The sequence below is a fragment of the Kiritimatiellia bacterium genome, from assembly GCA_026417735.1.
GTDB lineage: Bacteria > Verrucomicrobiota > Kiritimatiellia > PWTM01 > PWTM01 > CAACVY01.
Genome location: JAOACR010000023.1, coordinates 57,672 through 173,014, shown reverse-complemented (window position 1 = coordinate 173,014; position 115,343 = coordinate 57,672). Strand labels below are relative to the sequence as shown.

Sequence of the window (115,343 nt, the reverse complement as noted above, 5' to 3'; positions counted from 1 at the left end):
ATAGAACACATAGCTGGCGCCCAGAAGAATGGCGTTGCGCAGTCGGATCCGCTGAGGACCGACGATCCGGACGGCGGCCAGCACCGCGATCAGCAGCAGGAAGAACTCAAATGAATTGAACAGCACTGGCCACCGCCGGGCTACATCGGGGCCGGGCTAGAGGCGGTACCATTCCTGGACCTTGCCCACGTATTTCGGTCCTTCCGTGACCACCAGCGTCATGTGATCGCGGTTGCGGATTACCCCTTCCTTCTTCGCGACGAAGTTGTCCTGCGGATGCGTGTCGAAGGTCACCGCCACATAGAGCGCGACCTCGTCGCCGTCCACCACACCGGCGATGTCACCGTGGACGGTGGGGTCTGCCGGATCGTAATATCGGCCTTGTAGCGAGGGACCGTTTTGCCGCAGAGAGTAGGTTGCCTGCTGGCCTTTCAACCGCCACAAGCCGGTCAGATCATAGGTCTCTTCTTCTTCCTTGTGTTCGTCCGCCTTCGCAGGCGGCGTGTGATCATCGCTGTCGCACCCGGTCGTTCCCAAGCTGCCGGCCACCGCAATCGCGAAGGTGACCCACCATCTCAACGCCGATCGGATCCAGGTTGCCATCGAGTGCTGCCCGCACACTTGGGACCCCAGTCTACGCGACTTTGCGCGCGGCCTCAAACTGCGGGGGGACCACGGCAGCCCGGCCATGCTGAACAAATTTCCCTGTGGCGGCGTATACTCCGGTGAGGCGGCGAACTGCACCCGCCTCAAGGGGAGATGCGACCATGAACGTCCGCCACATCGGGCCGGGGCTGGTGAGCCTCCTAATCCTTCATCCCGCCGGCGCGCAGAGCCTGCGGTTTCTGGAACTCTTTGCACTCTCCACCAACCGCGAGGCCGCGCTCGCCGAGCTGGTGCCCGGCACTGACGACCACTTCTTTTTCCGCGCGCTTCATGCGCAGAACCAGGGCCGGCGCGACGAGGTGCGGCGGATCCTCGACGACTGGATTCGCGCGCGCAAAGGTGCCGAACCTCCCGCCGCGCGCGAGCTCCGCCACCGGCAGGCCCTGCTCGACTATGAGCACGACCCGAAATCCTCGCTGGACTATCTGCGGCGGGAGCTCAACCTGAGATTCGACCACAGTCGCCGTGCACCGGAACGGCGCGCCGATCTGCCCACCCGGCTGGATCCGGCGCTGGTCACCGGCTCCCGTTTCCTCGACGCCGCGCTCAAGGGCCGGGGAGATCTCTCCGCAGTCTCCGACGCCGGCCTCCATGCGGTCGCCCGCCTCCCCCTCAACCCGCAGCAGCGCCGCGACCTGCTTCGCCGGTTGCGTCGGCCGGACCTGCCCAACCTCGCCGCGCTGATCGCGGAGGACTTGGCCGCCCCCGACAGCCCGCCCTTTGGTCAGATGGCCATCCACCAGCAGCTCACCCTCGAACAGCTCGACGAGCTGCTGCGTCTCCGGCCACAGCTGCGCAACGAGGCGGCGTTCGTTTCTGTCTACCTCTCCCGCCTCGTGCCCACCAGCGAGACAGACATCGAAATCGACGCCGCCGAGCGTGAGGCCTACCTCGAGCGGGCCTGGCAATACGTGAAGGGGCTCGATCCCGTCCACAATTCGCTCAAAGCGAACGTGCTCTACCACCGACTCGTCCACGACCTCGCGGTCGGAAAGCCCTCTCGGGAACGTTTCCTCGAATACCTGAAACTGCCGCGCGACGTGCCCTATCTGCCCCAGCCGCTCCGCGACTCGCTGCCCCGCCCCCAGCATCTGGCCCGTCTTGACGCGTCGTTCTCCGAACTCCTGCTGCCGCCGATCGGAGTCGAGGAGCCCGTCGTGCGTCAGTACCTGCTGTGGTTGCTGCGTGATGCACCCAACTTCGACGAGTTTCGGCCGTGGATCCGCGACGAGTTCCTTCGCCGCATCTTTGCAGAGGCAAAAATCGTCAACGGAATCGGCGACCCGCAGCAGTGGGCTGCGATGATTTCCCCCGAGGAGTACCGCGCGATCAAGGAACGTGTGGACCTCGACTTCGCACCCGACAACCCGCCGGTGTTTCTCCCCGATCAAATCGTTCGGCTGAAGCTCTTCATCAAAAACGTGCCGACTCTGATCGTGAAGATTTACGAGATCAACACGCTCAACTACTACCGAGACACCGGCCGACCGCTGAATCTCGCGATCAACCTCGACGGACTGGCTCCCTCGTTCCCGGAGAAAAAGTTCGAGTTCCGCGAGGCAAAAGAGCTGCGCGTGGAACGCACGTTCGAGTTCCCGGAGTTGAAGGGCCGCGGCGTCTGGGTGATCGACTTCATCGGCGAGGGGCGCAGCAGCCGCGCGTTCGTGCAGAAGGGGCGGCTGGAGGTCGTACAGGACATCTCTGCAGCCGGCCACGTGTTCCGAGTGCTCGACGAGGCCGGCCGGCCGGTACCCGATGCCCGTGCCTGGATCGGTGGACGTGAGTTCGGACCTGATGCGGAGGGCCGCATCATTGTCCCGTTTGCACCCGAGGGCGAACGTGACGAGACGATGGTCGTGCACGCCGGTGGTTTCGCCTCGCTTTCGCGGTTTCGGCACTTGCCGGAGACCTATCAACTCGACGCACGACCGCTGATCGTCGCGGAGTCTCTCCGGGGCGACGCTCCCGCAGTGATCGCGCTCCGCCCGCTGCTGACGCTCCATGGCCAGCCGGTCAACCCGGCGTCCGTGCAGCTGGAAGAGTCGGCGGTCACCGTCACGGTCACCGACACCCGCGGCATCACCCGGCGGCACACCTTCCGCTCTCCCGAGCTCGCGTTGGACCGCGAGCTGAAACTGGAGGTGCCGCTGCCGAGGCACCCGGCGTCCATAGAAATCTCGTGTTTCTGCAAGATCCGCCGTCAAACGCCGGGGGAACCCCTCGAGCTGGTCTCCAGGAGGGAGTTTCGCATTGCGCCTCTCCTCAACACGCTCGCGACACGCCAGGTGCTGTTGACGCTGACGCCGGACGGCTACGTCGCCGAGGCGCGCGGTCTCGACGGCGAACCGCTCGCGGGCGTCACGCTACACTGTGAGCTGCACCATCCGTGGACGCGCGAGCCGGTCCGCGTTTCGCTCCGCACAGACGACCAAGGGCGCGCCGCACTGGGGCCTCTGTCTGACATCGAACGCGTATCGGTTTCGCTTGAGCTAGCGCCGCCGCCGGATCTCGATCCGCGCGCGGAGACCGCCTGGCGAGAGTTCCGCGACCAGCAGCCCCACACTTTCCACTGGAACCCGCCCCGAGACCGCTGCTGGTGGCCCTCCGCGCTGCACGGCACCGCCGGTCGCCCGCTTCGCCTGCCGCTCGAGCGGCTGGAGGCGGCCGATCCGCTCGCTGAGTTCTCGCTGCTCGAGGTTCGGCGAGATCGGTTCATTCGCGACCGTTCCGCCGCGCTCGCGATCGCGGACGGTTCGCTCGTGCTCCGCGATCTGGAACCGGGGGACTACTCGCTGTTCATCCGTTCCCGGCAGATTGAAATCCCCGTCCGCATCACTCGGGGCGAACCGTTTGGCCGCTTTCTCCTCTCTCCGCGGCGGGCGATCGAGACGCCCCCGCTGGAGCCCATCCAGCTAGTCCGCGAGCCGGACGAGGCCGATCATCTCGTGCTGCGGGTTCTACCGGCCGGTCGTCATGTGCGCGTCCATCTGGCCGCCGGACGCTATCTCGTTGCGGACCTGTTTGACTCCCCGGCTGGCGCTGAGTGGCCGGAGCTGCGCGCCTGGTCCCGCACGGAGACCCGAACGTTCTACGAATCCGGTCGCCAGCTCGGCGACGAGTTCCGCTATGTTCTGGACCGCCGCGGCGCGCTGAAGTTCCTGGGCAACATGGCCGAGCGGCCTAGCCTCCTGCTCAATCCATGGGCGCTGCGCGAGACGTCCGTGGAAGCGGAACGCCTCGAGCAGGGCGGGCAGTTCCTCGGCCGCCAGGCCGCGCTCGCCGGTGCGGGGCCCGGCATGGGCCGCCGTGCGGTCGCCGCTACCCGCGGTGCGGCAGACGCGGCCGCCCCCGAACCTCCGGACTTGTCGCCATGGTCGTTGGATTTCCTCGCGCGCCCCGCGACCGTGCTGTTGAACCTGAAACCCGACGCAGAGGGCCGCATTCGCATCCCACGACGCGACCTCGCCGGTTGCTGTTTCCTGCGCGCGCTGGTGGTGGATCCCTGCCATGCGGTCCAGCGAGTGTGGCCGCTCGGCGACCCGCCCGGCGAGCGCGCCTCCCGCGCGCTCCCGCGTTCGCTAGATCCTGCGGTCCCCCACGCCGAGTACGCCGCGATTGTGCCGCTCTCGCCCGGCGAACGGCACCAGATCACGGCAGGTGCAGTCGTCACCGCGGTGGACTCGCTCTCGAAGCTCTTCGCCTTCTACAGTGCGGTTGCTCCCGAGGCTCCGCTCGCCGAGTTCGAGTTCCTTACCCGCTGGTCCACGCTCTCGCCGCAACAGAAGGCCGAGCTCTACTCTCGGTACGCCTGTCACGAACTCCACCTGTTTCTCTACCACAAGGACCGCCCCTTCTTCGACACTGTTGTCGCGCCCTACCTCTCGAACAAGCGCGACCCGACGTTCCTCGACGAATGGCTGCTCGGCCGCGACCTCACCCGCTGGCTTGAGCCGGCCCGGTACGCCCGGCTGAATGCGGCAGAAAAGGCGCTCCTCGCCCGGCGCTTGCCGGACCAGCGCGCATCGATCGCTCGCGACCTCGCCGATCTCGCCGCTCAGACTCCCCGCGACCGCGAGGAGTTTCACCGCCGCTTTCTCTTCCTCGCCGGCGAACTGCCCCCGTCACCGCCAGCGGAGAAACTTGCGTTCGCCGGCGAGGCCCAACAAGCCGCACAACTGGAGGCCGCCAAAGCCGTCGCCGCGGCTGCCGCTCCACCGGCGCCGTCTGCGGCCGAGTTACGTGCCCGTGCGGTCCCAACCGCGGACCGAAAGGAACGCGAAATCGAATTGCTCCGCAGGGACGAGCTGCAGGACCGCGGCGAGCCGCGCCGGCTCGCTGCGAAGGGCGACAAGCCTCAAGCCGAGGCTGACCGCTTTCTCTTCGACAACGCCGCGGCGGAGGGGCGGGCGGTTGCGCCCTTCTACCGCCGCCCAGACATGCCCCGGGAACTCGCCGAGCAGGGCTACTACCGGCGCCCCCTCGCCGAGCAGGCTCCCACGCTCGTGCCCGCGGGTCGTTTCTGGGCGGAGCTTGCCGCTCACCCCGACGGCCGGCCGTTCCTTTCCACTGACTTTCTTTTCACCACCACGAATCTCACCGAGATGCTGTTGGCGCTGTCCACCCTTGACCTGCCGTTTGAATCCTCTCCTCTGATTCGTGAAGCTCAGGGCGAGCGCATTCTGTTGCGCAGCGAACAACCGATCTTTTTGCTTGTGCGGCACGTCCGCCCCGCCGCCCCTGCTGCCGGACCCTCGCCGGTCCTCGTCGCACAGAACTTCTTCCGGGCCGACAACCCCTGGCGCTACGAAGGCGAAGAGCGCATCGAGAACTACATTACCGGGCCGTTCCTTGTCGGCATCCCTTACGGCGCCAAGGTCGTGCTGACCAACCCCGGTGCACAGCGGCGGTTCGTTTCCGTGCTCCTGCAGGTGCCTGCCGGCGCGGTCCCGCTCACTCCGCTGCCCGTGGAGCCAGTTTCCCGCGTGCTCAACCCCTACGAAACCACCACGATCGAGTACTTCTTCTACTTCCCCGCGCCCGGTGAGTTCACCCACTATCCGGCCACGGTCAGCACTGAGACCGCCGTGCTGGCCCGTGCGGAACCCTTCCGTTTCCGCGTTGTCGCCGAGCCCCCGCCCGCCGACGTGGCCTCCTGGCCCGAGATCTCCCAGAACGGCTCCACCGAACAGCTTCTCGCCTTCCTAGAACGAGAAAATCTGTACCGCGTGCGCCTCGCGGATATCGCGTGGCGGCTCCGCGACGCGGACACCTATCGCCGCATCATTGAAGCGCTCGAGCGCCGCCGAATCTATGATGCGACCCTTTGGTCCTACTCCATCCTGCACAACGACCGTGCGCGCATCGCTCAATTTCTTGCGCGCCATCCCTTCGCGGACCAGTGCGGCCTGTGGTTCGAGAGCCCGCTCCTCACGGTTCACCCCGTCGAACGCGGCCGCTATCAACACCTCGAATATGCACCGCTGATCAATGCGCGCGCGCACCCTGTGGGTCGCGAGCCGCGCATCCAGAACCCCGCCTTCCGCGCCCAGTACACACTCTTCCTCCGCACGCTCTGCTACAAACCCCACCTCAACGACGAGGACCGGCTTGCCGCCACCTACTACCTCGCGTTGCAGGATCGCATTGCCGAAAGCCTCGGGCTCCTCGCTCAGACCGACCGCGCCAACGTCGCCGAGCGACTCCAGTACGACTATCTCACCGCCTGGCTGGCGCTGTGCCGCGGCCGCCCAGACGACGCCCAGCGCGCGCTCGCCCCCTACGCGGACTACCCTGTCCCCCGCTGGCGCAGCCGCGTTCAGACACTGCTGGCGCACATCCGGGAGGCTGAAGGTGGTCCCGCCGCAGCGGCGACCGATCCACAAAACCGCGACCTCGTGCAGCAACAGGTCGCCGCGGAGCAGCCATCTCTTGACCTACGCCTTCACGGCCGCGTCCTTGAGGTGGTTGGTCGCCATCTGCAAACCGTCACATTGAACTTCTACCCGATGGACCTCGAACTGCTCTTTTCCCGGAACCCGTTCATGACCCAGGACACCCGCCACTTCGCGCACGTCCGCCCGGCGCACTCCTTGACCATCAGCGTTCCCCAAGACGGCACTCCCGCCCGGGTTGAGGTCCCCGAGGCGATGCGCTCGTTAGATCTCATGATCGAGGCGGTCTCCGGCACTCTCCGGCAAACACAACCCTACTACGCGAACGCGCTGCGCCTACACCTCATCGAGCCATACGGCCAGCTGCTGCTGACGCGGGCCGACTCCACCGCACCGGTGCCCGGTGCGTATGTGAAGGTCTACGCGCGTCTTCCCGACGGCAGCGTAAAGTTTTACAAGGACGGCTACACCGATCTGCGCGGACGCTTCGACTATGCCTCCAGCCAGGACCCCTCTCTCGCCGCCGTCGTGCGGTTCTCTCTGCTGATCGTCAGTGAGTCCCACGGATCGCTGGTCCGGGAAGCTGCGCCCCCCAGTCCACCGGCATCCCCGCAGTGAAGAAGCTGTCAACTCGATTGTGGACGCTCTCGCAGCCGGCGACGCGCCCTCGGAGCATCAAAGTTCCCGCGCACTGTGTTCACAGCTCCGTCCACAGGCCGTCAACGCCGCTGTTCGGCTCAGAAATCGCCGGGTTCCGTCACATCTCCAGCTTGCCAGCCCTATGATTCACGGCCATACTGAAGACGGCTTCCATTTGTTTTGAGTCCATACCCGGAGAACGCTGCTAATGAAATTTACCGTTAGCAAAGCCGACCTGCTCGACGCTCTCCAGACAGTGCTTCCCGCGATTGCGACCCGCTCAACGATCCCCGTGCTCTCCAACGTGCTTCTGGAATGCCGGGGACAGGCCCTCACGCTGACGGGCAGCGACATGAGGCTAACAATCCGCGCGATCGTACCGGCGGTGGTGAGCGAGGAGGGGGCGACCACGCTCGACGCGAAACGGTTGCTGCCGATTGTTCGTGAGATGCCGGGCGCCGAGATTCAGATCACGACGGATGAGCGGCAGTCGACGACGCTGGTGTCGGAGAGTGTTCGGTTCCGACTGAATGGGATCACTGCGGATGATTTTCCCCTGACGCCGAAGCTCGACGGTGCGGTGTCATGCACGCTGGATCGGCGTGCGCTGCGCGGGATGTTGCAGCGGACCGTGTATGCAACGTCGAAGGATGAGTCGCGCGAGGTGCTGACCGGTGTGCTGATCGAGATCTCGGAGTCGCGGGTGACTGCGGTGGCGACGGACGGGCGGCGGATGGCGTTGGTGGAGCAGGAGGTGGACGACGGGCGAAAGTCGGCGTCGCTCATTGTGCCTACGCGTACCGCGGTGGAAATGGTGAACATCCTCGAGGGGGATGGTCCGGTGACGTTGATGTCGGTCGGTCGGCAAATGGCGCTGGATTGCGGGAACGTTCTGCTGTTCAGTGCACTCATTGAGGGAAAATTCCCGAACTACCGACAGGTGGTGCCCAAGCAAAGCGGGGTGCGCGTGACGCTTAGCCGGGAGGCGTTTCTCAACGCGCTACGGCGCGTGTCGCTGGTGACCAGCGAGGTCAGCAACTCGGTTCAGCTTCGGTTTTCGGACGGGCAGATGGAGGTCTACTGCGAGACGCCAGAGATCGGCGAGGCAAAGGAAACTGTGCCTGTCCAGTACAGTGGCGCGCCGCTCGCGATTCCGTTCAACCCTGATTTTCTGATGGATCCTCTGAAGACGCTGGTTTCCGACCAGGTCTACTTCGAGATTTCCGATGTGGACACGCCCGGCGTGCTGAAGGCGGATGAGGCGTTCCTTTATGTGATCATGCCGCTTCGACTGACCTGAGCGGATGTGGAAAACGGTGGTTGCCGGACTAGGATTCGAACCTAGACAAACAGATCCAGAGTCTGCTGTGCTACCATTACACCATCCGGCAGACGCAGTTCATGATTGAGCCTTGGTCGCCGGCCGTCAAGGGCGAGCCGGCCGGTACAAAACGCTGTGATTGGAGCGTGAAACGAGCGCGAAGCTCGGGTGGGCCAAGGGTGTGGGAGATCCATGATTGCGGCCCGGGCACCAAGAGAAACGAAGAAGGAGCCGGGCGGGTGAAAGTGTCGGACTCGTGGCGGGTGTGGCGGTTTGGCCTGGTTGCTGCGACGGTACTCGTTGTGGTCTGTCGCGTCGGCGCACAGGAACCTCAGGCGTATCTGAAGGTGACGCGGGCTTCGTCGACGAGGGGTGCGCAGGTGGTGATGCCGACGTGGGGAACCCATTCGCGGGACTACAGCCGCTCCGTCGCGGTGAACATTCAGGTGCGCGGGATGGGTTCGCGCGCTTCGGCGACGCTGGAGTGGTACTTCATCGCGCGGAGCAACCGGAACGGTGAGCTTTGGATCTTTGACGAAGGGCGGGAGGCGGTGGAGCTGGATCCGTCGAAGCTGGTCGAGCTGCAGAAGGCGTCGAAAGAACTGGCGGCGTCGGTCTCGGAGTACGGGGCGTGGATGCGGGAGGAACGCGGCAGCCGGGTGGAGGGGTATGTGGTGCGGGTGGTCGCGGGGACCAAGGTGCTGGCGGTGGATGCCTCTGCGAAAACGCTCGAGGTGATGGCCCGCGATCCGGTGAAATGGGCGGCGCTGGTGGAAAAAAGCGAAAAGATTCGCGCGGCAATGCAGAGAGAGCGGGCTGCGGACGGCGGAGGGGAGGCCGCCGCTCCGGCGCGGTAAACTGTCGGGGCCTGCCCGCAGATTGGCGGACCTGAGCATCGCGTTCGGCGCGCCCGGCTTGCGTTGAGGCAGATCACGGGGCACCGTATCCCCTCCACAGGACCGGCAGCGAGATGACATCGAACGAGATCCATTTGCAGGACGCCGTGGCGTCGGTGACCGCGCAGCAGATCCGCGAGCGGTTTCTGGGGCACATCAAGTACACCTGCTACAAGGATTGGCGGACCGCGACGCCGTTCGACAAGCTGATGGCGCTCTGTCACGTGACGCGCGACCTCGCGGCGACACGGATGATTGTGACGCAGCGGACATACCTGGACCGCGACGTGAAGCGCGTCTACTACCTTTCGATGGAGTATCTCATCGGCCGGCTGTTGCGCCACAACCTGCAGGCGCTGGGCGCGCTGGACGAGGCGCGGGAGGCGATGGCCTCGCTGGACCTGGATCTGGACCAGCTCTGTGAACTGGAGCCCGACGCCGGGCTTGGCAACGGGGGTCTTGGTCGGCTCGCGGCGTGTTTTCTGGAGTCGATGGCGGCGCTGCAGCTGCCGGGCTACGGCTACGGCCTGCGGTACGAGCATGGGATCTTCAAGCAGGAGTTCGACGATGGCTGGCAGGTGGAAAAGCCGGACGACTGGCTGAAGTACGGCACACCGTGGGAGGCGGTGCGGCCGGAGTACACCGTGCCGGTGCTGCTCTACGGGCGGGTCCGGAAGGTGCCGGGACCCGGCGGGCGCGAGCGGCACGTGTGGACGGACTGGCAGATGATCGAGGGTGTCCCGCATGACATCGCGGTGATCGGACACGGCTGCAAGACGGCGAACCTGCTGCGACTGTGGGCGTCACGTGCGTCGGAGGGATTCCGGCTGGACGTCTTCAACCGTGGGGAGTACGTGAAGGCGGTCGAGAGCGAAAACTGGGCGGAGACGATCACGAAGGTGCTGTATCCTTCGGACTTTGTGTACGCCGGCAAGGAGCTTCGACTGATCCAGGAGTATTTTCTGGTCACCTGCTCGATCCGTGACCTCATCCGCCGCTACCTGAAGAACCACTCCGACTGGTCGCTGTTCCCCAAAAAGAACGCGATCCACATGAACGACACACATCCGGCGCTCGCGGTGGTCGAGCTGATGCGGTACTTCCTCGACGAAACAGACCTGCCCTGGGACACCGCCTGGGATATCACCACGAAGACGTTCGCCTACACGAACCACACGTTGTTGCCGGAGGCGCTGGAGAAGTGGCCGGTAGATCTGCTCGAACGGGTGCTCCCACGCCATCTCCAGATCATCTACGATATCAACGCGCGTGTGCTGCAAAAGGTGGAGGCGCGGTTCCCCGGCGACATCACGAAAGTGCGAGAGATCTCGCTGATCGAAGAGACCCAGCCGAAGCAGGTGCGCATGACGAACCTGGCGGTGGTGGGCAGCCACTCGGTGAACGGGGTCTCGACGCTGCACAGCGAGCTCCTGAAGCGCCGGCTGTTGCCGCACTTCGTGGACATGTGGCCGGAGCGTTTCAATAACAAGACCAACGGTATCAACCACCGGCGCTGGCTGCTGTCCTGTAATCCGGAGCTGGCCGAGCTGATCCGCGGGGCAATTGGCGAGGCGTGGATCCAGCAGCCCGAGGCGCTGCGGGCCCTCGAGCCCTTCGCGGACGATGCGGGGTTCCGCGAGCAGTTTCGTGAGGTGAAGCGGCGAAACAAGCTGCGGCTCGCGCAACTGATCCGCCGTCTCTGCGGGGAGACGGTAGATCCGAACGCGATGTTCGATGTGCAGGTGAAGCGGCTGCATGAGTATAAGCGGCAGCTGCTGAACGTGATGCACATCATTGCGCTGTTTCACCGCCTGAAGGACCGCCCGGATCTCGACATCGTGCCGCGGGTGTTTGTGTTTGGCGCGAAAGCGGCGCCGAGCTACCACATTGCGAAACGCATCATCAAGCTCATCAACAGTGTCGCGCGAATGGTGAACCGTGACCCGGATGTCGCCGGACGGTTGAAGGTGGTGTTTCTGCCGGACTACCGGGTTTCGTTGGCGGAAACGATCATGCCCGCCGCGGATCTCTCGGAGCAGATTTCAACCGCGGGGATGGAGGCGTCGGGCACCGGGAACATGAAGCTGGCGCTCAATGGCGCGCTGACCATTGGAACGTGGGATGGCGCCAATATTGAGATTGCGGAATCGGTGGGCGTCGAGAACGTCTTCATTTTCGGGCTTCGCGCGGAAGAGATTGCCGAACTTCGGGACAGCGGTCGGTATCGGCCGGTGGAGTATCTGTCCAGGGATGCGGAACTGGCCCGGGTGATGGAAGCGATCCGGCGCAACGAGTTCATTCCGGAGCAGCCAGATCTGTTCATTGAGCTGTGGCAGCAATTGGTCGAGGCGGGGGACCGGTATTTTCATCTGGCGGATTTCCGGAGCTATGTGGACTGTCAGGGGCAGGTGTCGGCGCTGTGGCGGCAACCCGAAGAGTGGACGCGGCGTGCGGTGCTGAATGTTGCTCGGATGGGATGGTTTTCGAGCGACCGGACGGTGCGGGAGTACGCGGAGCAGATCTGGCAGGCGGTGCCGGTGCCAATCCAGATCGCGGACGCCAACGGCAATGGCCTCTGACCGGAGGGGCGTCGCCGTCGCAGCCGTGACGCGCGACATGCTCGGATTCGTGTGGCTCGCGTGCGCGGTTGCGTTGTTCAGCACGATCGAAGTGGTCGCGAAGGCGATCTCACCGGTCCGGCCCCCTCTGCAGCTGGCGTTCTGGAGGTTTTTGATCGGCGGGCTTGCGCTGTTGCCGGCGGCGGGGGCGATGGCGGGACGGGAGGCGCGCACGCTTGGCGGGCGCGACCTCGTTCAGTGGGCGGGGCTGGGGCTGATCGGTGTTACGCTGGGCATCGGCTTGTATCATGGCGCGGTGGCGCGGATGCCCGCACACCAGGCGGCGATCTTGTTCAGCGCACATCCGGTGATCGTCGCGGTGATGGCGCCCGCGGTGCTCGGGGAGCGCATTCGCCGCGAGCAGCTGCTCGCGTTGGGTCTGGCGCTGGCGGGCACGGCGTGTTTTCTGGCGGGGCACGGAGGGCTGGACCGGCGGGCGATGGGCGGTGTCGCACTGATGCTGGCCTCGATGACCGCGTTTGCGCTCTACACGCTGCTGTCGAAAAAAGCGATGGAACGGCGCGATCCGTTGTGGGTTGCGGCAGGGTCATTTCTGATGGGAGCGGCGGGTTTGCTGCCGGTGACGTGGCTGCTGGATGGTGCGCCCTGGCGGATCGCGACCACGCGACATTGGTGGGCGATCCTCTATCTTGCGCTGTTGGCGACCGCGGCCGGGTACGGGGCGTACTTCCACGGTATGCGACAACTGGCGGCGTCGCAGGCCGCGATGATGTTCTTTTTGAAACCGGTGCTGGCGACCTTGTTTTCACTGGTGCTGCTGGGTGAACGGCCCACGCTCTGGAGCTTGATTGGAGGGGCATTGATCGTTGTGGCGATGGCGGTGGTGAAGCCGGAGCGCCGCGTCGCGGGCTAGACGCTGCGAACGCGGCGGCCGCCGTGGTATCATCGAAGGGCCGGCGATGGTCCGGTCTGCACATGCCGCATCGAACGCTCGGGATACGGGAGGCGGCAGAGTATCTGCATGTCTCCGAGGATGAAGTCCGGCAACTGATCCGGGCGGGGGAGATTCCCTGCGAACAAACCGGCGGGCGCGTGGTGTTCCGCAGGGCGCACCTCGACGGATGGGCATCGAGACGGGTGCTCGGCCTTGCACCGCCGAGGCTGCGTGCGCTGGAGCAGGATGTGCGCCAACGACGTGCGGCGCGCGGCGATGCCGCGCTGCGGGTCACCGATCTGCTGGGGGCCGCACGCGTGGAACCGGCGCTGGACGCCCGAACGCAGCCCTCGGTGCTGCGGGAGCTGAGCTTGTTTGCGGCGCGCACCGGTCTGGTGACCGATGCGGTAGCGCTCCTCTCGTCGCTGGAGGCACGCGAGGCGGCCGGCTCCACTGCACTTGCCGGCGGCGTTGCGGTGCCGCATCCGGAGCACCATCGGGAATGGCTGTTCGCGGAATCATTTGTGCTGCTGGCGCGCACCCGCCAACCGGTGCCGTTCGGCGGGCCGGACGGCGGCCTCACCGACATTTTCTTTCTGCTGGCGCTCGACGACCCGTCCCTTCATCTGCCGGTCCTTGCGCGCGTCTGCGCGATCTGCCATCACACCGACCTGCTGACATGGTTGCGCGAAGCGGCGAGCGCCGGCGAGATGCTGGATGCGGTTCGCCGGGCGGAGGAGGAACTGCTGCGGGCCGGCTAAGGGCTCCCCGAGACCGCCGCGATCATTGCAGTCCAGCGCGCACGCGGTACATCTCCGCGCCCAGCGCACGCGACGCCGCGCGCAGCTCGGGGTATGGCGTGTCACAAATGTCCACCAGACCGATCTGATAGTTCTCGCCGTCGCCCCGCCCGGTGGTCGGTTGGTCGCGGTACTGGAACCAGTGGACACCGACAATGTTGGGATGGCGCAACGCGCTGCGGACATAGGCCTGGAACTTCGCGGCGCGGTCATGCTGGTCGGCAGCCGCCCGAAGACCGGGATGGAACGGACCCCGGTCGAGCGCACCGAAGTGAAACTCGCCGACAATCACCGGCCGGTCGACGCCGGCCGGCAGCCGAAAGTCGTCGAGTGTCCAAGTGTAGCGGTTGAAGCTGATCACATCGCAGTGGGCGGCCGCAGCACGGATCGCCAGCTCGTTCACCCACGCGAACCGGCATCCGAAGTACATTTGCCCAGGTGCTGCGCGCCGAACCTCGCCGGCGATCACGCGAAAGTACTGATCGGCGATCAGCGCAGTCAGTTCGGCCAGGTCATTGCTGGCGGCCGCAGTCATCGGCGGAGACGGCGGGACAACGCGGTCCCAATCGTCGAATGTGGTCCGCCAGGCAGCGTTCAGCCTTGCCAGGTCGTCCGCGTGTCGCGCGCGCAACCGGGCGACCGCAGCAGTTCGCGCGGGCTGCGTCGGCGGAGACCGCAGCGCCGCGGCGCCGAGGTCCTCCGGGCGGCCCCACCCGAGCTCGTTGTGGATGAAGAAACCGAGGCACCAGGGGTCTCCGACCGCTCCCTCGCGCGTCGCCGTCTCCATCGCCCGGCGTGCACCCTCGCGGAACCCAGCCGCGAATGGATCCGGAAACTTGCCCCAGTAACCGTGGGAGCCTTCAATCGGGGGTGAAGCGAACGAAGCGTTGTACGTGTAGGGCAGACGGCGCCGCCGGGTGACCTCGGGTGCGGACCAGTTCGCGATCGTGGTCCAACCCCAACTCGGGAGCCGGTCAAGCGTGTGATCCACCCATGCCTCATTCCACATCTGGCCGTGTTTTCGCAGGAGGTTGGCGGCCGCAAAATCGTAGGTTCGGTACGTGCGGTTGCTGTACCAGCCGTGTGGCGCCCAGGAACTGCGGCCGTAGAAACGGGCGAAGGGCGAGTTGGACGGCGGCAGATCCGCAAAATAGAACTCGCGGTCGGTGACCGGGGTAGGCGCCTCGGCGCGGACGCAGTTCACGCCGAGCGACCAAAACAGCCGTCCCGACGGCGCCACAAACCACCAGCGGCCGTCATGGCGCTCGATGCGGAAGAACCGGCCGGTCGAGAGCGCCGGCCCGCCGGTCCACGCCCCCCAATCGTCGCGGTCGGCCGGAGGGGGGTGAGCTGCGAGCTCGCGGCGCTCCTCAAGAAGGCTCTTCACGAGATCATCCTCGTGGAGCGTCTTTCCGGGCCAGTCAGCGTGAAGAAACTGGCCGAAACGATCAATGAAGGGAAAGAAGCGGTTGGTCGGAATCACCGTGGTTGAGCCCAGCGCGAGAACGTCCAGGACTTCGAACACCGCACTGGTTCGCGCCTCGCCGAACACCCAGCACCGCACGAGCGAAGAACGATCCACCGGCCAGTCGCCCGGCCAACCGCGCATGCCGATGAGGGACTGAGGATGGTCGGTGTCGTAGGGGCGCGAGGTGAAAACGACGGCAAGCTCGCCGGTCGCGCGGGGCGGAACGGTGGCGGCGCGCTGCAGTTTGGGCTCGGCGCCCAGCGTTGCGACGTCATCCAGCCGCACGGAAATGCGGATCGGCTCAGGCGTGGGATTGGCGACGCGCACCTGCAGCGCGGTGCGTGCCGCAAGGTTCCAGGGTGAGGTGGGCCGCCACTCGATGCCGGGATGGCGGGTCGTCTTCAGCGGGAGGACTCGCCAGCCGCCGTCGGGACGCGGCTCGATCCTGGCGCCAGTGGGGGAAGGCGAAGGGCTGTCGGGCCCACGAATCAGCGACACCGCGTCCGCGGCGGCCACACCCCCAACGGCGACAAGCATGAGCAACGTCGTGCTCCAGTGTGTGCAGGTCATTATTGGGTTCTCCCCGGTGCCGCATACGATAGGGTTTGCCGCAAGGCCGGTCGAGCGCGTATTCGTTGATGCGCGGTCGCATGAGAACGGTCGAAGAGGCCGGTGGATCGCTGACCACCGCCCCGGCCAGTGTCGGGCGGCCGCCGGCCGGACGTGTGCGGGGCCAGGTGCTTCAATTTTGCGGCGGCAGCTGCCGGTGCGCGGCTGGGTGACGTGCGATGAACAGAGCCGGTCGGAGTGAAATGCGGTGGCCGGGGCGCAGTGGCGGGCGCGAGGCTCGGAGATGTACCGCCTGGCTGGTTACGGTGGCGATGGCTGCGGCGTCCGCCGCGGAGGTTGCGTTTCCGACAGAGCGGCCCGAGGGCGCGTGCTTCCCCCGGCCAGCGGAGGACGAGCTGCTCGAGATCTCGCCGCCCGGCTTTTGCTGGTGGCCGGCGGGGCCCCGCGGCCGCGTGCGATACCGCCTGCGGATCACGGACTCGCGCGGCGCTGCGGTGTATGAGTCGCCGGCGCTAAGCGAGCCGGTGCACGTGCCGTCGGTTGTGCTGGCGCCGGGACCGTACCGCTGGGAGGTGCAGGCGTTGGATGCGAAGGGCTATGTGTTGGCCGTGCGCGCCCCGCAAACGTTTGTGATCGCGTCGAACGCGGTCGCACAGCCATGGGTTCCGGCGTCGGTGCTGCTCGCACGCGTCCCACGAGAACGTCCACGTCTGCTGTTCCCGCGTGCGCAGCTTGAGGCGGTACGCGCAACGCTCGCGACGACGCGACGTGAGGCTTTTGCGTCCCTGAGAGGTGCAGCGGATTCAGCGCTCAATTTGAAACCGCCGTCCGAGCCCGATTACGACAAGCTCTCCGATCCTGCGGCGAGACGGCTGGCCTATGTTGAGGCGTTTCGCCGGATGCGGCGGTACCACGATGAGGGAATGACCGCGCTGGCGCTGATGTATCTGCTCTCGGGCGAGCGGCGGTACGGAGAAGCCGCAAAGGCGCTGCTGTTGGGCGCCACGGAGTGGGATCCGGAGGGGATCTCGTCGGTCTCTTCACCGTACGGTGACGAGATTGGTCTGGGTCTGGCGAAGTCGGCCGCGCAGGCATTCGACTGGCTGTATGATCTGCTCGACGGGGCCGAGCGGGAGCGCGTGCGCCAGATGCTGGTGGCACGGGCCGATCAGATGCTGCGGCGGTTGGAGCGGTGGGACTTTCTTGCGCGACCGGAGGAGAGCCATAACGGGCGTTTGCCGGGCTATCTGATGGAGCACGCGATCGCGCTGGCGGAGGAGCCTCGCGCGGAGGCGTGGTTGGACTATGCGCTCAGGGCCGCGCTGACCGTGTTTCCCCACTGGGCGGGCGCTGACGGGGGCTGGGCGGAGGGCATCGCCTACGGACTGGCGTACAACACGATCTACCTGCTGCCCTTTGAATCGCTGCGCGCGGCGACCGGCTTCGATCTGTGGCAGCGCCCATTCTACCGGGATGTCCGGCGGTTTTTCATGTACAACGTGTCGCCCCTCGGGGAGGTTCAGCCATGGGGCGATGGTGAGGAGGGGCAGGTACCGCAGGGCGCTGCCGGCGTGCGTGCGCTGATCCAGTTTCACGCGCTGAAGTACCGAGATCCGGCCGCTCGCGGCTGGGTGACACTGCTGCGCGATCACCGCGGCCGGCCGCCCGGCGTGGGCTGGCAGGCCGGCCTGGTCTTGCCGGACGATCTCGAACCTCTGCCGCCAACGAACCTGCCGCCGGACGGCGTCTGGTGGGGAATTGGATGGGCGGTGTTCCACAGCGATCTGGCTCGGCCCGAGCGCGATCTCATGGTGATGTTCAAATCGTCGCCCTACGGCTCGGTGAGCCACAGCCACGCGGATCAAAACTCCTTTGTGATCATGAAGGGAGGCCGGGCACTCGCAATTCCCGCGGGGTACTACTTTCCGTTCTACGGCGCACCGCACCACGCGCACTATACACGGCAAACGGTGGCGCACAACTGCGTGCTGGTGAACGGGCGGGGACAGGTGGTTCGCGACGCTCGTGCAAACGGCCGGCTGGTGGAGTTTCGCAGCCGGCCAGGCTGGGGGTATGTGCTCGGCGACGCGAGCGCGGCGTATCGCGGGGCGCTGCGGCGATTTCGCCGGCACCTACTTTTGGTGCGGCCGGCGTGGGTGGTGGTGCTGGACGAGCTGGAGGCCGATCAGCCGGCAGAGTTTCAGTGGCTGCTGCATGCGAAGGAGCGGATGGAACTGGACGAAGGCTCGCAGACAGTCGTCGGCCGGAGGGGAGAGGCGCAGATGTGGGTGCGTCTCTTCACCGCGGGCGGTTTCCGCTTTGAGCAGACCGACGGGTGGCCGGTGCCACCGTCGGCGGACTACCCCGCGGTCGCTCCGCGAGAACCTCCGCGCCAGTGGCATTTCACCGCCACGACGCGGCAGAAAACCACTTCGCGCCGCATCGCGGCCGTGATCGCAGTGGATGCCAATGCGGCTGTGGACTGGGATCGCGCGGGGCCGGACGTTCGTATCGAGGCGACAGAGGGTGACGTGCAGCTGACTCTGACGCTGCACCTCTCGCCGGAGGCCGCAACCCTGATCGAAGGGGGGATCCGGGGGAAGAGCGGCGGACCGGTTGAATCGATCCGGGTACCCTGAGTCACTCGGAGAGCACGAGCGGCGGCCGGGAGCAGGCTGCGCTGGGTTTTTGGGCAGGTGGGGTCGGCCGGGGGAGCGGCATTTGACCGCGTGCAAGCGGGGGGGCTATGCTTCGGAGCTTGTCCGGGCTCGACCGCCCGGTGTGGGAACGAGACAGCCGGAGACAGGCAATGACCACGACACTCAGCCGTCGCGCGTTCGTTGGAGCTTCTGTGGTGGGAACGGCCGCGCTAGCTGTCCGCACGGTCGCGGCCGATCAGCGCACGGCCGCCGGTGCGGGCAGCAAAGAGGAGCCGTTCCGGCTGGGGATGGCCGGTTACACCTTCCGGAAGTTTTCGCTCGAAGACACGCTGAAGATGCTGCAGCGAGTGGACGTCCGCTATCTCTGCATCAAGGACTTTCATCTGCCGCTGACCGCGGGCGAAGCGGACATCCGCGCGTTCCACGAGCTGTGCCGCAAGTATGGCGTGACCGGGTATGGTGTGGGGCCCATCTACATGGGCGACGAGGCCGCCGTGGACCAGGCGTTTGAGTATGCGAAGCGGGTCGGCGTGAAGATCATCATTGGTGTGCCATTTGAGACGGTGGAGAAGCGGCGCGTCGAATCCGCCCGACTGCTGAAGTACGTGGAGCGCAAGGTCCGTGAATACGACGTGCGCTATGCGATCCACAACCACGGGCCGGACAACCTCCCGTACGCGACCGCTGATGCGACGATGAAATGGATTGCGGATCTCGATCCCCGCATCGGCATCTGTCTTGACATCGGCCACAACCTGCGCGGTGGCGTCTGCCCGATCGAGGACCTGCGTCGTCACCACACGCGCATCTACGATCTCCACCTGAAGAACGTTACCGCGGCGGACAAGAGCGGCAAGACGGTCGAACTCGGCCGCGGCATCATTGACATTCGCGAGCTGGTGCGCGCGCTGCGCGAGGTCAACTTCGCCGGCGTGTGCAGTCTCGAGTTCGAAAAGGACGAGAACGACCCGCTGCCGGGTGTCGCCGAGTCGGTGGGATACTTTCGGGGCGTGCTCGACGCGACGCGGGCCTGACGGCGCCGTTGCACGCCCGGATTGGGCGACATCGATGCCAGATCGTTCCCTCGTGCTGGTGACCGGCGGCGCCGGGTTCATAGGTTCGCATCTGGTCGAGGCGCTGGCCGCCGACGGCGTGGAGGTGCGGGCGTTCGACAACCTGTCCAGCGGCCGTGCGGAGAACCTCGCCGGCGTGCGGGGGCGGGTGGATCTGATCGTTGGCGATGTGCGGTCGGAGGCGCAGCTGGCCGCCGCGATGGACGGGGTGGGGGTTGTTGTTCACCTCGCGGCACTCGTGTCGGTGGCGGACTCGGTGGAACGGCCGGCGGAGAACTACGAGATCAACGTGATGGGAACAGTGCGGGTGCTGGAGGCGGCGCGGGCGGCGGGCGTGCGGCGGGTCGTGTGCGCGAGTTCCGCCGCGGTCTACGGGAACGAGCCGACGTTGCCCAAGCGCGAAGACATGCCACCGGTGCCGGCCTCGCCCTATGCGGCGGCGAAGCTGGCCGGCGAGCAGATCGCGCGGGTGCATGCGGAGCTGTATGGGCTCGGCACGGTTTCGCTGCGCTTCTTCAACGTGTACGGGCCGCGTCAGGATCCGTCGTCGCCCTATTCGGGCGTGATCTCGCGGTTTGTTGAGGCGCTGGCGCGCGGCGAGCCGCCGCGGGTGTTCGGCGATGGCCGGCAGACGAGGGACTTTGTGTTTGTGCGGGACGTCGTTGCGGCGATTCGACGCGCCGCGGACTCGCCGGCGGTCGGCCGCGGCGAGGTGTTCAACGTCGGCACCGGTCGCGCCAGCTCGCTGCTTGAGGTACTCGGCGTGCTGGGGCCGCTGGCCGGCCACAGTCCCGCCCCTCGGTTTGAGCCGCCCCGCCCGGGCGACGTCCGCCACTCGGTGGCGGACATTTCGCGGATCCGTGAGGTGCTGGGATTCGAGCCGGGCGTCACGCTTGCGGACGGCCTGGCGGAGCTGTGGCGCGGCCGGGTGGCGGCTGCGGCGGGAGGTGTTCGATGAGCTCGCTGTGGCAGCGTGTGCCCGTGGACCGGTTCTACGTGACCACGCCGATTTACTATGTCAACGACCGCCCGCACATCGGGCACGCCTACACGACCGTTGTGGCGGACGTGCTTGCGCGGTATCACCGGCTGTTCGGCGTGCCGACGTTCTTTCTCACCGGCACCGACGAACACGGGCAGAAAGTGCAGCAGGCCGCGCGCGCGGCTGGCATTCCACCCAAGGAACACGCCGACCGGATGGTGCTGCGCTTCCAGGAACTGTGGCGCACGCTGGGCATCACGAATGATGACTTCATCCGCACGACCGAGCCCCGGCATACGACCGCGGTGCAGGCGGTGCTGCGCGAGTTGTACGAGCGGGGTGAGATCTACCGCGCGGAGTACGACGGCTGGTACGACGTCGGTAGCGAGACGTTTGTGACCGAGCGTGACCTGAACCTGCCACCCGGGCGTTCGCCGGCAGACTTGCCCGGTATCGTGCGGATCCGCGAGACGAACTACTTCTTTCGGATGAGCGCCTACCGCGACTGGCTGCTGGACCACATCGAGTCACATCCGGACTTCATCCGGCCGGACTTCCGGCGGAATGAAACGCTCGGCTTCCTGCGCACGCGGGAGCTGGGGGATCTGTGCATTTCGCGGCCGAAGAGCCGGCTCGAATGGGGCATCGAGCTCCCCTTCGACCGCGACTACGTCTGCTACGTGTGGTTCGACGCGCTACTGAACTACATCACTGCGATCGGCTACGGGCGCGATGAGGCGACGTTCCGCCGGTGGTGGCCTGTCTCGTTGCAGCTCATCGGCAAGGACATCCTGACCACGCACAGCGTGTATTGGCCGACCATGCTGAAAGCACTTGGTTTGCCGATGCCCCGCACGATCCTCGCGCACGGCTGGTGGCTGATGGGCGACACCAAGATGAGCAAGTCGCTCGGCAACGTGGTGAACCCGCTCGACATGGTCGGCCGCTACGGGGTGGATGCGTTTCGGTATTTTCTCGTCGCAGAGATGACACTGGGCCAGGACGCGTCGTTTTCGGAGGCGGCGTTTCTCCGCCGATACAACAGCGACCTTGCGAACGATCTCGGCAATCTGCTGAGCCGGCTGGTGACGATGGCGGGCCGCTACTGTGGCGGGCGTCTGCCCCCGGCCGGCCGGCCAGACGACCCCGCCACCGGCGAGCTCGCTGCGGCACTCGACGCGGCGCGCGGCTCGGTCGTGGGAATGCTGACGAGCTACCGGCTGGATGAAGCCGTCGCGGCGACGCTTGCGGCGGTGCGGGCGATCAACCGCTATCTTGAGGTGCGTGCGCCGTGGAACCAGGCGAAAGCGGCAGACCGGGGTCCGCTGCACGCGACGCTGCGGACGGCGGCGGAGGCGCTGCGGATCTGCGCGACGCTGCTGCACCCGGTGATGCCCGGCAAGATGGGCGAACTGAGAGGCGCGCTCGGGTTGCCGGCGGAGCCGTCGGCTCCTGTGGATCTAGCCGATGCGCCCGCGATTCCGGCGGATGCGCCCCTGCGCGCCACCGGCCCGCTGTTCCCGCGGGTGGAGGCTCCGCCGGCGGCGGCTCCCGCCGGACAGCCGCCAACCGCGGCGCCGGAGGGCGTCGTGCTCTCGCTGGAGGAGTTCCGCCGCGCGGAGCTGCGGACCGCGCGTGTGCTGTCCGCGGCGCCGGTACCGAACACCTCGAAACTGCTGAAGCTGGAGATCGACCTGGGCGCGGAGCGGCGAACGATCGTCGCGGGCATCGCGCAGCACTACCGGGCGGAGGAGCTGGTGGGGCGGACCATTGTGGTCGTTGCGAATCTGGCACCCGCGAAGATCCGGGGGATCGAATCTCGCGGCATGTTGCTGGCGGCGTCGTCGGGTGACCGGCTGCGATTGGTGACGGTGGACGGCGAGCTGCCGCCGGGTTCGTCGATCGGCTGATCGCGCGGGGAGGGCGACCAGACTCGCGGGCCTCAGGTCTCGCGGCCCTCTCGTCGCTGGTCGAGCCGCTTCAGAAAGACTTCCATCACACGGTCGTACAGCGCATCCCGAAGCACACGATCCTCCACGTCGCTTTCGACGCTCGGGTTGTCGTTCACCTCGATTACGTAGCAGCGACCGTTCACCACCTTCAGGTCAACGCCGTAGAACCCCTGGCCGATCAGGTTTGCTGCCCGCAGTGCGGTTTGAACGACCCGGCGCGGCGCCAGCTCCACCGGGAGCGCCTTGTAGGGGCCGTAGGCGGCCTCGCCGTTGCCCTGGTGGTGGTACACCTGCCAGTGGTTGCGCGCCATGAAGTACTGGCAGGCAAAGAGCGGCCGCCGATCGAGGATGCCGATGCGCCAGTCGAAATCGGTCCGCACGTACTCCTGCGCGATGAGCAGATCGGAGGTCTCGAGCAGCCGGCTCGTCTGCTGCGCGTACTCCTCGTCGGTGTCCACGCGCACGACGCCCAGCGAGAACGCGGAGTCGGGCTGCTTGAGCACGATCGGCAGCCCGAGCGTGCGCCGGACCTCCTCGACGTTGTTGCGGTGTAGGATGAGCGTGGTCGGGATCGGAATGTCGTGCCGGCGGAGCAGCTCCGCGAGGAACACCTTGTTGGTGCACTTCACGATCGAGTCCGGATCGTCGATCACCACCATGCCCTCCGCCTCTGCGCGGCGCGCGAAGCGGTAGGTGGGATTGTTCACCGCGGTGGTCTCGCGGATGAAAAGCGCGTCGAACTCCGCGAGCTCGCCGTAGTCGTCCTCGCTGATCAGCTCGGCCGAGATGCGCAGCCGCTCGGCCGCCTCGCAGAACCGTTCGAGCGCCTTCTCGTCGGAGGGAGGAGTCGGGTCCTTGCGGTCGCGCAGGATCGCGAGCCGGTAGCGCGCGGGGGCGCGGCGGGAGCGGGTCGCACTGGGGTGGGAGAAGTAGCGGTTCGCGTGCTGGAGCACCACCTCGCGGTGCGCGGCCGGCACCTCGTCCATCGAGATCGCGACCGCGCTGTGCAGTTCCCATCCGTCTTCGCCGCGCACGAAGTGCGCCTTCAGCAGTGGCACCGGGAACAGGTTGAAGAGGCTGCGCGCGAGCCGGTCGTACCGGGCGTTGAGGCTCCGCCCGAAATACACCGGCAGCGAACTGCGGTTACTCTGCAGATGCGCGAGCGCACGGTCCATCACGTCGTCGAGATCGCCGGACATCGCGCGCGCGACGGAGGGAAAACGCAGGTCCTGCATCGTCGCGACGTTCGGCAGGGGCTTATGCCCGCGCGCCTCCGCGAGCAGCGAGACGTAGTAGCCCGCCGTCTGGTAGCGGTAGGACCGACACAGGTTGTACACGCGGCAGCGCGGCAGGCTCGAGTAGCGCGGGTCGGTCAGATACTCGCGCGCCGAGACCACCTGCAGGTTCGGCGCGTGCAGCGGCCACTCCGCGGGATCGTCAACGACGCACAAGCTCAGCGGCATCGTGGGCGCTCCGCGGCGCGATGCAGGCGCGGTGGCGGACGCGGGGTCACGGGCTCACCCGCCCGGCATGGGGTCGGATCGATCCATGGTGGATGCGCGACCATGGTCGGACCAAGCCGGTCCACTGTCAAGAGGGGGCGCCCGCGCGCCGGTTGACGCTCCACCCCCGTCAGCCCACGCTTTAGCAGTGACGGGAGCGCAATGGGGATGAGCAGGCGGCAGGTCCGTTGTGTCGGGCGGCGGGCTGCTGTGGCGCTGCTGGCGGCCGCGAGCGTGGCCGCGGACGACCGCGGGAGCTGGCGAGCGCTCGGGCGGCTCCAGCCGCGGACCGCGCGCGAGGTGGGCGAGTCGCCCTGGTCGATCGGCGCGGAAACGCTCGACCGCGACTACGCGCGGTATGAGGCCTATCGCGAGCAGCTGGGCGAGCTTGGCGCTACGCGCGTGCGGCTGCAGGCCGGCTGGCAGAAGTGTGAACGCGAACGGGGCAGGATCGACCTCGAGTGGCTGGAGGCGATCGTGGAGGATGCGCTCGCGCGGGGTGTGCGGCCGTGGCTGGAGCTCAGCTACGGGAACACCAACTATGCTGGCGGCGGCGGCACGGGATTGGGCGCGGCGCTGCCGAACTCCGACGAGGCCCTTTCTGCGTGGGAGCGATGGGTTGCGGCAACGGTTCGCCGGTTCCGCGGCCGCGTTCGCGAGTGGGAGGTCTGGAACGAGCCGGACCTGCCGCAAAGCGGCATCGGGCCTGAGGAGTTCGCGGAGTTTCATGCCCGTACTGCCGCGGTGATCCGCCGCGAACAGCCGGACGCACAGATCTGGGCGCTGGCGCTCGCGGGTGATACGCGCTTTGCAGAGCGGTTTCTCCGCCGCCTCGCGGAGACCGGCCGAACCCATTTGTTTGACGCGATCACGGTGCACGGCTACCCCGAAAATCCGGATGACCTGCGCCTCCTTCATCGCGTTCGCGCGCTCGCTGCCCGGTGGGCGCCACATGCGGCGGTGCTGCAGGGCGAAACCGGCGCGCCCTCCACCAGCAACACGTTCGGCGCACTCCGCGGTCGTCCGTGGAGCGAGCGCACGCAGGCGAAGTGGAACCTCCGGCGGCTACTTGCCCACCTTCACGAGGAGGTGCCGGTCATCCATCTGTTCACGATCGCGGACCTGCGCTACCCCGGGGGCTGGAATACGAAGGGACTGCTGCGAATGAGCGAGGATGGCCGTGTGGTGGGGAAAAAAGAGGCGTGGTTCGCCGCGCAGCATCTGTTCTCGGTGCTGGATGGCCGCTGGGCCCGGCTGCGGGAGTTTCCGTGGCAGGCGTCGGTCACCGGCGGGCTCGCGGTCTCCGCGTACCGCCGGAGCGATCCCGCCGCCGATCTGGTGGCGATCTGGAGGACGTCGGCCCCACCCGTGGAGCGGGACGATTGGAGGCGGGTGGATCTCCGATTGCCCGCCGCACAGTTTGCGGAGCCGGTGTGGGTGGATTTCCGTAGCGGCACAGTGTGCGAAATCCCAGTCGGCGCGTGGTCACGGGAAGCGACAGGGTGGTGTTTCCGCGGCGTTCCGATCTGCGATTCGCCGATCGCGCTGGTGGATCGTGCCGCGCTGGTACTTCGGCCGTGCGGCGAAGATGTCGCACCGGCCGCCTCCGCAAGCGGCGAAGCGAGACGATGATCAGCGGCGCGCGGTGAGCTCGTCGAGCACGCGCTCGCGGACGCGCCGCACCGCCGCCGGGTCAGGCAAAATCGAGAGGGAACGCAGCCCGCCCGCGTTCGGGATCGGGACCAGTTCGCGCGCGGCCGCGAGCGCCGGCGACGCCGCACCGCCGACGGCCTCGAGCAGTTTCAGCAGTTCGTAGTCCTCGGCGCCTTCGCGCACCTGGGCGAGACGGATTGAGGGGACCGGCCCCTCGACACCTACGCTCGCGCCCGGATAGGCGAGATAGCCGTCGCCATTCGGATAACGGGTGAAGTAGTAGTGCGCGCCGTCATCGCTCTGTCGAATGTATGAATGCCAACCGAAGCGCCACGGATCGAACGTCCACCACGAGACACCCCAAAACTCGTAGCCCCGGGCACCATACCGGTAGCAGTAGTAGGGGAGCAGCCGCTCGGTGGCCAGGTATGGCGTGTCGATCGCCATTTGTCCGTCGCAGGTGAACAGGATGCCCCGACCGGCCGCGCGCAACCGCTCCATTGTCTCGACCGGGAAACAGCCATACTGGCCCACACCCCACACGTCGAGCGCGTCGTCCCACGCGGCACAGTGACGCCATGTGCTCGAATAGATGGGCAGCCGGGCGCCCGACTCGTGGTACATTCGGCAGAGCTCCCGCATCTGTTCCACGACGAACTGGTGGTGAACGTGGGGCTCGTCAGCGATGTAGAGCAGGTACCGGTCATGCCACCCCCGTGCACGCATTCGGTCTGCAAACAGGCGGGCGGCCTGCTGCATGGCCGACTTCCATTCCGTCGACATCGCCTCCAAGCCGAAGCGGGACGACGGCCGGTAGGCCCACCCGAACAGGTAGAAGAAATGGGGGGCATAGGCGGCGGCCATGCCCAGTTCGTTGAAGCAGTACGCCGCCTCGGCCTCATAGGCGGCGGAGTCCATCTCCACCTGGCCATTGAGCCGGCGGAACTCCGGCTCGGGCAGGATACGGTCAATGCCCACGCGATGTTCGGCCAGCAGCTTCAGCCAAGCCCGTCGGCGCCCGCCGCCGACCTCTGCAATGCCGCTGCCAAAGTCACCGCCGGGTCCCGTCCGCAGGTCGAGCAGAATCTGCAGCGACGGTCGGCGCGGCAGGGTGAGGGGCAGCACCTCCACCGAGAGCGGCACTTCAGCGAACATGCGCCCGTCAATGCGCACTTGCACGCTCCCCTCATGGAGAGCGCTTGGAGCGCTGTCGGGAACGCGGATCGTGATCCAGAACGGCTGGTTGCAGCGGGCCTCCACCCTTGCGCGGTTGGTTGGCACCAGCGGGTCCGGCCATTCTGCGGCCCAGCCGTCCGTGCTTCCGCCGCGGCGTGGCCGGCGGCGATGGCCCGGCGGGCCGTCATCGCGAAAGTATCCACTCGGGTGGTCCACCGGCACGTAGCCGACCGCCGCCACTTCTGCGGTGAGGGTTGAGCCACCCGGACCTCGCAGCGGCGTCGGCTCGAGCACGACCTCGCGCGGCGCGTCACCGGCGTACACGGCCAGCTGGGCAACCTCGGCCTCGCCGCGGGCGGCCCTCAGCCGAATCGGTGCGGCCGCCGCGGCGGGCGGCGGGTCATCGCGGAAGATCTTCACCAGCGGATCTGCGTTCCAGAGGCGGGGCGACGGGCCGGCTGCCGCGCCGGGCGCCGCCAGCGCGGCGATGCGGCCGCGTTCCACGCGCGCCAGATACACTGCGCGATGCCGTAGCACGCCGGGTCGGTTCACCGTCAGATGCAGCGAGATGGTCGCGGCCTCGGGCGGTGCACGAAAGACTGTGCTGCTGAGCGTCCAGCCGTGGTGGGTTGCGCCGGGCGCAGTGCTGATCGCCCACTCTCCCGGCACCAGCGCACCGTCCGCCGTGCGCAAATGGGCGTGAACGGCTGCGCCGGCGGCGCCGCCCTCCGCCTTCAGGAGGCCGGCCAGCACGTAGCTGGCCCCAGGTTCCACCGGAATCGGCTCGGAGGTCCATCCCGTCCAAGCGTTGGAGGCGGCGGTCGAATCGAATTCCAATGTTGGGACGCCGTCCACCATATGGGCGCCAGCGCGAGCGAGGTCGGCGCGGCCCTGGAATCGCCAGCTGCGTCCCGGCGAGCGACCGTCCGCGGAACACAAGGGGGGCGCGAGGTTGTCTGTGGTCGGAAACGCTGAGAGCTCGAGGGGAGCGGCTGCGAGGTCGCAAAGGAACACGTCCCAAGCGGCGGGTGCGTCGGGCGCTCGCTCGAGCAGCGCGAGCTCGCCTAGCCGCACGGCGCCAACCGGTGTGCCGTCAGGCCGTGTTGCGCGCAGTCCGCCGGCGGGCCGGCCGCCATACCAGCGGCCGCCGAGAGGGCGAAGATCAACGAGCACCGCGCCGGGCGCCGCCGTGGTGACGGGGCTGGCGAGCTCCACGCGCGCGGCGACAACGTCGCCCGGCACGAAGCGCGGTTCGAACGGCGGCGGCGACGGGGTCGGGGGCAGCACCTCGACGCGCGCGGAGACCACCTTGAGTGCGGGGCCGCCGGAGATTGGTAGGAGCGTGACGTCGTCGTACGCCGCCTCGCCGTCGCCGTACAGCAGTGTGCCGACCGTGGCGCTGGTGGCGCCCGTCGGCACATCGAACGCCACGGCGACGCGGGTCCAGTCGCAGGTACGACTGTCGAGATCGGCATGGCGGATGATCGGAGGGCCCCCGTTGGTGTGCACGTGCACGAACCAGCCGGCGCGGCCGCGGAGTTCGTGTGAGCGGACCCAACCGGAGAGCTCGTACCGGCGGCCACCCGCCAGCGCCGGGATGTGCTGGCGCCACTGCACCCACGCGGGCGGTGCGCCGCTGGCCACGGAGACCGTTACCCCCGCCGTGCCGCCGCGGCCCGCCGTGGGGCTCCAGGCGGTTCGATGGGCGGGACTGGTGGTGGCGGGCTGCCAGTCGTGCGGGCGACCGCGCTCCGCGAATTCGAATGCGCCGTTCCGCAGGCCCGCCCTCCAGAACTCCGGCACCGGCGCCGCGCGCGGGTTGTCGGCGTAGACATAGAGGCGCACGACGCCGCCAGCCCCGAGATGAACCGGGACGCACAGCCGGTCGCCGACCAGCACGGTGCCCTCACGGCGGGACCGCCCCGTGGTGGTGACGATGTCGTACAGCAGTTCAGTGTCCGGCTCGATCGCGACGCGCAGCTCCGCGACGCGCGCGCCAGCCAACGGCGCAAGGTCCAGTTCGACGGTTTCCGCCACGGCGGCGGTCGGCGACGCGTTGGTGAGCTCCACGGCGAGTCGGCGGCGCCAGATGCCGTCGAGCCCGGCCGAGAGGTCCGTATGCCAAGGTGCCAAGATCGCGAGCAGAAGCAGTCCCGTATTCATGCCCGCATCGTGACGGTGATGTGGCGCGGTTGCAAACCTTCGGCAGTGTGTCGGCGTGTACGACGCTAGCACGAAGGGGACGGGTCAGACCGGAGGAGGGGGGGAGCGGAGTCGATCGCGCTGGACACGACCGACGCGATCCAGTCGGCGGCGGCCGAGGCGGGGTGCAGACCGTCGGGACGGCAAGCAGATTCACCACCGGGATGCGCGGCGACGAACGCCTCCCAGCCGGCGGCCAGGTCCGCCAGCGCCGCGTGGTGGTCGGCTGCGGTGCGGCGCCAGACGGCGGCGTAGTCGGAGAAGCGCGGTCGCGTTGGGGCGTACCGGCCGGACGGTGGGGGCGGGATCATCACGACGGCGCGGGAGGCCGGATTGGTGCCGGCGAGCGCGCGTAGCAGCGTCGTCAGATGATCGGAGGACTCCTCGAGCGTGCAGCGGCGTCGCTCGTCTGCGTCGTTGATCGCGAACTCGATCAGCACGCCATCCGGCTGCAGGGCCAGCACGCGGGGTCCGAACGCGCGTACCGCGTCGCGGGACGTCCATCCCCAGCCGGAGCGGTTCAGCACTTCGATGTCGGGCCGGGTGGAACGCAGTACCGCAACCCACGCACCGCCGCATGCGCGCCACGGCGCCCAGCGCACGCGCTCGGTGGAGATGCTCGAGCCGTACACGACCCAGCGCCGGCGACCGCTCATCGCCAGAGCCACCAGAGCACCGCGGCGCCGGCGCCCACCGCGGCGAGCGTGAAGGGCGCGCCGATGCGGAGAAACTCGCCAAACCGCACCAGGTGGCCCTCGCGGCGCAGCAGTCCGACCGCGACAACGTTTGCGGAGGCACCGATCGGCGTCAAATTGCCGCCCAGACATGAGCCGATCAACAGCGCGAACAACAGCAGTGCGGGTTCCCGCGCGCCGATCTGCGTCGAGAGCGTGCTGACCACCGGAATCATTGCCGCCAGGTAGGGCACGTTGTCCACGAATCCGGACACCGCCACGCTGAGCGCCAGCACCAGGGCGAAGGCGCCGCCGACGCTGCGGCCGGACCAGCCGGCGAGCATGCGGGCGAGCCGGTCCAACCAGCCCGACGAGGACAGCGAGCCCACCAGCACAAAGACGCCCATCAGGAAGAACGTCGTGTCCCAGTCCAGCGACCGGATCAGGTCTCGCAGCCGGCCCCAGCGCGCGGCGGTGCGATACCAGAGCAAGCCCACCGCGGCCAGCGCGCTCGCCCAGGCGCCGGCCAGCCACTGAAAGTCCGGATCGAACCGGTGCGTGGTGGTCAGGCCGACCACGAACACCGCCAGCAGCACGGTCGGCGTCCACGCGCGCGGCGGCTCGATCGTGATCGGCTCGACCGGTTCACGGTGACGGCGCAGCAGCCAGCCGCTGACCACCATCGAGGCGACCGCGCCGGACTGCACGATCCAGAACACGGAGGGTCGCCCGCGATAGAAGAAGAACTGGTTGAACGACAGATGCATGTGGCCGGCGAGGATCATGCTGGGCGGGTCACCGATGAGTGTGGCGGTGCCCTGTAGATTCGAGCAGAGCGCGATGAGCACCAACAGCCGAACCGGGGAGACGCCCAACCGCCGGCACAACGTCAGCGCGACCGGCGCGACGAGCAACACTACCGCGACGTTCTCCAGCACCACCGACATCGCCGAGGCCAGCCCACAGATCGCGAGCATCGCACCGGTGCCGGTGCGCGTTCGCCGCAGCACCGCCTCCGCGATTACAGCGGGCATGCGCGACTGCATGAACAGTTCCGCCAGGATCAGCGTGCCGAAGAACAACAGCACGACGTTCCACGACACGTGCTCGGTCAGCGCGATCCGCCAGGGCACCGCGCCGACCAGCATCAGCACCGCCGCCGCGCCCACGGCGCACAGTGCGCGCCGGCGCGGCAGCAGCACAAACAGCACATATGCGGCGGCGAACACCGCCGGTGGCCACCACGACAGGTCCATGCGGTTGTCCCGGCGCCGTATCGTCGCCGTCAGCTGCGGCCCGCGCAAGCGGCGCGCCGCGCGATCGCAGTTGACATATCAAATACTCATGATATATTGAGACTATGAACAACAGACGCGAATGGTCGTGCGGCGGACTCCCGGCGGCGACGCTCGAGCAAGTCGCGGACCTGCTGCGGGTGATCGCGCACCCGGTTCGGCTAAAGCTGCTGGAGCTGCTGCGGGACCGGCGGGGCGCGTCGGTCGGGGAACTGGCGCGGGCGGTGGGCGAGTCGCCGGCGGCGACGTCGCAGCACCTCAACCAGCTGCGGCGCGCGGGTGCGCTGAGCGCGGTGCGGGACGGACGGCGGGTGCGGTACCGAATCGGGGACGAGCGGATCCAGAAACTGGTGCGGTGCGTCTGTTGCGCGGGAGCGGCCGGGGCGAAAGGAGGTGCGGGATGACAGTGGCGGCGTGTTGGATCTCAGTCGCGATGGCGGCGGCGATGCCGGCTGGTGCGCTGACGCTGGAAGAGTGCATCCGGGCCGCGCTGGAGCACAATCCAGACGCGGCGGCGGCGGAGGAGCGGGTGATCGCCGCGCGGGCGGCGCTGCGACAGGCGCGGTCCGCCGGGTGGCCGATGGTGGGCGTGTCCGCTCAGCATGCTCGCACCGACAATCCGCCGCAGGCGTTCATGATGGCGCTCAACCAGCGTGCGCTCGATATGCGCGATCCCGCGTTCGATCCGAACGATCCGGACGACACCGGCAACACGCGGCTCTCGATCGGGCTGAAGTGGCGACTGCTGGACTTCGGACGGCGCGCGGCAGGCGTCGAGGCGGCCGCCGCAATGGCGCGTGCGCGAGAGGCGGCCGCAGAGGCGGTGCGGAACCAGCTCGCCTACGAGGTGACGCGCGCCTGGTACGGCGCGCTGCAGGCGCGCGAGTTCGAGCGGGTGCAGACCGCGCAGGTCGCGTCGCTGGAGGAGAGCCTGCGGATTGCGCGGGAACGCGAGGCCCGCGGCGCGGCGATCCGTGGTGACGTGCTGTCGATCGAGGTGCGGCTGAGCGAGGCGCGGGAGGACTTGGTGCGCGCGCGCAACGCCGTCAGCCTGGCGATCGCCGCACTGAATACCGCGATCGGGCGCGATCTGGCCTCGCCCGAGCGGCTTCCGGAGCGCGGCGAGGTGACGGTAGAGCCCGAGGGTGAACTGCGGGACGACCTGCCGCTGGAGGACCATCCCGCCGCGCGTGCGGTCGCCGCGGCAGCAGACGCGCGTCGCGCCGCTGCGCGACGCGCGCGCGCGGAGTTCCGTCCAACGCTCAGCGCATTCGCGTCGAGCGACTGGGACGCGGAGGACGTCGACGGCTTCGAACGCAGTTACCTGGCGGGGGTTGTTGCGGAGCTCGACCTGTTTGACGGTTTTCGTCGGCGCGGCGCGGTGGAGGAAGCCGCTGCGGAGGTGCGCGCGGCGGACGCGGAAGCGCGACGGACGATGGACCAGCTGCGCTTCGAGCTGCGGCAGGCGGTGATCCGTGCCCGCGAGGCGGCGGAGCGGCTGAAGGTGGTCACACGGGCGGCGTCCGCGGCGGACGAAGCGCTGCGCATTGCGCGCGCGCGGTACGAGCAGGGCGCCGCGGACCTCGCGGAGCTGTTGAACGCGGAAGTGGCGCAGGCGTCGATTCGCAGCCGTCACGTCGCCGCGCTGTACGACCACCGGATCGCGCTCGCGAACGTGGAGCGGGCGCAGGGACGGCTGGCGGCCGCGTTTGCGGCACGGGGCGGCGCGCGGTGAGGAATATCGACGGTGGCGGCATGCAAGGGAGGTTGGCGATGAACACACGGTGGATCTCGAAGTTGGCGGCGGCTCGGAAGCCGCTGCTGGGAGCGGCGGGACTCGTCGCGCTGGTGGTGTGGTCGGCCGGTGGCTGTGGGCAGAACGTGGCGCCGGGTGTGGCGCCGGCCCCGCTGGGCGATCCGTTGCCCCCGGGAGCGGTGACGCTGCGCGTCGCCCGCGTGCGTGCGCCCGGCTGGGTGGAGGTGCCGGCGACAGTGGAATCCGAGTCGAAGGCGACGCTGAGCGCGAAAGTCCCAGCGCACGTGCGGGAGGTGCTGGTAGGGGCGGGCGCGGTGGTGCGCGAAGGGCAGGAGCTGATCCGGCTTGATGACCGGGAGATCGCCGAGCAGGTCGCCGCCGCGGAGGCGCAGCTGCGCCAGGCCGAGGCGGAATATCGGCGCACGAAGGGCCTGTTCGACTCCAACGCGGCGACGGAGCAACAGCTGCTGGCTGCGGAAACCGCGCGCGAGGCAGCCCGTGCGCAGCTCGAACGGGCGAAGGTGATGCTGTCCTACACCCGCATCATCTCGCCGATGGACGGTGTGGTCACCGACCGGCGTGTGGAGCCCGGAGACCTCGCGTCGCCGGGCATGCCGCTGCTGGCGGTGTATGACCCCCGCCGGATGCGGGTGGAAGCGGCGGTGCCGATGCGGCTGGTGGAGCGGCTGAGTGTTGGCCAGGAGGTGGAGGTGGAGTTCGCCCAGCCCGCGGTCTGTCGGCGCGGGACGGTGTCGGAAATCGTGTCGGAGGTGGATCCGGCGACGCGCACGCAGCGCGTGAAGGTGCGGCTGGCGGAGTCGGAGGGGCTCAAGCCCGGCGCGTTTGCGCGGCTGATCGTGCCGACCGAGCCGTTGGAGCGCATCCGGGTGCCGGCGGGGGCGGTGGAACGGGTGGGCCAACTGGAATACGTCCGGGTGGTCCGGGGTGACCGGATGGTGCGCCGGCTGGTGCGAACGGGCGTGGGGCGGGACGGCCAGATCGAGGTGCTTTCGGGCCTCGACGATGGCGACGTGGTGGTGCTGCTGCGCGCGGAGGGCTGAGCGATGTCCGCGAATGGTGAGCGGGGAGACGGACTGGTCCGGAGTTTTCTGCAGGGGCACCTGTCGGCGCTGCTGATGGTGATCAGCCTTGCGGCGGGTTTCGTCGCGTTGATGGCGACGCCGCGCGAGGAGGAGCCACAGATCGTCGTACCGCTCGCCGATGTGCTGATCTCCTATCCGGGGGGCAGCGCGGAAGAGATCGAGCGACGGGTCGCGTCGCGGCTGGAGCGTCTGCTCTACCAGATTGACGGAGTCGAGTACGTGTACTCGATGTCCATGCCGGGCCAGGCGGTCGTGACGGTCCGCTTTCACGTCGGCGAGGACCGGGAAGAAAGCCTGATCAAGCTCTACAACAAGATCTTCCAGAACATTGACCGCACGACACCTGGTGTTGCGGGATGGGTCGTGAAGCCGGTTGAGATTGACGATGTGCCGATCGTCGCGGCGACGCTCTACTCGGATCGTTACGGCACGCACGAGCTGTACCGTCTCGCCGAGGAGGTCGCCGCGAAGCTTCAGCATGTGCACAACAGCGCGCGGATCACGCTGCACGGCGGCGAGCCGCGCGTGGTACAGGTGCGGCTCGACCCCGACCGGCTCGCGGCGCATCAGCTTTCGCCGCTGGAGGTCGCCGGCGCGCTGAAGGTCTCCAACCACCATCTTCAGGCCGGTTCGATGCAGCGGGCGAACCGTGAGATTCCCGTGGAGGTCGGCCCGTTCCTGCGTTCGCCGGACGAGGTCCGCAACCTGATGGTCGGCGTGCATGCGGGCCGGCCGGTGTACCTGCGCGACGTTGCGGAGGTGGTGGACGGACCCGACGAACCCCGCTCCTACTCGAGGATCGGCTTTGGCCCGGCCGACGGCGCACACCCGGTCGGCGCGGAGTACGCGGCCGTGACGATCGCGGTGGCGAAGCGGAAGGGTAGCAACGCGGTGTGGGTTTCGCGCGACGTTCAGCGCACGCTGGAATCGCTGCGGGGCTCGCTGATTCCGGAGGACGTCGGCATCCGGATTACGCGCGACTATGGCGCGACCGCGAACGACAAGGTCAACGACTTGGTTCGTTCGCTCGGCCAGGCGATCATTGCGGTGGTGGGGCTGATCGCGCTGGGAATGAACTGGCGGGTTGGCGCGATCGTTGCGCTCGCCGTGCCGATCACCTACTCGCTGACGCTGCTGGTGAACCTGCTGGCGGGCTACACGATCAACCGGGTCACGCTATTTGCGCTGATCCTCGCGCTCGGTTTGCTGGTGGACAATCCCATCGTGGTGGTCGACAACATCTACCGCCACCTTCAGCGCCGGCGCCTGCCGCCGGACGACGCGATCCAGACCGCGGTTGTGGAGGTGCTGCCGCCGGTCACGCTCGCGACGCTCTCGGTGATCGTCGCGTTCCTGCCGATGTTTTTCATCACTGGCATGATGGGCCCGTACATGCGGCCGATGGCGCTGAACGTGCCGCTGACGATGCTCGCCTCGCTGCTGGTTGCGGCGACCGTGACCCCGTGGATTTCGAAGATGCTTCTCGCCGGTCACACCACTGCGTCGCCGGGGTCGGAGGCGGTCAACCGGGCGGGGCTCACCTGGCGGTTCTACAGCCGGTTGCTTGCGCCGTTTGTGGACTCGCGTCGCCGCGCGTGGGCGCTGCTGAGCCTCGTCGCGCTGCTGTTTGCCGGATCGGTCTGGCTGGCGCTGGAGGTCGTCCCGCTGAAGATGCTGCCGTTCGACAACAAGAACGAGCTGCAGGTGGTGGTGGACCTGCCCGAGGGATCGACGCTGGAGGCGACCGATGCGGTCGTGCGCGAGGTGGAACAGCTGTTGCGCACCGTCCCCGAGGTGCGCGACTTCACGACCATCGTCGGGGACGCCTCGCCGATGGACTTCAACGGCCTCGTCCGCCACTACTACCTGCGCCGCGCTCCGCATTTGGCGGACGTCCGCATCAACCTGCTGCATCGCACGAAGCGCGCCGCGGACAGCCATTCCATTGCGCTGCGGTTGCGGCCCGCGCTGGCGGAGATCGCACGGCGGACCGGGGCGACGTTGCAACTGATCGAACTGCCGCCAGGTCCGCCGGTGCTCGCGACGCTCGTCGCCGAGGTGTACGGAGGCCCGGAGCATCGCTATGAGGACTTGATCGCGGCCGCGCGAATTGTCCGCCAGCGGATGGAACAGGAACCCGGCGTCGTGGACGTGGATGATACCACCGAGGCGGCCCGTCCGCAGCTGGTGTTCGAAGTGGATCGCGACAAGGCGGCGCTGAACGGTGTGTCGACCGAAGCGATCGCGCAGACGCTCGCGATGGCGCTGCACGGGGCGCCGGCGGGCGTGCTGCACGAGCCGGCCGAGCAGAACGAGTGGCCGATCGTGCTGCGGTTGCCGCGCGAACTGCGCAGCGATCCGGCGCGGCTGGCGTCGGTACCGGTGAAGGGCGGCATGGGGCAGATCGTGCAAATCGGCGAGCTGGGACGGTTTCGCGAAACGGTCGCGCCGCCGGCCATCTTCCACAAGAACCAGGAGCGGGTCGTGTACGTCACCGCCGAGGTCGCCGGCCGCGGTCCCGCCTACGCGGTGCTCGCGCTGCAGCGCCATTTCGAACGAAACCCGTTGCCCGGCGGCATCCAGGTGAACTGGCGCGGCGAGGGCGAATGGAAAATCACGCTCGACGTGTTCCGCGATCTCGGCCTCGCATTCGGGGCGGCGCTGCTGGCGATCTACGTGCTGCTGGTCTACGAGACGCGCTCCTACTCGATGCCGGTGGTCGTGATGCTCGCAATTCCAATGACGCTGATCGGGATCATGCCGGGCTTCACGCTGCTGAATGCGATCGTCGCCCGGCCGGTCGGCGGCTTCGACACCCCGGTGTTTTTCACTGCGACCGCGATGATCGGCATGATCGCGCTCGGCGGCATCGTGATCCGGAACGGCGTGCTGCTGATTGACTTCATTCGGGGTGCGGTCGCGCGCGGCGCGACGCTGCGCGACGCGATCCTGGATTCCGGTGTGGTACGCATGCGCCCGATCGCACTGACCGCCGGCACCACGCTGCTCGGTGCCTGGCCGATCACGTTTGATCCGATTTTTAGCGGTCTGGCGTGGGCACTGATGTTCGGGCTGTTGGTGTCCACGCTGTTCACGCTGGTGGTGATCCCGGTGGCGTACGCGCTGGTCCGCGGCGGAGACGTCGGCGGGAACCGCGGGGAGGTGCCCCAATGAAAATGCTGGTGCTGATTGGTCCGGAGGGCCGTGAGGACGACCTGCGGCGGCTCATCGCCAGCCACGAGGTCCACGCGTATTCCGAGTTCCGCGGTGTGATCGGCGAGGGCACCACCGGCCGGCGGCTCGGCACGCCGCTGTTCCCCGGTCGCTCGGTGATGATCTTTACGGTCGTCGAGGACCCGAAGCTGGTTGAGCTACGGGCAGCGGTCGAGGCGTTCCGGGCAACGCTCTATCCCGGCGAGGGGGTCCGCGCGTTCGTGCTGCCCGTGGAGGAGATGCTCGGATGAGCGGCGCGCTCCGAATCGTGATGGGCGCGGCGGCGGGAGCCGCGCTGGGATGGACGGTCTACCGCTTCATCGGGTGCCGCACCGGTGGCTGCCCGCTGACCTCAAACCCGTGGACCGCGATGATCGTCTGGGCGCTGCTGGGCGCGATGCTCGCCGCGCCGCCCCGCTGACCGGCCGGTTGGAGGATCGGAACGATGAGATGGTGGAGCGGATTTCTGACGGGGGCGTTGGCGGTTCTCGCCGTCGCGGGGACACTGACCCCTCGCCTCATGCTGCGGGAGACCGAAAGCCCGCTGGGTTTGGAGGAGACCGTTGCGGCGATCACCAATGCGGCCGTCCGGGCCGGGTGGGTCGTTTCCTCGGTGCTGCCAATGGATGAAACGATCCGTCGGCACGGGGGCGATCCGGGACGGCCGGTCCGGGTGATCAAGCTCTGCCGGGCCGACCACGCCGCCGCAGTGCTGCGCGACGAGCGGGCGCGCGTCGTCGCCACGCTGATGCCGTGTTCAATCGCGGTGTATGAGACCGCCAGCGGTGTGAAAATCGGTACGATGAACGCCGCGCTGATTGGACGCCTTTGGGGCGGAACCATCGCGCGGGTGATGGGCGGCCCGGTCGCGCGCGAGCAGGCGGCGTTTGTTCGGGCGGCATCCGAGACGGAGGTGCGGCGATGACGGTGGAGCGGGCCATTCGGGTGCTGGCGGGGACGCTCGTGCTGGCCGGTGTCGTGTTGAGCCGCCTTGTTCATGAGGCGTGGCTGTTGGTGGTGGTGTTCGTCGCCGTGAACCTCGTGCAATCGGCATTCACCGGATTTTGCCCCGCCGAAACGCTGCTGCGGCGCACGGGCAGGTTCCGAACGGAGCGTCAAGGTTGAACGGCTTGGCCGAGCCGGTTCTTTTGTGGAACATGGAGAGGAAAGGACATCGAACATGAGCGCAGGACTGTTGGAGCTGACAACGGAGAACTTTGACAACACCATCGCGACGGGCGTGACGCTGGTCGACTTCTGGGCGCCCTGGTGCGGCCCCTGCCGCATGCAGACGCCGATTCTCGAGCGGCTGGCTCCCGCCGTTGCGCCCGCGAAGATCGCCAAGGTAAACGTAGATGAGCAGCCAGATCTTGCGGTTCGCTTCAACGTGCGGAGCATTCCCACGCTGATTCTGTTCAAGGACGGCAGGGTCGTGCAGCAGCTGATTGGCGTGCAGAGTGAGGCGAAACTGCAGCAGGTGATCACGAGCGCCTGAGGCCGATGCCGCTCTACGAGTACAAGTGCCGCAAATGCGGTGCGGAGGCGGAGCTGCTGGTTCGGGAGTCCGACCCGCGGCCGCGATGTCCGAAGTGCGGCTCATCGGCGCTGATGCGCCAGTACTCCACATTCACCGCCGCTGTGCGGACCGGGTCGCCCTCCGGCTGCGCCGGCGGAGCCTGTCCGCTGCCCAGCTCGCCCTGTGCCAGCGGTGGATGTGCCGGCGGCACCTGTCCGCTGGGCTGAGACCGCTGGCGCAACGTGCCAACGCTCTGGGGCAGCGCGCCACCGCTGCAGCGTTCCTTTCGCGCCCCGATGGATGACGGCCGGCGGTGCCTGACCTCTACCATCGGCGACGGAAAGGATCGCTATGGTGAGGCCTTGCCAGTGAAAGAGTTCAGGCGTGTGATCAGAGTTGTCTCGCCGCCGATGGTTTGACCGTTGGGAGTGCGCCGAACCCGTTCAACGGTGTGCGTTGAGGGTAGTGTAACGCGCTCCGTGAGACGGCACCACACGGTACCGCTCGCGTCAGATGCGCGCAGCGGATGACAGATGCGGTAACACAGGTGGGTATTCCCGGCAACGATGGTTGAGAGCCTGCGGTGAGGTTGGCGCCAGCGGTAGGCACAACCTTCCGTTCTCTAAGTAACCGGCATTTGCGCGGCCCTGTGGGGAAGGTGATTCGCGGGTTCGACGCGGCGTACCGTCCCCGCGCCAGGCCTCGAGCGGAATCTTGCTTACGCACGGCCTCAGAGTTGATCGAGGCGGGGAAGGGTGAACCGGATGGCGGCAGAGATGTCGGAGATCACCGGCCGGGCCGCTGCGCGGTGGCAAAGCGACCGTGGCAGGACATATCGCGGAGCAGGCGGGTTGCGGTGAAGCCGGTCGCGGTCATGAGCTCGAGCACGGCGGCTCCTTGCGCGTCGCCGATTTCCAGATACAGCCGCCCGCCGGGGCGTAGTGCGGTGAATGCGGCCGGAATCAGCCGCCGGATCACCTCGAGGCCGTCCGGGCCGCCGTCCAACGCGATGCGGGGTTCGTGGTCCCGGACCTCGGGAGCGAGCCGCGAAAGGTCCGACCGCGCGACATAGGGCGGGTTTGAGACCACGAGGTCCGCCACCTCCGTACCGGCGTCACCGAAGAGATCTGCGGCGATCCAGCGGATGCGGTCGGCAACGTGATGTCGTGCGGCGTTTGCACGGGCGAGATCAAGTGCGGCAGGGTCAAGATCGGTCGCGGTGATGCGCGCGGTTGGCCGCTCGAGAGCGAAAGTGATCGCGAGCACGCCGCTGCCGGTGCCGATGTCCCAGACGTCGGCGACCGCTCCGGGGGGCAGTGCCTCCCGCAGCACGAGTGTGGCCAGCTCCTCGGTTTCAGGGCGTGGAATCATCGCGCGGCCGTCCATCGCGAAGGGCCGACCCAGGAATTCAGCCCAGCCGAGAGCGTAGGCAAGCGGTTCACCCGCCAGCAGGCGGGCGGCGATGCGGTCCAACTGCGCGACCGCGCCAGCCGACGGGGTCGGCGCGAGCCCCGCGCGCAACGTCGCGCGGCCGACGCCGAGCACCGCTGCGACCGCCCATTCCGCAAGCGCCGCTGGCTCGGCACGCCCCGCCGCCTCCAGCCTCCGAGTCAGCTCACGCGCCGCGTCGAGCGCGGTCCGCCCCCCGCGGGCCGTCATGTCCTGACCAGCTCCTCCAGCGCGCGTCGAATCCGCTCATCGTGGTCGCGGCGCCGCAGCTCACCGATCAGTTCGTCGAGGTCGCCGTCGAGAATCTCCGGCAGCCGATGGGTGGTGTAATTGATGCGGTGATCGGTGACGCGGCTTTGCGGAAAGTTGTAGGTGCGGATGCGCTCGCTGCGGTCGCCGCTGCCGATCTGCGCGCGGCGAGCGTCCGAGCGCCGTGCGGCCTCGTCGCGGAGTTTCAAATCCAGCAACCGGGCGCGGAGCACCCGCATCGCTTTCTCCTTGTTACGCGTTTGGGACCGCTCATCTTGACACTGCACCACGATGCCGGTCGGCAGGTGGGTGAGGCGCACGGCGGACTCGGTCTTGTTCACCTTTTGCCCGCCCGCACCAGACGCCCGGAACAGATCCATCCGGATCTCGTCGGGTGCAATGGCGATCTCGTCGATCTCCTCCGCTTCTGGCAGCACCGCGACGGTGGCGGTGGACGTGTGAATGCGTCCTTGCTGTTCGGTCACCGGTATGCGCTGCACGCGATGTGTGCCGCTCTCGAAACGGAGCCAGCCGTGTGCACCGGGACCCTCGACGGAAAAGATGATCTCCTTGTAGCCGCCGATGTCCGAGGCGCTGACGTCCAGCACGCTGACCCGCCATCCTTTCCGGTCCGCGTAACGGGAGTACATTCGAAACAGGTCGGCCGCGAACAGCGCCGCCTCCTCCCCGCCGGTGCCGGCGCGGATCTCCATGATCACGTTGCGCTCGTCCGACTCGGGCGGTGGCGCCATGGCTTCGACGATCTGGCGCTCGGTGTCCGCCAGTTGTCCACTGAGCCGCTCGACGTCGGCGGTCGCCAGCTCACGGAGTTCCGGCTCACCGGCGGGGTCCTCGGCCAGCCGGCGCGCCTCGTCGCGCTCCCGCGACAGCGCGTCCCGCCGTTCGGCCAGCTCGCAGATCCGCTGCAGGCGCGCGTGGTCGGCAATGAGCCGGCGGTAACGCGAGGCCGATGTGGCGGCGCCGGGCCGGCCGAGCTCGGCGGCGAGCTCGTCGCGCTGGCGGCGGAGCGATTGCAGAAGATGCTCGGGAATCATCGCCAAAAACGGGCCGGGGCCGCCGGGGCTGCCGACACGCCCCGCCCGGCCCCGGTCGGAACCGCAGCGCTAGCTGGTCTTCGCCGTACCGTAGCGCTTGCGGAAACGGTCCACGCGCCCCTCGGTGTCGATCAACTTCGCCTGGCCGGAGAAGAACGGATGGCAGCGGGAGCACGTGTTGATGTGCATTTCCCGCACGGTGGAGCGCGTTTCCACTCGGTTGCCGCAGGCACAGGTGATCGTCGCGGGCCCGTACTCTGGGTGAATATCCTTTTTCATGGTCAGGTCCAGCTGCTGCGACCGGCTGCACCGGCGCAAACGTTCACTTTACTGCCGCGGCCTTGAACCGGCAAGCGCGGTCAGCGGCGGGCCACCGAGCTGTGGCAAGGCGGTCCGGCTGGCGCGTGCGCGAAAAGCCGATAGGCTGTGGAGCTCATCGAGTGAGGTGCTCCAATGGGCCGAAGATCCAGGTCGTCCCGGACGCTGTCACCGCCGGCCGGTGGCGAAGTCACCGCGGCCGATCGCGCGGAGGCTGCGCGCCGTATCGTGCGCGTCGCCGCGGAGGTTCGCGATGACATCCTGCGCCGTCACCGTCGTCCGCAGCTGCGATTCCCGGTGCGGGCGCTCTCGAACGTGCGATACGATCCGAAGACCGGCCATCTGGAAATGCTGGGCCGGATGGCGACGCGTACCCTGTCGGTCGGCACTGTGAAGACCTTTGCGCAGTCCATGCGGCTGCTGGCGACCACGAAGCTGGACTTGCTCGACCGCGACGATATCGCGGGCAAGCGCGAGGTCTACTACAACAGCAAGAGCTGGGGCGAATGCCGCTTTGAAAACCAGAGCGAAAGCGACAGCCTTCTGGACGACATCGAGGCGATGCTGGGTGTCAACCGTGAGGTGCTCGGCTACATTCCGGAGGAGCGCGGCGGCGAGGTGTGCGGTCCGCTGGTGGTGGTGGACCGCGACCCACGCAGCGGCCGGCCGATCCGGATTGACTGCACGCAGCTGGGCACGGGCGCTTGGAGCATACCGTCGCGGGTGGAACATCTAGAGTTTGAGACCCGGGCGAAATGGGTGCTGGTGGTCGAAACCGCTTCGCTGTTTCAGCGCCTCGTGCATCATCGATGGTACGAAGCTGCCCGGTGCATCCTGATCTCGATGAGCGGGGTACCCACCCGCGCATGCCGCCGGTTTGTTCGCCGTCTGGCCGACGCCACGCGGCTACCCGTGTTGGCCTTCACCGACGGTGATCCGTATGGCTACTGCAACATCTACCGTACGCTGAAGTGTGGCAGCGGTCAGGCCGCGCACATCAACCGGCTGTTCTGCGTGCCACAGGCGCGCTATCTCGGCGTGACGCCGCAGGACATCCTGGACTACGATCTCGAGGACGCGACGCATCCGCTCGAAGAGGCCGACGTGAAGCGCGCGCGCGACGCGCTGAAGAACGACCCCTTCATCCGGCATCACCCTCCCTGGCAGGCCGCGCTGACCCAAATGCTGGAGATGGGTGTCCGCGTGGAACAGCAGGCGTTCGCGAAGCATGGTCTGAACCACGTGATGGAGGTCTATCTGCCCGACAAGCTGAAGCGCCAAAACTTTCTGCCCTAGCTCTGCGCCGCGGCGCTGCCGACCGTGCCGTCCGCCAGTCGGCTTGCGTTCGGCGAGGTCGGCGTCCGGGGCAGTCGAAACCAGAAGCAACTGCCCCGTCCCACTTCGCTCTCCACGCCGACCGTCCCGCCGTGTGCGAGCACAATGTGCTTCACGATCGCAAGGCCCAGGCCAGTCCCACCCTCGCGGCGGCTGCGGCTCTTGTCCACGCGGTAGAAGCGCTCAAACAGCCGTGGCAGGTGCACCGCCTCGATACCGGGCCCGTGGTCCGTCACGCTCCAGACGATGAATCCGTCCTCCGGACGGCATGCCAGCTCCACGGTTCCGCCCGGCGGACTGTACTTGATCGCATTGTCGAGAAGGTTGACGAGCGCCCGGGTGACGAGGTCAGCGTCGGCCTGAAAGGCGAGATCGGGCGGGCCGCGCACCTCGATGCGAATGTTTCTCTCGGCCGCGAGCGCGGCGCAGGCTTCGGCGGCATCGTTCGCAATCGCGCCGCTGGTGGTGGGCACCGGCCGCAAAACCGACTGCTCTGCCGCCTGATCCAAACGCGCCAGCTCCATCAGGTCTTCCACCAGTCGCTGGAGCCGCCGCGTTTGACGCAGTGCAATCTGCAGGAAGCGCTGCTGATCTTCCGGCGAGGGTCGCTGCGGGTCGGTTAGCGTCTCAAGGAAGCCGCGAATCGTCGTCAGCGGCGTCTGCAACTCATGGGTGACGTTCGCTACGAACTCGCGCCGCAGCGTCAGCAGCCGGTTCATTTCGGTGAGGTCGTTCAACACCATCACCGCGCCGCGGATCCCCCCGACGGGGTCAGTGAGCGGGGCGGCCCGGCCGTGGAGGAACCGCTGGGTCCGCCCATCGGTCAGCGAGACGCCCGCCTCGGCAGCCGTACCTTCGCGCAGCGCTCGGACGAGGATCTGCTGGAGCTCCACCAGCCGGACGGTTTCGCGGAGGTCGGCGCCGCGTCGCAGCCGCGTACCGAGGATGTCCGCCGCGCGACGATTGCCGAACAGCAACCGCTCGGCGGTGTCGATCGCGATCACGCCCTCGGTGAGACTCTCGAGCATCGTCTCCATTTCGCGCTGTTGAGACTCCGCCAGAAGGATCCGTTGCTGCAGTTCCGCGGCCATGTGGTTGAGCGCGTCGGCCAGCGTGTCCGTCTCAGCGCAGCCCGAACGAGGTGCCCGGCTCGAAAGATCGCCCGTCGCGAGGGCGCGGGCGACCGTCGTGAGCGTCGCCAGCGGCCGCTGCAGACGAACCGCGATCACGGCGGCGGTGGCCATCACCGCCAGTAACAGCGCGGCGCCTGCCGCAACAAGACGGCGAGAAACCGCGCGGAAATCTCCTTCCAATACGGTCAGCGGGATCGCAGTTCGCAGTACGCCAATCACACGCCCGCCCAGCTGCAGAGGTCGGGCCACATACATCATCTTCACGCCCGTGGTGTCACTCTGGCGCACTGCACGGCCAATCTGGCCAGCAAGAGCGGCGGCCACTTCGAGGCGACCGCCGTGGGGTGGCATTTGCGCAGGATTCGCCGCAGAGTCCGCCCAAACCGTGCCGTCGGGGCCGATCACCGTCACGTGCGTGTCCGTCGAAATGGAGCGCGCGAGACGGACCAAATCACGGGCCGCCGAAACGTCCGGGCGGTCAAAACGATCAGAAAAAAACAGCGACTCGAGATATCGGCTTTCCGCAATCAGCCGCTGGAATGCATTTTCCTCATGCAGTCGCTGGAGAGCGCGAGCCAGCCACCACCCCGTCAGCAAAGCGGCAAGCGAGGCAACCGCGCAGAGCGGCACGAGCAACCGGACCAGAATCCCTCGCGAGGGCATCAACTCTCACGGAAACGGTACCCCACCCCCCGGACTGTCTCAAGCCACTCCGCATACCGTCCCAGCTTGCGGCGGAGATTCACCATCTGGACGTCCACCGAACGGGCGGTGACGGGATAATCCGTCCCCTTCACGGCGTCGACGATCTGGTCTCGGGTGAACACCCATCCCGGTTTCGACGCGAGGAACCTCAGAATCCCGAATTCGGTCGCCGTCAGTTCCACCGGCTTGCCCTTGATCGTCACCTCGCGCCGACCCGGATGGATGCGGAAGTCACCCACCGCGATCGGTTCGTCGCTCATCGCCAAGCGCTGCCGCCGGCGGAACACGTTGCGAATGCGCGCCAGCAGCACCTTCGTGTTGAACGGCTTGGTGATGTAATCCTCCGCGCCAAGCCGAAGGCCGGAGACGATGTCGCTCTCGTCGCCCCGCGCGGTCAGCATGATGATCGGCAGCGTGCAGGTGCGCCCGTCCGCCTGCAGCATCCGCGCCACTTCCATTCCGTCCACGCCCGGCAGCATCAGGTCGAGCAACACCAGATCGAATCCGCCCTCTCGGGCGCGTTGCAGCGCGGTGTCGCCATCCGCGACGATCGTCACGCGGTAGCCCTCTCGCTCAAGGTTGTAGCGAAGGAGCTCCTGGATGTCCTCGTCGTCTTCTACCACCAGAATGTGTTCTCTCGCCATACGCCCTGCGAAGTGGCCGGCTCACGTTCGTTCCTGTCGGGGTCTGATCCGAACCGGGCCAAATCTAGCGTGCGCCCGGCCCGATCAACCTCTTGTTTGGTAATTGTGAGCATTCGATTTGACCGGGAACCTGTCAACCGGCTTCCGCACCATCGGTCTGTCTTCCGGGGGCGGGCGGAAGGCGGTGATGACGCCGCCGCGGAAATTTTCCGGCGCTGCGCCTTCCATCGTTCGGTGGCGCCGGCCATTACGGTCAGCGCCAAAGCGAAAGGATGCGATGATGACAACGATGAACCTCGTGGTGCTGGCCGGTCGACTCACCCGCGATCCCCGCTTGCGCACCGCTGGCAACGGCATGTCGGTCGCGGATCTCGGCGTTGCGATCAATGAGCGTCACCGCACCGCTGAGGGGCGGGAGACCACGCGCACCTGTTTTGTGGACGTGACCGTTTGGCAGCGTAGCGCCGACGCCTGCGGCCGTTATCTCCGCAAAGGAGCCTGCGTGTTGGTCGAAGGACGGCTGGCGACCGACCAGTGGACGGATGAGCAGGGTCGCTCTCACAGCCGACTGCGGGTGGTTGCGGAAAGGGTGCAGTTCCTGGATCGTCCCAAGCATAACGGTGGGGCGAATCCCGCCGGACAGATGGCGTCCGCGTTGACCGGCTCCGTTCCAGCGCCAGCCGCTGCAACCCGTGAGCGCTCTTCGGGCGCAACCCCAGCGACGTGTCCGCCGACACCTCGCAACTAAAGAAGGCGCTGCTCGTGCTCTTGTCCGGCGTCATTCCACGGCAATCTAGGGTGCTAGGTGTATCCCCACCCCTACAAAGGGGCGGTGCGCCGGGACAGCTATTGCGACCGCCGGCTGGCTGGAGGGCGCGCTCCAACGCGGGCCGCATCACGCCGAGCCGGAGTTGTGCCGTTTGAGCGTGGCCGAGAACGCGGATCGCCAAATAAAGCCCGCAGGAGGCGCGGCCTCGTGGTGGCCGGCGGACAAGCACGCGAGAGTGTGGCGCCAGCTTGCCGGGATTCCCGATTGCTTGTCCGTGAGGGTGTTATCAATTGGCGGCGCCGTCGTTGGACGTTGTTGGAGAGCCGGTTGCCGCCCTTCGAGATTGGCGGGCGGTGCCGCAGCCGATAAAGTGAACGAACCATGGACCTTTTCGAAGTGTTTGCGCAGCGCCGATCGGTCCGACGGTTCCGACCAGAGGCGGTGCCACCTGCTTTACTGACGCAGGTGCTTGAGGCGGCCCGACAGGCGCCATCCGCAGGCAACCGACAGGCCTTTGAGATCGTCATCATTCGCAGCCGTTCCCGGCGGGTGGCTCTGGCGCGTGCCGCGTTCGAACAGTGGTTCATCTCGGAGGCACCGGTGGTGTTGGTGTTTCTTGCTGCGCCTGCCCGCAACTGCGATAGGTACGGGCAGCGCGGCGCCGAGCTGTACGCCGTACAGGACGCTACCATCGCTTGCGCTCACGCACACCTGGCGGCGGCCGCGTTAGGGCTGGGAAGCTGCTGGATCGGCGCGTTCGACGAACGCACGGTGGCCGAACTTGTTGGCGCGCGCAACCGCGAACGGCCGGTCGCGGTACTGCCCATCGGATGGCCAGCGGAGGAGCCGGTCTCCCCCCCTCGTCGTCCGCTGGCCGACCTGCTGCACGAGGAACAGCTGCGCTGAGGTGGGAGATCGACGATGAACCGCGACCGGTACCCCTTTGTTGTGCATGCTGCGATGCTCTGGCTCGCGTGCACCACTAGGGCTGTCCCGGTCTTGGCGACGGCACCGATCGACCTCACGGGTGCGTCGCCGGTCGCCGGTTGGCTGGTGCGGGCGGAGGATCCGCTCGCAGACGAGGGACCGCACGGCCTACGGCTTTCCCTGCGAGGGGGGGAGATCGTCAACGACGAGCAGCTGGGCTGCTGTCTCGTGCCCCGCCGTGGTCCGCCGGATCGCTCCACTCCGGGAGGTGCATTGGCTCCGGCGGATCCCGTGCTCTCGCCGCCGGGCCCATTCGCTATCGCGGCGTGGATCTCTCCCGCCCCTGGCGTGACGAACGTCGGCGAAGTGTTTTTGCTGGATAAAAAGTACGCGACGCACACGGGTTACCAGTTGGTGATCTCCGCGCCGGAGCGAACCGGTGCTCGACGGCTGATCGCACGGCTGGGGTTCGGTAGGGAGACACAGTCTTGGACTTCCGAACCGGTGGAACTGGCGGCGGGCCGGTGGCGGCAGATCCTGTTTGCGTACGATGGGCGCGGTACCGGCTGGTTCTTTGTAGACGGTTCGCCGGCAGGTCGCCAAACATATCCGGAGCGCGGCGGAGTTGCCCCTAACGACCGCCCTCTGGCGATCGGTGACCGGCTCGGAAGTGACTACTACGCTTTTCCCGGACGAATTGCGCAGGTCCGGCTGGCTCACGGGCTGCCCGAGATCACCGGTCTTGGCCTGGGGACGCTGCCGGGCGAGCGCCGGGTCTTCGTGCGCGGGGAAAGCAACGCAATGGTGCGCCTGGCGCTGACGAACTGGGGGCTCGTCGTGGTGCGTTCGATTCGCGTGGAGGTGCGTGCGTTTGATTCAAACGTGTCGGTGGACGTGGCCGCGCTGGAACCCGGCGGCGTTCGGACGGTGCCGGTCCCGGTTCCCACCAACTGGCGGCCGGACGCATACCCGATAACGGCGCGCGCGCGGTTGGCCGATTCGGCACCGACACTCGCGGAGACGAATCTCGTCGTACGGATCGTTCCACGCCGGCCGCCGCGGATGCCGGTGGTGATGTGGGGGATCTACTCGCCGGAGAACGTGTTGAAGGAGCTGCCCCGCCTTCGGGACCTCGGCTTTACACACTGTCTTGGCATCCCGTTGGATGCAAAGGCGCTCTGGGCGGCCCCTGACGATGCTCCGCCCGTCGCGCCCGCGCGCGTTGCGCTGACGCGACACATGCTCGATGTCGCGCTCGCGGACGACTTCCGCCTGATCGCGTCGCTCTCGCCCGGCTCGGTATGGAAGGACGATCCGTCACGTGTGCGCGTGGATCCCGCCGGCCGACCGCTCACCAATCGGCCCAATGTCTGTGCCGCCGCCCCCGGCATGGCCGACTATTGCCGGCGCGTCGGCCGGGCCGTCGCGCGCGCGTGGGGCGACTGCCCCGCCTTCGAGGGGGCGCTGCTGCACAGCGAGGTGCGCGACGCCGCGACGATCTGTTATCACCCGCACGATCGGGAGGCCGCGCGCCAGGCCGGTTTTCTCACGGTTCCGACCAACCACACGAAAAGCGGCCGCCGATGGGATCAGGTGCCGGGCTTTCCGCCCCTGCGCCTGGTTCCGGACGAGGAGCCGACGCTCGCCTTTCTCCGCTGGTGGTGGAAGCACGGCGATGGCTGGAACGCGCTGAACACCGCGGTCGCGCGCGGCCTGCGCGAGGGCGGCGTGCGAGCGGGCTTCTGGACGTTCCACGATCCCGCCGTCCGAGTCGCGAGCGTGTGGGGGAGCGGCGGCGACGTGGACGTGCTCTCGCACTGGACCTACTCCAACCCCGATCCGATCCGCATCGGCCTGGCCGCCGACGAGCTCCTGGCGATGGCCGCCGGCGCACCGCGTCCGACGCGCGTGATGAAAATGACGCAGGCGTTCTGGTACCGCTCGCAGACGGCGCCCGCGAACACCGCTGACCTTGCGCGCGCGGCGGCGCTCTCGCCGTGGGAAGACACCGATCCCGACGCGAAGTTCCTCACCATCTCCCCTGACCATCTCCGCATTGCGTTCTGGTGCAAGATCGCGCGGCCGGTCGCCGGCATCATGTACCACGGCTGGCAGGCGATCGTGCCGACCGAGGAGCGGGGGGCCTACCGGCACACTCATCCGGGCACCCAGACCGCGCTGCGAGAGCTGCTCCGCGGGGTCGTTGAGCCGCTCGGTCCTGCGCTGCTCGAGATTGGCGACGCGCCGCGGGATGCCGCGCTGCTGGAAAGCTTTGCCGCGCAGATGTGGTACGCGGGCCGCGGCACGTACGGATGGGGACGCGGCTGGGCCGCCGATCTCTGGCACGCGATGACGTGGGCCCACATCGAGGCGGACATCCTCTACGATGAAACCGTGCTCCGCGATGGCCTGGACCGCTACCGGCTGCTGCTGCTGCCAGATTGCGACGTGCTGACCACGGGCGTCGCCGCCCGCATCGTCGCCTTTCAGCGCCGCGGTGGCATCGTGGTGGGCGATGAGCGCCTTGCGCCGGGCATCACGCCGGATATCCGGCTGCCTATCCTCGAACGTAGCGGCCGCGCCGACACGGACCAGGCCGCGCTGATCCGCCTTGGCGAACACCTGCTCCGCGAGCTCGGCGACCGCTACCGGCGCCGCCTCTTCACCACCTCCCCTACGGTGATCCCGCGTCTGCGCCGACACCGCACGACGGACTACATCTTCCTGGTCAACGACCGCCGCGCGTTCGGCGACTATGTCGGTCGTCATGGTCTTGTGATGGAAAATGGCCGGCCCGACTCCGCCGAGGTTCGCCTCCGCCGAAACGACGGCCGCGCGTACGACCTGCTCGCCCACGCGGAAGTGCCGCTGACACGCACCGACGGTGAGCTGCGTTTTTCGGTGAACCTGGAGGCCGCCGGGGGCAGAATCGTGATGGTCACCGATCGGCCGATCGCCGCGGTCACGCTCGAGGGTCCGGCGATCGTCCGCCGCGGCGAACGCGCCCCCTTCCGCGTGCGGGTGGTGGATGCAGATGGTCAGCCGCTGGCGGCAGTTGTGCCGCTGCGCGTAGACGTGCTCGATGCGGAGGGGCGCGAAGCGGAAGGAACCGGCTGGTACGGTGCGCGCGACGGGGTACTCGATCTGCAGCTGGAGACGGCGCCGAACGATACGCCGGGCCGCTGGACAGTCCGGGTCCGCGAGCTGGCCTCCAACCGCACCGCCGAACGGCACGTCGAGCTTTCTCCCTGATCACACCGTTCCTCTCCAAGCCTTGGACGACTTGGCCGACCGGGCTTCCAAGGCTTGAACCTCAACGTCTCGCGCGGGGGGCCGACCCGCGACCCGGTCCCTCTCCGACGATGTGCCGCTCGGGAAGAGCCGTTCGGCCGCCCCCGCTCACACGGGCCGCGGGGCGGCGGTGGTGCGGCGCCGGAGTTCCTCGAGGCAGTCGGCGATCCGTGCGGGGTCGACGTTCCCGGTTTCTCGGCGCGCGCCGAGGCCGTTGGGGAACGTCAAGCACAGATTGCCCCCCACATGCTCGCGGAACGTCTCCAGGCCGTCGAGCAGCGCAAGACGGCCGTCCGCGCGCCGTTGGGATAGTTCCGCGTGCCAAAGCGGAAAACCCGCGCGCTGCAGCGCGGCGACTACGCGGTCTGCATCGGCGGCAGCGATCCATCCCTGCCGTGCCGCGTACAGCGTGTCGAGCGCGATCCCAGTGGCCACCGCCTGACCGTGACTGACGCGGTATCCGCTCAGCGTCTCCAGCTGGTGCGCCGCCCAGTGGCCGAAATCGAGTGGACGCGCCGCGCCGGTCTCAAAGGGATCTTCGCCGGTGCGAATGTGCTCCAGATGAAGCTCTGCGCAGCGGACGATCAGTCGCTCCATCACCGTTTCGTCGCGGCGCGGAATCGCCGCCGCGTTCGCCTCCAGATACTCGAAGAACGCCCGGTCTTTCAGGATCGCGACCTTGAACGCTTCGGCGGTGCCGCCGATCCAGTGCTCGTCGGGCAGCGTACGCAAGAAATCGAGATCGTTGATGACCGCGTACGGTGGCGCGAACGTGCCGGCGGTGTTCTTGCCGCCATCGGTGTTGATGCCGGTTTTCACGCCGACGCCCGCGTCGTTCTGTGCCAGCACGGTGGTGGGTAGCCGGATCATGCGCAGACCCCGGTGCACCAGCGATGCGCAGAAGCCGACCGCGTCAAGCACTGCTCCACCGCCCACTGCGATCACGAACGAGTGGCGACACAGGCCGCTGCGCGCGATCAAATGCAGCAGGTCCTGGATCATGCCAAGGTCGCACTTGATCGTCTCGCCGCCGGGAACGACGCGGGGGGGTGCGACAAGCCGCACCGCCGCCGAGTGCCGCTCGGCCCAGGCGCTGATCTGTTGCGTCAGCGCGGGCCAGGCCGCGGCGACGCCGGAGTCCACAAACACCGCCACGCGGTGACGGCGATCGGGTTCCCTGTGCGTGATCGCCTCGAGGAGCCGGTGGTGGCCCGGGCGGAAAACGCCGCGGGTGAACCAGACGGGGTAGTCGAAGCGGACCACGATTCGCTGGTTCAGCCGTCGCTCCCTCTCGGCTCGGCGGCCCCGCGGGGCAGCCGTTGGGTTGCGATCACCACCGGTTCTCACGGCAGTTCATCTTCCGCTTGCGGTAAGAGATTGGACGCACTCATTCGGGGGGGCGGCTACCGAGCAGCGTCTCCACCGCCCGGGCGAGGTCGAGGAGGTCGCGCGGCGGACCGGGCACCTCGAAGCTCGCGGCCCATGCGACCATCCGCTCCCGGCCGGCACGGCCGTGGGTGCCGCGGATTTGCTCGGGCTCCATCGAGATGCGTCCCGGCCAACGGCCGGGCAGCAGCTCGCAGGGGTCGTAGCCGGGTTTCGCGTGGATGTCCACGTGGGCGGCGAAGTCCGGCGCCTCGCGCGGCTGGTCCCACCAGGGGTACGCGAACCAGCGCCCGGGCTCGGCGACCGCCACCAGATCCGGCCCGAGCGGCTCGTCCATGCACAGCTCGCGCTGCGCTGCGGGGTCGAGCACCAGCCCGACGCCGTCCAGTTCGTCCAGCAGGCGGCGGGCGGCCCGCGCGTCCTCATCGCTGCGCGCGTAGACCAGCGCGATTTCGTGGTCTGCCAGCGCGATCGCGCGGCTATCGAACATATCCGGGTAGAGCCGGCCCTTCACGCGGCGCGTTCGAAACAAGCCGTGGCGGCGGAATTCGCGCGAGAGGTAGATCGGCGCACCGGTGACGGGGGCGATCGCATAATCGCCAAACAGCAACACGTCCGCGTCCACCTCGCGCGCTCTGCTCCAGATTTGACCGACCAGCGCCAGCGCCTTCTCCAGCGCCATGCGCGCCTCGGGAGTATCCGGGCCAAAGCGCTGCAGGTCGTAGTCGAGGTGCGGCAGGTAGACCAGCAAAAGGTCCGGCGCCAGCTCCTCGTTTTCCATCAGCGCACAGCTGGCGTCCGCGATCCAGCGGCTGGACTCCAGCGACGCGCGCGGGCCCCAGTAGTGGTGCAGCGGAAACGGCCGGCCGAGCTCCGAGCGCAATCGCGCATATAGATCTTCCGGAACGGAGTGGCAGTCCGGGATCAGACCGCCGTGGTGTCGGTGCACCGGGCGCGGCGAGAGCACCACGTCCGCTTCTTCTCCGAGACTGTGCTGCCAGAACAGCAGGCCGACCCGCCGTCCTGCCGCGCGGTAGCGAGTCCAAATGCGCCGGCCGTACACGAGCGCGGCGGACTGTTCCCAAAAAAACGCCCGCGCGAGCCGCCGCGCGTAGAAGCCATTCGCGGTGATGCCGTGAAAACACGGATGCGCAGCGGTGCGAAACGACGCCTGCACCGGGCAGGTCAGCGCCGGGAACACCGTTTCGAGCGGCCGAAACGTCAGCCCGTAGCGTGCGGCGAGCTCAGGCGCGGATCGGACTAGGTCCCAGCCCAGCCCGGCCATGTCCACGATCACGAGACGATGTTGGATCATACGAGCGTTCTGCGCCGCGACCTGCCCGGTCGGAGCCTACACGATCCATCGGCGAGATTCACGCCCCCGGCGCGGCGGCTCACACGCGGTGGCGGATCACCCGCCCGAGCGTGTGGTCATATACCCGCACGATCCAGCGGAACGGCGAGTAGATCAGCCGCAGTCGCACCACCGCGATGAACATCTCCAGACCCGTTTTGCCCACCCGCACGTGCGAACCGCCCACATCTCGCCAGACCGTCGGCACCTCCACGATGCGATGGCCGTGCCGCCGCAGCTGGAAGAGCAGGTCCACGTCGAAGGCCCATTGCGTGATGCCCAGATGCGGCAGCACGTCTTCGACCGCCCGCCGAGTGAGCACCTTCGCGCCGCACTGGGTGTCGGTGGTGTGCAGACCGAACAGCAGGCGAACCATTGCGTTGAACACCCGCGAGGCGAGCCGCCGCGTCCAGGGCTGGCGGAGGATGTCCGAACGTGGATCCCAGCGGTTCGCGATCACCGCGCCCGCGCCGTCAAAGTGGTGCAGCAGGTCTTCGAACGCCTCGGGGGGGGTCGCGCCGTCCGCGTCGACGAACCCGATGCGCTCGCCGCGCGCGGCGCGGAACCCCACCATCACCGCGCCGCCCTTCCCGATCGGCCGCGGCTCCTCGATCACACGCACCAGCGGCCACTGGGCCGCATAGCGGCGGGCGAGCTCCGCGGTGCGATCGGTGGAGCCATTCACCACAATGATGAACTCCACCGCATCACCGTAGCGGTCCCGAAAAAACGGCAGGTACGCATCCAGCATCCGGCCGAGACGCCGCTCCTCGTTGCGGGCGGGCACGACAATGGACAGCCGAACATCCATGTTCTGCACCGGCGCGTGCCGCCGCGGCGGCCGGCCGTTTGCACGCGCCGTGCGCCGCGTGGTATCGTGGCGCGCGTGCGGACTGTAGCGAACGCTCTGGCGCGCCGCAACGCGGTCGCCGCCATCCGGATGGAGAGCGATCCTTGTACCTGAAACGGCTGGAACTGGCGGGCTTCAAAAGCTTCGCCGATCGCACCACGCTGGAATTTGAGCCCGGCATCACCGCGATCGTCGGACCGAACGGCTGTGGCAAGAGCAACATTTCCGACGCGATCCGGTGGGTGCTCGGCGAACAGAGCGCAAAGGCGCTGCGTGGCGCCGGCATGACCGACTTCATCTTTGCCGGCACCGAGGCGCGCAAGCCGATGGGCATGGCGGAGGTGAGCCTGACGCTGTGCGGGTGCGAGCCGGTGCTCGGCACCGAGTACCACGAGGTGACGATCACGCGCCGCGTGTACCGCTCCGGCGAGGGCGAGTACCTGCTGAACCGCACGCCCTGCCGGCTGAAGGACATCCAGCGCCTCTTCATGGACACCGGCATCGGCACCAACTCCTACTCGCTGATGGAGCAGGGCCGCATTGACCTGATTCTCAGCTCTCGTCCCGAGGACCGTCGGGAGGTGTTCGAGGAAGCCAGCGGCATCAGCCGGTTCAAGGCCGACCGGCGCGATGCGCTGCGCAAGCTCGAACAGACAGAGATGAATCTGCAGCGGCTCGGCGACATCCTCCGCGAGGTGCGCAGCCGCATCATTTCGTTGCAGCGTCAGGCCGGAAAGGCCCGCCGCTATCAGGCGCTGCGGCAGGAGCTGCGCGCATGGGACCTCTTCCTGGCGCGACGCCGACTTGAGACGCTCGAGCGCGATCTGCGCGACGCCGAGACCCGCCGCGCCGCGCTGCTCGAGCGGCAGGGCGCGATCGCCGCCGCGCTCGCCGACGCGGAGCGACGGCTGGAGGAGGGTCGCGCGCGACTCGAGGAAACCGACCGCGCGATCGACGCGGCGCGCGAGCTGGCCGCGCAGGCGCGCGCGGAACGCCACCGCACCGCGGATGCGCTCGCGCACCACGAGCAGCGCTGCGATGAATACCGCCGGCTGATGGACACCCACCAGCGCGAGCTCGACGAGGCGCGTGCCCGTGCGGTCGAGCTCGCGAACGCGCGCGCGGAGGCCGCCGCCTCGCACGCGGAACTCGAGCGCCGTCGCGACGCCGCGGAACGTGACCTCGCCGAACGCACCGCCCGTCTGCGCGAGGCCGAGGCGCAGCTCGAGGCGAGCTCGCAGCAGCTCCACGCGCTGCGCGCGGAGCTGCTCGATCTCGACCACCGCCTCGCCCAGGCATCCAACCAGCTCGCCGACCTCGACGCGCGAGAAAAGGGTATCGCGCTGCGCCGTGAGCGGTTGCGCGTCGAACACGCGCAGCTGCGGCAGGCGCTCACTGCCGCGGAGCGCCTGCGCGCGGATTGGACCGCCCGCGCGGACGCGCAGCGCGCCGAGGTCCGCGCGGCGGAAGCGCGCTTCGCGCAGCTCGCCGAGCGCCGGCGCGAGCTGGAGGACCGCGCCACCGCGCTGCACCGCGAGACGGACGCCGCCCGTCTGCGCGCCGCGGAGCTCGCGGCGCGGCTCGATGTGCTTCGCCGCCAGCAGGCGCACCGCGAGACGTTCGCGGAGGGCGCCCGCGCGATCCTCGACGGCCAGATCCCCGTCGCCGCCGGCGAGTTGATTGGACCGCTCGCGCAGATGTTCGATGCGGCACCGGAGGACCGACTCGCGCTCGAGGCCGCGCTGCGCGCATGGGCGGACGCCGTGATTGTCCGCTCGCCGGCCGCCGCCAGGGAACTGCTGCGCGGGCTCGAGCAGCGGAGCGCGGCGAGCGCGCGCCTGGTCGCGCTGTTTTCCGATGAGGTGCCTGTGGCGCTGCCGACCCCGAGCGGGGGCGTGCCGCTCGCCGCCCGAGTCCGCTGCGCGGAGGAGGCGCGGGCGCTCGCGGAACGGTTGTTGCGCGGGGTGTATCTGGTGGACGAGTTTCCGGAGGCCGCGGAGCCGCCTCCCGGTGTGATGTGGGTGACCCGTGGCGGGCGGATCGCCGCCGGCCTGGGCCGATACGAGTGGATCGGAGAAGGCGCACCGTCGAACCCGATTGCGCTGCGGCGCCGCATCGAGGAGATCGAGCGCGATCACGCCGCGGCGGAGGCCGCCGCCCGAGGGCTGGCGGCGGAGATCGAATCGGTGCAGGGGGCGCTCCGGGCGCTGGAGGTCGAGACCGCGGAGGCACGGCGCCAGCTCGACGTCGCTCGTGTCGCGCTCGCAATGACGGAGGGGGAGGGTGCGATTCTCGCGCGTCAAGAGCAGGAGAGCCGCCGCCGCGCGGACACCGTCGCGATGGAGCTGGAGGCGGCCTCCGGCGAGGACGGCGTGGCTGCCGCGGAACGCGAGCGGCTGCTCCGAACGCTCGAGGAGCTTCGTGAACGCCAGACGGAGGTCCGCCGGCGCGTGGCCGAGCTGGGGGAGGACCTCCGGTCGATGGAGCAACGCCGCGCGGAGCTCTCCCGCGCGGAGACCGACGCGAGGATTGCGGCGGCGGACCGCCGGCGAGAATGCGAAGCCGCCGCACAGCGCCGTGAGGCGATCGAACTGCGCGCCAGCGAGATCGGCGCGCTGATCCGCCAGCGGACCGAGGATCTGCATCTCTATCGCCAGCGCCTTGAGGAGTCGGTTCGCGCGGCAGCGGCCGCGCGCGATGCGCTGAACCCGCTGGAGGCGGAAGAGGCCGTTCACCTCGCGCGCGCCAGCGAGCTGCGGGCCGAGCGCGACCGGGAAGCAGCCGCGCTGCAGACTCTCGAGCAGGAGCTTCGGCTGCGTCGCGACGACCTGGACGCGGTGCGTCGCGAGTGCTCCACAGCGGAGGTGCAGATCGCAGAGCTGCGTCTGCGCCGCCAGGCAGTGCTCGAACGCGCGACGGCCGATCACCATGCCACGCCGGAGGAGGTCGCGGCGGCGTCGGCGCCGGCCCCCGCCGACGGTGCGCCCTCGCCCGACGATCTGGACGCGATCGAGGCGCACGTCGCCGAGCTCCGCGCCCGGCTCGACTCGATGGGGCCGGTGAACCTCGTGGCGATCGAGGAGTGCGAGGAGCTCGAACGCCGCTATCAGTTCCAGTCGGCGCAGCAGGAGGACCTGGTGCGCTCGCGTCAACAGCTGATGGATTTGATTCGTCGCATCAATCAGACCTCCACCGAAATGTTTCGTGAAACGTTCGCGCGGGTGAACGAAAAATTCGATGAGATGTTCGCGCGGCTGTTTGGCGGCGGCACCGCAAAACTGGTGCTGGTGGACGAAACGGACGTGCTCGAGTCCGGCATCGAAATCATCGCGCGGCCGCCGGGCAAGAAGCATCAGTCCGTCTCGCTGCTTTCCGGTGGCGAGCGGGCGCTGACCGCGGTGGCGCTGCTCTTTGCGCTCTACGCGATCAAACCGAGCCCCTTCTGCGTGCTGGACGAGCTCGACGCGCCGCTCGACGAGTCCAACATCGGGCGGTTTCTCGCGATCGTGCGGGAGTTCACGCCGCAGTCGCAGTTCATTGTGATCACGCACAACCGGCAGACGATCGCCGCCGCGGATGTGCTCTACGGCATCACGATGCAGGAACGGGGCGTCTCGAAAGTGGTGTCGGTTAAGTTTCGGGACGGGGACCGTCCGCTGACGGACGCGGATTCCGTGACGCGGCCGGCGGCGACGCCCGCGTGAGCGGCGTCGCGATGCGCGCGATCCGCCGGCGCTGACCGCTCATGCGCGACCGCGAACGAATGCCGTGGGAGGGTCGCCGCTGCGGAGCGACGGTAGACGATGGCGCCACCACCTTTGTGCTCCGCTGTGCGCGCGCTCGGCGCGCCTGGCTCATGTTGTTCGACTCACCCGACGCGGCGGAGCCCGCCGGCGAGTTTGCGCTGTTGCCCACCACGCACCGGCAGGGCGACCTGTGGCAACTGCGCCTGCCCGGCGTCGGCCACGGGGCGCTGTATGCTTGGCGCATCGAGGCATCGGACTGGGACGCGCGCCGATGGGTGCTCGACCCGTGTGCTTCCGCGGTCGCGACCTCGCGGCGCTGGGGCGAGACACGTGGCCTCACGCCGGGCCACTGGCCCGAGCGAGGTGCCGCGTTCCCCAAGTGTGTGGTCGTGGACGACTCGCGCTACGACTGGCGCGGTGACCGCCCGCCCCGCACCCCGCTGACCGACACGATCATCTACGAGGTTCATCTTCGCTCCTTCACCGCTCATCCCTCTGCGGGCGTCGCTGCGCCGGGCACCTACGCCGCGTTCGCGGAACGCATCCCGTACCTCGCTCGTCTCGGCATCACCGCGGTGGAACTGCTTCCGCTGCACGAGTTCGACGAGATGGAGTTGTGGATCGAACACGGTCCGCGTCGCCACCTCCGCAACCTGTGGGGCTACAACCCGATTGCCTGGTTCGCACCGAACTCCCGCTATGCGGCCAACCCCCGACCGGCAGCGTCGGTCGACGAGTTCCGCGACCTGGTCCGCGCGCTCCACGCCGCCGGCCTCGAGGTGTGGCTCGACGTCGTCTTCAACCACACCGGCGAGGACGGCGCCGGTGGCCCGATGTATTCGTTCAAGGCGCTGGACCGCGAGCTCTATTACCTGCGCAAACCCGGTACCGAGGAGTTCGCCGACTTCACCGGTTGCGGAAACACCGTCAACGCGAACGAGCCGGTGGTCGCCGACATCATTGTGGATTGCCTCCGCCGCTGGGTGCGCGAGTTCCACGTGGACGGATTTCGCTTCGATCTGGCCGCCGCGCTGACGCGGGGCCCCGATGGCCGCCCACTGGACGCCCCGCCGCTGCTGGCTCGCATCGCCGCTGAGCCGGACCTCCGCGACGTGAAGCTCGTCGCGGAGCCGTGGGACGTCGGCGGGCTCTACCAAGTCGGCGCGTTTCCGGGTCGCGACTGGCTGGAGTGGAATGGTCGCTTCCGCGATGACGTCCGCCGTTTCTGGCGGGGTGATCGCGGTCTTCTGGGCGTGTTGGCGACCCGACTGGCCGGCAGCTCCGACCTCTACAGCGGCCGACCGCGCGGACCGCTGACGAGCGTGAACTACGTCACCTGCCACGACGGGTTCACGCTCGCCGACGTGGTGCGCTACGCCCGCCCCCATAACGAGGCGAACGCCGAGGGCGGACGTGACGGAGAGCCGCACAACCACTCCTTCAACTGCGGTGTGGAAGGGCCGAGCGACGATCCGCGAATCGAGTCGCTCCGAACCCGCCAGCAAAAGAATCTTCTCGCCTCGCTGTTGCTTGCGCAGGGCGTGCCGCTGCTGCTGGGCGGTGACGAGTTCGGGCGCACGCAGCGCGGCAACAACAACGCGTACGCGCAGGACAATGAGATCTCCTGGTTCGACTGGACGCTGGCCGAGCGCAACGCCGCATTTCTGCAGTGGGTCCGCGATCTGATCGCGCTGCGCCGACGCCACCGCAGCCTCCGGCGTTCGCGGTTTCTCACGGGAACGGGCACGGACGGCTCGCCGCCGGACGTGGAGTGGTTCGGGCCGGATGGTGGCGCGCCGGACTGGGCGAGAGGCATCGCGCTGATGTATCGCCTCAGTGGCGACCCGCGCTGCACGGGCGCGCCGACGCCCGAGCCGGATCTGCTCGTGCTGATCAACGGTGGCGGCCAGCCGGTCGAGTTCCGCCTTCCGCCCGGCGCGTGGCGGCCGGCCCTCTGGACGACGGAGGCCGAGCCCCCACGGGTGCTTTCGGCAGATGGCACGCAGCGGCTCCGGCTCGAGGGGCCGGCGCTCGCGGTGATGGAAGCCTCGTGATCGCGGATCGCGGGACGGCGGCCACTTGCTCCATGCTGTGGCGGACGAGCTCGCCGACGAGTCGCTCCGGGGGCCGCGGCGATCGTCGGCGGGATGGGGTGCCCGAACCTCGGAATGACAGGGAGCATGTGCGATGCGGCGGCAGACGTTGGAGTGGCCCGTCGGGGGCCGGGGCGCGCGCAGATGGAAGAGCTGGGGGGGCCGCTGGCTCGCGCTGGTCCTGATTCCGGCCGTGCTGCCGGCCGCCGCGCGCGCCGTCCCCGCCGTGCAGGTGAACCCCCCTGCGCTCGACTTCGGTCGCGTCCGCGCGCAGGACCCCGAGCTGGTCCGACGGCTGCGGATTCGCAACGCCGGCGATGAACCGCTCCGGATCGAGGGAATCGACTCCGGCTGTGGGTGTGCGGAGGTTCGAGTGGAGCATGACCTCGTTCCCGTGGGCGCGGCGACCGAGATGATCGTGCGGCTGAACCTGTTGGGGCGTCGTGGCAAGTTCTACCGGGAAGTTGTGCTGCGGACGAACGATCCCCGCAACCCCTCCGTGAAAATACCCATCGTCGCGGAGATCCTCTCCCCCTGGGCGCTAACGCCGACGGGCGTGATGTTCGGGGACCTCTCGCCGGATCGCTCGGCCACACAGTCGTTGCGCCTTTCGTTTGATCCGCCTACCGGACGACTGATCTCCGCCGAGGTGAGCGCGCAGTGGCTGCGGGCGGCGGTACGGCCGGAGGGCCCCGGCGTGTGGCAGATCGAGGTCGCCGCCGTTCCGCCGTATCCCTCCGCCGGTTGGCTGACGGAGCGGCTGATCCTCAGCACCGACCGGCCGGACATCGGCCAGATCGTGGTTGGCTGCAGCGTGGTGGTTCGCCAGCCGCTGATGCTGCTGCCAACCGAGCTGCGCGTGGAGGCCGGCTCGCGAGGAAGTCAGTTCGTTCTTCTGTCGGGCGGTGGCGCGGCGGCGCTGGAGGTCGAGCGGGTCCAGCTCGCCGGCCGTCCGCTTCGATGGCAGGCGCGCCGGCTGGCCGACGGCGCGATTCAGCTGCGGCTGGACGATCTGCCCAGCACGCCCGAGTGGGATGGCCACGACGTTGAAATCCACACGCGGCCGCCCGCCGATGGGCCGCTGAAGCTCAAGTTGCGCGTCATCTCAGACCGCTGAGGCGAAAGAAAGATTGGTGAGCGGCGACGGGCGGGACAGAGAAGGTGGCGGCAAACGCCTGCTGAGGGGAATGGCGCACAGCCCAAGCTTTGGAGGCCCCTAGACCAGATGTTTGCAAGGCTTGGAAGACAGGAACGCGCCGGATTTCCCTGGCGATGGCGTTGGGAAGATCGGGGGCGACACCGGCCGGTACGCAACGGACGCCGTACGGACAGAAAGGGGTGCTAAAGGGACAGTGAAAGGGCCGCGCGCGACGCCACCGGCGCGAGCCGCCCCTCCTCGTAGCCGCGGCAGAAGTGTGGCTTTGGCCGCCCGTGGTCTTTCCATAACCGTCTGCCGGAGAAGTTGAACGGTTCGAGGTGTGGCGGAGGCCCACTCGGCCACGGGCGGTCGCAACGAGAAGCCTGCAGGCGTTCTAGATTCCGGAAGCGTGCGATGGCGCCTCCACCACACGCACGACGCCTCCCGCGCGATCGTCCAACCGGTGACGCCAACCCTTTGGCAACACCAGCCGTTCGATCCGCACACCCTCCCCCGCGCGGTGCCATCGCAGCTCAATCGGCCCGTCCGGCGTTGGCATTGTCCCTTCGCACCACTCCAGCGGCACGTCGGGTATCCGGAGGATCACTTCACGGTGCGTGTGGCTCACGTTCCAAAGACCGAGCACGTCGCGGTACAGCAGCCGCACCCCCCCATGCGAGGCGAACCCGTGGTTGCAGCTGGCCTGCGGGCCGTCGAATTCCCACAGCGTACCGGTCAGCTCTGCCATGCGGCGGTGATACGGCACGGCCTCTTCGAACAGGCGGCGAGTCAGGCCTTCGCGGGACAGCAGCTCGAATCTCATCACGTTCCCGATGAGCTGGTTTGACGGGTGAATTTCGGGCCACCGCCCTGTTCCCTTACGCTGCGGGCCAAAGTCGCGGACAAGACGGTCCCACAATTGCGGGTGCGTCGCCGGCGTCGCCACTCGGAAGTAGAACGCATAATACTGACAGGTTTCCGTCCGGTTCCGTGTGACCTCGAGCGTACCGTCGGGCCGGCGAACCGCGTTGTCCACAAAAAATTCTCCGTCCCACGACTGGCGCCGAATCGCCTCCCGCACGCCCGCGGCCTCACGGGCGAGCTGCGGCTGCCCGTAGAGCTCGGCGATCGCGTCGAGCATCTCCGCATAGAGCATGTTGGAGGGGTAGTTCACGTCCTGCACGAACTTGTTCGCCATCGACCACTCCACAAACACCCAGCTGGGCAGCTTTTCGAGCAGGCCGTCGGCATTGCGCAGTCGCTGAAAGTACTCCACCAGCCGCAGCACGCGTGGCCGCAATCGCTCGACCAGCTCACGATCTCCGGTGCGTTGAAGATATTCGCGAAGCTGCAGCACGAACCACATCGCCCAGTTGGGTATGAACTCTCCGTTGTAGTGGTCGGAGGGATAGCACATCGGCAGCATGCCCTCCGGCAGGCGCGGGAAGGCGTCCGGCAGCGCGAAATTTTCGAGAAACGCCCGTTCGATTCGCGCGTTCCCCTGCAGGTCCATCGCAGTGCGTGCGGTGAAAAAGCTATCGCACAGCCAGCCCGCCCGCTCACGAGAGGGACAGTCCATGAAAATGTCCACGGCGTTCTGGCGAAACGTCTGACGGCCCGCTTCGAACACCTGCTCGACCGCCGGATCGGAAGCGCGAACGCGCGCCAGTTCGGTGCCGGAGGTAGCGAACTCGCGCAGCCACGCGTCCAGCAGCTCCACTTCTGCGCCCTCGAGGGCTGCCAGCTGCAACGCGCGCAGCGTGTAGGGCTCGATCGTCTCGAAGGTGTATTCGCCCGGTTCCAGCCGCAGGTCCACCAGACTTGCGCAGGACAGTCGCCGCCAGTTCACCGGTCCGCGTTCCGGGAGTAGCTCATCAAACGAGAGCATCACCCGGGAGGACGCTTGGCATCGCAGGCGCACGCCGATGAACCCGGTGAGGTTTGTGCGAAAGTCGAGCACCCGGTACTCCATTGCGGAAAGCCGCGCCGATCCAGCAGCATGGGTCACCGTGGTCGAGCCGCCGTCCGCGTAGTGCTGGTATTCAACTGGCGGGCACGTCTCGAGCTCAGGTTCTGCAAACCCCTTGAAGTTCGGGCCAATGATGGTGAGCGAGCGATCCTTCCAGGGCCGGGAGACCGGTCGCCGCACAAGTGTACCGGCGATGACGATCGGGGCGGGGCGCACGACGCCGCACTCCGGCAGTGGCACCCCGCGTGGCAGAGAACGTCCGCCCGGCTGGCGCGCGAGGGGTGCGGGCGACCATGGCGCCGCGGGGTCCCTTCGCCACAGGTCCCACCCCGGCGTCAACCGCCAGACCTCCATGAACCCGCGCTGATAGCTGTACCGCGGCACCCGTTGCAGGCGCGCGTCGAGACGCATTGCGGTGAACGTTCTCGTTGCATCCTCTGCGCCCGTCGCCGCCAGCACGCGGTCGCCAGCGACGATTTCCGCCTGCAAAAACGACGGCTGGTCGAGGTAGGCAAAACTGTTGATGTTGTAGCCGGCCACCTCGATCGCGACGACGTTGGTGCCGGGCCGCAGGCAGGCATCGAGCGGCCATTCGTCCACGCGGAACCAGCCGTGGCCGGCGCGGGCGGGGCCGTGGCCGACGAACTCCCCGTTCACGGTCACCCGGTAGAAGGTGGAACCCGTGGCGCGCAACGTCGCGCCGTCCGCCGAAGGCGAAACGATCACCGCGCGGAAGCCGGCCAGCACGTTCATCTCTCGCTCGGTGCCGGCCAGCCAGACCGGCTCGGCCTGCCGGAACTCTGCGGGCCGTGCGGCCATGGCTGTGCGCAACCCGCCAAACACCAGCGCCACGATCCATCCGTTGCGATGCTTCATCGCTGCCATGCCTCCCCCAGCGTCTGTTGCGGTCTGCGGCACCGTCGCCACAGCGGCCGAGCATTCGGATGATAGGACGGTTTCTTCGGAGGACAAGAACCGTGGCCATGTCGGACGGCCGCCATGGGCGCCTGTGGTGCGGCGGTTTGCGCGGCGCCCGACGATCCTGGAGAGTGGAACGCACCGGAGTCCGTCCCCCCGGCCGAACTTCGCGGTGCCGTTGGCGGACAAGGGATGGCGGAACCGATGAAACGTCTCCTGCTTGTGCTGTTTGCGGCGGTCAGCGTGATGGTGCTGCTGGCGCTGGGGGCGTCTGCGGGCGGGTGGATGGACGGGGCGCGGGTTCGCACTGCGATTGAGGCAATTCGCAATTCGTCCGGAGGCCGCCTCGCAGCGGCGCTCGCGATCGCCGGGTTGCTCGCGGCGGATCTAGTGCTGCCCACGCCATCCAGTGTGCTGATGACGCTGGCCGGCGCGCTGCTGGGTCCGTTGCTCGGCGCGACAGTTTCGTTTGCCGGTGCCATGGCAGCTGCCATCGTCGGTTACACCGCATGCCGTCGTTTCGGCCGCGCCTGGTTCCGGCGCACCGCGGGAGCGGACGCAGAGTTCGCCGAGCGGGTGGTGAACGAGTACGGTGCGTGGGCGATCGTGCTCAGCCGCAGCGTGCCGATGCTCACAGAGCTGATCAGCTGCGCCGCGGGCCTGGCCGGCATGCCACCGGGCCGTTTCATCCGGCTGTCCACCGCCGGGACGCTTCCCCTGTGTCTGGTTTACGGCTGGGCGGGGGCGCAGAGCGCCGAACCGCTCGGCCTGCGTTGGGCGGTGCTGCTGGCGTTGGTGCTGCCCGCCGCCGGACTCGCGGTGCTGCGAATTGCGAGGCGCACATCGCATCGTGGAGCAGCGTGAAGGCGGTTGTGCGGTGTCAGCGACGGGACAAAGAGCCTTTTCTCAGCGGGGTCGGCAGGGGTAGACTGAAGCCTCCTTTGAGTTTGGCGGGCAGCAGCCGTCCGCACGACCGTGGGGAGTGGAGCATGCGCAGCGATACGATCAAGCAGGGGGCTGAGCGCGCACCGCACCGCAGCTTGCTGCGGGCGACCGGCCTCGATGACGAGGCGATCCGGCGGCCGTTCATCGCGGTGTGCAATGCGTACACAGACGTGATTCCGGGCCACGTGCACCTGAACAAGGTCGGCCAGCTGATCAAGCGCGCCATTGAACGTGCGGGCGGCACGCCGTTTGAGTTCAACACCATCGGCATCTGTGACGGTCTGGCGATGGGCCATGGCGGCATGAAGTACTCGCTACCCAGCCGGGAGCTCATCGCCGACAGTGTTGAGACGATGGTGGCCGCGCATTGTTTTGACGCGATGGTCTGCGTTCCCAACTGCGACAAGATCATCCCCGGCATGATCATGGGCGCGCTGCGGGCGAACATCCCAACCGTCTTCGTCAGTGGTGGACCGATGGCGGCGGGGCGAATGCCGGACGGGCGCATCACCGACCTGATCGGCGTGTTTGAGGGTGTTGGAGCGCTCGCGGCAGGTCGGATCACCGAGGAGGAGCTGCGCCAGTTGGAGTGTTCCGCATGCCCGGGCCCCGGCTCCTGTTCAGGGATGTTCACCGCGAACTCGATGAACTGCCTGTTGGAAGCGATCGGGCTGGCGCTGCCGGGCAACGGGACGGTGCTGGCGACCGATCCGGCGCGGCGACGGCTGTGGCGGGCGGCGGGCCGGCTCGCTGTGCGGCTGGCGCTGAACGGCGGGCCGCGGCCGCGCGACATCGTCACGCGCGACGCGATTGACAACGCGTTTGTGCTCGACATGGCGATGGGCGGCAGCACCAACACCGTGCTGCATACGCTGGCGATCGCGCACGAGGCGGGCGTCAGCTATGACCTCGACCGCATCAACGAGCTTTCGAAACGTACGCCCAACATCTGCAAGGTCTCTCCCTCCTCCACCTATCACATCGAGGATGTGGACCGCGCCGGCGGCGTGTCGGCGATCCTGCGGGAAGTCGCCCGAATCGAAGGTCTGCTTCATCTGGAGGCGAGGACCGTCACTGGTCGAACGCTGGGGCGGACCATCGCCGCAGCCGTGATCCGCGATCCCGAGGTGATCCGGCCGCTGGAGCGCGCTTACAGTCGCGAAGGCGGGCTGTTCATTCTGCGGGGGAATCTTGCGCCGGACGGTGCGGTGGTGAAAACCGCCGGCGTGGATCCGCGGGTGCTGGTCCACTGTGGACCGGCGGTGATCTTCGACTCCCAGGAGGCCGCCTGCGAGGGCATCCTCCGCGGGCGCGTGAAGCCGGGCGATGTGGTGGTCATCCGCTATGAGGGGCCGAAGGGTGGACCCGGTATGCAGGAAATGCTCGCCCCCACCAGCTACCTGATGGGGCGTGGCCTGGGCGATAAGGTCGCGCTGATCACCGATGGACGATTCAGCGGAGGCACCCGCGGCGCGTGCGTCGGCCACGTGTCGCCGGAGGCGGCGGAGGGCGGGCCGATCGCGCTGCTGCGCGACGGTGACCTGATCGAGCTGGACATCCCCGCGCGGCGGCTTTCTGTGAGGATTTCGGACTCAGAGCTGGCCGCGCGTCGTCGCGAGTGGTCGCCGCCTCCGCCCCGGTTCACCACTGGCTGGCTGGCGCGCTACGCCGCGCATGCGACGAACGCCAGCCGCGGCGCGATCCTCGAGTAGTCCCCGGCGCGGCTGCATCACTGTGGCCGCCCCGCGACTCATCTGCCGGCGGGCGCTAACGGGGCGGCTACGGCCGGCGCTGCGGCGCTCGCCTCCGTCTCCAGCAACCGCTGGATCAGCTCCGCGTCGGAGAATGCGACGCTCTCGCGCGATCCGTCCCCAAATCGCACCACGACCCATCCCCGATCCGGCAGCACGTAGAGACGCTGTTTGCCGAGTCCTGCCGCCATCCAGATGGAGACCGGCCGGCCGGCGTTGTCGGTCACTGGCCGGGCAACCGCGAGGTCCAGCATCCGTCGGCGCACGGTACGGAGGCCGGTATCCGCAGCGGCGTCCGGCCCCTCACCGCCCGGAAGCCACCACGTCAGCCCGTAATGGGGATTCGCCGGGCTCGGCTGGAAACATTCCGCCAGCAGTTCCGGCCGCAGCCATGGTTCCAGCGAACCATCGGGCCGGCGGAGTGCGCCGCGGTCCGCGACGAACTGGCCGAACCTTGCCCACTCGCGCGCGGTCAACATCATGCCGCCGGCCAGATTGGGATTGCCCGCCCGATCGCGGGCGATCCGTGCGTTCGGGATTCCAAGGGGCTCCAACAGACGGCGGTGAAGGTACTGCAGCACATTCCGCTCCGGCCGGTCCGACGCCTGCAGCCGGCGTTGCAACAGGAGTACGAACACGTGGAAGTGACTCGGCCCGTACTCGAACGCCGTCCCCGGCTCATGCGCCAACGGGAGGTTCAGCGCGGCGATGCCCACGTTTTCGGGCTCGACGGCGCCGTTCAGACCCAGACGCGCCACACGATTGCTGGCCGCCCAGCCGAACAGTCGCGAACCGCTCCGGGGGCCGCTGAGCTCGCGATCACCGGCCGGCAGGCCGGAGCAGAGCTGCAACAGCTGGCGGATCGTAATCTTCGACTTTCGCGCATCGTCTCGCCACTCGGGGAGCACCGTGGCCGCCGGCTCGTCCAGCTTCAACAGCCCGTCCTGAACAGCGAGCATCGCCAGCACGCCGGCGAACGACTTGGTGCCCGACGCGAGAGGGTGGGGAAGTTCCGCATTCCAGCCACCGTCGTAGCGCTCGTAGAGTATGCGGCCCTCCACCTGGACGAGAAACGCGCGTCCTCCGTGCTTCGCGGAGTACTCTGCAGCACGAGCCATCGCGTTAGAGGCCGGCAGCAGCGGGGGACTCCCAGGGTGGTTCGGCGCACTCGCGGCTCGAAGAGCGACCATCAGCGCCAACCCGGTTTTGCGCCACGCGGGCGGATTCATAGCCGCCATCTCCTGCTCGTGGGGTCCCATCAGAAAAAGACGGCCACACCTCAGCGGTTATTGCGACCGACGCCGAGCCCGAGGTCCAGCATCGTTCGGCGGGGAGGATGGCTGCGCGCGCCCGCGAGGGATCGGTCTCCGCTGGCCGGGCGGGTGGGCAGGAGGAACGGGCGTTGGGTGCGGTCCGGCCGCGGCACACACCGCAGGCGGGGCGCTGCTGTGCCGGAGCGCAGGTAGTGTGGTTGGGCGCTGGAACGGATGGCGCTGGCCGAAACAGCCGGCACCAGTTCATGTTGTCGGGGAGGCCCCGTGCCTCCTACACTCGCCAGCGCATGAACTGGAAGAACCTCGCGCGGGCAGTTCACGCATGCTTGCCGGAGGGGCCGTTCCGCGCGCGGCTATCGGCGCTAGCGTACCGGTGGATGTACCGCAGCCGACTTGTGGACTGCCGCTGGATCGACGGTCGTTTTGTGGTTCGCACGCGCGACGGAATCGAGGTCCACAGCGTGCGCGAGTTTGATCCCGCTCCGCTGGTGAACGATTTCGAACGGGAGGATGTGCCGCCCGGCGCGGTCGCGCTCGATGTGGGCGCGAACATCGGCGCGGTCGCCTGTTGGCTGGCCCGGCGCGTCGGCAGCGCCGGCCAGGTGGTGGTGTTTGAACCTGACGACACGAACCTCGCGGTGCTGCGCCGGAACGTTGAGCTGAATGCGGTCGAGAACGTGGTGGTGGTGCCGCGGGGCGCATGGGACCGGGAGGGTGAACTCGAGTTTCTCGCTGGCGGTGGGTACACGTCCTCCTTCTGCCGCACCAACTATGTGGCGAGGCGGCCGGACCACTATCGGCGCGTCCGGGTGGCAGTGACGACGATTGATGCGGAAGTTCGGCGGCTGGGGCTGCAGCGAGTGGATTTGATCAAGATGGACATCGAGGGCGGCGAGGGACCCGCGCTGCGGGGAGCAAGGGCAACGCTCGAGCGGTTCCGTCCGATGGTGATCGTCGAGTCGCACGTGGTGGACGGCCGGTCGACGTTGCCGGAGATCCGCGAGGCGCTCGCAGCGGCCGGTTATGCGGAGCTGGAGGTTCGGCCGGATCCCGAAACCTCCGTGGTGATCGCGCGAGGCGGGCGCGAGGCGGGCGGCGGATGACGGAGGTGCGGTGCCACCGCCGGGTCGTGCGGGTGGCGTTTCGGTGGCCCGAGCCCCCTCTGCGGGTGGTGCTGGTGCACCCGGAGATTCCGCCGAACACCGGTGCGATTGCGCGGCTGTGTGCCGCGACCGGCACGCCGTTGCATCTGGTCGAACCACTCGGGTTTCGGCTCACCGACCGCGCTCTGCGGCGCGCCGGCCTCGACTACTGGGACGCGGTGGAGTTGTACCGGCACCGCACGGCCGACGAGTGGCTGGCGGCGGCGCCGGCGCGGTTCCATCTGTTTAGCACCGCGGGCGCGCGTTCGTATTTCGAGGCGGAGTTTCTCCCGGGCGACGCGCTCGTGTTTGGCAGCGAGTCGGTCGGGCTGCCGGAGGAGTGGCTTCAGCGATGGCCCGACCGGGTGCTGGCAATTCCGCTGCGGCCGGATCGCGTTCGTTCGCTGAACTTGGCCACCGCGGTCGCGGCGGCACTCTACGAGGCGCTGCGTCAGTGTGCAGCGCGGTGAGCCAGGGAGCTCCGCCCCCGAGCCGCTGCCGTTGCGCGGCCGGGCACGCCGGCCTATGCTGTGGGCCATTCCATGAACACCTCGTCACCGACGCATTTCATTCGCGAGATCATCGCGGCCGACGTCGCCGCGGGCCGGTATGGCGGGCGGGTCGTGACGCGGTTTCCGCCAGAACCGAACGGCTACCTGCACATCGGCCATGCGAAGGCGATCTGTCTGGATTTCGGTATGGCCCGCGAGTTCGGCGGGCGATGCCATCTGCGGATGGACGACACCAACCCCACGAAGGAGTCGATGGAGTACGTCGAGGCGATTCAGCGCGACATTCGATGGCTCGGCTTCGACTGGGGCGAGCACTTCTACTACGCGGCCGACTATTTCGACCGGATGTACGAATGCGCGGTGCGTCTGATTCGGATGGGCAAAGCGTACGTGTGCGCGCTCTCGCAGGAGGAGTGGAAAGAGTACCGTGGCGTGCCGACCGCACCCGGTCGGGAAAGCCCCTACCGAAATCGTCCGATTGAGGAGAGCCTCGACCTGTTCGAGCGGATGCGCGCCGGCGAGTTTCCGGACGGCTCGCTCTGCCTGCGCGCGAAAATTGACATGGCTTCGCCGAACCTGCACATGCGCGACCCGGTGCTGTACCGCATTCTGCGGGTTCCGCACTACCGCACTGGCGACCGCTGGGTGATTTATCCCACCTATGATTTTGCGCATCCGCTCGAGGACGCGTTCGAGGGGGTCACGCACTCGTTGTGCACGCTCGAGTTCGAGGTGCACCGGCCGCTGTACGACTGGGTGGTGCAGACCCTCGGTTTCGACCCGCCGCCGAGGCAGTACGAGTTCGCGCGTCTGAACCTTTCGCACACGGTGATGAGCAAGCGCAAGCTGCTGGAGCTGGTCCGTGACGGTCTGGTCTCGGGCTGGGACGATCCCCGTATGCCGACGCTGTGCGGGATGCGGCGCCGCGGTTATCCGCCGGAGGCGATTCGCAATTTTTGCGATCTCATCGGCATCACCAAGTATGAAAGCCTCACCGACATCGCGCTGCTGGAGCACTGCGTGCGGGAGGTGCTGAACCGCACCGCGGTGCGCCGAATGGCGGTGCTGAATCCGCTGAAACTGGTGCTCGAAAACATCCCGGCTGGCGAACATCACCTGGCGAGAGCGCCGAACAATCCCGAGCAGCCGGCGACGGGAGAGCGCGAGATCCGTTTCGGGCGGGAACTCTGGATCGAACGCGATGACTTTCATGAGACGCCGCCGAGCGATTTTTTCCGACTCGCACCGGGCCGCGCCGTCCGGCTGCGCGGTGCGGGCTATGTGACCTGCACGGGCGTGGAGCGCGATGCGGAGGGTTGCGTGGTTGCGCTGCGCGGACGGTGGGCGCCAATGAGCGAGCGAATGAAGGTGAAGAGCACCATCCATTGGGTCTCCGCCGAGGATGCCGTACCGATCGAGGTCCGGCTGTACGGGCGCCTGTTCCGCATTGCGGACTTGAGCACCATTCCGGAGGACGAGGATTTCCGCGCATATCTCAATCCGGACTCGTTGCGGGTGGTTCAGGGCGTGGCGGAACCCGCTGTGCGCGATGCCCGGCCGGGTGACACGCTGCAGTTTGAGCGCATCGGGTACTTCTGCGCGGACGAACGCGACTTTCGACCCGAGGCGCCGGTGTTCAACCAAACGGTGACGCTGAAAGATTCACCCGTCGCAGCAACTGCGGGCTGAGGGGCCTGCTCGCGGCCGCTTCGCGCACGCTAAAAGGCCAGCGGTCGCCCCGCAGTGTTGGCCCCCGCGGCTGTGGTGGGCCGCCGTGGAAGGCACGCGGGAGTTCTCTTCTCCCTCATCCCATGAGTCGTTGGGTCCCCGCGGAGCCCACGCCGGTACGCTCGTCAACGAGCAACCCGGGGGAGTACTTTGCGCGGCGGGCAAGATGGGCCACATTTTGTCGCCGCCGCTACGACCCCACCAAGCGTATTGCACGGACTGTAGGCGCCGGCATCACCAGGCCAGGCCGGCGTGGATTGGGGGCGTCCCGGCCAGCGGCGGGAGGTGAGCCGGTGGCCGGGACGTCGAAACGGTATCGGCCCGCGACAGGCGGGCCGCGGCGAGGCTCAGAAGCGGGCGTCGAGCGTGAGCACGAAGTTCCGGCCCGGCTCATTGACGCCGGAACCGTGAATTCGATAGTCCTCGTCGGTAATGTTCTCAACGCCCACCGCGGCTCGAACGTCGCGCCAGAGGGTGGCACCCGCACGCACACTGCCGACAAGCCAGGCGGGGGTGCCGCCCGGCGGAATGCGTTGCGTGTCGCGACGGTCAGACGCGGCAAGCTGATCAGCTTTCGCGGATCCGCGGACCGCCGCCTCGACCCACCAGCGGCCGGGGCCATACCGTAACGCCAGTTCTCCGGTCGGCGGCAACAACCGGCTGACCGGTTCACGAACCTGCCGGGGTTCGGAGGTCGGGTACGACTCCACTTCGCCGTCCATCCACGCGCCCAGCGCGCGTACTGACCAGTCCTCCACAAACTCCCATTCGCCGATCGCTTCGACCCCATGGATCCAGCCATCGCCGGCGTTTTTCTTGGTGACCTCCAGAAGTCCGTCTCCGACCACCCGGCCGGTCGGCGCGCGGACAATCATCGCGTCCATCCATGTGCGATATGCGACCACCTGCCCGCGCAGCCGGTCGTCGTGCCAGCGGGCCCCGATTTCGGCCGACACATAGCGCTCGGGGTCGAGGTTCTCCACCGGTACCTCCTGTTCGCCGCTGCGTGCGATGTCAAAGCGGCTCATGTCCGACAGGTTTGGCGCGCGGAACCCCTGCGCGACGCCCGCAAAAAGCCATCCCCGGCGGTCGTCGTCGAACGAAAGCGAACCGTGGACCGATCCGATCAGCGAGTTCCAGTCGTGCTCCATTTCGAAGCGCTCGCCGGTGAGCGGGTGGGCGACCCGCTCGGCCTCCAGCCGCACGTGGGAGTAGCGCGCACCGGGCACGACCATCCAGCCGGCCTTCTCGCCGCCCAGCACTGGCTGCACGTAGACGCCGAAGAGATCGTAGGTCGCGTCATCCGCGATCGGTCCCTGAATCGATCGTGACTTCACCGAGCCGTCCGCGGCCAGCTTGTGGCTGTAGGTGTCCACCAAGTCGCGCGAGACGTCCACGCCATAGACCCACCGGAAGGCGTCCGTTTCCGTTTCGAGCTGCAGCCCGCCACCCCAGCCGACGACGTCGAAGCCTTGACGCGTGCGTGCGCCGTCCTCCTTCATGCGGTATTCGTCCTCGCCGTGCCACTGACGATAGACAGTGGCGGTCAAGCGGGTCAGCGCGGGTGCCACATCGCGCAAGGAGAGCCGTGCCCAGGTCAGGTCCCGCGCCTGATCGTAAAAAAGATACTGGTCGGTGCCACGCTGAAGGCCCTTCCACGTGATGCCGTAGATGGTTCGGTGGGTCCGCCAGACGTCGTCCTGACGGACGCTCTGATGTCCCACGGTGAGATCCGCCTGATCGCTGAGCCGCAGTACAAGTTTTCCATCCGCCGCCCACTCGTCATAGCCGGTGTGGGGTTGGCGACCCACCGAGCGCCCGCCCTCGATGTCGCCGATATCTTTCAATGAGAGCCCGACGTGAAACCCGACGGTCTCGTCCGGTCGGGCGGCGGCTTCGGCGCGCGCCATTTGCGAGCGCTCGGCCGACGCGGCGCGGTAGAGGAGCCGGCCATTCATGGTGCCGGCGGCGTCAGGCGGATCGGGGGTGAACGCCTGCACGGTGCCACCGATCGCGTCGCTGCCGTACAGCACAGAGCCCGGCCCCAGCACCGCTTCGATCGAGCGCAGCGAGAGCATGTCCACCGTCGCCCAGTACTGGTTCGGCCCCTCGCGCATCGCGGCGTGGTTCAACCGGATTCCGTCCACCAGCAACAGCGTGCGGAAACCGGTGAAGCCGCGCAGAAACGGTGATCCCTGACCGTTCGCGGTGCGCTGCGGCAGAACCGATGGGACCGCCGCCATTGCTTCGGGCAGGGACCGCGCGCCGCGCTCGAAGGTCAGCGCGTTTGCGTCCAACCGCACCACGCTGGCAGGTGTGGCCACCAGTTCTGCCGGCGTCCTCGTCGCGGTCACCTCGATGCCGGGGACCGCCCGTTCCGTTGCGGTCTGCGCCCAGCCGCCGATCACACTGGCCAGCACCACGGCTGACCACCCATGGTTCGTCCTCGTCTGCCGCGTCGCCATGTTTGACCTCCAAGGGATGCGCGGGACCGCGCAACCTGCCACTTCTTCCATACCTGGAGCCGGATTGGACAGCGGCGGTGCACCGTGCTTCATGGGATGTCCCGCTTGGTGTCGGCTGGCGGCCGGTGGTAGAGTGGGCGCCACGGGGAACCAAGGCGATGAACGCAAACCGTGGCTGGCGTCACGCATGGGCATTGAGCCTCGCGCTCGTAGGCTCGGTGGTCGCGCAGGAGTCACCGCCGACGAACGGCCTGGTGCTGTACATGCCGCTGGACAGCGCGGATGGGGGCGGTTGGACCTACGACACCACCACGAACAAGTTTCGCGCGCGCGCGGTCGAGGTGCGCTGGACCTCGATCGGCCGTGTGAACGGCGCCTGTGAGTTTCTGGACACCGGCTCGTTCCTTGCGGTCAGCAATCCGATCGTTTCCGGTCCCCAATGGAGCTTGACGATGTGGTTCCGCATCGTGCGGGTCGGCGACGCTCCGCGCACGCTGCTGGAACGCGACGCGACGACCGGACTGGTCGTCCAGGTGATTGCCGATCCAGCGGACTCCAACCGACATGGGCGGCTGCGCTGGCGCGTCGGCGGCGCGGAGGCGATCGGAGACGTTTCGGTGGACGACAAGCGCTGGCATCACTTCGCGCTGGTCGCCGATGGTCAGAGGGTTCGGGCGTGGATTGACGCGGTGGCGCAGACGAACTCGGTCGAGTGGGGTGCTCCGCTCCCAGCGACACCGCCTCCTTGGATTTTCGGGATGAACCGTTCTGCTCCCGGCGCGGCGGAGACCAACCGTTCCTGGAACGGCGTGATGGATGAGTTGAGGATCTATGATCGGGCGCTCTCCGCGGCCGAGATCGAGGCCAGCCGCGCCGCGGTGAAAAGCCGGTTCACACGTGCTCAGGTTCAGCAGAGAATCCGGGAAATTCAGGAACTTTACGATCGGGGCCTTTTGATGCGGGACTTTTACGAGCGGAAGATGGCCGAGTGCGAGGCGGACCTCTGAGGGGGACTCACTCTCCCATTGCCGCTTCCGCCGTTTCGTGTGGCGCCCCGCTGCGGGCGGGAGAGGGGGGCCTGCCGAGCTGATCAGATGCGGGAGGGTGTTTCGATGCCGAGCAGATTTAAGCCGGTCCGAAGCGCGCCGGCGACCGCGACGCCGATCTTCACGCGGCTCTCCCGCACGCCCTCTGGAGCGCGTAGGAACGGCAACGTCTGGTAGAAGCGGCTGTAGGTCTGTGCCAGCTCGTAGAGGTGGTCAGCCAGAAGGTTGGGGCGGCATGCCGACGCGGCGTCGATCACCACCTCGCCGAACCTCACAATCAGCGTGGCGAGACGCCGCTCGATTGGATCCGTGAACATCACCGGTGCGCGGTCGAGTGCCGCGCGATCATGCCGTTCGGCGTACTTGTCCAATACGCTGGAAATGCGGGCACAGGCATACTGCAGGTACGGGGCGGAGTTGCCGTCCATTGCGAGCGCCTTGTCCCAGGTGAAGGTGACGAGGCTCTGGGGGTTCTGGCTCAGGTCCGCATATTTCACCGCCCCGATGCCGACGGCGCGCGCGACCTCGCGCTGCCGATCCGGAGGCATGTCGGGGCTGTTCTCCCGAACGAGCGACAGCGCACGCTCCTCGGCCTCGTCGAGCAAGCGCTCCAGTTTGATCACGTTGCCCTGCCGCGTGGAGAACGTTCCCTCCGGCAGGCGCATCAGGCCGAACCACACGTGCTCGAGACGCGTGGTGACGCCGAGCTTTCGGGCGATCGCAAAGATCTGCCGGAAGTGGAGCTGCTGGCGCTCGTCGGTAACGTAGATCACCGCATCGGGGTGAAATTCCTCCTCACGCGCCAGCACGGTCGCCAGGTCGGTGGTCGCGTAGTTGTAGGCGCCGTCGCGCTTGCGGACGATGCACACCGGCAGTCCCTCGTCCGAGAGATCCACGATCAGCGCTCCGTCGCTTTCGCGCACCAGCCCGCGCGCTTCGAGGCGGCGGATCACGTCGGGGAGCCGGTCGTTGTACCAGCTTTCACCTCGGACCAGATCGAAACGGATGTCGAGCCGTCGGTAGATGCGATCGAACTCGCGCAGGCTGTGGTCGACGAAGGATCGCCACAGTTCCCGACAGGCGGGATCGCCCTGCTGCAGCTTCACCAGCTCGGCGCGGGCCGCATCCAGCCAGACGGGATCCTCGCGGGACCGCTCGTAACTGCGCACGTACACCCGCTCGAGCTCGTCGATCGGAGTGCTCTCGTAGGCGGTGGGGTCCGCGTACTCCCGGAAACCGAGCAACAGCAGTCCAAACTGGGTGCCCCAGTCGCCGAGGTGGTTGTCCGCGATGACGTGGTAGCCGAGGAACCGGTGCATGCGGTCAAGTGCATTCCCGATCACGGTCGAGCGGATGTGCCCGATGTGCATCGGCTTGGCGACGTTCGGGCTGGAATAGTCCATCACGATCGTCCGGCCGCGGCCTGGTTCCGGCGTTCCGAGGCGAGGGTCACTCGCGATTTCTGCGACACGGGCGGAGAGCGCGCCGTCGTCGAGCGTAATGTTGAGAAACCCGGGTCCGGCCACCTCGAGCGAGCGCACCAGCGGATGCGAGCCGGCCGCGTCGCGAATCGCCAGAGCGAGGTCGCGTGGGGGGCGCCGCAGTTCGCGTGCCAGCGACATCGCCGCGTTGCACTGGTAGTCGCCGAACTCTGGCCGTGCCGTCGCGACGACCGCCAGCGGTGGGCCGTCGGGCGCATCCGGCACCGCCTGTCGGAACGCTGCCGTGAGCCATTCGCTCAGCGCGTCACGAAACAACATCCCTTCGCTCATGTCGGGCGGGGTTCCTCCGGGAAACCGCGGGATGATAGGCAGCCGCGCGTCCGTGCGCAACAGCCGGACGTGCGCTACGCTCACCGCGTCGCCGTCACGCGGTTCCGACCGCCGCGCAACGGCGTCTGCTGCCCGCCCCAAACCAGCACGCCGGGGGTCGCGGGCGGCAGTTCGATCTCCGCCTCACAGGTGTCCCGCTCGAAGCGCAGCGCAACCGATACCCAGCCCGTCGGGTGCGGCAACTTCGCGCGGATCGAGCGCCACGGACCAGGCTGCGGCGCAACCCGGACCGATCGGAACCACGGCTCAGCGGGCCGGATGCCGGCGACGCTGGCGAAGAGGTGGAACAACGGATGACTGCCCCAGGCATGGCAATCGGAACGTGTGTCGCCCGGCATTTCCACCGGCGTGCGCAGTCCCTGCCGCAGCAGCTCCTTCCAGAAGTCGAGGCGAGGCACGATCAGATCGCCTCGTCCCATCTTCCACCAGGTCTCGAGCAGGTAGAAGCTGAAATAGATCGTCGTGCGACTGAGATTCGGATCGCGCAGCAGACCGTCGAACGCGCGCCGGGCCTCAGCAGGCGGCAGCACGTCCGCAAGGAGCGCAAGACACTGCGCGTGCTCGCTGAACTCTGTGTGCGCGAGGTTATCGGCGAGCAGTCCACGCGATTCGTTCCAGAACGCGCGGCGGATGGCGGCCGCGGTCGCGTCGGCCCGGGCCGTCCAGCGGGCGGCAAGTGCCGGCTCGCCGAGCGCGGTCTCCACCTCGGCCGCGGCGCGCAGCGCTAACACATAGAGCAGGTTGTTCAGCGAGGAGACGCCGAACCTCCCGTCCGGCGCGATGCCGACCTTCCATGTGGGCACCCAGTCCATGAAGGACCAACCGGGCAGATTGGCGAGCAGGCCGTCCGCATTGCGGTAGTGTTCGAACAGCTCGAGCATCGCCCGCATGCCCGTTGCGCGCGCGCGGACCCAGTCGGGGTCGTTGCGCCACCACGCGTGATCGCGGAGCATCAGCGTCCAGATCATCGAAAAGGTCGTGGACATCTGCGGTTCGTGGGCCGGGAAGCGCTCGTTCACGAAGCCGCCGTTCGCGCGGGAACGGTCGAACAGCTCAATGCCGCGGCGCACAAGGCGGTCGTCGCGCGTCATCGCGTAGGTCGTCAACATTTCGAGCCGTGAGTCGCCCACATACATCAGTTGCTCGTAGTAGGGGCAGTCCATGAACGTCTCGTGCGAGCACATCTGCATGCCGCGCACCGAGAGCCGAACGATGCCGGCGATCTCGGGATCGTCGCACTCGAACGAGCCGTCCATCTCCAGCGGATATCGGGTCTCGTCCAACGCCAGGGTTCGGAGGGTCAATGGTTCGTCGGCCGTCCGGACGGTCAGCCGACACCACCGTCCCGCTCGCCACCAGTGGGTGGAAAACCAGCGCGAAGTGCCGCCGTCCGGCCGGAAGGTGTCCGTCATTCCCCGAAACACTTTGCCGGAGAACTCGTCGCGGTGCCCCTTCGCGCGGCCGCCCGGCAGATAGAGCGACTCCGCCCAACTCCAGCGGATTTCCGCGTCTTTTCCGCCGGCCACCTCGAGCACCGGGTGGGCGCAGTAGTAGTCGTCGAGGTCCCACAGCACCTGCAGGTCGGTCCGCGGAGGCACCGTCAGTTCGCTTCGCCCCTCGATGAGTTTCTGCCATGCCCCCAGCTCGGCGTCGCGGCCGTCCTCGGCGGACCACACTCGCTGCACATCGCCGGTCCGGGCGATCGCGACGATCCGTCCCGTTTGCACGCGGCGGTCGAGCATGTCCGGCAGTGTGGACGGCCGAAGCCGCCAGCCGGCCGTCCAGATCCCATAGGGGGCGTTGCGCACCGGTTCGCGCACCACCACCGCCGGCACTGCGGCGCCCTGCTTCCACTGTGGCCCGCATCCCTCCGCCGTCAGCTCGCCCCCAACTCCGAAAATCTCCCGCATTGCCGGTGGCTCTACGCGGAGCCCTTCGAGCTGCTCGACCTGCCAGGCCGCCTTGCCGGTGGTCAGCTCGGCGTCATACGGGTCATCCGCCTTCAGAATGAACCCGCCGCGCCAGGTCAGTTGAGCGATCGGCGAGAGCGGGCCAAGGCTCCAGCAGAGCGCGTCCAGCCGATGCGGGCCCGGCCCGATGTGGATTTCGTAGGTTTTGAATGTCCACGCGTCTACGGTGGAACGATCCGGGCCGCGCGCGATGCGGATGCCGTCGAGGAAAAGTTCGAAACGTTCGTCCGCACTGACGTGGATCCGCAGTGGCGCCTCTCGACCGATGAATTCGCGGCGGAAGCGGAGAAACACCGGACCGCGCCAGCCCGAGTCGAAGTAAGCCAGCCGGCCTCCCCAAACCCGCGTCAGCGAATCGGGTACGTTGCTACGTCCCGGTTCCGGCACACCGGCATATGCGGGGTGCCAGATCCAGGCTGCGGAATCGATGGGCTCGACGGGGATCACGCCGGCGTTCCCGTCGTGGGCGCGTACGGGCAGAAAGATGCGCCGCACCGCCGCCGTGACGTTGGGCGGATCACTGGCGGACGTCCGCCACGGGGGTATGCCGGTGGCAAGAACGAGCGTGACGAGCAGGCCGACCGCGCGCGTGAGGACCTTCATCGCGAACCTCCATGCTGCGGAGAAGAATGTAGCCGTGCGACGTCGGAGGGGCAACGAGCGAGCCCAGCACCTTCCTCCGCATGACGGCGTCGTTCGCGGGTGCGAGGGACCGCCCGGAATCGGAGCTGGTCGCGAGGGACGGGATCGCGGGGGGCGTGCTATTCGGACTTGAACTCCGCGACGAGCGCGGAGACCGAGGCTTTCGCGTCTCCGAACAGCATGCGGGTGTTGGGCTTGAAAAACAGCGGGTTCTCCACGCCCGCAAACCCTGGCCGCATCGAGCGTTTCAACACGATGCAGGTCCGCGCCTGGTCCACGTTGATGATCGGCATCCCCCACAACGGGCTCTTTGGGTCCTCGCGCGCGGCGGGATTCACCACGTCGTTGGCACCGATCACGATTGCGACGTCCACGTTGTCGATCGTCGGGTTCACGTCGCCGGGCTCGACGAGCTGTTCGTACGGCACGTTCGCCTCCGCCAGCAGCACGTTCATGTGGCCGGGCATTCGGCCCGCGACCGGATGAATGCAGTACTTCACCTCCGCGCCGTTTTTCTCGAGGAGCTGCCCGAGCTCGCGCACAACATGCTGCGCCTGCGCAACCGCCATTCCGTATCCCGGTACAAAAACCACCGAGCGAGCCGCCTCGAGGATGTAGTACGCGTCCTCTACGCTGATGGGCTTCACTTCACCCTGCGCGGCCGAGGCATCGGCGGCCGTCTCCACCGCGCCGAATCCGCTGAACAGCACGTTGCCCAGCGAGCGATTCATCGCCTTGCACATGATGTTGGTGAGGATCAGGCCGCTGGCGCCCACCAGCGAACCGGCGACGATCAACCCGTTGTTCAGGATGATGAACCCGGCGGCCGCCGCCGCGACACCCGAGTAGCTGTTCAAGAGCGAGATTACCACCGGCATGTCCGCTCCGCCGATCGGAATCACCGAAGTGACGCCCAGCAACAGACCGACGACCATCACCGCCGCAAAGGCGCCGTACGCCCACGGTGCCTCGGGCCGTGCCACGACCAGCCCCGCGGCCGCGAGCACGACCAGTACGATCGCGCCATTCGCGAGCCGCTGGCCGCGGAAGAGAATCGGGCGGCCGGTGATCCACTCCGCCAGCTTCAGAAACGCGACGACACTGCCGGAAAACGTCACCGCGCCGACGAGGGCGGTGAACGCGATCGCCGCCGCGGTGAACACCGGGCTGTCTGGCGCCCCAGGGCCGAGCAACTGGTGGTAGGCCGTCCATCCCTCCTGCCGCCACTTGTGATACTCGGCCCACGCCACCAGCATGCTCGCGAGGCCGCCGAACCCGTTGAACAGTCCCACCATTTCGGGCATCGCGGTCATCTTCACCGCGTAGGCGGCCACCGCGCCGATCGCCGAGCCGACGACCGCTCCCAACAGGATCCACTCGAAACGCATGCCGGCCAGCAAGCAGGTCGCGACGATCGCCGTCAGCATGCCGACGCCGGAGATCAGGTTGCCGCGGCGCGCGGTCGCCGCGCGGTTCAGCATTTTCAGGCCGATGATGAACAGCCCGGAGGCGACGATGTACAACGCGGTGATCAGCGGGTGGTCCGGGGCGAACATGGTTACTTTCCGCCTCCCTCCTTGTGCTTGAACATCGCGAGCATCCGGTCCGTCACCAGATAACCGCCGACGACGTTGATCATCGCGGCTGCCACCGCGATCGTGCCCAGCACCGTCACCAGCGGCCCCCCCTGCGGCTGCCCCGCCGCGACCAGCGCGCCCACGATCGTGATTCCGGAAATCGCGTTCGAACCGCTCATCAACGGCGTGTGCAGCTGCGACGGCACCTTTGAGATCAGCTCAAGGCCGAGGAACACGGCCAGCACAAACACGAAAAACAGCAGGCCCAACATCGCACACCTCCGCTACAGCCCGAGCGACTCGCGAACCGCCGCATGCACCACGCGGCCGCCCCGCGTCACCGTCATGCCCTTCAGGATCTCGTCCTCGTCCGACCATCGGAATGTCTTCGCGTTTCGGTCCCAGAAATGCTCGAGGAAGTTTGCGAGGTTTGCCGCGTACATTTGACTGGCGGCGACCGGCACACGTCCCGGCAGATTCGACAGTCCGAGAATGCGAACGCCGTTGCGGTCGATTTCGCGGTCCGGTTCGACCCCTTCGACGTTGCCGCCGGTCTCCACCGCCAGATCCACCACCACGCTGCCTGGCCGCATGCCGTTGAGCATCTCCGCGGTGATGATCCGTGGCGCGCGGCGTCCAAACACCTGCGCGGTGGTGATCACCACGTCCGCCTCCGCGCAGTGCCGTGCGAGCGCCGCCCGCTGGCGCGCCAGCTGTTCTTCGGTGAGCTGCTTCGCGTAGCCGTCTTTTGTCTGCCCGGTCTCGCCGACATCAATGTCCACAAACTTCGCGCCGAGTGACTGCACCTGCTCTTTCACGACCGGTCGGGTGTCGTAGGCTTCGACGCGTGCCCCGAGCCGCCGCGCGGTCGCGATCGCCTGCAGTCCCGCGACGCCCGCGCCGATCACCAGCACGCGCGCCGGCGCGATCGTACCGGCCGGCGTCATCATCATCGGTAGAATCTTCGGCAGGCGCTCCGCGGCGAGAATCACCGCAACGTAGCCGGCGAGATTCGCCTGGGAGCTGAGCGCATCCATTTTCTGCGCGATCGTTGTGCGGGGAATCAGCTCCACCGAAAGCGCGGTCGCACCGGATCTCGCGAAGGCCTCGATCAGAGGCCGGTTCGTGAACGGTTCGAGAAAGCCGATGTGGAACGAGTCGGGTCTTGCGGCAGCGGCTTCTTCCGGTGGCGGCGGGCGGAGCCGGAAGACCCAGTCGGCGGTGGCCAGCCCCTCCTCCCGGGAGAGGATCTGCACGCCCCGCGCGGTGTAGTCGGCGTCGGCCGCACCGATCGTTGCACCCAGGCCCGCTTCCACGGCGACCTCCACACCGAGCCGAACCAGCCGTTCCGCCGAGGCCGGCGTGACGGGCACCCGCGTCTCGCCGGGACGCGTTTCCCGTGGACAGAACACCTTCATGCTGTCGCCCCCAGACCCGACGACCGCCGCACGACCTCCGCGCGGCGCAAAAAGGAACGCATCACTCTACGAACCGATCCCGCAAAGTCAACTGGGCCGCGCCCGCAACGGCACGGGCTGGCCACGCCGTCGCGAGCTCAGACGGCGGAGCCGCGCCAGTGCAGCTTCTGGCGCAGAAGGTCGAAGTAATCGTCGCCCGGCAGGTGCAGAAAGCGGAGTGTGTGGGGGGCCTTGCGGATCTCGACCCGGTCACCCTCCGCGATTCGGTGGTGATCCTGGCCGTCAACCGCAACGATCAGCTCCTTGCTGGATCGCCGTGAGACGACCTCAATGTGCTGCGTGTCCGGAACGACCATGGGCCGGTGGCTCAGGGTGTGCGGGCAGATGGGATTGACGACGAACACCGCCGCCTCGGGATGGAGAATCGGACCGCCGGCGGAAAGCGAGTGCCCGGTGCTGCCGGTGGGAGTGGACACGATCAGGCCGTCGCAGGTGAAGACGCCCACCGTGCGGCCGTTCATCCGGAGCTCCAGTGTGACAATGCGCGAGGTGTCACCCCAGCCGAGCACCACGTCGTTCAGTGCGCAGTAGGTGCCCGCTTCAACGCCCTCCCGAACCACTGTCGCGGACAGCTGACTGCGGCGGGAGACCACGCACGATCCTTCCGCGAGCCGACGCAGCGCCTCGTCGAGACGATCCAGCGGGACGCTGGCGAGAAACCCCAGGCTGCCCAGGTTCACCCCCAGCAGCGGCACGTCTCGGCCGCACAGCTGCCGCGCGGCGCGCAACATTGTGCCGTCCCCGCCCATCGCGATCATCGCGTCGAGGCCGTCGGCGAAGCGATCCGCACAGACGCGCCGGATCTCCGCACAGAGCTCTGCGGTTTCGTCGCACGCGATCAGCGTCCAGCCGGCTGCGCGGGCAAATCGTGTGACCGTCGCGATCGCACTGTCCACCGCCGGTTTGCCGGTGTTCGCGGTGATGCCGATGCGGTTCACGGTCGTTTCCAGGCGGCCAGAAACTCCACATTGCCGGCCGGCCCCCGCAACGGGGAGCGCACGACGCCGATCCATTCGAGGCCGAGCGAGTGTACACCGAACTCGCGCAGCTCGTCCACGACGCGCATGCGGATCTGTTCGTCGCGGACGACGCCGCCCCGGCCCACGTCACGGCGGCCGGCCTCGAACTGGGGCTTGATCAGCGTGACGATGTACGAGCCCGGCTCCAGCAGCGGTGGCAGAGACGGCAGCACCAGTCGCAGGGAAATGAACGAGACGTCCACCGCCGCGAAACCGGCACGCTCCGGCACATCCGCCGGCGTCAAATGGCGAGCGTTCACGCCCTCCATCGGCACCACGCGCGGGTCCCGCCGCAGCGACCAGTGCAACTGACCGCGGCCGACGTCCACCGCGTAAACGCGCCGCGCGCCGCGCCGCAGCAGGCAATCGGTAAAACCGCCGGTCGAGGCGCCGATGTCGAGCGCTACGCGGTCGCGGACGTCGAGCCCGAACGCGTCGAATGCGGCGTCCAGCTTCTCTCCGCCGCGGCTGACGAAACGTGGCGGTTCCACCAGTTCGATAGGGGTCTGCGGAAAAACCGCGCGCGCAGCCCGCCGCTCGATCTGGCCGTCTACGCGCACGCGCCCCGCCAGAATCAACCTCTGCGCGAGCGCGCGACTTTCGGCGAGGCCCCGGCGCACCAGTTCGAGGTCGAGGCGGGGCCGGCGAGCGGCGTCGCCCTCATTCGAGGTCGTCATCGGTGAGCTGGTCCGGCATCCGGGCGGTGGTCACCGCCACCCGCAGCGTGTGGCGGCCGCGCCGCACTTCCAGCTCCAGCGGTGTGCCGACCGGCTGGCTCAACAGCGCGCGCAGCAGGTCGTGGGAGGAGGCAACGGGCTGACCCGCGATGCGCAGGATCACGTCGCCCGGGCGCAGCCCGGCGCGCGCGGCGGGCGTGTTGCGAAAGACCGCTGCCACCCGAAGCCCCCGCGGCTGGCCGGGCTCCGGCGGCGTCTCGATCTCGTCCCATGCGATGCCGAGCCAGGGCCGCTCGAAGCGCCCGGTCCGGCGCAGCGACTCCGCGACCCGTCGCGCAAGGTTCACCGGCACCGCGAACCCGATTCCAATGTTGCCTTGCGAGGCGCCGCTGGTCTGGATCACCGCGTTCACGCCCACCATGCGGCCGTCGAGATCGACCAGGGGGCCCCCGCTGTTGCCGGGATTGATCGGCGCGTCGGTCTGAATGAAGTCCTCGAACGGCAACACTCCCACCGTTCGCCCTTTCTGACTGACGACGCCCATCGTCACGCTGCCGGCGAGGCTGAAGGGCGAACCGATCGCGATCACGATCTCCCCCACGCGCAGCGCGTCGGAATCGCCAAACTCGATCGGCGTCAGCCCGCGGCCCGGCGGCGGCTCCACCTTCAGCAGCGCGAGATCGGTGGTGGCGTCCATGCCGACAATCTTCGCGTTGAGCTCCGTCTGGTCATTGAGCACCACGGTGATGTCCTCTGCCCCCGCGACGACATGTCGGCTGGTCAGCACATGTCCTTCGCGGTCAATGATCATCCCGGACCCCTGCCCCGAGAGGATCTGCGGAATCATCAGCCGCCGGCCAAAGAACAGATCGTAGGCGCGCAGATAGCGGGTCGCCTCGGTGCGGACCACCACGACCGACGGCATCACCTTCGCGACGGTGTCGGCGATCTCGCGGCTGAGCTGTTTCGCCAGGCCGGGCCCTGCCGCCCACGTGCGCGCTGCCAGCGCGCCCACCATCACCACAAGCTGGAGCCACCGCCTCATTGTCTTCTCTCCCCCATTGTGTTCTTCGACCGCGGAGCGGGGGCGTGCGTTCAACCGGCCGCGGGCGGCTCGCCGGCGCCCTCCTCCGGCGCGAACGGCTCCGCAACATCCTGGCCGTTGCGCTGCAGCAGAATCTCGAGCCGGCGCTCGATTTCGTCGAGCCGGCGGTTGCAGTACCGGACCAGCTCCGCGCCCTCCTCGAAGTCGCGCATCATGTCGTCGAGGCGGGTCTGGCCGGACTCCATGCGCGTGACGATCGCTTCCAGCCGCGCCAGCGCGTCCTCGAAGGGAAGATCCTCGATCGGTTGGTTTGACGGCATCGTTGGCTCCCGGGCGCCGAGCGCCCTCCTCAGCGGTTCATCCTCACCTTCTGCACGTCGGAGTCAATCTCAGCGACGGCGGTCTGCGTGCGCAGCCGGTCACCGGGAGCAGGCAAGTCGTCGGCGGTGACGAGGCGGCCGTCCGCATGGCGGGTGATGGAGTAGCCGCGGCGCAGCACCGCCGCAGGGTCGAGCGAGCGACGGCGGGCGTCGAGATGGCGGCAGTGCTCGCGCCGCTGTTCGATCACGCGGCGCAGCGCCCGCTCGAGGCGGGTGACCGGTATCGCCGCGAGGGCAGCGCGCAGGCGTGCGGCGCGCCCGCCCAGCGACTGCCGAAGCCGGGCGTGTGTCTCGTCGAGCTGCTGGCGGAGTCGCGCGATGCGGCGCCGGGCTGCGATCGCATAGGTGCTCTGGAGTTCGCGCAGCTGGGTGCGGCCGCTGACGAGGGAGTGGGCGGCGGCGCGACGCAGGCGGTGACTGAGCTGGGCGATGCGGTCAGCGAGATCTTTGCGGGGCTCCACCGCGCGCTCCGCGGCGGCCGAGGGGGTGGGGGCGCGCAGGTCCGCGGCGAAGTCGGCCAGCGTGAAGTCGGTCTCATGGCCGATACCGGTGATGACCGGCACGGGGCAACGCGCGATCGCGCGCACAACCGGTTCCTCGTTGAATGCCCACAGGTCCTCCATGCTGCCGCCCCCTCGTGCGACGATCACGACCTCCACTCCCGGCCACTGGCCGATCCGGTCAATTGCCGAGGCGATCTCGGCCGCTGCGCCCTCGCCCTGCACACGGCAGGGACTGACCACGATCCGCATGTTTGGAAAGCGCCGACCGATCACATTCAGAATGTCGCGCAGCGCCGCTCCCGCGGGGGAGGTGACGACACCGATCGCGCGGGGCAGCCGCGGCAGCGGCCGCTTGCGCTCGGCGGCGAACAGCCCCTCCGCCGCGAGGCGCTCTTTCAGCCGTTCGAACGCCTCCCACAGGGCACCGCGGCCGGCAGGCGTCACTTCGTGAACGCGGATCTGATAGCGGCTGGACGGTTCGTAGGTGCCCACATCGCCGCGCACCCTCACCTGCTGGCCATCGGCGAGGCGGGCGGCGATTGGAGTCTGTCGGCGAGCGAACCAGACCGCGTCAATCTTCGCGAGGCCGGAAGGATCGTTCAGCGAAAAATACAGGTGACCGGAGGGCTGCCGCCGCAAATTGGAGATCTCGCCTTCGACGAGCACCGGCTCAGGGAAGCGCTCTCCGATCGCGCGCGTGATCAACGCGGCAAGCTCAGCGACGCGGTACACGCGGGGAAGGGCGGCCTCGGCGTCGGGCGGTCGCTCGAACTGCGGGGCGGCGGCCTCGTCATTCGGGTTCGGCGGGCACATCCAACCACTCCTGAACGCGACGGATCTGCTCGGCCCGGCCGGTGGGGGCGATCTCCACCACAACGCCGTCCAGCCGGGTTCGGCCGCGGGCGATCTTGAAGCGGCGAGGCATGCCGGTGAGGAACTTCTCGAGAACCGAGGCGATGTCCCGCCCGATGATCGAGTCGGCGGGGCCGGTCATGCCGAGATCGGATATGAACGCGGTGCCGCCGGGCAGCAAGCGTTCGTCGGCGGTCTGCACGTGAGTGTGGGTGCCGGCGACGAGCGCGACGCGGCCGTCGAGATGCCAGCCGAGCGCGGCCTTCTCCGAGGTGGCTTCCGCGTGGATATCGACCAGCACCGGCCCGGCGTTGGGCGGCAGGCTGCGGAGCAGCTGATCGGCGACGCGGAAGGGACAGTCCGCAATCGGCGTCATGAACACTCGGCCGAGCAGGCTGATGATGGTCAGCGGGCCGGCCGGGGTCGAGAGTGTCGTGAGTCCGCGGCCGGGGCAGGCGGGGGGGAGATTTGCGGGGCGGACGACGCGCGGCTCGCGATCGAGCCATGGCTCGAGAGCTTTCTGGTCCCAGACGTGGTCACCGAGGGTGATCGCGTCGAGACCGGCACGAAGGAGCTCTTCCGCGAGAGGGGGCGTCAGACCCTGCCCACCCGCGGCGTTTTCGGCATTCGCGATGACTGCATCGGGTCGCCACGCCTCGCGCAGACGCGGCAGCAGTTCTCGGACCGCGCGCCGGCCTGGCGCGCCGACGATGTCACCAATCATCAGGATGCGCATCGGCACGGTTCCGGCGGCAGGTCAGTGGACATATTCGACACAGCGGGTTTCGCGGATCACGGTGATTTTCAACTGGCCGACCACAGGCACCTCCGAGCGAATGCGGCGGGCGACGTCGCGAGCCAGAATCAGCGCGCCGTCGTCGCTGATCTGGTCGGGGTGGACGAACACCCGGATCTCGCGGCCGGCATAGACCGCGTAACACTGGCGCACACCGGCCAGACTGCCGGCGATTTCCTCGAGTCGGGCCATGCGTCGCAGAAACGCGTCGGTGGCCTCGGCCCGGGCGCCGGGGCGGGCGGCGGTGATCGCGTCGGCGGCGGCCGCGAGCGCCGCGTAGGTGCGGGTGGTCGGCGCGTCGTGGTGATGGGCGGCGACCGCCTCCCAAACTTCGGTTGGTTCGCCGTGGGCGCGCAGCAGCTCCGCGCCGATGGTGGCGTGGGGTCCCTCCACCTTGTGGCTCAGCGCCTTGCCGATGTCGTGGAACAAACCGACGCGCCGCGCGAGCGCCGCATCGAGGCCGAGCTCAGCCGCGAGCATTCCCATCAGGTGCGCCATTTCGACCGAGTGACGGAGCACGTTCTGGGAGTAGCTGGTCCGAAAGTGCAGCGTGCCGAGCAATGGGATGAGATCGGGGTGCACGCCGGTGATCTGCAGCTCCTCCAAGGCGGCCTCGCCGGCGCGACGGATCATCTCGGCGACCTCCGCACGGACCTTCGCGGCGACCTCCTCGATGCGGGCGGGATGGATGCGACCGTCCGCGACGAGTTCTTCGACGATGCGCCGGGCGGTCTCGCGGCGCACCGGATCGAACGTGGAGATCACGATCGTGCGCGGCGCCTCGTCGATGATGAACGTGCAGCCGGTCTCCATTTCGAGCGAGCGGATGTTGCGGCCCTCGCGGCCGATGATGCGGCCCTTCATCTCCTCGTCGGGAAGGGTGATGGTTGTGGTGGTGATCTGACTGACCTGGTCGGCCGCGTAGCGCTCGATCGCCTGGGTGAGCAGGTCACGGGCGCGCGCTTCGATGGTGCGACCGGTGAGTTCGAGATGCCGGCGGATCGTCTCGGCGCGCTCGGCCTCGAGCTCGCGCTCGAGCGAGAGCAGCAGGTTTTGACGTGCTTCCTCGCGCGACATTCGCGCGATGTCTGCGAGTCGGCGGTCGCCCTCTGCGCGCAGCTCTGCGAGCCGCAACCGCTCAGCCTCCAGCTGGCGGGCGCGTTCTTCGAGCGCAGCCTCGCGCCGGTCGAGCAGCTCCGCGCGCTGTTCGAGCATGCGGGCGCGGCGGTCCAGGTCGGTCTGTTGCGCGGCGAGTCGCTCTTCCGCGATGGTCAGATGCCGGCGGCGATCCGCGTGCTCGCGCTCAAAGGCCTCCAGCGCACGGACCACCTCCTCCCGCGCGCGCAGCTGGGCGTCGCGCAGCAGCAGGTCGGCCTCCCGGCGGGCCTTTTCGACCTCTTGCCGGGCATCGCGCACCTCCCGTGCGAGCTGTGCGCGCAGCAGCAGCGCGTGCAGCACATAGCCGGCGAGCATGCCAAGCAGCACGACGAACAGCGGCACAAGCCAGGAGGTGAACTGTGCCCAGCTCATCGGCAGCCAGTGCTCCGACGGCGCGAGCGGCGCTCCTGCGCGCCCGGGCATCGCAGCAGGCGCCGCTCGGTGACGAGCCATTCGACTGCGCGGTCGTGGGTGTGCACAGGAACGCGGGAAACGATCGCCGCATCGTACGCCACACCGATTGCCGGGCAGCGGCAGCGCGCCAGCAGACGGTCGTAGTGGCCGCCGCCGCGGCCGAGCCGGCGCCCGTCGGTATCAAACGCCAGACCCGGCACCAACACCACATCAAGCCGGTCGGCTGAGATCCAGCGGGGCGGATCGGGCTGTGGCACGCCGTCCGGACCGCGCGTCCAGCGGCCGTCCCGTTCCGGACAGCGCGCAAAGCGGTATCGGCGCCGGACCGGATCCCACGCGGGCACCGCCCATGTGCGGTCGGGCGAGCGGCGGCGCAGCGCGTCGAGCACCGGGGGTTCGTCATGAAGCGCCAGGAACGCCCCGATCGTGCGCGCTTCACGGAGCACGGGCAGGCGCTGCAGGCGTCGTGCGATCGCACCGGCCGCCCGCTGGCGCACATCCGGCGGCAGCGGCGCCCGCGTTCGCGCGAGCTCTCGCAGCACGCGCTTGCAGCTCAGGATGGCGGTGGCGTTCGTGGCCGGCTCCTCCGGGCCTCCCACGACTCAAGCCGGCGGCGGATCGTCGCCTCGTAGCCCTGGTCGGTGGGTCGGTAGTACACCTTGTCAGTCGGTATGTATTCCTGGTCAACGAAGTGATCGGGGCCGTCGTGGGCGTACTGATAGCCCGTGTGACCGAGCTGGGCGGCGCCGCGGTAGTGCGCATCGCGCAGATGGGGCGGCACGGGCAGGACGATTCCGTGTTTGACGTCGTCGAGTGCCTCTTCGACCGCGAGATAGGCCGCGTTGCTCTTCGGTGCGGTGGCCAGGTAGGTCGTTGCCTGCGCGAGCACGATCCGGGCTTCGGGCATTCCGACCAGCTCACACGCCTGCGCGGCCGCGGCGGCGAGCACCAGGCCATGAGGGTCCGCATTGCCGATATCTTCGGCGGCGAGGATCACCAACCGGCGTGCGATAAAGCGCGGATCCTCGCCCGCATAGAGCATCTTCGCCAGCCAGTACACCGCCGCGTGCGGATCGGAGCCGCGTACGCTTTTGATGAACGCGGAGATGGTGTCGTAGTGGCCGTCCTCGTCGGCGTCGTACACCACCGCTTTTTTCTGGATCGAGTCCTCCGCGATTGCGCGGGTCACCCGGATCCGGCCGTCGGGGCCGGGAGGAGTGGTGAGCACCGCGATCTCGAGCGCATTCAACGCACGGCGCGCGTCCCCCTCGCAGGTACGGGCGAGGTGCTCGATCGCGTCGTCGTCCACGATCGCACCGGTCGCGGCGAGGCCGTCGGGATGAGTCAACGCGCGCCGCAACAGCATGGTGATCGCTTCCGGCGTCAGCGCATGCAGCTCAAAAATCTGCGAGCGGGAGACCAGGGGTCCGTTGATGAAGAAGAACGGGTTGTGGGTGGTCGCACCGATCAGCGTGATGCTGCCGTCCTCCACATACGGCAGCAACACGTCCTGCTGCGCTTTGTTGAACCGGTGGATTTCGTCCAGGAAGAGGATTGTGCGTTCGCCATGGCGGGCGCGACGGCGCGCGGTGTCGAGCAGCTCGCGGAGCTGCGGCACCGTGGAGAGCACCCCGCTGCCCCGTTCGAAACGGCGCCGGGTGACATTCGCGATCACCTCGGCGAGCGATGTTTTGCCACAGCCGGGCGGGCCGTAGAGGATCACGCTGCCGAGACGGTCGGCCTCGATCGCGCGGCGCAACAGCCGGCCCGGGCCGAGGATGTGCTCCTGGCCGACCACGTCGTCGAGCGTGCGCGGCCTCAGCCGGGTGGCGAGGGGACGGGCGGCCGCTCCCCTCTCGGCGTTTGCGGTCTCGAATAAGTCCGTCATGCGCATGTCACACCAAAAGCAAAGTACCCCGCCGTGCCGTAGGGGTCGTGTCTCTGAACCTCGATCATCGAGGTGGGTGCGTCGTCGGCCGGGTTCCTCGTGCCCGACGAGGGGCGGAGGGCGCCGGCCGAACTCGGCTCCCTTACAGTTTAGTACTGGGTCAGAGCGCGAGACCCGTTCGCGAACAAGGCAGGGTACAGAGCTCTCGGGGAATTTCCCCGTTCAACGATGGCAAAGAACAACGGCCCCGTGAGGCCCAGCCGCCACCCATCTGCCGGGTGGTCGGCTCAGTTCAACTCCAAATGCCCGTTCCGCGTCGGGCCGGCCTTCGCCACCAGCCGCACGAGAATGAGACGGCAGCGTTCCCATCCCCAACGGCAGGCTTTGCGGAAGGCCCCGCTCCGGCTCGGCCCACCCGAGGGCCCACCGGAGCAGCTGTTCAATCCATGCCGCGGAAACCATGGACCTCGTACTCCGCCCTGTTCACAGCGTCCGACGGGGCGCCCTCAGCAGCTGGCGCGGATCCGCGCGCCCAGCTCGCGCACCACCGCCTCAGCGACCGCCATGTGCGCGCGCTGCACCTCGTCATCGGTGATCGTACGATCGGTCGCGCGCCAGGTCAAGGAATAGGCCATGCTCTTGGTGCCTGGCGGCAGCGCGGCGCCCTCAAACACATCAAAGAGTTCGATGCGTTCGAGCAGTGGCGGTGCCGCGCGACGCATCACGTCGAGCACCTGCTCGTGACGGACTTCGCGCGGCACAAGGAGTGCGAGATCCCGCACCGTGCACGGGAACTGCGGGGGCGGGACCGGCAAGGGAATCGAGGTCAGCCCCACCGTCAACGATTGCAGCTTCAGTTCTGCAACCGCGACAGGCTCGTAAATCTTCCAATCCGTGGTGAGCGATCGGCGCACAATGCCGGCACGTCCGACCGCCTCCGCAGCCGGCCCGAACCGGACTTCGAAGCCGAGACCCGCCTCAAATGCCTCGGCCGGAGCCGGCGAGAACGCCGGCGGGGGGGCTCGGAGCGCGGCAGCCGCCGCTTCCAGAATGCCTTTCAGCCATCGGAACGTTTCGAGTTCCCCTGGCGGCGGACGACGCGCCAGCGGCCCTCGCCCTGCGGAGCCCATCAGCCCCACCGCCAGCCGGTCCTCCTCCGCAACGGTACCGTCTGAGCGCCGCGCAAAGACTCGTCCAAATTCCACCAGCGCCGCGTCGGGCACTTGGCGGGTACGGTTGCGGCCGAGCGTTTCCACCATCTGCGGCAGCAGCGACGTTCGCAGTACCGCCTGATCGATGCTGATCGGATTTGGCAGACGCACCCGGATCGATGGATCGTCCAGACCGAACCGATCGAGCAGGCGCTCGGCGGTGAGGCTGTAGTTCATCACCTCGAACAGGCCGAGTGCGCGAAACACCTCGCGCACCTCCGAAGTGGCACGCGCGGGCCGGTCGTCCGCCTCGGGCACCACTCGCGCGGAGGGCATGGCGGCAGGGATGTGCTCCAGCCCGTGCAGCCGGGCAAATTCTTCAACCAGATCCGCCTCGATCCGCAGGTCGCTGCGGAAGCTCGGGATTTGCGCGACCAGGCGCTCGTCCCTTTCGACCTGCACTTCGAGTCCCAGCGCGCTCAGCGTTTCCGCGACCGTCTCCGGCGCCGCCGAGATGCCGAGCAGACCGCGCAGACGTTTCATCCGCAGTTCGATACGGCGAGGCTGAACCGGCTGGGGGTAGTGGTCCACCGCGCCGCGGGCAACGCGGCCGCCGGCCAGCCGCACCAGCAGCGCACAGGCGCGACGGCTGGCCACGTCGGCAAGCTCCGGGTCCACACCGCGGGCAAACCGGTAGGAGGATTCCGTCGTCAGACCCAGCCGCCGCGAGGTCGTCCGGATGGACGGCGGCGAAAAGGACGCGCTCTCCAGCAGTATCTCGCGGGTCTCTGCCGCGATCGCGCTGCGGTCACCGCCCATCACCCCCGCGAGCGCGACCGGACCGGCCGCGTCCGCGATCACGAGCATCGATTCGTCCAGCTCGCGCGTCTGGGCGTCCAGCGTGCGCAGTGTTTCCCCCCGCATGGCGCGGCGGACCTGGATCAGTCGCCCCTGAATCTGCGCCGCATCAAACGCGTGCAGTGGCTGTCCCAGCTCCAGCAGCACGTAGTTGGTGATGTCGACCACGTTGTTGATCGGCCGGATGCCGGCACGGGAGAGGCGGGTCTGCATCCATCGGGGCGAGGGGCCGATCGTCAGGCCGCGGATCCAGCGCGCGGTGTAGCGGGGACAGAGGTCCGGCGCGCGCACCTCCACTCTGAATGCTTCGCCGATTTGCGCCTCGTCGGCCTCGGAAAACTCGACGGTCGGCACCCGCAGCGGGCGCCGGTACAGCGCCGCCACCTCCCGCGCCACGCCGAGCAGACTCAGACAGTCCGGTCGGTTTGGCGTGATTTCGAGGTCGAGCACCACGTCCGGTCCGCCGAGAATCTCCACCAGCGGCTTACCGGGTGCGCTGTCCGGCGGAAGCTCCAACAGACCGGTATGGTCCGCGGACAATCCGAGTTCGTCCTCCGCGCACAGCATGCCGTGCGATTCGACCCCCCGGATCTTCGCGACGCGGAGCGTCAGACCGTTGGGCAGCTTGGCGCCTGGCGTGGCAAGCGCGTACCGCCCGCCGGGACGCACGTTGGGTGCCCCGCAGACGACTGTCCGCTCCGAGGTGCCGTCCCACACGCGACACACGGTCAGACGGTCCGCATGGGGATGCTGCTCGACGGACCTCACCTCGGCGACGATCACGCCCGAAAGATCCGCGCCGACCCGCTCGATCCCCTCGACTTCGATGCCGCTGAACGTCAGACGTTCGGCCAGACCCTCGGGAGAGTCCTCAAACTCCACCAGTTCTCTCAACCACTCCAGCGGCACGCGCATGTCGGGGCTCCACGGTCGTAGTGACCGGCCGGGACACTGCCGCGCTGCCGGGGGGCTGTCAAGCGAAGCGCCGGTAGGGCGCGCCGTGCGGGACCGGCGGCTCGGATTGGCCGCACGATCCTGGGGCCGACCGCGAGGGTATGTTTCGCGCACGCGCCGTGTACGGGCCCCCCGATGACGAGGCCTTTGTCACCATTCCACGCCGTCGCAGAGAAGAGGTGCTTCGTAGGTAGGGCAGGCACCCCAGAGAGTTCGGGCATCTGCCGGGACTCGTTGCACCGGTTGGCCTGGCGGAAAGGAGGGCCGCTGGGGGCCGGTCCAGGTGAACCACTTGCTGGCAAGCGGGACGGATCTTCGCGGCCGGTTGGGCGGCGGAGACGTGCAGCGCAGAGTTTGCACCACCGGTGTCGTCGCGCTTCCCTGCTAGTTGCCATGCCCCGGTCGGTGAGAGCGAACGCAGTTCTGGCTAGGGGAGGAGCTGCAGCAGAACTACCCTTCCTCGCGGTCGTCCGACCCCGTCGTGTGGTCCAGCCGCGTTCAGATCTGCCTACGCGCCTCAGGCCTGGAATGCGGCCGCGAAGATCACGATGCTGATCACTGCGATCGCAAACGGCACCGCGAAGATCTTCGACCAGTTGAACCCGCCTTCCCCTCCGTAGCGGTCCATCACCGCGCCGGCCAGCTGGGTACCGAGAAACAGTCCAACCCCCGTGGTCGCGGCAAAGATGAGCGCCTGCATCGAACTGCGAACCGCCTCGGTCGCCATGGTGTTGGCCAGCATCTGGCCAGCGATGATGAAGAGGACATAGGCGACGCCGTGGAGCGCCTGCGCGGCGACCACCACCGGCCTTGAGGTCGAAAACGCATAGACGCCGTACAGCATCGCCCATGACACCGCACCGACGATCAGTGTGGCTTTAAATCCGAGCTTTGTCGTCATCGGCCCGAGCAGCAGAAACGTCGCGACCGTCTGAACGGCCTGCGCGATCGCCATCGTTGCGGGGACGCTGCGGTTGCCGATGCCGATGCTCTGCAGGAAGGGGGCCGAGCCCAGGAAATAGAACTGCATCAGACCGGCCATCACCATCGAGACGAGCACGAATACGAGAAAGTTCGGCTGCTTCAGCATCGCGATCGCGTCCAGAATCGGCGCTGTACCCTGTCGCGCGGGCGGCGTCGCGGGCAGCGTCAGACAGGCCAGCGCCATCACGACGGCGAGGCCGGCGGCCAGATACATGCAGTCCACACCGCGTTCACCGGTCTTGAAGCGGAATCGCCAGGCGCTGAGCGCGTAACCGACCAGCGCCCACGCGATCGGTGCCCACATGAAAACGTGGCCGACGTTGATGCCGCTCTGCGGCGTCACGTGCGCAAACATCACCGCGTTCACCAGCGGCAGCGTCGCCGCATAGCAGAAGGAATGCCCGAACATCGCGCCCAGCAGCGGCGCAAACCTCTCCTGGCGCGCGGCCAGAAACATGAACAGCGCTCCCAGCAGATGGGCCGCCACCAGGATGTGCTCGCTGTTGAAATAGCGGTCGGCGAGTTGACCCGAGAGCAGCGGCGCGACGATGCAGGCCAGCGGCAGCGTGCCGTACACCCAGCCGGTTTGCTTGCCGTTGAGCTTCAGCGGTCCGAGAAGCCGAGCGGCCAGCACCGGCGCCCACGCACCCCAGATCGCGTACTGCAGGCCCATCATCAGGCTGAGTTTGGTGTAGAGCGGCCAGTTCATCGCGGTTGTCTCCTCCGTCTGGATCCGGTGTGCGTCCGGATTGTTTCTTTCATTGACGGACTACTTATCTGGAGCCGCAGCACATTGCAACCCCGCCGGTGTGAGGGGACGAGCTCCGCGGGTCGTGCAGAGAACCGCGCTTGGGCCGGGCCGGTCGAGCCGCTCCGCGCCGTGGAGGCCTGGGCGTTCAGGCGGAGGGGAGCCGGGGGCACGGCTCCGGAGTCCGCGCGCAGCGGTGACAGATTTCGTTCTCCGGCGGACGGCCGTCGAAGAACTGTCGCAGGTTGCGCGCGGTAGTTTCCGCGATGGCACTCATTGCTTCGCGGGTGAAGAACGCCTGGTGCGAGGTGATCAGCACGTTTGGGAAGGTGGTGAGGCGTGCCAGCAGGTCGTCCTCGATGCCCGAGGCGGAGAAGTCCTCGAAAAAGTACCGCTCTTCTTCCTCGTAGACGTCGAGGCCGGCGGCGCCGATCCGGCCGCTCTTGAGGCCCGCCAGCAGTGCGCGGGTGTCGATCAGGCGCCCGCGGCCGGTGTTGATGAGCATCACGCCGCGCTTCATGCGCGCGATCGCCGCGGCGTTGATCAACCCCTGCGTTTCGGGGGTGAGGGGGCAGTGGAGAGAGATCACGTCGGAGTCGCGATAGAGATGGTCGAGATCCGTCAGCTCCACGCCGGTGCGCGCGGCCCACTCGGTGTCGGGATGCGGGTCATGACCAAGCACGCGCATGCCGAATCCCCGCAGAATGCCCGCCATAACCCGGCCGATCTGCCCCAGCCCGATCAGCCCCGCGGTTTTCCCGTACAGGTCGAAGCCGAGAAGGCCGTGGATGGAGAAGTTGTTGTCACGGGTGCGAAGCCATGCCCGGTGCACTTTGCGGTTCAGCGCCAGCAGTAGTGCCACCGCGTGCTCCGCCACCGCGTGCGGCGAGTACGAGGGCACACGGACCACCGTGAGGCGGCCACCGGCGGCGACCAGGTCGACGTGATTGAACCCAGCGCAACGCAGCGCGAGGATACGCACGCCCAGCCGCACGAGCGCCTCGACCACCGGTGCGGAGACATCGTCGTGCACAAATACGCAGGCCGCGGGTGATCCTTCGGCGAGCCGGACAGTGTCGGGTCCCAGCCGCGGCGTCAGCCAGCGGCCCTCGAACCCCGCCCGTCGGAACGCCGGCTCGAGAAAGTCTCGGTCGTACGGTTTGGCGTCGAACACCGCAACCGGAATAGGCGCAACTTTCGTCATTACGGTGACTGTACTGTCGATTCCGCGGTTTTCATCCCTGGTTGAGGGGTCAGCGGTGCCGGAGCATGATGCGGTCATGCGGCCACGCTCGCCGGCCGGACCGCTGGCGCTGAGGATGGTGGGGCTGCCCGTGCTCGGTGCGGGCGGCGTGTTTGGGGGATGGCTCGCCGCGCAGATGCGCGAGGCCGCCGAGATGCGGAGCTGGCCGCATGCGACGGCGTGGATACGAGGGTGGCGCTGCGAGAGCACCGCGGCGAAGAGTTCACCCTCTGGGAGGTGACGGCGACTTATCGCTATCACTTCGCCGGCCGCGAATATGTAAAGACAGCAGGTTGGCATCCCCACACAGGGGCGGACAGACTCGATGGCTGGCGTCGGCGCACCTATGAATGGCTGCGCCGCGCGCACGAGCAAGGGGAACCGGTGAGCGTCCGTGTTTCTCCGAACCCTCCCGGGCTCGCGGTGCTGGCCCCCCGTTCCCGGCTCGAGCTGGCCGTGCTGCAGGGAGGACTGGCGTTGCTCTTCGGTGGTGTTGGCCTTGCAATGAGCGTCGGAGGGATGGTGGCCACCCGCTCAGTTGTTTGGCTTCGGCGCATCCCCAGGCGCCCTGGATATGGCGAGAGGACTGGGCGGGGGGCCATGTTCGAGCCGACAACCGCGCAATCGTGCTGGTGTGGACGGGTTTTGCCACCCTGTGGCATGCGGTGGTGGGAGTCGGACTGGCGGTGATGCTGGCCGCCGGGGCGCCGCGGATGGGAGCGGGGTCTCTGGTGCTCGGCACATTCGCGTTGATCGGGGTAATGCTCCTCATCTGGACGCTACGAGAATGGGCGGTGCACCGGCGGTATGGCGCCGCGGTTTTTCAGCTTGGCACGGTGCCGGGTGTGGTCGGAGGGTGGTTAGCGGGAGTGGTGATCCGGCCGCGTTGCGGCCTTGCCTGTGCGCAGCTGGATGTGGAGTTGGGCTGCTTCGAGCGGGTCCAGGTGGGGATGTGGCCTTCGGTGAAACGCCGCTGGTCGGTGCTCCAACGGGTCGAAGCCGCAAGACGGCCCGTCGGGGGCGACGCAGTGCATGTACCGGTCATGTTTGCGATTCCCTCTTGCCAACCGGCGACCCGCGGCAGGGTGAGCTGGACGCTCTGCCTGCTCGGCCGACAGCACGGACCCGACGTGGACGTCGTCTTCCCAGTGCCCGTGTTTGTGGTCGCCAAGAGCGCTGAGGAGGGCGCCCGCCGACGATCGCGCGATCGTGCGCAACGAACTGCGTTGCGACCACGGCTCACAGTGATCGTCGGGGGGTGGCGCTGCAGCGGCGAGGTCCCGATCTCAGTGCGGGCGTGCTATTGTCTCTGTGCTCATGCACGCTCGAACATGCCGAAGTTCCTCGGCGATGGCGTGGCGGTGCGTCCTCACCGCCGCAGCGGTGCACTGCGACGCTACAGGGGTTCGCGCGACGCCCGCCTCCCGGCCCGTGATTCCCGCCCCGGCCACGGCGGAGGAACTGCCCACGCCCCCGCCGCAGTGGCCGCGCTCCGCGGTGCCGGGCGAACTGGTGGTGTTTGGACCACGCAGCCGCGTGTGGCTGACCGGGCGGCGCGACGGCGTCGAGGTACCCATGGGAGCTGTTGCGGAAGCGGGGCGCGGCCGCGTCGTTGCGCTGGCACACGATGGATTTTTGCCGGGAGCGGCGGCGGCGCCCGGGTCGAGCGGCTGGCTGATGGCGTTGGTGCGGTGGGTGGCTGGGGCGGCGGCGCACAGCCGGCCACTCCGGGTAGCCACCGTCGGATGGGGCGGTGCGGAGCGTGTGCTGCAGGCGGGCGGAGGGGAAGTCGTTGCGCTGGAGCCGACCGGCGCGGTGTCGTCCGAGGTGGTCATCGCGGTCGGGCGTCGGATCCCTATCGAAGCGATCGAAAAGCTGGCGGCCCACGTGGAGGGCGGCGGCGGGCTGATCATTGCGGAGACCGCTTGGTCGTGGACCGGCGACGGCCGGCGGCTGAGCGAACATCCCGCCAACCGCCTGTGTGCACGGTGGGGTATTCTGTGGACGGCTGAAACGTGCGAGTTCCCTCTGTCGGTGGACCATCCGCCAACTGCGGGCGCTTCGCTGACCCACGCATTTGCCGCGTTCAACGCGCTGGAGTCCGGCGCAGCGAGGTCCCAGCTGCCACAGGCCACGGCGATTCTCAACGCGGCCATTCGCTGGCTGCCTGACGACGACACGTTGCTTCGGCCCCTGCTCGATGAAAAGCTGGGCCGGTGTTCGTGGGATCCGCCCGTGCCGGCACGGCCGGCGCAGCGGGAGGAGTGGCTTCGGCGGGCAGCCATCACGTGGGCGATGCGGGGTGCACGTGCGCGGCGACCGCATGATGTTCGTGCGCTGCCCGGAGTGGACGTGTTCCCGGGCGCGGTGCCGCCCGAGGCGGACCGGAGCCGGCGGGAGCTCGTGCTCGATCTCAGCCCGGAGGGATGGGTTTCGACGGGCCTGTATGTGCCGCCGGGCGAACCGGTCCGCATCGAGCTTGAGGCGGAGGCACAGGAGGCCCGTCTCACCGCCCGCATCGGCGCTCACACGGACCGGCTTTGGCAGCTGGATGAATGGAGGCGATATCCGGAGATTTCGTGCGCGATTCAGCTTACGAATTCGTTCGTGACAGTGGCCAGTCCGTTCGGGGGGTTACTCTATCTCGAGCGCGCTGGGCCTGCGCCCAGGAACGCGCTGCGGGTGAGGGTCAGCGGTGCGGTGGAGGCGCCGTTGTTCCGGCGCGGAATCACCCCTCCGGAGGACTGGCAACGCTCGCGGCAGGCTCCGGCGCCCTGGGGCGAACTGGTCGGCCGGCGGGTGATTCTGACGCTACCCTCCGACCGGCTGCGCGGCCTTGAGGATCCTGAGGGACTGATGGAGAGCTGGGACCGCGTGCTGGACGCCTGCGCGGAGCTCGCCGGCCGCCCCGCCGAGCGCGCGCGGCCGGAGCGAATTGTGCCAGATGTTCAGATCAGTGCCGGCTACATGCACTCTGGCTACCCCATCATGACGCATGCCGATCAGTACGAGGTACTGGTCAGCCGGGCGGCGGTCCTGCAGGGCCAGTGGGGGTTGTTCCACGAGCTTGGCCACAACCATCAGGAGCCCGACTGGACTTTCGAGGGCACCGCCGAGGTCACGGTCAACCTCTTCACCCTGTACGTGCTGGAAACCGTGTGCGGTCGTCCCCCCCTCACCGGCCATCCCCAGATTACTCCGCAGGCGCAGCGGCGGTTGTGGCAGCGGTATGTCGCCGGCGGCCGGCGCTTCGAAGACTGGAAGCGGGAGCCCTTTCTGGCCCTCGGCATGTACATGCAGCTGCGCGCCGCATTCGGTTGGGAACCATTCCGTCGTGTGTTCGCCGAGTACCGGGCGCTGCCGCGCGCCGAACGCCCCCGCACGGACGAAGAATGTCGCGATCAGTGGCTAGTTCGCCTCTCCCGGTCTGTGGGCCGGAATCTGGGGCCGTGGTTTGAGGCGTGGGGTGTGCCGACCTCCGCGGCCGCTCGGGCACGGGTCGCGGAGTTGCCGCCGTGGATGCCGGAGAGCTGGTCGCCGGCGGAACGGGAAGCTGCTCCGCAGCGGTGAGTGTCCGGAGCGCCGCCGGCGGGGGGCGCATCCGGTGCGCGTACATCGGCGTGGAAGGCTCGGCTTGCGCCACGGTCTGGAGCGGGTCGTAGCGACTTGTCAGCGGCGGTGGGGAGGGCGTAGACTGACGGACCTTTTCGGCGGGCGACCGCCGGCGAAAGGAGCCCGCTCATGGCCGAGGAACTTCAACATCTGATCGAACGGATTCGCGCCGACGCGATCGAACGCGCGGAGGCCGAGGCGGCACGGATTCTGGCGCAGGCGCGGGAGAAGGCGGCCGCGGAGGTGCGCGAGGCGGAACGACGCGCACGGGAGATCCTGGAGAAGGCCGAACGCGATGCGGCGGTGTTTGCGGAACGTGCGAAACGCACACTGGAGCAGGCCGCGCGAGATCTGCTGATCGCGGTCGGTCAGGGCATCGAGAACATTCTGCACGACATTGTCAGCGACGCGGTGGACCGCGCGTTGGACATCGCAACGCTGCAGCAGATGATGCTGAAGATCGCGCAGGCGTACTGTCAACGACAGGGCGAGGAAAGCCGGGTGGAGTTCCTCATCAGCGAGCAGGACCAGCAGCAGATCATCGCGTTTTTTGCCGACCAGTACCGCCAGAAGCTGGTGCAGGGCATCACGATCCGGGCGGAGAGCGGTCTGCGGGGCGGATTCCGCGTCGCGCTGAAGGATGGGCATGTCTATCACGATTTTACGAAACCGGCGATCGCGGAGGCGTTGAGCCGCTTTCTGCGGCCGCATTTGGCGGAGATCGTGCATCGCGCGGCAGAGGAGCCCGCCGAAAGCGCCGAGTCGACGACCGGCGGAGGCGCCCGCGCGTGAAATACGCATACTTTGCGGCGAGTCTGCCGGCGCTGGTGTTCAACTCCCCGCCGCCGATGTCGGTGGAGCAGTTTCGTGCCGCGGCGGCGCGGCTGCTGACGCCGGCCGACAGGGCGACGCTCGATGCGTTATTGGAGGGGGCCCCCTCGGAACATCCGTTCGTTGCGGAGTGGCGCGCGCGGGACACGCAGCTGCGCAACGCGGTCGCACGTGCGCGAGCGGCGGCGGCCGGGATCGAGGCGCGTCCCTTCCTGCACGAACACACCGGTTGGGACGTCGCGCTGGAGCGGTCGGTGATGGACGCGATGGGCCGGCCGACGCCGCTAGAGCGGGAGCTGGAGCTGGACCGGTGCCGCTGGCATCTGGCGGAGGACCTGGCGCGGTTCCGCCCGTTCGATCTGGAGGGCGTGCTGGCTTATGCGTTGAAGCTGCGGATCCTGGAGCGCTGGAGCCGGATGGACGCGGACGCCGGCCGGCGACGTCTTTCGGAGTGGGTCGAGCGGGCGGTCCGCGGTACGGCCGGGGAGCGTTGAGGCGGACACGATGAGCGAGAACCTCGGAAAAATCGTTGGCGTCAGCGGGAACCTACTGATTGTCGAATTTGAGAAGCCGGTGGTTCAGAACGAGGTCGCCTATGCCCGGCTCGGCGACCTGCGGCTAAAGTCGGAGGTGATCCGCGTTCGCGGACACTATGCGGAGCTGCAGGTGTTCGAGGACACGACGGGCCTCCGGGAGGGGGACCGGGTCGAATTCACCGGCGAGCTGCTCTCGGCGGAACTGGGGCCCGGCCTGCTGACGCAGGTATTTGATGGTCTGCAAAACCCGCTGCCGAAGCTGGCGGAGAAGTGCGGTTTCTTTCTGCAGCGAGGCACGTATCTGGACCCCCTGCCTCGCGACCGCCGCTGGGCGTTCACGCCGGTCGTAGAGGCAGGTCGCACGGTGGAAGCGGGCGATACCCTCGGGACGGTCCCTGAGGGCATTTTCCGGCACCGCATCATGGTGCCGTTCGCGCTGGGGGGGGAGTGGACCGTCGAGGAGATCGCGCCCGCCGGCGAGTACACGATCGAGCAGCCGATTGCGCGGCTTCGGAGCGGCAGTGGCGCGGTCGAGACCGTGACGATGGTGCAGCGTTGGCCGGTAAAGATTCCGATCCGCGCCTACGCGGAACGGCTGCGGCCCACCGAGCCGCTCACCACGCAGATCCGGATCATTGACACGCTCTTCCCGGTCGCGCGCGGCGGCACCTACTGCATTCCGGGCCCGTTCGGCGCCGGCAAGACGGTGCTGCAACAGCTCACCAGCCGCTATGCGGATGTCGACATCGTGATCGTCGCCGCGTGCGGCGAGCGGGCCGGCGAGGTGGTCGAGACGCTGCGCGAGTTTCCGGAGCTGACCGACCCGCGCACCGGCCGCAGTCTGATGGAGCGGACGCTGATCATCTGCAACACCAGCTCGATGCCGGTCGCCGCGCGCGAAGCCTCCGTGTACACCGCGATTACGATCGCGGAGTACTACCGGCAGATGGCGCTGAACGTTCTGCTGCTGGCCGACTCGACCTCTCGTTGGGCGCAGGCGCTGCGGGAAATGTCCGGCCGCCTCGAGGAGATCCCCGGCGAGGAGGCGTTCCCCGCCTACTTGGAGAGTGTGATCGCGGCGTTCTACGAGCGCGCTGGCATCGTGCGGCTGCGCGACGGTCAGATCGGATCCGTGACGATCGGCGGCACGGTCAGCCCCGCGGGCGGCAACTTTGAAGAACCGGTGACGCAGAGCACGCTGAAGGTCGTCGGCGCGTTTCATGGCCTTTCACGCGAGCGGTCCGATCAGCGCCGGTACCCCGCGATTCACCCCCTGGAGTCGTGGAGCAAGTACGAGGGCGTGGTGCCGGCCGACCAGGTCGCGATTGCGCGAGACGTGCTCCAGCGCGGCAACGATGTGAACCAGATGATGAAGGTCGTCGGCGAGGAGGGCACCTCGATCGAGGACTTCATCCTCTACCTGAAAGCGGAGTTCTTCGACGCGGTGTATCTGCAGCAGGATGCATATCACCCGGTGGACGCCGCGACGCCGCCCGCGCGCCAGCGGTACGTGTTCGAGCGGATCGCACGCATTCTGCGCACCGCCATGAAGTTTGAGACGAAGGACGCGGCGCGCCGGTTCTTCCAGCGCCTCACGCAGGCGGTGAAGGACTGGAACCGGGTGGAGATGTCGGCGCTGGAGTTCGCGGAAATCGAACGGCGCATCGAGGCGATGGTCGCGGAGGTCGCGGAGTATGCATAGGGTCTATCACCGGATCGAACGCATTGCGGGCAATGTGATCACGGTCCAGGCGACCGGCGTCGGCTATCGGGAGCTGGCGCAGGTGACCTCGCGGCGCGGCACGTCGCTGGCGCAGGTGATTCGGATCGAGGGAGGGAGGGTGGACCTACAGGTGTTTGCGGGCAGCCGCGGCGTCGCGACGGACTCGCAGGTGAGGTTCCTCGGTCACACGATGCGGGTGCCGTTCTCGCAGTCGCTGCTCGGCCGCGTGTTCACCGGCAGCGGCCTGCCGCGTGATGGGGGTCCTGCGATCTACGAAAACCCGATCGAGATCGGCGGGCCGTCGGTGAATCCCGCCAAGCGCATCATTCCCCGCAACATGGTGCGCACCGGCATCCCGATGATTGACGTGTTCAACACGTTGGTCGAGTCGCAGAAGCTGCCGATCTTCTCCGTGGCGGGCGAACCCTACAACCCCTTGCTCGCTCGCATCGCGCTGCAGGCGGAGGTGGACCTCATCATCCTGGGCGGCATGGGCCTGAAGCACGACGACTACCTCTTCTTTCGCGACACGCTCGAGCAGGAGGGCGCGCTCTCCCGCTCGATCCTGTTCATCCACACCGCCGCGGACCCCGTCGTCGAGTGCCTGCTGGTGCCGGACGTCTGCCTCGCGGTCGCAGAGCAGTTTGCGCTGCAGAACAAGCGGGTGCTGGTGCTGCTGACCGACATGACGAACTTCTCCGACGCGCTCAAGGAAATCGCGATCACGATGGAGCAGATCCCGTCCAACCGCGGCTACCCTGGCGACCTCTACAGCCAGCTCGCCGCCCGGTACGAAAAGGCGGTGGACTTCGACACGGCCGGCTCGATCACGATTCTCGCGGTCACGACGATGCCGGGCGACGACGTCACCCACCCGGTACCGGACAACACCGGCTATATCACCGAGGGTCAGTTTTACCTCCGCAACGGTCGCATCGAGCCGTTCGGATCGCTTTCGCGCCTGAAGCAGCTCGTGAACGCGCGCACGCGCGAGGATCACCGCACCATCATGAACACGATGATCCAGCTTTATGCGGGCTTCAAAGAGACGCTTGAGAAACAGGCGATGGGCTTCCGGATGAGCGACTGGGACCGCAAGCTGCTGAAGTACGGACGGCTGTTCGAGGAGCGGATGATGGATCTGCGCGTGAACATCCCGCTCGAGCAGGCGCTGGACCTGGGCTGGCGGATCCTTGCGGAGTGTTTCGAACCGGAGGAGACCGCGATCCCGACCAAGTTGATCGAAAAGTTCTGGCCGAAGATAGCCGCGCCGGCGGCCGGCTGAACAGCAGCCGAACACCGCGGTTCGGACGATGGCGAAGATCAAACACACGAAGAACGAACTCAAAGCGCAGCGCGACGCGCTGAAACGCTACCAGCGCTATTTGCCGACGCTGATGCTCAAAAAGCAGCAGCTGCAGATGGAGGTGCGCGGCGTTGAGGCGAAGCTGGAGGAATACCACCGCCGGGAGGCCGCGCTGGACGCCCGCCTCGCCGGCTGGGTGCGGCTGTTCTCCGAGCCCTACGATGTGGGCGCGCTGGTGCGGTTGCGCCGGGTGCGCACCGGTGTCGGCAACATCGCCGGCGTGACGATTCCGATTCTCGAGGCGGTGGAGTTCGACCGGACAATGCCGGACCTTTTCAACACGCCACCCTGGGTGGACGACGGTCGCGCGGCGCTGGAGGAGATGATCCGGCTCCGCGTCGAGCGGGAGGTGTTGGAGGCTCAGCTTCGCGCGCTGCGGGACGAACTGCGCACCACGACGCAGCGCGTGAACCTCTTCGAGAAGGTGAAGATTCCGGAAACTCGCGAGAACATCCGGGTGATCCGCATCTTCCTGGGCGATCAGATGACCGCTGCGGTCTCGCGCGCAAAGATCGCGAAGGGCAAGTCCAGCGAAAAGGCGACGGCTGCCGGATGATCCCGTCTCGCCCACAACGTGCCGTTCCGGGAGGTGATCCTGCGCGGTGATCGTGCCGATGTCCAAAGTGACGGTGCTGGCGATCGAGCGCGATCGCGAGAACGCGCTCGAGCATCTGCGCGAGCTCGGCCTGCTGCACCTGGAGGCCGTCCGCACGATCGAATCGGAGGACGTCGAGACCGCTCGCAAGGAGGTCGAGTATGTGCGCGCCGCGCTCGAGCTGCTGCCGCGGGTCGCCCGCAGCGCGCCGACGGGCCGGCCGGCCGGCGAGGTGGTCCGCGACGTCTGGCACATTCTGCACCGTCGCAAAGAGATCGCGGACGAGCTCGATGCGCTGCGGCACGAACAGGAGCGCATCCGGCCGCTGGGTCGCTTCGATCCGGCCGCGGTCCGTCAGCTCGCCGCTCGCGGGGTGCATCTGCGGCTCTACCAGCTCGCTGCAAAGGATCGGCCCGAGGTGCCTCCGGAGGTGGTCGCGGTCGAGGTCGGCCGTGAGGGGCCGGCAGTATACTGGGCGCTCATTCGCCGGAGCGAACCGCCGCAGCTCGACGCACGGGAGGTGCGGCTGCCGGAAATGTCGCTGGATCAGATCGAGCAGCGCATCGCCGACCTGGAGCGGGAGGACCGCGAATTGGCGGGGCGGCTGGAACAGTATGCGGCCGAGCGCCCCGCCGTTGAAGCGCTGGCCAATGAGGCGGAAGACCGCCGGCGTTTGGCCGAAGCGAGGGCGGCCATGGGCAGCGCGGGCGCCTCGATCGTGTATCTGCGCGGCTACTGCCCGGTCGAGCGCCTCGACCGGCTGCGCGCGTCGGCCGCACGACACGGTTGGGGTCTGGTGGTCGAGGAGCCCTCCGCGGACGACCGCGTGCCGACGCTGCTGCGTCTGCCGAGCTGGGCGAAGCCGATCGAGCCGCTGATGCGGTTCATTGGCATCCTGCCGGGGTATCAGGAGACGGACATCAGCGGCGCCTTTCTGATTTTCTTCGGCCTGTTTTTTGCGATGCTCGTCGGCGATGCCGGCTACGGGCTGCTGTTCCTGGGTGCGACGTTGTGGGCTCGCGCGCGCCGGCCGGCGATGCCGCGCCAGCTCGTCCGCCTGCTCCTGGCGATGAGCGGCGCGACCGTGGTATGGGGTGCACTGACCGGCACCTGGTTCGGCGCCCAGCCGGCCACGCTGCCGCGCGTTGACTGGCTGGCGGACGGCGAAAATGTGAAACGGCTGTGTTTCGGTATTGCGCTGGTGCACCTCTCGCTCGCGCACCTCTGGAACATGGTGCGTCTTGGGCGCAGTGCGCAGTCCCTCGCACAGCTCGGTTGGCTCGGCATCACGTGGACGATGTTTTTCTTCGCCAACACGATGGTGCTCGGTGCGCCGTTCCCGCGCGCGATGCTGTCGGTCTTTGCGGTTTCGCTCGCGCTTGTGGTGCTGTTCATGACGCCACTCCGCCAGCTGAAAAATGAGTGGTTCAATCACGTGATGCTGCCGCTGAACGTGGTGAGCAACTTTGTGGACGTGGTGTCCTACATCCGGCTCTACGCGGTCGGCACCGCCTCCTTTGCGGTTGCGGACAATCTGAACCGGATGCTCGCGCCGATGCTGGGCTCATGGCGCACCGCGCTGCTCGGCGTGCTGTTCCTGGTGCTGGCGCACGCGCTCAACATTGCGCTCGCGCTGATGGGCGTGATGGTGCACGGCGTGCGACTCAACACGCTGGAGTTTTCGGGCCACATCGGCCTGCAGTGGACAGGGCTGCCGTACCGCCCGTTCTGCCGGGTGCGGGACGAGGCGGCGGACCCGGAGACCTGACTCGGAAAGGAGATCCAACCATGGACGCTGACACCGTTGCCACCCTGGGCCGTCTGGGCGCGGCCGCCGCGTTTGGGCTCTCGGCGCTCGGCTCGGCGCTGGGCACCGGCGCCGCCGGCCCCGCCGCGATCGGCGCCTGGAAAAAGTGCTTCGCTCAAAACAAAGCTGCACCGTTCATCCTGACGGTGTTCGCCGGCGCACCGATGTCGCAGACGATCTACGGCATGATTCTGATGAACCAGATGACCGCGCTCTGCAACGCAGCGGGTTTTGCGAACTGGGGCGCCATGCTCGGCGCCGGCCTCTTCGGGGGGATGGCGATCGGCGCCTCCGCCTGGTGGCAGGGCATCGCCGGGGCGGCCGCCTCCGACGCGCTTGCGGAGACGGGCAAGGGCTTCGGCAACTACCTGATGGTGCTCGGTATCATCGAAACCATCGCGCTCTTTGTGCTGGTATTCGTCGGCGCAGTATTCAGAACGGCCGCCGGCTGAGCCGTGCCGATATGAGGACGGACTGGCGGGGCCCGGCGCTTGCGGCGGTTCTGCTGGCCGCCGCCAGCGAGGCCGGAGAGCGCCCGGTGGCGGACGCTGCGCGCTATCGTGCCCCGGCCGTGTTCCGCATCACGACGAACCTCGCCAATGCCGGCGTCGAAGCCTTCACCGCGACGATCGGTCCGTTCGGCAATGCGCTCGTCACCGCAAGCTTCGAGCCCGCGGTGTACCGGACGCGCCTCTTCGCCGCCGCTGACGCGCCCGACCGGGTGATCCTCGACGCCACCGCCGCGACCGCGCACGATACCCTGCGAGAGGGCTTTTACGACGGGGCCACAGTACGCGTCTACCGCATCGTCGGCGGCCGGCTGCACATCGTGCGGCGCGACATCGTGCCGGAGGGCGGCAGTGCAATCAGCGGATGGCTCGAGTCGGGGACCAGCCGAGACCGGCTCGTGGCGGCGAACGCACCGGAGTTCGTGCACCGCTTCGACGACTGGAACCGACCCGGCGTGCCGTACTATTTCACGGTGACCGCGATCGATGTCGCCGGCCGTGAATCGCCGTGCGCGGCGGCCGCAGACGTCGTACGGGAGCGCACGGGCAAACGCGAGCGCACCGCAGAAGCGACCTCCCTGGTGCGGGTCGAGTTCAACTCGGACCGCGGCAGCGGCGTCTCCCCACCGGCGCCGCGCAACCTGCGGGCGGTCTACGATCCGGTGACGGACTCGGCGCGGCTGACGTGGCAGCCCCCGCCGGGTGACGTGCCGCTCGCCGGCTACCGCGTCTACCGTTCGGACCTCCCGCCCCAGCAGCATCGTGGCTTCTTCCTCCAACTCGCGGGCGGGACGCCGTCCGATCCGCACGCGTACATCCGTAGGGGCGACTGGATTGTGGTTGAGAAGACCTTCACCACGTTTTCGCGCCATCGCCACCTCTCCAACCGCATATGGGGCTCGCACGAGAACCGGCTCGCGATGCCCGACGGGGTGCCGTTCTATCCCGATGAGGAGCCGGGCCGTACCTGGGTTCTCGAACCCCACAGGCCCGGCGCGCCGGTCGCGGACGGCGGCGCTACCTCGCTACGGATCGAGCTTCAGCCCGGCGCGAAAGCGCTCTTCGAGCAATACAACCACGCCGGCACGGGCCAAAGTTGGTATCCGGTCCTCAATCCGGCGTACACCTACGTGGTGGAGTTCTGGGCGCGACAGCATGGGATGACAACACCGCGAGCGGTGTTTTCTCTCAAAGGGCACTATGCCCGTTCGGTGAAGCCGCTGGTGTTTGAACTGGGCGGCGAATGGCAGCGGTTCCGCGGCACGTTCCGCCTGCCCGAGCTGTGGACGGGGGCCGGCGGGGTGGGACAGACCTCAATGGCGTTTGAGGGGCCGGGAACCGTCTGGATCGACAACTATCGTGTCTACGCCGATGCGGCACCATTTCTTGACTTTCTGCCCTACGAATATGCCGATCTGAAGGCCTCCGCCATCAGCGCGCTCCGGACGCACGCTTTCATCAAGACGCGCGCCTCAACTTATGACATGGAGCAGTTCACCAATCCGGCGGGTGTGATCTGTGGCGTGGAGCGGGGGAACACGCTGCCCCAAACGCTGGCGGCAATGGAGAAGGCCGGAGTACGGCCGTGGCTTCAGGTTGAGATGCACATGTCGCCCGAGGAATGGCTCGGATTCGTCGAGTACATCGCTGCGCCCTACGACCCGGAGCGTGACACGCCCGCGGAGAAACCCTGGGCGGCCAAACGGTTCGCGCAGGGCCGCGCCGCACCTTGGTCCGACGCCTTCGACCGTATCTACTTTGAGATCAGCAACGAGACCTGGAACTGGCTGTTCAGCCCTTGGGTCTTCGAGGCGATGAAGGACGGCGCCACCGGCCACACCTACAACCGTGGCGAGGTCTACGGCCTTTTCCAGGAGCATGTGATCGAGTGCCTGCGCGCCAGCCCTTGGTGGGAACGCGCCGGTCTCGACCGGAAATTTGTGTTTGTTCTCGGCGGTTGGGCCGGTCAGAACTACGGCACGCAGGCCGCAAAGCACTCGCCCCGCTCGCAGTACCTGACGATTGCCGGCTACCTCGGTGGATGGGACGAGGGTGAAGGACCGGCCGGGAGCAACCGCGCAGGCCTTTTCCAGGTGTTGATGCAGCCGGGACAGTCCGCGCTTCCCCGCGCCGCGCAGCTCAGAGCGGAGCGTGACGCGCTCGTCGCGGCGGGCCGTCCACCGCTGGCGATCGGCACGTACGAGGCGGGGCCGGGCTACGCGCTGAGCGGCCTCAACAATCAGCCCCCGATGAGCGCCGCCGAGGTGCGCGCCCAAGAGGAAACGATGAAGAGCCTCGCCGGCGGGACCGCCACGCTCGATACATTCCTTGCGCGCGCGACCGAGGACTTCGACCTGCAGAATTTTTTCACCTTCCACCACGGCGGAACCCACTGGGTTTCGCACACCGCCTGGCATGTGGGGCCGCTCGCCCATCCGTGCTGGATGACGCTCGCGCTGTTCAATCGGGAGGCGACCGGTGACCTGTTGCAGGTGGAAACACTCCGCGTGCCGACGATCGACCTGCCGAAGTTCCAGCGCCGGCCGGCGGCCCGGGACGTTCCGCTGGCCGCCTGCTATGCGACGCGACGGGGTGACCGGCTTTGTGTCTTCGTGCTTTCACGCAAGGTGGCCGGTTACCCGCTGGAGAGCGACGACGGTTTCACGCCGGTTGCTCTCGAGCTCCCCTTCACGGGCGCGCGGCAAGTACGGTTGTTCCGCATGGCGGGCGACCCCGCGGCGCACAACCTCGACCGCGAACAGGTCCGCATTGAAACCATTGCGCTTCCTGCCTCGATCGTGCGCTCCCCGTTCGTGCTCGACGCCGCCACCGGCGCTGACGCCCGGGGGTTGCCCCCCGCGGCGACCTTCCTCTATGTCTTCGAGGGTGCGCACTGAAGGTTTCGGCCGGCCCGCGGTGTCACCGCCGCGGATGCGCTGCGGGACGACATGGCCCCTGCCCCGCCCTGCGGCGAGGGGTGCGGCAAGCGTGGACCGTCTGGGGGAAACAACGGGGAGGCCGGTGCGGCATTGGCGAACGTGTGCGCGGGTCGCCGGAGCGGCGGCCACTGTTCGTGACCCGCCGGCGTGGCGGCGGGGCTGCGGGACCCGGCGGTGCCGGCCGCTCCGTCGCCCACGACGATGAGCACCGTTCCCACAGTGTGCGTGCCGGTCCGCCGCTTTGGCCGCAGCGGGCTCGCGATGCCGGTGCTCACCTGCGGGGGCATGCGGTTTCAGCACTCATGGAAGGACGAGGAAGCTGGCGGCATCACCGCGGAGGGACAGGCGAACCTCGAGGCCTGCGTTTGGCGCGCCTTCGAGATCGGGGCGCGTCACTTCGAGACCGCCCGCGGCTACGGCACCTCGGAGCTACAACTGGGCCGCGTGCTGCGCTGCCTGCCCCGCGACCGTATTCTCGTGCAAACCAAGGTGGGCCCGAAACCGGCCGACGAGTTCGTCGCGACCGCGCGGCACTCGCTTCAACTGCTGCAGCTCGACCACGTGGACCTGCTCGCCGTGCACGGCGTGAACAACGATGAGCTCCTCGAGGCGACGCTGCGCCGCGGCGGCGCGCTCGACGGTGCTCGCCGGTTGCAACGGGACGGTCTCTGCCGGTTCATCGGCTTCTCGACGCACGGACCCACCGAGCTGATCGTGCGCGCGATCGAGACCGGCGAGTTCGATTACGTGAACCTTCACTGGTACTACGTGCAGCGGCACACCTGGCCCGCGGTGGAGACCGCCGCGCGGCACGATCTGGGCGTGCTGATCATCAGCCCGAACGATAAGGGCGGGAAGTTGTACGAACCGCCCGAGAAACTGCGCCGGCTCTGCGCGCCGCTGACACCGATGCAGTTCAACGACCTGTTCTGCCTCGCGCGGGCCGAGGTGCACACGCTCAGCATCGGAGTGGCGCGACCTTCCGATTGGGACGAACACCTCGGTGCGCTGGCGCGGTACGGCGAGCGGGAGGTGCTCGCCCGCAACATCGCCGCGCGGCTGGACGACGAGATGCGGCGCGTGCTCGGCGAGGAGTGGTTCGCGCACTGGGCCGACGGCGTACCGCGCTGGTCGGACTGCCCCGGAGAAGTGAACGTGTTTGAAATTCTTCGTCTGTGGAATCTGGCCGTCGCGCTCGACATGACCGGCTACGCGAAGATGCGGTACAACCTGCTGGGCCAGGCCGAGCACTGGTTCCCGGGCCGGAACGCGGCGCAACTGGACGTGCCTGCGTTGCGTGTGGCGCTCGCCCGCAGTCCGTTTGCGGAGCGGATTCTCGAGGTTCTGCGCGAGGCGCATCAGCGCTTCGCGGAACAGCCAGCGCAACGCCTCAGCCGCTCCGGCTGAGCATGCGCCCGGGTGGTGGCCGCGTCCGGTTCGGGGCAGCCACGCGAAGCGCCGGCTTGCCGGCGCCCGGCTCACTTGTTATGCAGTCCACGGATCGGGTTCCGAAGCATGCTCAAAGAGCTCCGCGTCCGACACCTCGCGATTGCGGATGACGTCCGCGCCGGGTTTGAGCCTGGGCTGAATGTGATCACCGGTGAAACAGGGGCGGGGAAGTCCATCCTGGTCGGCGCGCTGGGGTTGCTGATCGGAGAGCGGGCAGACCGCTCGCTGATTCGCAGCGGCGAAGATCACTGCTGGGTGGAGGGGCTGTTCGAGCTGCCGGATCCGCGCGATGTGGACGCGGTGCTTGCGGAGCTGGAGCTGCCGCGCTGCGAAGGGGGCCAGCTGCTGATCCGGCGCACTGTCCGCGCGAATGGCACCGGGCAGGCATACGTGAACGACAGCCCGGTCACGGTGCAAACGCTCGCGCGCATTGGCGACGTGCTGGTGGATCTGCACGGGCCGCACGATCACCAGTCCCTCTTTCACCCCGGCGAACAGCTGGCGATGCTGGACGCCTTCGGGCACGTGGAAACGGAGCGGGCCGCGTACGCGGAGGTGCACGCGCGGATCCTCGAACTCGAGGCCCGTCGCGCCGAGCTAGTCGGCGACGACGAGCGCTTTGCGCGAGAGATCGAGCTGCTCGAGCTCGCCGTCCGCGAGCTCCAGGAGGCGGACCTTCGGGAGGGCGAGGAGGAGAAGATCCGCCAGGAGCATCAGATTCTCGGCAATGCCCACCGGATTTTGGAACTCGCCGGCCGCGCCGCCGCGGCGCTGACGGAGGGGGAGGAGTGTGCGTTCAACGCCCTCGTGCGGGCGCAGCGTCCTCTCGACGAGCTTTCGCGATTGATGCCGGTGGCCGCGGAGTGGCGTAACGAGGCGGCGCGGCTCGCGGAGGCGGTGCAGGAGCTGGGATTCGCGGTCGCGCGCCAGGCCGGCGGCATCGACGCGGACCCTGCGCGTCTGGACTGGCTCGACCGGCGGCTTGCGGTGTATCAGCGAGTGCAGCGCAAATATGGCGGCTCGGTTGCAGCGTGCCTGGAGACGCTGACGCGCTCACGTGTGCGCCTGGAGGAGCTCCGATCGCGAGGCCAGCGGCTGGCGGAAACCGACCAGGAGCTGGCGCGGCTTCGGGCGGAACGGGAACAACGGGGGGAAGCACTGCGCGCGCGCCGGCGCACGGCGGCGGCGGAGCTGGCCGAAGCAGTCACCGGCGAGCTGGAGTTTCTGGGATTCCCCGGCAGTGCTTTCGCGGTCGACCTCTTCCCGGTGGAGCCGCGCTCGGACGGGATGGACCGGGTCGAGTTTGGATTTGCGCCGAACGTCGGCGAGCCGATGCGACCGCTGCGCCAGATCGCGTCGAGCGGGGAAATCTCGCGACTCATGCTCGCGCTGAAGGCGGTGCTCGCCGAGCACGACCGGATCCCGGTGCTTGTGTTCGACGAAATCGACGCGAATCTGGGCGGGGAAATGGGTCATGCGGTCGGGCGCGAGCTGGCGGGCGTCGCCGAACGCCACCAGGTGCTCTGCATCACACACTTGCCGCAGGTGGCCGCATGGGGCGCTGCCCACCGGGCAGTCCGCAAGGTGATCCGCGAGGGCCGCACCTATACCGAGGTGGTCGCGCTCGATCAGCGTGGCCGGATCGAGGAGCTGGCACGCATGCTCGGCGGCGGTGACTCTCGCGCCGCACTTGCGCACGCGATGGAGCTTCTGGAACGGGCGCAGCGCAGGTCGGCGCGCCGCTAGGCCCCCGAGGCCCACAGCCGAGCGTCCGAAGCTCGGGAAGTTCCGCCGCCGGTGCATCCGGCCGTCGATGATGTACTGCCGAGCCGTCTGAGATACGACAAAGCCGCCCGGGGGCCCGGCCCCGGGCGGCCGTCGAAGTCCGCGGCGACTTACTTCGCCTTGGACGCGCCGCACGCTGCACCTGCGCCGCCGGCTTTCACCGAACAGCCGCAGTTTTCACAGCGGCAGCACTTGCACGGATTGCACGTGCAGTTTTCGCATCGGCAGCAGGCGCAGCATGCCTTTCCGGAAGGCTTCGGCTTCTGTTCGCCGCCACTTTCCGCCGCGCCCGCGATGAGCGGGAGCGCCAGCAGCAGCACTGCGGCCCGCAGCACAACCCGACGATGGAACGTGTTCATCAGAGAACTCCTCATCTTCGAACAGCCAAAGTACAACACCCCACACCGCCTCCTTCGGGCGGCATCGTTTGATGGTCAACCTTCGGCAATGGGCGGCGGCACCGCCGGTCGATCCGTGCGGCTCTCCGGCCGCATAAAGGTCGGAACGCGCAAGATCTCCGGTCGGGCTGGGGATTCGAGAGCAGTGCCGTCGGACGGGACCGCGATCAGCGGCAGTGGGGATGGTGACGAGGCTTCACAGGGGCATACCGGTTCACAGGGGCACTCGCAGCCACCCTCCCCCCCCACCGCCGAGTGGGCATTCGAACCGCATCCACACCCCGCCGCCGACGGCACCAGCACGGGGGTGGAGGTCGCCAAATTTCCCGCCGCTGTCAACGCGATGGCTGCGACCATCGCGATCCACCGGCAAGAGGGCAAGCGTGGCAAACGCTCTTCCACATTTCCAATATATAGCCGTTCTGCGGGGGTGCAATGCTGATCCGCTCGCTCGCGCATGCCGCGCCGGCTCGCCCGACTGCTCGCGCGCTGGTATGCTGATCCCGCCGTGAGATATCGTCGACTGGGGTTGTGGTTGGCCGCCGCGGCAGCGGCGGGAGTGCTGGGCATGGTGAGTGCCGGGGAGGGCGTGATGAAGCTGAGCAGTACGGCCTTCGGACCGCATCAGCCGATTCCGTCGAAGTACACGGGTGAGGGGGCGGACGTCTCGCCCCCGCTGACGTGGACCGGCGCACCGGCGGGCGTGCGATCGTTTGCACTGATCTGCGACGATCCGGATGCGGTGCGTGTTGCCGGTCGGGTTTGGGATCACTGGCTCATCTGGAACATTCCACCGACCGTTTCGGCGCTGCCCGAGGGAGTCGCGAAAGAGGAGACGGTTTCGGCACTTGGCGGTGCGCGCCAGGGCATGAACAGCTGGCCGCGTCTCGGCTATAACGGACCGATGCCGC

At 67.9% G+C, this 115,343-nt stretch carries 83 protein-coding genes, 1 tRNA gene and 1 other RNA gene (2 of these 85 cut by a window edge); 47 read left to right on the top strand and 38 right to left on the bottom strand.

Features of this window, described 5'->3' with window-relative positions; genetic code table 11:
* Positions 1-126, bottom strand: partial view of an MBOAT family protein gene (locus N2652_12270; protein MCX7819961.1) — the 5' portion only. It extends 1,314 nt beyond the left edge of the window; 126 of the gene's 1,440 nt are visible here — the first part of the coding sequence; it begins with the start codon at positions 124-126; its stop codon lies off the left edge, out of view.
* Positions 127-156: 30 nt separating this feature from the next.
* Positions 157-603, bottom strand: coding sequence for a hypothetical protein (locus N2652_12265; protein MCX7819960.1), 447 nt, complete (start codon positions 601-603; stop codon positions 157-159).
* Between the two features lie 164 nt (positions 604-767).
* Here N2652_12265 and N2652_12260 point away from each other — a divergent pair, with 164 nt between their 5' ends.
* Entirely contained in the window at positions 768-7,175 is a 6,408-nt protein-coding gene (locus N2652_12260) for a hypothetical protein (GenBank protein ID MCX7819959.1), read from the top strand.
* Between the two features lie 229 nt (positions 7,176-7,404).
* On the top strand, positions 7,405-8,496 hold the full coding sequence (dnaN, locus tag N2652_12255; protein ID MCX7819958.1) for a DNA polymerase III subunit beta: 1,092 nt from the start codon (positions 7,405-7,407) through the stop codon (positions 8,494-8,496).
* A 17-nt stretch (positions 8,497-8,513) separates the two neighbouring features.
* Here dnaN and N2652_12250 read toward each other — a convergent pair.
* A tRNA-Gln gene (locus N2652_12250) sits at positions 8,514-8,587 on the bottom strand.
* Positions 8,588-8,756: 169 nt separating this feature from the next.
* On the opposite strand from N2652_12250, the gene N2652_12245 reads away from it, so the two are divergent.
* The 4 genes from N2652_12245 (at position 8,757) to N2652_12230 (ending at position 13,687) form a co-directional block, all read left to right on the top strand.
* Positions 8,757-9,374, top strand: coding sequence for a hypothetical protein (locus tag N2652_12245; GenBank protein ID MCX7819957.1), 618 nt, complete (start codon positions 8,757-8,759; stop codon positions 9,372-9,374).
* A 113-nt stretch (positions 9,375-9,487) separates the two neighbouring features.
* Entirely contained in the window at positions 9,488-11,992 is a 2,505-nt protein-coding gene (locus N2652_12240) for a glycogen/starch/alpha-glucan phosphorylase (GenBank protein MCX7819956.1), read from the top strand.
* A complete protein-coding gene (locus tag N2652_12235; protein ID MCX7819955.1) occupies positions 11,982-12,905 on the top strand; it encodes a DMT family transporter in 924 nt (307 codons plus the stop codon). Before N2652_12240 ends, N2652_12235 begins: the two co-directional genes overlap by 11 nt.
* Positions 12,906-12,967: 62 nt before the next feature.
* A complete protein-coding gene (locus N2652_12230; protein MCX7819954.1) occupies positions 12,968-13,687 on the top strand; it encodes a PTS sugar transporter subunit IIA in 720 nt (239 codons plus the stop codon).
* A gap of 22 nt (positions 13,688-13,709) precedes the next feature.
* On the opposite strand, the gene N2652_12225 is transcribed toward N2652_12230, so the two are convergent.
* Positions 13,710-15,764, bottom strand: coding sequence for a beta-agarase (locus N2652_12225; GenBank protein ID MCX7819953.1), 2,055 nt, complete (start codon positions 15,762-15,764; stop codon positions 13,710-13,712).
* A gap of 311 nt (positions 15,765-16,075) precedes the next feature.
* Between N2652_12225 and N2652_12220 the strand changes: the two genes are divergently transcribed.
* The 4 genes from N2652_12220 (at position 16,076) to metG (ending at position 22,389) form a co-directional block, all read left to right on the top strand.
* Positions 16,076-18,403: a heparinase II/III family protein gene (locus tag N2652_12220; GenBank protein MCX7819952.1), complete on the top strand. Its 2,328-nt coding sequence runs from the start codon at positions 16,076-16,078 to the stop codon at positions 18,401-18,403.
* 170 nt (positions 18,404-18,573) lie between these two features.
* The gene (locus tag N2652_12215; GenBank protein MCX7819951.1) at positions 18,574-19,458 is read left to right on the top strand and encodes a sugar phosphate isomerase/epimerase; all 885 of its coding nucleotides are present in this window, start codon (positions 18,574-18,576) and stop codon (positions 19,456-19,458) included.
* Between the two features lie 34 nt (positions 19,459-19,492).
* A complete protein-coding gene (locus tag N2652_12210) occupies positions 19,493-20,455 on the top strand; it encodes an NAD-dependent epimerase/dehydratase family protein (protein ID MCX7819950.1) in 963 nt (320 codons plus the stop codon).
* Positions 20,452-22,389: a methionine--tRNA ligase gene (gene metG / locus N2652_12205; GenBank protein ID MCX7819949.1), complete on the top strand. Its 1,938-nt coding sequence runs from the start codon at positions 20,452-20,454 to the stop codon at positions 22,387-22,389. The genes N2652_12210 and metG overlap by 4 nt, the downstream gene beginning before the upstream one ends.
* 32 nt (positions 22,390-22,421) lie before the next feature.
* Here metG and N2652_12200 read toward each other — a convergent pair whose 3' ends face one another.
* A complete protein-coding gene (locus tag N2652_12200; protein ID MCX7819948.1) occupies positions 22,422-23,894 on the bottom strand; it encodes a RimK family protein in 1,473 nt (490 codons plus the stop codon).
* A gap of 207 nt (positions 23,895-24,101) precedes the next feature.
* Between N2652_12200 and N2652_12195 the strand changes: the two genes are divergently transcribed.
* Positions 24,102-25,565, top strand: coding sequence for a hypothetical protein (locus N2652_12195; protein MCX7819947.1), 1,464 nt, complete (start codon positions 24,102-24,104; stop codon positions 25,563-25,565).
* Here the strand turns inward: N2652_12195 and N2652_12190 are convergent, their stop codons facing one another.
* The 3 genes from N2652_12190 to N2652_12180 all read right to left on the bottom strand — a co-directional run bounded on the left by N2652_12190 (position 25,566) and on the right by N2652_12180 (position 30,894).
* Entirely contained in the window at positions 25,566-28,925 is a 3,360-nt protein-coding gene (locus N2652_12190) for a DUF4091 domain-containing protein (GenBank protein MCX7819946.1), read from the bottom strand.
* A 65-nt stretch (positions 28,926-28,990) separates the two neighbouring features.
* Positions 28,991-29,620, bottom strand: coding sequence for an SGNH/GDSL hydrolase family protein (locus N2652_12185; protein MCX7819945.1), 630 nt, complete (start codon positions 29,618-29,620; stop codon positions 28,991-28,993).
* On the bottom strand, positions 29,617-30,894 hold the full coding sequence (locus tag N2652_12180; GenBank protein ID MCX7819944.1) for an SLC13 family permease: 1,278 nt from the start codon (positions 30,892-30,894) through the stop codon (positions 29,617-29,619). The genes N2652_12185 and N2652_12180 overlap by 4 nt, the downstream gene beginning before the upstream one ends.
* A gap of 104 nt (positions 30,895-30,998) precedes the next feature.
* Here N2652_12180 and N2652_12175 point away from each other — a divergent pair, with 104 nt between their 5' ends.
* The 10 genes from N2652_12175 to N2652_12130 are packed head-to-tail and all read left to right on the top strand — an operon-like array spanning position 30,999 to position 38,748.
* Positions 30,999-31,337 (top strand): metalloregulator ArsR/SmtB family transcription factor, encoded by a 339-nt coding sequence (locus tag N2652_12175; GenBank protein MCX7819943.1) that lies wholly within the window; start codon positions 30,999-31,001, stop codon positions 31,335-31,337.
* Entirely contained in the window at positions 31,334-32,668 is a 1,335-nt protein-coding gene (locus tag N2652_12170; protein ID MCX7819942.1) for a TolC family protein, read from the top strand. The genes N2652_12175 and N2652_12170 overlap by 4 nt, the downstream gene beginning before the upstream one ends.
* Before the next feature lie 38 nt (positions 32,669-32,706).
* Positions 32,707-33,750, top strand: coding sequence for an efflux RND transporter periplasmic adaptor subunit (locus tag N2652_12165; protein ID MCX7819941.1), 1,044 nt, complete (start codon positions 32,707-32,709; stop codon positions 33,748-33,750).
* Between the two features lie 3 nt (positions 33,751-33,753).
* On the top strand, positions 33,754-36,966 hold the full coding sequence (locus N2652_12160; protein ID MCX7819940.1) for an efflux RND transporter permease subunit: 3,213 nt from the start codon (positions 33,754-33,756) through the stop codon (positions 36,964-36,966).
* Complete coding sequence (locus tag N2652_12155) at positions 36,963-37,256, top strand: hypothetical protein (GenBank protein ID MCX7819939.1); 294 nt, start codon at positions 36,963-36,965, stop codon at positions 37,254-37,256. The genes N2652_12160 and N2652_12155 overlap by 4 nt, the downstream gene beginning before the upstream one ends.
* A complete protein-coding gene (locus N2652_12150) occupies positions 37,253-37,426 on the top strand; it encodes a DUF6132 family protein (GenBank protein MCX7819938.1) in 174 nt (57 codons plus the stop codon). Before N2652_12155 ends, N2652_12150 begins: the two co-directional genes overlap by 4 nt.
* 24 nt (positions 37,427-37,450) lie before the next feature.
* A complete protein-coding gene (locus N2652_12145) occupies positions 37,451-37,930 on the top strand; it encodes a DUF302 domain-containing protein (protein ID MCX7819937.1) in 480 nt (159 codons plus the stop codon).
* Positions 37,927-38,130 (top strand): DUF2892 domain-containing protein, encoded by a 204-nt coding sequence (locus N2652_12140; GenBank protein ID MCX7819936.1) that lies wholly within the window; start codon positions 37,927-37,929, stop codon positions 38,128-38,130. Before N2652_12145 ends, N2652_12140 begins: the two co-directional genes overlap by 4 nt.
* A 55-nt stretch (positions 38,131-38,185) precedes the next feature.
* Positions 38,186-38,500: a thioredoxin gene (gene trxA / locus N2652_12135; protein ID MCX7819935.1), complete on the top strand. Its 315-nt coding sequence runs from the start codon at positions 38,186-38,188 to the stop codon at positions 38,498-38,500.
* Positions 38,501-38,505: 5 nt separating this feature from the next.
* Positions 38,506-38,748, top strand: a complete 243-nt coding sequence (locus N2652_12130; GenBank protein ID MCX7819934.1) for a zinc ribbon domain-containing protein — start codon at positions 38,506-38,508, stop codon at positions 38,746-38,748.
* A 559-nt stretch (positions 38,749-39,307) separates the two neighbouring features.
* On the opposite strand, the gene prmC is transcribed toward N2652_12130, so the two are convergent.
* The 3 genes from prmC to rpmE form a co-directional block, all read right to left on the bottom strand.
* A complete protein-coding gene (gene prmC / locus N2652_12125) occupies positions 39,308-40,180 on the bottom strand; it encodes a peptide chain release factor N(5)-glutamine methyltransferase (GenBank protein MCX7819933.1) in 873 nt (290 codons plus the stop codon).
* Complete coding sequence (prfA, locus tag N2652_12120; GenBank protein ID MCX7819932.1) at positions 40,177-41,274, bottom strand: peptide chain release factor 1; 1,098 nt, start codon at positions 41,272-41,274, stop codon at positions 40,177-40,179. The genes prmC and prfA overlap by 4 nt, the downstream gene beginning before the upstream one ends.
* 69 nt (positions 41,275-41,343) lie before the next feature.
* Positions 41,344-41,553 (bottom strand): 50S ribosomal protein L31, encoded by a 210-nt coding sequence (rpmE, locus tag N2652_12115; GenBank protein ID MCX7819931.1) that lies wholly within the window; start codon positions 41,551-41,553, stop codon positions 41,344-41,346.
* A 174-nt stretch (positions 41,554-41,727) separates the two neighbouring features.
* Here rpmE and N2652_12110 point away from each other — a divergent pair, with 174 nt between their 5' ends.
* On the top strand, positions 41,728-42,888 hold the full coding sequence (locus N2652_12110) for a DNA topoisomerase IV subunit A (protein MCX7819930.1): 1,161 nt from the start codon (positions 41,728-41,730) through the stop codon (positions 42,886-42,888).
* On the opposite strand, the gene N2652_12105 is transcribed toward N2652_12110, so the two are convergent.
* Together N2652_12105 and N2652_12100 are read right to left on the bottom strand one after the other, a co-directional pair.
* Positions 42,885-44,723 (bottom strand): ATP-binding protein, encoded by a 1,839-nt coding sequence (locus tag N2652_12105; protein MCX7819929.1) that lies wholly within the window; start codon positions 44,721-44,723, stop codon positions 42,885-42,887. The two genes, N2652_12110 and N2652_12105, sit on opposite strands and share 4 nt — an antisense overlap.
* Positions 44,723-45,409 (bottom strand): response regulator transcription factor, encoded by a 687-nt coding sequence (locus N2652_12100; GenBank protein MCX7819928.1) that lies wholly within the window; start codon positions 45,407-45,409, stop codon positions 44,723-44,725. The genes N2652_12105 and N2652_12100 overlap by 1 nt, the downstream gene beginning before the upstream one ends.
* Before the next feature lie 277 nt (positions 45,410-45,686).
* On the opposite strand from N2652_12100, the gene ssb reads away from it, so the two are divergent.
* From ssb to N2652_12085, 3 genes are all read left to right on the top strand, one after another.
* Entirely contained in the window at positions 45,687-46,157 is a 471-nt protein-coding gene (gene ssb, locus N2652_12095) for a single-stranded DNA-binding protein (protein ID MCX7819927.1), read from the top strand.
* A gap of 402 nt (positions 46,158-46,559) precedes the next feature.
* Positions 46,560-47,084 carry a nitroreductase family protein gene (locus N2652_12090; protein ID MCX7819926.1) on the top strand — a complete coding sequence of 175 codons (525 nt, stop codon included), beginning with the start codon at positions 46,560-46,562 and terminating at the stop codon, positions 47,082-47,084.
* A 15-nt stretch (positions 47,085-47,099) separates the two neighbouring features.
* Positions 47,100-50,357 carry a hypothetical protein gene (locus tag N2652_12085; protein MCX7819925.1) on the top strand — a complete coding sequence of 1,086 codons (3,258 nt, stop codon included), beginning with the start codon at positions 47,100-47,102 and terminating at the stop codon, positions 50,355-50,357.
* A gap of 147 nt (positions 50,358-50,504) precedes the next feature.
* Here the strand turns inward: N2652_12085 and N2652_12080 are convergent, their stop codons facing one another.
* From N2652_12080 to N2652_12070, 3 genes are all read right to left on the bottom strand, one after another.
* Positions 50,505-51,743, bottom strand: a complete 1,239-nt coding sequence (locus N2652_12080) for a 3-dehydroquinate synthase (GenBank protein ID MCX7819924.1) — start codon at positions 51,741-51,743, stop codon at positions 50,505-50,507.
* Positions 51,744-51,783: 40 nt separating this feature from the next.
* On the bottom strand, positions 51,784-53,097 hold the full coding sequence (locus tag N2652_12075) for an alkaline phosphatase family protein (GenBank protein ID MCX7819923.1): 1,314 nt from the start codon (positions 53,095-53,097) through the stop codon (positions 51,784-51,786).
* A 79-nt stretch (positions 53,098-53,176) separates the two neighbouring features.
* Entirely contained in the window at positions 53,177-53,947 is a 771-nt protein-coding gene (locus tag N2652_12070) for a glycosyltransferase family 2 protein (GenBank protein ID MCX7819922.1), read from the bottom strand.
* 143 nt (positions 53,948-54,090) lie between these two features.
* Here N2652_12070 and smc point away from each other — a divergent pair, with 143 nt between their 5' ends.
* The 3 genes from smc (at position 54,091) to N2652_12055 (ending at position 60,942) form a co-directional block, all read left to right on the top strand.
* A complete protein-coding gene (gene smc, locus N2652_12065) occupies positions 54,091-57,690 on the top strand; it encodes a chromosome segregation protein SMC (GenBank protein ID MCX7819921.1) in 3,600 nt (1,199 codons plus the stop codon).
* 41 nt (positions 57,691-57,731) lie between these two features.
* Positions 57,732-59,786, top strand: a complete 2,055-nt coding sequence (gene glgX, locus N2652_12060) for a glycogen debranching protein GlgX (GenBank protein MCX7819920.1) — start codon at positions 57,732-57,734, stop codon at positions 59,784-59,786.
* Between the two features lie 133 nt (positions 59,787-59,919).
* Complete coding sequence (locus N2652_12055; GenBank protein ID MCX7819919.1) at positions 59,920-60,942, top strand: DUF1573 domain-containing protein; 1,023 nt, start codon at positions 59,920-59,922, stop codon at positions 60,940-60,942.
* Positions 60,943-61,357: 415 nt separating this feature from the next.
* On the opposite strand, the gene N2652_12050 is transcribed toward N2652_12055, so the two are convergent.
* Positions 61,358-63,808: a hypothetical protein gene (locus N2652_12050; GenBank protein ID MCX7819918.1), complete on the bottom strand. Its 2,451-nt coding sequence runs from the start codon at positions 63,806-63,808 to the stop codon at positions 61,358-61,360.
* Positions 63,809-64,054: 246 nt separating this feature from the next.
* On the opposite strand from N2652_12050, the gene N2652_12045 reads away from it, so the two are divergent.
* Positions 64,055-64,714 carry a VTT domain-containing protein gene (locus N2652_12045; protein ID MCX7819917.1) on the top strand — a complete coding sequence of 220 codons (660 nt, stop codon included), beginning with the start codon at positions 64,055-64,057 and terminating at the stop codon, positions 64,712-64,714.
* Positions 64,715-64,839: 125 nt separating this feature from the next.
* Positions 64,840-66,507, top strand: coding sequence for a dihydroxy-acid dehydratase (ilvD, locus tag N2652_12040; protein ID MCX7819916.1), 1,668 nt, complete (start codon positions 64,840-64,842; stop codon positions 66,505-66,507).
* 38 nt (positions 66,508-66,545) lie between these two features.
* Here the strand turns inward: ilvD and N2652_12035 are convergent, their stop codons facing one another.
* Positions 66,546-67,775 (bottom strand): beta-lactamase family protein, encoded by a 1,230-nt coding sequence (locus N2652_12035; protein MCX7819915.1) that lies wholly within the window; start codon positions 67,773-67,775, stop codon positions 66,546-66,548.
* Between the two features lie 332 nt (positions 67,776-68,107).
* Between N2652_12035 and N2652_12030 the strand changes: the two genes are divergently transcribed.
* The 3 genes from N2652_12030 to N2652_12020 all read left to right on the top strand — a co-directional run bounded on the left by N2652_12030 (position 68,108) and on the right by N2652_12020 (position 71,163).
* Positions 68,108-68,923 carry an FkbM family methyltransferase gene (locus tag N2652_12030; GenBank protein MCX7819914.1) on the top strand — a complete coding sequence of 272 codons (816 nt, stop codon included), beginning with the start codon at positions 68,108-68,110 and terminating at the stop codon, positions 68,921-68,923.
* Positions 68,920-69,432 (top strand): tRNA (cytidine(34)-2'-O)-methyltransferase, encoded by a 513-nt coding sequence (locus N2652_12025; protein ID MCX7819913.1) that lies wholly within the window; start codon positions 68,920-68,922, stop codon positions 69,430-69,432. The genes N2652_12030 and N2652_12025 overlap by 4 nt, the downstream gene beginning before the upstream one ends.
* A gap of 72 nt (positions 69,433-69,504) precedes the next feature.
* The gene (locus N2652_12020; GenBank protein ID MCX7819912.1) at positions 69,505-71,163 is read left to right on the top strand and encodes a glutamine--tRNA ligase/YqeY domain fusion protein; all 1,659 of its coding nucleotides are present in this window, start codon (positions 69,505-69,507) and stop codon (positions 71,161-71,163) included.
* Between the two features lie 386 nt (positions 71,164-71,549).
* Here the strand turns inward: N2652_12020 and N2652_12015 are convergent, their stop codons facing one another.
* Complete coding sequence (locus N2652_12015) at positions 71,550-73,667, bottom strand: TonB-dependent receptor (protein MCX7819911.1); 2,118 nt, start codon at positions 73,665-73,667, stop codon at positions 71,550-71,552.
* A 158-nt stretch (positions 73,668-73,825) separates the two neighbouring features.
* Here N2652_12015 and N2652_12010 point away from each other — a divergent pair, with 158 nt between their 5' ends.
* The gene (locus N2652_12010; GenBank protein MCX7819910.1) at positions 73,826-74,674 is read left to right on the top strand and encodes a LamG domain-containing protein; all 849 of its coding nucleotides are present in this window, start codon (positions 73,826-73,828) and stop codon (positions 74,672-74,674) included.
* A gap of 83 nt (positions 74,675-74,757) precedes the next feature.
* On the opposite strand, the gene argS is transcribed toward N2652_12010, so the two are convergent.
* The 18 genes from argS to N2652_11920 all read right to left on the bottom strand — a co-directional run bounded on the left by argS (position 74,758) and on the right by N2652_11920 (position 96,825).
* A complete protein-coding gene (gene argS / locus N2652_12005; GenBank protein MCX7819909.1) occupies positions 74,758-76,473 on the bottom strand; it encodes an arginine--tRNA ligase in 1,716 nt (571 codons plus the stop codon).
* Positions 76,474-76,565: 92 nt separating this feature from the next.
* The gene (locus tag N2652_12000) at positions 76,566-79,118 is read right to left on the bottom strand and encodes an alpha-L-rhamnosidase (protein ID MCX7819908.1); all 2,553 of its coding nucleotides are present in this window, start codon (positions 79,116-79,118) and stop codon (positions 76,566-76,568) included.
* A 158-nt stretch (positions 79,119-79,276) separates the two neighbouring features.
* Positions 79,277-80,713: an NAD(P)(+) transhydrogenase (Re/Si-specific) subunit beta gene (locus tag N2652_11995; GenBank protein MCX7819907.1), complete on the bottom strand. Its 1,437-nt coding sequence runs from the start codon at positions 80,711-80,713 to the stop codon at positions 79,277-79,279.
* Between the two features lie 2 nt (positions 80,714-80,715).
* Complete coding sequence (locus N2652_11990) at positions 80,716-81,006, bottom strand: NAD(P) transhydrogenase subunit alpha (protein MCX7819906.1); 291 nt, start codon at positions 81,004-81,006, stop codon at positions 80,716-80,718.
* A 12-nt stretch (positions 81,007-81,018) separates the two neighbouring features.
* Positions 81,019-82,152 carry a Re/Si-specific NAD(P)(+) transhydrogenase subunit alpha gene (locus N2652_11985; protein MCX7819905.1) on the bottom strand — a complete coding sequence of 378 codons (1,134 nt, stop codon included), beginning with the start codon at positions 82,150-82,152 and terminating at the stop codon, positions 81,019-81,021.
* A gap of 137 nt (positions 82,153-82,289) precedes the next feature.
* On the bottom strand, positions 82,290-83,150 hold the full coding sequence (locus tag N2652_11980) for an NAD(+)/NADH kinase (GenBank protein MCX7819904.1): 861 nt from the start codon (positions 83,148-83,150) through the stop codon (positions 82,290-82,292).
* Positions 83,147-83,908, bottom strand: coding sequence for a TlyA family RNA methyltransferase (locus N2652_11975; GenBank protein ID MCX7819903.1), 762 nt, complete (start codon positions 83,906-83,908; stop codon positions 83,147-83,149). Before N2652_11975 ends, N2652_11980 begins: the two co-directional genes overlap by 4 nt.
* A complete protein-coding gene (locus N2652_11970) occupies positions 83,892-84,953 on the bottom strand; it encodes a trypsin-like peptidase domain-containing protein (GenBank protein MCX7819902.1) in 1,062 nt (353 codons plus the stop codon). Before N2652_11970 ends, N2652_11975 begins: the two co-directional genes overlap by 17 nt.
* A gap of 50 nt (positions 84,954-85,003) precedes the next feature.
* Positions 85,004-85,273: an exodeoxyribonuclease VII small subunit gene (gene xseB / locus N2652_11965; GenBank protein ID MCX7819901.1), complete on the bottom strand. Its 270-nt coding sequence runs from the start codon at positions 85,271-85,273 to the stop codon at positions 85,004-85,006.
* Between the two features lie 29 nt (positions 85,274-85,302).
* Positions 85,303-86,649: an exodeoxyribonuclease VII large subunit gene (xseA, locus tag N2652_11960; protein MCX7819900.1), complete on the bottom strand. Its 1,347-nt coding sequence runs from the start codon at positions 86,647-86,649 to the stop codon at positions 85,303-85,305.
* Positions 86,627-87,424 (bottom strand): TIGR00282 family metallophosphoesterase, encoded by a 798-nt coding sequence (locus tag N2652_11955; GenBank protein ID MCX7819899.1) that lies wholly within the window; start codon positions 87,422-87,424, stop codon positions 86,627-86,629. Before N2652_11955 ends, xseA begins: the two co-directional genes overlap by 23 nt.
* Positions 87,425-87,445: 21 nt before the next feature.
* Complete coding sequence (gene rny / locus N2652_11950; protein ID MCX7819898.1) at positions 87,446-89,065, bottom strand: ribonuclease Y; 1,620 nt, start codon at positions 89,063-89,065, stop codon at positions 87,446-87,448.
* Positions 89,011-89,598 carry a 5-formyltetrahydrofolate cyclo-ligase gene (locus N2652_11945; GenBank protein ID MCX7819897.1) on the bottom strand — a complete coding sequence of 196 codons (588 nt, stop codon included), beginning with the start codon at positions 89,596-89,598 and terminating at the stop codon, positions 89,011-89,013. The genes rny and N2652_11945 overlap by 55 nt, the downstream gene beginning before the upstream one ends.
* An 11-nt stretch (positions 89,599-89,609) precedes the next feature.
* Entirely contained in the window at positions 89,610-90,944 is a 1,335-nt protein-coding gene (locus N2652_11940) for a replication-associated recombination protein A (protein MCX7819896.1), read from the bottom strand.
* A 21-nt stretch (positions 90,945-90,965) separates the two neighbouring features.
* Positions 90,966-91,143, bottom strand: a non-coding RNA gene (gene ssrS, locus N2652_11935) — 6S RNA.
* A 307-nt stretch (positions 91,144-91,450) separates the two neighbouring features.
* Positions 91,451-93,868: a phenylalanine--tRNA ligase subunit beta gene (gene pheT, locus N2652_11930; protein MCX7819895.1), complete on the bottom strand. Its 2,418-nt coding sequence runs from the start codon at positions 93,866-93,868 to the stop codon at positions 91,451-91,453.
* 556 nt (positions 93,869-94,424) lie between these two features.
* On the bottom strand, positions 94,425-95,600 hold the full coding sequence (locus N2652_11925) for an MFS transporter (protein ID MCX7819894.1): 1,176 nt from the start codon (positions 95,598-95,600) through the stop codon (positions 94,425-94,427).
* 187 nt (positions 95,601-95,787) lie between these two features.
* Positions 95,788-96,825, bottom strand: coding sequence for a 2-hydroxyacid dehydrogenase (locus tag N2652_11920; protein MCX7819893.1), 1,038 nt, complete (start codon positions 96,823-96,825; stop codon positions 95,788-95,790).
* A 94-nt stretch (positions 96,826-96,919) separates the two neighbouring features.
* Between N2652_11920 and N2652_11915 the strand changes: the two genes are divergently transcribed.
* The 12 genes from N2652_11915 (at position 96,920) to recN (ending at position 113,995) form a co-directional block, all read left to right on the top strand.
* The gene (locus N2652_11915) at positions 96,920-97,123 is read left to right on the top strand and encodes a hypothetical protein (GenBank protein ID MCX7819892.1); all 204 of its coding nucleotides are present in this window, start codon (positions 96,920-96,922) and stop codon (positions 97,121-97,123) included.
* A gap of 1,109 nt (positions 97,124-98,232) precedes the next feature.
* Positions 98,233-100,452, top strand: a complete 2,220-nt coding sequence (locus N2652_11910) for a M60 family metallopeptidase (protein ID MCX7819891.1) — start codon at positions 98,233-98,235, stop codon at positions 100,450-100,452.
* 171 nt (positions 100,453-100,623) lie between these two features.
* On the top strand, positions 100,624-101,286 hold the full coding sequence (locus tag N2652_11905; protein MCX7819890.1) for an ATPase: 663 nt from the start codon (positions 100,624-100,626) through the stop codon (positions 101,284-101,286).
* On the top strand, positions 101,283-101,819 hold the full coding sequence (locus N2652_11900; GenBank protein MCX7819889.1) for a DUF2764 domain-containing protein: 537 nt from the start codon (positions 101,283-101,285) through the stop codon (positions 101,817-101,819). Before N2652_11905 ends, N2652_11900 begins: the two co-directional genes overlap by 4 nt.
* A 10-nt stretch (positions 101,820-101,829) precedes the next feature.
* Positions 101,830-103,563, top strand: coding sequence for a V-type ATP synthase subunit A (locus N2652_11895; GenBank protein ID MCX7819888.1), 1,734 nt, complete (start codon positions 101,830-101,832; stop codon positions 103,561-103,563).
* Positions 103,556-104,869, top strand: a complete 1,314-nt coding sequence (locus tag N2652_11890) for a V-type ATP synthase subunit B (GenBank protein ID MCX7819887.1) — start codon at positions 103,556-103,558, stop codon at positions 104,867-104,869. Before N2652_11895 ends, N2652_11890 begins: the two co-directional genes overlap by 8 nt.
* A 28-nt stretch (positions 104,870-104,897) precedes the next feature.
* Positions 104,898-105,506 carry a V-type ATP synthase subunit D gene (locus N2652_11885; GenBank protein MCX7819886.1) on the top strand — a complete coding sequence of 203 codons (609 nt, stop codon included), beginning with the start codon at positions 104,898-104,900 and terminating at the stop codon, positions 105,504-105,506.
* Positions 105,507-105,564: 58 nt separating this feature from the next.
* Positions 105,565-107,313 carry a hypothetical protein gene (locus N2652_11880; GenBank protein ID MCX7819885.1) on the top strand — a complete coding sequence of 583 codons (1,749 nt, stop codon included), beginning with the start codon at positions 105,565-105,567 and terminating at the stop codon, positions 107,311-107,313.
* Between the two features lie 20 nt (positions 107,314-107,333).
* On the top strand, positions 107,334-107,804 hold the full coding sequence (locus N2652_11875) for a V-type ATP synthase subunit K (GenBank protein ID MCX7819884.1): 471 nt from the start codon (positions 107,334-107,336) through the stop codon (positions 107,802-107,804).
* Positions 107,805-107,815: 11 nt separating this feature from the next.
* Entirely contained in the window at positions 107,816-110,758 is a 2,943-nt protein-coding gene (locus tag N2652_11870; protein ID MCX7819883.1) for a hypothetical protein, read from the top strand.
* A 267-nt stretch (positions 110,759-111,025) separates the two neighbouring features.
* Entirely contained in the window at positions 111,026-112,207 is a 1,182-nt protein-coding gene (locus tag N2652_11865) for an aldo/keto reductase (GenBank protein ID MCX7819882.1), read from the top strand.
* A 108-nt stretch (positions 112,208-112,315) separates the two neighbouring features.
* Positions 112,316-113,995 carry a DNA repair protein RecN gene (recN, locus tag N2652_11860; protein ID MCX7819881.1) on the top strand — a complete coding sequence of 560 codons (1,680 nt, stop codon included), beginning with the start codon at positions 112,316-112,318 and terminating at the stop codon, positions 113,993-113,995.
* A gap of 216 nt (positions 113,996-114,211) precedes the next feature.
* Here recN and N2652_11855 read toward each other — a convergent pair whose 3' ends face one another.
* Positions 114,212-114,439: a hypothetical protein gene (locus N2652_11855; GenBank protein MCX7819880.1), complete on the bottom strand. Its 228-nt coding sequence runs from the start codon at positions 114,437-114,439 to the stop codon at positions 114,212-114,214.
* A gap of 450 nt (positions 114,440-114,889) precedes the next feature.
* On the opposite strand from N2652_11855, the gene N2652_11850 reads away from it, so the two are divergent.
* Positions 114,890-115,343, top strand: partial view of a YbhB/YbcL family Raf kinase inhibitor-like protein gene (locus N2652_11850; protein MCX7819879.1) — the 5' portion only. It continues 158 nt past the right edge of the window; 454 of the gene's 612 nt are visible here — the first part of the coding sequence; its start codon is at positions 114,890-114,892; its stop codon lies beyond the right edge, outside the window.

Coding starts and splice junctions, on each gene's coding strand:
- N2652_12265 (MCX7819960.1), bottom strand. CDS start 603: ATGGCAACCTGGATCCGATCGGCGTTGAGATGGTGGGTCACCTTCGCG.
- N2652_12260 (MCX7819959.1), top strand. CDS start 768: ATGAACGTCCGCCACATCGGGCCGGGGCTGGTGAGCCTCCTAATCCTT.
- dnaN (MCX7819958.1), top strand. CDS start 7,405: ATGAAATTTACCGTTAGCAAAGCCGACCTGCTCGACGCTCTCCAGACA.
- N2652_12240 (MCX7819956.1), top strand. CDS start 9,488: ATGACATCGAACGAGATCCATTTGCAGGACGCCGTGGCGTCGGTGACC.
- N2652_12235 (MCX7819955.1), top strand. CDS start 11,982: ATGGCCTCTGACCGGAGGGGCGTCGCCGTCGCAGCCGTGACGCGCGAC.
- N2652_12230 (MCX7819954.1), top strand. CDS start 12,968: ATGCCGCATCGAACGCTCGGGATACGGGAGGCGGCAGAGTATCTGCAT.
- N2652_12225 (MCX7819953.1), bottom strand. CDS start 15,764: ATGACCTGCACACACTGGAGCACGACGTTGCTCATGCTTGTCGCCGTT.
- N2652_12220 (MCX7819952.1), top strand. CDS start 16,076: ATGGCTGCGGCGTCCGCCGCGGAGGTTGCGTTTCCGACAGAGCGGCCC.
- N2652_12215 (MCX7819951.1), top strand. CDS start 18,574: ATGACCACGACACTCAGCCGTCGCGCGTTCGTTGGAGCTTCTGTGGTG.
- N2652_12210 (MCX7819950.1), top strand. CDS start 19,493: ATGCCAGATCGTTCCCTCGTGCTGGTGACCGGCGGCGCCGGGTTCATA.
- metG (MCX7819949.1), top strand. CDS start 20,452: ATGAGCTCGCTGTGGCAGCGTGTGCCCGTGGACCGGTTCTACGTGACC.
- N2652_12200 (MCX7819948.1), bottom strand. CDS start 23,894: ATGCCGCTGAGCTTGTGCGTCGTTGACGATCCCGCGGAGTGGCCGCTG.
- N2652_12195 (MCX7819947.1), top strand. CDS start 24,102: ATGAGCAGGCGGCAGGTCCGTTGTGTCGGGCGGCGGGCTGCTGTGGCG.
- N2652_12190 (MCX7819946.1), bottom strand. CDS start 28,925: ATGAATACGGGACTGCTTCTGCTCGCGATCTTGGCACCTTGGCATACG.
- N2652_12185 (MCX7819945.1), bottom strand. CDS start 29,620: ATGAGCGGTCGCCGGCGCTGGGTCGTGTACGGCTCGAGCATCTCCACC.
- N2652_12180 (MCX7819944.1), bottom strand. CDS start 30,894: ATGGACCTGTCGTGGTGGCCACCGGCGGTGTTCGCCGCCGCATATGTG.
- N2652_12175 (MCX7819943.1), top strand. CDS start 30,999: ATGAACAACAGACGCGAATGGTCGTGCGGCGGACTCCCGGCGGCGACG.
- N2652_12170 (MCX7819942.1), top strand. CDS start 31,334: ATGACAGTGGCGGCGTGTTGGATCTCAGTCGCGATGGCGGCGGCGATG.
- N2652_12165 (MCX7819941.1), top strand. CDS start 32,707: ATGAACACACGGTGGATCTCGAAGTTGGCGGCGGCTCGGAAGCCGCTG.
- N2652_12160 (MCX7819940.1), top strand. CDS start 33,754: ATGTCCGCGAATGGTGAGCGGGGAGACGGACTGGTCCGGAGTTTTCTG.
- N2652_12155 (MCX7819939.1), top strand. CDS start 36,963: ATGAAAATGCTGGTGCTGATTGGTCCGGAGGGCCGTGAGGACGACCTG.
- N2652_12150 (MCX7819938.1), top strand. CDS start 37,253: ATGAGCGGCGCGCTCCGAATCGTGATGGGCGCGGCGGCGGGAGCCGCG.
- N2652_12145 (MCX7819937.1), top strand. CDS start 37,451: ATGAGATGGTGGAGCGGATTTCTGACGGGGGCGTTGGCGGTTCTCGCC.
- N2652_12140 (MCX7819936.1), top strand. CDS start 37,927: ATGACGGTGGAGCGGGCCATTCGGGTGCTGGCGGGGACGCTCGTGCTG.
- trxA (MCX7819935.1), top strand. CDS start 38,186: ATGAGCGCAGGACTGTTGGAGCTGACAACGGAGAACTTTGACAACACC.
- N2652_12130 (MCX7819934.1), top strand. CDS start 38,506: ATGCCGCTCTACGAGTACAAGTGCCGCAAATGCGGTGCGGAGGCGGAG.
- prmC (MCX7819933.1), bottom strand. CDS start 40,180: ATGACGGCCCGCGGGGGGCGGACCGCGCTCGACGCGGCGCGTGAGCTG.
- prfA (MCX7819932.1), bottom strand. CDS start 41,274: ATGATTCCCGAGCATCTTCTGCAATCGCTCCGCCGCCAGCGCGACGAG.
- rpmE (MCX7819931.1), bottom strand. CDS start 41,553: ATGAAAAAGGATATTCACCCAGAGTACGGGCCCGCGACGATCACCTGT.
- N2652_12110 (MCX7819930.1), top strand. CDS start 41,728: ATGGGCCGAAGATCCAGGTCGTCCCGGACGCTGTCACCGCCGGCCGGT.
- N2652_12105 (MCX7819929.1), bottom strand. CDS start 44,723: ATGCCCTCGCGAGGGATTCTGGTCCGGTTGCTCGTGCCGCTCTGCGCG.
- N2652_12100 (MCX7819928.1), bottom strand. CDS start 45,409: ATGGCGAGAGAACACATTCTGGTGGTAGAAGACGACGAGGACATCCAG.
- ssb (MCX7819927.1), top strand. CDS start 45,687: ATGATGACAACGATGAACCTCGTGGTGCTGGCCGGTCGACTCACCCGC.
- N2652_12090 (MCX7819926.1), top strand. CDS start 46,560: ATGGACCTTTTCGAAGTGTTTGCGCAGCGCCGATCGGTCCGACGGTTC.
- N2652_12085 (MCX7819925.1), top strand. CDS start 47,100: ATGAACCGCGACCGGTACCCCTTTGTTGTGCATGCTGCGATGCTCTGG.
- N2652_12075 (MCX7819923.1), bottom strand. CDS start 53,097: ATGATCCAACATCGTCTCGTGATCGTGGACATGGCCGGGCTGGGCTGG.
- N2652_12070 (MCX7819922.1), bottom strand. CDS start 53,947: ATGGATGTTCGGCTGTCCATTGTCGTGCCCGCCCGCAACGAGGAGCGG.
- glgX (MCX7819920.1), top strand. CDS start 57,732: ATGCGCGACCGCGAACGAATGCCGTGGGAGGGTCGCCGCTGCGGAGCG.
- N2652_12055 (MCX7819919.1), top strand. CDS start 59,920: ATGCGGCGGCAGACGTTGGAGTGGCCCGTCGGGGGCCGGGGCGCGCGC.
- N2652_12050 (MCX7819918.1), bottom strand. CDS start 63,808: ATGAAGCATCGCAACGGATGGATCGTGGCGCTGGTGTTTGGCGGGTTG.
- N2652_12045 (MCX7819917.1), top strand. CDS start 64,055: ATGAAACGTCTCCTGCTTGTGCTGTTTGCGGCGGTCAGCGTGATGGTG.
- ilvD (MCX7819916.1), top strand. CDS start 64,840: ATGCGCAGCGATACGATCAAGCAGGGGGCTGAGCGCGCACCGCACCGC.
- N2652_12035 (MCX7819915.1), bottom strand. CDS start 67,775: ATGAATCCGCCCGCGTGGCGCAAAACCGGGTTGGCGCTGATGGTCGCT.
- N2652_12030 (MCX7819914.1), top strand. CDS start 68,108: ATGAACTGGAAGAACCTCGCGCGGGCAGTTCACGCATGCTTGCCGGAG.
- N2652_12025 (MCX7819913.1), top strand. CDS start 68,920: ATGACGGAGGTGCGGTGCCACCGCCGGGTCGTGCGGGTGGCGTTTCGG.
- N2652_12020 (MCX7819912.1), top strand. CDS start 69,505: ATGAACACCTCGTCACCGACGCATTTCATTCGCGAGATCATCGCGGCC.
- N2652_12015 (MCX7819911.1), bottom strand. CDS start 73,667: ATGGCGACGCGGCAGACGAGGACGAACCATGGGTGGTCAGCCGTGGTG.
- N2652_12010 (MCX7819910.1), top strand. CDS start 73,826: ATGAACGCAAACCGTGGCTGGCGTCACGCATGGGCATTGAGCCTCGCG.
- argS (MCX7819909.1), bottom strand. CDS start 76,473: ATGTTGTTTCGTGACGCGCTGAGCGAATGGCTCACGGCAGCGTTCCGA.
- N2652_12000 (MCX7819908.1), bottom strand. CDS start 79,118: ATGAAGGTCCTCACGCGCGCGGTCGGCCTGCTCGTCACGCTCGTTCTT.
- N2652_11995 (MCX7819907.1), bottom strand. CDS start 80,713: ATGTTCGCCCCGGACCACCCGCTGATCACCGCGTTGTACATCGTCGCC.
- N2652_11990 (MCX7819906.1), bottom strand. CDS start 81,006: ATGTTGGGCCTGCTGTTTTTCGTGTTTGTGCTGGCCGTGTTCCTCGGC.
- N2652_11985 (MCX7819905.1), bottom strand. CDS start 82,152: ATGAAGGTGTTCTGTCCACGGGAAACGCGTCCCGGCGAGACGCGGGTG.
- N2652_11975 (MCX7819903.1), bottom strand. CDS start 83,908: ATGACGACCTCGAATGAGGGCGACGCCGCTCGCCGGCCCCGCCTCGAC.
- N2652_11970 (MCX7819902.1), bottom strand. CDS start 84,953: ATGAGGCGGTGGCTCCAGCTTGTGGTGATGGTGGGCGCGCTGGCAGCG.
- xseB (MCX7819901.1), bottom strand. CDS start 85,273: ATGCCGTCAAACCAACCGATCGAGGATCTTCCCTTCGAGGACGCGCTG.
- xseA (MCX7819900.1), bottom strand. CDS start 86,649: ATGTGCCCGCCGAACCCGAATGACGAGGCCGCCGCCCCGCAGTTCGAG.
- N2652_11955 (MCX7819899.1), bottom strand. CDS start 87,424: ATGCGCATCCTGATGATTGGTGACATCGTCGGCGCGCCAGGCCGGCGC.
- rny (MCX7819898.1), bottom strand. CDS start 89,065: ATGCCCGGGCGCGCAGGAGCGCCGCTCGCGCCGTCGGAGCACTGGCTG.
- N2652_11940 (MCX7819896.1), bottom strand. CDS start 90,944: ATGACGGACTTATTCGAGACCGCAAACGCCGAGAGGGGAGCGGCCGCC.
- pheT (MCX7819895.1), bottom strand. CDS start 93,868: ATGCGCGTGCCGCTGGAGTGGTTGAGAGAACTGGTGGAGTTTGAGGAC.
- N2652_11925 (MCX7819894.1), bottom strand. CDS start 95,600: ATGAACTGGCCGCTCTACACCAAACTCAGCCTGATGATGGGCCTGCAG.
- N2652_11915 (MCX7819892.1), top strand. CDS start 96,920: ATGCGGCCACGCTCGCCGGCCGGACCGCTGGCGCTGAGGATGGTGGGG.
- N2652_11910 (MCX7819891.1), top strand. CDS start 98,233: ATGGCGTGGCGGTGCGTCCTCACCGCCGCAGCGGTGCACTGCGACGCT.
- N2652_11905 (MCX7819890.1), top strand. CDS start 100,624: ATGGCCGAGGAACTTCAACATCTGATCGAACGGATTCGCGCCGACGCG.
- N2652_11895 (MCX7819888.1), top strand. CDS start 101,830: ATGAGCGAGAACCTCGGAAAAATCGTTGGCGTCAGCGGGAACCTACTG.
- N2652_11890 (MCX7819887.1), top strand. CDS start 103,556: ATGCATAGGGTCTATCACCGGATCGAACGCATTGCGGGCAATGTGATC.
- N2652_11885 (MCX7819886.1), top strand. CDS start 104,898: ATGGCGAAGATCAAACACACGAAGAACGAACTCAAAGCGCAGCGCGAC.
- N2652_11880 (MCX7819885.1), top strand. CDS start 105,565: ATGTCCAAAGTGACGGTGCTGGCGATCGAGCGCGATCGCGAGAACGCG.
- N2652_11875 (MCX7819884.1), top strand. CDS start 107,334: ATGGACGCTGACACCGTTGCCACCCTGGGCCGTCTGGGCGCGGCCGCC.
- N2652_11870 (MCX7819883.1), top strand. CDS start 107,816: ATGAGGACGGACTGGCGGGGCCCGGCGCTTGCGGCGGTTCTGCTGGCC.
- recN (MCX7819881.1), top strand. CDS start 112,316: ATGCTCAAAGAGCTCCGCGTCCGACACCTCGCGATTGCGGATGACGTC.